This window comes from Desulfosudis oleivorans Hxd3, from assembly GCF_000018405.1.
GTDB classification, from domain to species: Bacteria; Desulfobacterota; Desulfobacteria; order Desulfobacterales; family Desulfosudaceae; genus Desulfosudis; species Desulfosudis oleivorans.
Genome location: NC_009943.1, coordinates 57,672 through 171,989, shown reverse-complemented (window position 1 = coordinate 171,989; position 114,318 = coordinate 57,672). Strand labels below are relative to the sequence as shown.

108 protein-coding genes, 2 tRNA genes and 1 other RNA gene (2 of these 111 running past the window's edge) are annotated in these 114,318 nt (G+C 57.3%); 42 read left to right on the top strand and 69 right to left on the bottom strand.

Annotated elements, in window-relative coordinates:
• Positions 1 to 2,261 carry the 5' portion of a 3-hydroxyacyl-CoA dehydrogenase/enoyl-CoA hydratase family protein gene (locus DOLE_RS00775; protein ID WP_012173584.1) on the bottom strand. Its footprint begins 145 nt before the window's first position, so only the first 2,261 of its 2,406 coding nucleotides appear in the window; its start codon is at positions 2,259 to 2,261; its stop codon lies off the left edge, out of view.
• Positions 2,262 to 2,459: 198 nt separating this feature from the next.
• Between DOLE_RS00775 and DOLE_RS00770 the strand changes: the two genes are divergently transcribed.
• From DOLE_RS00770 to DOLE_RS00760, 3 genes are all read left to right on the top strand, one after another.
• A tRNA-Ser gene (locus DOLE_RS00770) sits at positions 2,460 to 2,545 on the top strand.
• Between the two features lie 11 nt (positions 2,546 to 2,556).
• Positions 2,557 to 2,649, top strand: a tRNA-Ser gene (locus DOLE_RS00765).
• Between the two features lie 127 nt (positions 2,650 to 2,776).
• The gene (locus DOLE_RS00760) at positions 2,777 to 3,337 is read left to right on the top strand and encodes a hypothetical protein (protein ID WP_012173583.1); all 561 of its coding nucleotides are present in this window, start codon (positions 2,777 to 2,779) and stop codon (positions 3,335 to 3,337) included.
• Positions 3,338 to 3,348: 11 nt separating this feature from the next.
• Here DOLE_RS00760 and DOLE_RS00755 read toward each other — a convergent pair whose 3' ends face one another.
• Complete coding sequence (locus DOLE_RS00755; RefSeq protein WP_012173582.1) at positions 3,349 to 5,037, bottom strand: putative ABC transporter permease subunit; 1,689 nt, start codon at positions 5,035 to 5,037, stop codon at positions 3,349 to 3,351.
• A gap of 158 nt (positions 5,038 to 5,195) precedes the next feature.
• Between DOLE_RS00755 and gatC the strand changes: the two genes are divergently transcribed.
• From gatC to DOLE_RS00710, 9 genes are all read left to right on the top strand, one after another.
• Entirely contained in the window at positions 5,196 to 5,483 is a 288-nt protein-coding gene (gene gatC / locus DOLE_RS00750; RefSeq protein WP_012173581.1) for an Asp-tRNA(Asn)/Glu-tRNA(Gln) amidotransferase subunit GatC, read from the top strand.
• Between the two features lie 32 nt (positions 5,484 to 5,515).
• A complete protein-coding gene (gatA, locus tag DOLE_RS00745; protein ID WP_012173580.1) occupies positions 5,516 to 6,976 on the top strand; it encodes an Asp-tRNA(Asn)/Glu-tRNA(Gln) amidotransferase subunit GatA in 1,461 nt (486 codons plus the stop codon).
• 15 nt (positions 6,977 to 6,991) lie between these two features.
• Positions 6,992 to 7,180: a hypothetical protein gene (locus DOLE_RS00740; RefSeq protein WP_012173579.1), complete on the top strand. Its 189-nt coding sequence runs from the start codon at positions 6,992 to 6,994 to the stop codon at positions 7,178 to 7,180.
• Between the two features lie 59 nt (positions 7,181 to 7,239).
• Positions 7,240 to 9,057: a DNA mismatch repair endonuclease MutL gene (mutL, locus tag DOLE_RS00735; RefSeq protein ID WP_012173578.1), complete on the top strand. Its 1,818-nt coding sequence runs from the start codon at positions 7,240 to 7,242 to the stop codon at positions 9,055 to 9,057.
• A 192-nt stretch (positions 9,058 to 9,249) separates the two neighbouring features.
• Complete coding sequence (locus DOLE_RS00730; RefSeq protein WP_012173577.1) at positions 9,250 to 10,737, top strand: transglutaminase-like domain-containing protein; 1,488 nt, start codon at positions 9,250 to 9,252, stop codon at positions 10,735 to 10,737.
• Between the two features lie 70 nt (positions 10,738 to 10,807).
• Positions 10,808 to 11,188, top strand: a complete 381-nt coding sequence (locus DOLE_RS00725; protein WP_041280270.1) for a hypothetical protein — start codon at positions 10,808 to 10,810, stop codon at positions 11,186 to 11,188.
• Between the two features lie 151 nt (positions 11,189 to 11,339).
• Positions 11,340 to 12,197, top strand: a complete 858-nt coding sequence (locus DOLE_RS00720) for a hypothetical protein (protein WP_012173575.1) — start codon at positions 11,340 to 11,342, stop codon at positions 12,195 to 12,197.
• A gap of 61 nt (positions 12,198 to 12,258) precedes the next feature.
• The gene (locus DOLE_RS00715; protein ID WP_012173574.1) at positions 12,259 to 12,852 is read left to right on the top strand and encodes a methyltransferase family protein; all 594 of its coding nucleotides are present in this window, start codon (positions 12,259 to 12,261) and stop codon (positions 12,850 to 12,852) included.
• A gap of 241 nt (positions 12,853 to 13,093) precedes the next feature.
• Positions 13,094 to 14,632, top strand: coding sequence for an alpha/beta hydrolase (locus DOLE_RS00710; protein WP_012173573.1), 1,539 nt, complete (start codon positions 13,094 to 13,096; stop codon positions 14,630 to 14,632).
• Positions 14,633 to 14,865: 233 nt separating this feature from the next.
• On the opposite strand, the gene DOLE_RS00705 is transcribed toward DOLE_RS00710, so the two are convergent.
• The 8 genes from DOLE_RS00705 to DOLE_RS00670 all read right to left on the bottom strand — a co-directional run bounded on the left by DOLE_RS00705 (position 14,866) and on the right by DOLE_RS00670 (position 21,831).
• Entirely contained in the window at positions 14,866 to 15,708 is an 843-nt protein-coding gene (locus tag DOLE_RS00705; RefSeq protein WP_012173572.1) for an amidohydrolase family protein, read from the bottom strand.
• Between the two features lie 19 nt (positions 15,709 to 15,727).
• Complete coding sequence (locus DOLE_RS00700; RefSeq protein ID WP_012173571.1) at positions 15,728 to 16,741, bottom strand: DUF933 domain-containing protein; 1,014 nt, start codon at positions 16,739 to 16,741, stop codon at positions 15,728 to 15,730.
• Between the two features lie 172 nt (positions 16,742 to 16,913).
• A complete protein-coding gene (locus DOLE_RS00695; RefSeq protein WP_012173570.1) occupies positions 16,914 to 17,396 on the bottom strand; it encodes an ATP-binding protein in 483 nt (160 codons plus the stop codon).
• 143 nt (positions 17,397 to 17,539) lie between these two features.
• A complete protein-coding gene (locus DOLE_RS00690) occupies positions 17,540 to 18,655 on the bottom strand; it encodes a PP2C family protein-serine/threonine phosphatase (RefSeq protein ID WP_012173569.1) in 1,116 nt (371 codons plus the stop codon).
• A 51-nt stretch (positions 18,656 to 18,706) separates the two neighbouring features.
• Entirely contained in the window at positions 18,707 to 19,039 is a 333-nt protein-coding gene (locus tag DOLE_RS00685; RefSeq protein WP_012173568.1) for an Hpt domain-containing protein, read from the bottom strand.
• Between the two features lie 145 nt (positions 19,040 to 19,184).
• Entirely contained in the window at positions 19,185 to 20,663 is a 1,479-nt protein-coding gene (locus tag DOLE_RS00680) for an acetate--CoA ligase family protein (RefSeq protein ID WP_012173567.1), read from the bottom strand.
• A gap of 25 nt (positions 20,664 to 20,688) precedes the next feature.
• A complete protein-coding gene (locus DOLE_RS00675; RefSeq protein WP_041280688.1) occupies positions 20,689 to 21,390 on the bottom strand; it encodes an acetate--CoA ligase family protein in 702 nt (233 codons plus the stop codon).
• A 144-nt stretch (positions 21,391 to 21,534) separates the two neighbouring features.
• A complete protein-coding gene (locus DOLE_RS00670) occupies positions 21,535 to 21,831 on the bottom strand; it encodes a hypothetical protein (protein ID WP_012173565.1) in 297 nt (98 codons plus the stop codon).
• 107 nt (positions 21,832 to 21,938) lie between these two features.
• Here DOLE_RS00670 and DOLE_RS00665 point away from each other — a divergent pair, with 107 nt between their 5' ends.
• The 3 genes from DOLE_RS00665 (at position 21,939) to DOLE_RS16890 (ending at position 24,879) form a co-directional block, all read left to right on the top strand.
• A complete protein-coding gene (locus DOLE_RS00665) occupies positions 21,939 to 23,879 on the top strand; it encodes a penicillin-binding protein 1A (protein WP_012173564.1) in 1,941 nt (646 codons plus the stop codon).
• A gap of 233 nt (positions 23,880 to 24,112) precedes the next feature.
• On the top strand, positions 24,113 to 24,571 hold the full coding sequence (locus DOLE_RS00660; protein ID WP_012173563.1) for an N-acetyltransferase: 459 nt from the start codon (positions 24,113 to 24,115) through the stop codon (positions 24,569 to 24,571).
• A 20-nt stretch (positions 24,572 to 24,591) separates the two neighbouring features.
• Entirely contained in the window at positions 24,592 to 24,879 is a 288-nt protein-coding gene (locus DOLE_RS16890; protein WP_012173562.1) for a hypothetical protein, read from the top strand.
• Here DOLE_RS16890 and DOLE_RS00655 read toward each other — a convergent pair.
• The 9 genes from DOLE_RS00655 to DOLE_RS00620 all read right to left on the bottom strand — a co-directional run bounded on the left by DOLE_RS00655 (position 24,874) and on the right by DOLE_RS00620 (position 32,192).
• A complete protein-coding gene (locus DOLE_RS00655) occupies positions 24,874 to 25,461 on the bottom strand; it encodes an NUDIX hydrolase (protein WP_012173561.1) in 588 nt (195 codons plus the stop codon). The genes DOLE_RS16890 and DOLE_RS00655 overlap by 6 nt on opposite strands.
• A 2-nt stretch (positions 25,462 to 25,463) precedes the next feature.
• A complete protein-coding gene (locus tag DOLE_RS00650; RefSeq protein WP_012173560.1) occupies positions 25,464 to 25,913 on the bottom strand; it encodes a thioredoxin family protein in 450 nt (149 codons plus the stop codon).
• Between the two features lie 131 nt (positions 25,914 to 26,044).
• The gene (locus DOLE_RS00645; protein ID WP_012173559.1) at positions 26,045 to 26,731 is read right to left on the bottom strand and encodes a cytochrome c biogenesis CcdA family protein; all 687 of its coding nucleotides are present in this window, start codon (positions 26,729 to 26,731) and stop codon (positions 26,045 to 26,047) included.
• Positions 26,724 to 27,566, bottom strand: a complete 843-nt coding sequence (gene proC / locus DOLE_RS00640) for a pyrroline-5-carboxylate reductase (protein ID WP_012173558.1) — start codon at positions 27,564 to 27,566, stop codon at positions 26,724 to 26,726. The genes DOLE_RS00645 and proC overlap by 8 nt, the downstream gene beginning before the upstream one ends.
• A 97-nt stretch (positions 27,567 to 27,663) precedes the next feature.
• Positions 27,664 to 28,386, bottom strand: coding sequence for a lysophospholipid acyltransferase family protein (locus DOLE_RS00635; protein WP_012173557.1), 723 nt, complete (start codon positions 28,384 to 28,386; stop codon positions 27,664 to 27,666).
• A 41-nt stretch (positions 28,387 to 28,427) separates the two neighbouring features.
• Positions 28,428 to 28,700 carry a DUF2442 domain-containing protein gene (locus DOLE_RS00630; RefSeq protein WP_012173556.1) on the bottom strand — a complete coding sequence of 91 codons (273 nt, stop codon included), beginning with the start codon at positions 28,698 to 28,700 and terminating at the stop codon, positions 28,428 to 28,430.
• Positions 28,681 to 28,908, bottom strand: a complete 228-nt coding sequence (locus DOLE_RS18650) for a DUF4160 domain-containing protein (protein WP_269719158.1) — start codon at positions 28,906 to 28,908, stop codon at positions 28,681 to 28,683. The genes DOLE_RS00630 and DOLE_RS18650 overlap by 20 nt, the downstream gene beginning before the upstream one ends.
• 263 nt (positions 28,909 to 29,171) lie before the next feature.
• A complete protein-coding gene (locus DOLE_RS00625; RefSeq protein WP_012173555.1) occupies positions 29,172 to 31,229 on the bottom strand; it encodes a molybdopterin-containing oxidoreductase family protein in 2,058 nt (685 codons plus the stop codon).
• A gap of 24 nt (positions 31,230 to 31,253) precedes the next feature.
• Positions 31,254 to 32,192 carry a class I SAM-dependent methyltransferase gene (locus DOLE_RS00620; protein WP_041280269.1) on the bottom strand — a complete coding sequence of 313 codons (939 nt, stop codon included), beginning with the start codon at positions 32,190 to 32,192 and terminating at the stop codon, positions 31,254 to 31,256.
• A gap of 349 nt (positions 32,193 to 32,541) precedes the next feature.
• On the opposite strand from DOLE_RS00620, the gene DOLE_RS00615 reads away from it, so the two are divergent.
• Both DOLE_RS00615 and DOLE_RS00610 read left to right on the top strand, forming a co-directional pair.
• Complete coding sequence (locus DOLE_RS00615; RefSeq protein WP_153304321.1) at positions 32,542 to 32,973, top strand: MarR family winged helix-turn-helix transcriptional regulator; 432 nt, start codon at positions 32,542 to 32,544, stop codon at positions 32,971 to 32,973.
• A gap of 100 nt (positions 32,974 to 33,073) precedes the next feature.
• Positions 33,074 to 34,051: a 4Fe-4S binding protein gene (locus tag DOLE_RS00610; protein WP_012173552.1), complete on the top strand. Its 978-nt coding sequence runs from the start codon at positions 33,074 to 33,076 to the stop codon at positions 34,049 to 34,051.
• Between the two features lie 453 nt (positions 34,052 to 34,504).
• Here DOLE_RS00610 and purF read toward each other — a convergent pair whose 3' ends face one another.
• From purF to DOLE_RS00565, 9 genes are all read right to left on the bottom strand, one after another.
• Positions 34,505 to 35,908: an amidophosphoribosyltransferase gene (purF, locus tag DOLE_RS00605; protein WP_012173551.1), complete on the bottom strand. Its 1,404-nt coding sequence runs from the start codon at positions 35,906 to 35,908 to the stop codon at positions 34,505 to 34,507.
• A complete protein-coding gene (gene carB / locus DOLE_RS00600) occupies positions 35,905 to 39,132 on the bottom strand; it encodes a carbamoyl-phosphate synthase large subunit (protein WP_012173550.1) in 3,228 nt (1,075 codons plus the stop codon). The genes purF and carB overlap by 4 nt, the downstream gene beginning before the upstream one ends.
• A complete protein-coding gene (gene carA / locus DOLE_RS00595; protein ID WP_012173549.1) occupies positions 39,125 to 40,267 on the bottom strand; it encodes a glutamine-hydrolyzing carbamoyl-phosphate synthase small subunit in 1,143 nt (380 codons plus the stop codon). Before carA ends, carB begins: the two co-directional genes overlap by 8 nt.
• A gap of 352 nt (positions 40,268 to 40,619) precedes the next feature.
• On the bottom strand, positions 40,620 to 41,429 hold the full coding sequence (locus tag DOLE_RS16885; protein WP_012173548.1) for a GNAT family N-acetyltransferase: 810 nt from the start codon (positions 41,427 to 41,429) through the stop codon (positions 40,620 to 40,622).
• 61 nt (positions 41,430 to 41,490) lie between these two features.
• Entirely contained in the window at positions 41,491 to 42,372 is an 882-nt protein-coding gene (locus tag DOLE_RS00585; RefSeq protein WP_012173547.1) for a hypothetical protein, read from the bottom strand.
• 187 nt (positions 42,373 to 42,559) lie between these two features.
• A complete protein-coding gene (locus DOLE_RS00580; protein ID WP_012173546.1) occupies positions 42,560 to 42,937 on the bottom strand; it encodes a 4Fe-4S binding protein in 378 nt (125 codons plus the stop codon).
• Positions 42,938 to 42,940: 3 nt separating this feature from the next.
• Entirely contained in the window at positions 42,941 to 43,699 is a 759-nt protein-coding gene (locus DOLE_RS00575) for a nitroreductase family protein (RefSeq protein WP_012173545.1), read from the bottom strand.
• Between the two features lie 52 nt (positions 43,700 to 43,751).
• Positions 43,752 to 44,588 (bottom strand): SDR family oxidoreductase, encoded by an 837-nt coding sequence (locus DOLE_RS00570; RefSeq protein WP_012173544.1) that lies wholly within the window; start codon positions 44,586 to 44,588, stop codon positions 43,752 to 43,754.
• Between the two features lie 19 nt (positions 44,589 to 44,607).
• Positions 44,608 to 45,390 carry a FadR/GntR family transcriptional regulator gene (locus tag DOLE_RS00565; protein WP_012173543.1) on the bottom strand — a complete coding sequence of 261 codons (783 nt, stop codon included), beginning with the start codon at positions 45,388 to 45,390 and terminating at the stop codon, positions 44,608 to 44,610.
• A gap of 451 nt (positions 45,391 to 45,841) precedes the next feature.
• On the opposite strand from DOLE_RS00565, the gene DOLE_RS00560 reads away from it, so the two are divergent.
• Both DOLE_RS00560 and DOLE_RS00555 read left to right on the top strand, forming a co-directional pair.
• Positions 45,842 to 47,239, top strand: coding sequence for a thiolase family protein (locus tag DOLE_RS00560; protein ID WP_012173542.1), 1,398 nt, complete (start codon positions 45,842 to 45,844; stop codon positions 47,237 to 47,239).
• A gap of 40 nt (positions 47,240 to 47,279) precedes the next feature.
• Entirely contained in the window at positions 47,280 to 48,998 is a 1,719-nt protein-coding gene (locus DOLE_RS00555; protein ID WP_012173541.1) for an AMP-binding protein, read from the top strand.
• 230 nt (positions 48,999 to 49,228) lie between these two features.
• Here DOLE_RS00555 and DOLE_RS00550 read toward each other — a convergent pair whose 3' ends face one another.
• Positions 49,229 to 50,038: an ATP-grasp domain-containing protein gene (locus DOLE_RS00550; RefSeq protein WP_012173540.1), complete on the bottom strand. Its 810-nt coding sequence runs from the start codon at positions 50,036 to 50,038 to the stop codon at positions 49,229 to 49,231.
• A 15-nt stretch (positions 50,039 to 50,053) separates the two neighbouring features.
• On the bottom strand, positions 50,054 to 50,548 hold the full coding sequence (locus tag DOLE_RS00545) for a DUF3124 domain-containing protein (RefSeq protein ID WP_012173539.1): 495 nt from the start codon (positions 50,546 to 50,548) through the stop codon (positions 50,054 to 50,056).
• A 407-nt stretch (positions 50,549 to 50,955) separates the two neighbouring features.
• Between DOLE_RS00545 and DOLE_RS00540 the strand changes: the two genes are divergently transcribed.
• Positions 50,956 to 51,681, top strand: coding sequence for a TorF family putative porin (locus tag DOLE_RS00540; RefSeq protein WP_012173538.1), 726 nt, complete (start codon positions 50,956 to 50,958; stop codon positions 51,679 to 51,681).
• Between the two features lie 110 nt (positions 51,682 to 51,791).
• On the opposite strand, the gene DOLE_RS00535 is transcribed toward DOLE_RS00540, so the two are convergent.
• From DOLE_RS00535 to DOLE_RS00485, 12 genes are all read right to left on the bottom strand, one after another.
• A complete protein-coding gene (locus DOLE_RS00535; RefSeq protein ID WP_012173537.1) occupies positions 51,792 to 52,466 on the bottom strand; it encodes a zinc ribbon domain-containing protein in 675 nt (224 codons plus the stop codon).
• Entirely contained in the window at positions 52,463 to 53,335 is an 873-nt protein-coding gene (locus DOLE_RS16880; protein ID WP_012173536.1) for a 50S ribosomal protein L11 methyltransferase, read from the bottom strand. The genes DOLE_RS00535 and DOLE_RS16880 overlap by 4 nt, the downstream gene beginning before the upstream one ends.
• Positions 53,322 to 53,690, bottom strand: coding sequence for a hypothetical protein (locus DOLE_RS00525; protein WP_012173535.1), 369 nt, complete (start codon positions 53,688 to 53,690; stop codon positions 53,322 to 53,324). Before DOLE_RS00525 ends, DOLE_RS16880 begins: the two co-directional genes overlap by 14 nt.
• A complete protein-coding gene (locus DOLE_RS00520) occupies positions 53,687 to 54,370 on the bottom strand; it encodes a YkgJ family cysteine cluster protein (protein ID WP_012173534.1) in 684 nt (227 codons plus the stop codon). Before DOLE_RS00520 ends, DOLE_RS00525 begins: the two co-directional genes overlap by 4 nt.
• Before the next feature lie 132 nt (positions 54,371 to 54,502).
• The gene (gene mnmE, locus DOLE_RS00515) at positions 54,503 to 55,891 is read right to left on the bottom strand and encodes a tRNA uridine-5-carboxymethylaminomethyl(34) synthesis GTPase MnmE (protein ID WP_012173533.1); all 1,389 of its coding nucleotides are present in this window, start codon (positions 55,889 to 55,891) and stop codon (positions 54,503 to 54,505) included.
• Positions 55,892 to 55,911: 20 nt separating this feature from the next.
• Positions 55,912 to 56,937 (bottom strand): RNA-binding cell elongation regulator Jag/EloR, encoded by a 1,026-nt coding sequence (gene jag, locus DOLE_RS00510; RefSeq protein WP_012173532.1) that lies wholly within the window; start codon positions 56,935 to 56,937, stop codon positions 55,912 to 55,914.
• Positions 56,938 to 56,951: 14 nt separating this feature from the next.
• Positions 56,952 to 58,631, bottom strand: a complete 1,680-nt coding sequence (yidC, locus tag DOLE_RS00505; RefSeq protein ID WP_012173531.1) for a membrane protein insertase YidC — start codon at positions 58,629 to 58,631, stop codon at positions 56,952 to 56,954.
• Positions 58,632 to 58,809: 178 nt separating this feature from the next.
• Complete coding sequence (gene yidD / locus DOLE_RS00500) at positions 58,810 to 59,004, bottom strand: membrane protein insertion efficiency factor YidD (RefSeq protein WP_012173530.1); 195 nt, start codon at positions 59,002 to 59,004, stop codon at positions 58,810 to 58,812.
• Positions 59,004 to 59,369: a ribonuclease P protein component gene (gene rnpA / locus DOLE_RS00495; protein WP_012173529.1), complete on the bottom strand. Its 366-nt coding sequence runs from the start codon at positions 59,367 to 59,369 to the stop codon at positions 59,004 to 59,006. Before rnpA ends, yidD begins: the two co-directional genes overlap by 1 nt.
• A 137-nt stretch (positions 59,370 to 59,506) precedes the next feature.
• A complete protein-coding gene (gene rpmH, locus DOLE_RS17770) occupies positions 59,507 to 59,641 on the bottom strand; it encodes a 50S ribosomal protein L34 (RefSeq protein ID WP_012173528.1) in 135 nt (44 codons plus the stop codon).
• Between the two features lie 206 nt (positions 59,642 to 59,847).
• Entirely contained in the window at positions 59,848 to 61,389 is a 1,542-nt protein-coding gene (locus DOLE_RS00490) for an Rne/Rng family ribonuclease (RefSeq protein WP_041280266.1), read from the bottom strand.
• A gap of 115 nt (positions 61,390 to 61,504) precedes the next feature.
• Positions 61,505 to 63,958, bottom strand: coding sequence for a TIGR03960 family B12-binding radical SAM protein (locus DOLE_RS00485; protein WP_012173526.1), 2,454 nt, complete (start codon positions 63,956 to 63,958; stop codon positions 61,505 to 61,507).
• Positions 63,959 to 64,001: 43 nt separating this feature from the next.
• Between DOLE_RS00485 and asnS the strand changes: the two genes are divergently transcribed.
• Positions 64,002 to 65,339 carry an asparagine--tRNA ligase gene (gene asnS / locus DOLE_RS00480; RefSeq protein WP_012173525.1) on the top strand — a complete coding sequence of 446 codons (1,338 nt, stop codon included), beginning with the start codon at positions 64,002 to 64,004 and terminating at the stop codon, positions 65,337 to 65,339.
• Here asnS and gyrB read toward each other — a convergent pair.
• From gyrB to DOLE_RS00410, 14 genes are all read right to left on the bottom strand, one after another.
• Complete coding sequence (gene gyrB / locus DOLE_RS00475; protein WP_012173524.1) at positions 65,336 to 67,780, bottom strand: DNA topoisomerase (ATP-hydrolyzing) subunit B; 2,445 nt, start codon at positions 67,778 to 67,780, stop codon at positions 65,336 to 65,338. The two genes, asnS and gyrB, sit on opposite strands and share 4 nt — an antisense overlap.
• Before the next feature lie 4 nt (positions 67,781 to 67,784).
• Complete coding sequence (gene dnaN / locus DOLE_RS00470) at positions 67,785 to 68,918, bottom strand: DNA polymerase III subunit beta (protein WP_012173523.1); 1,134 nt, start codon at positions 68,916 to 68,918, stop codon at positions 67,785 to 67,787.
• A 442-nt stretch (positions 68,919 to 69,360) separates the two neighbouring features.
• Positions 69,361 to 70,896: a 2,3-bisphosphoglycerate-independent phosphoglycerate mutase gene (gene gpmI / locus DOLE_RS00465; protein ID WP_012173522.1), complete on the bottom strand. Its 1,536-nt coding sequence runs from the start codon at positions 70,894 to 70,896 to the stop codon at positions 69,361 to 69,363.
• 25 nt (positions 70,897 to 70,921) lie between these two features.
• Positions 70,922 to 71,266 carry a ribosome silencing factor gene (gene rsfS / locus DOLE_RS00460; protein ID WP_012173521.1) on the bottom strand — a complete coding sequence of 115 codons (345 nt, stop codon included), beginning with the start codon at positions 71,264 to 71,266 and terminating at the stop codon, positions 70,922 to 70,924.
• Positions 71,263 to 71,931 carry a nicotinate (nicotinamide) nucleotide adenylyltransferase gene (gene nadD, locus DOLE_RS00455; RefSeq protein WP_012173520.1) on the bottom strand — a complete coding sequence of 223 codons (669 nt, stop codon included), beginning with the start codon at positions 71,929 to 71,931 and terminating at the stop codon, positions 71,263 to 71,265. Before nadD ends, rsfS begins: the two co-directional genes overlap by 4 nt.
• Before the next feature lie 27 nt (positions 71,932 to 71,958).
• Entirely contained in the window at positions 71,959 to 73,215 is a 1,257-nt protein-coding gene (locus DOLE_RS00450; protein WP_012173519.1) for a glutamate-5-semialdehyde dehydrogenase, read from the bottom strand.
• A 37-nt stretch (positions 73,216 to 73,252) separates the two neighbouring features.
• The gene (gene proB, locus DOLE_RS00445) at positions 73,253 to 74,383 is read right to left on the bottom strand and encodes a glutamate 5-kinase (protein WP_012173518.1); all 1,131 of its coding nucleotides are present in this window, start codon (positions 74,381 to 74,383) and stop codon (positions 73,253 to 73,255) included.
• Complete coding sequence (gene obgE / locus DOLE_RS00440; RefSeq protein WP_012173517.1) at positions 74,373 to 75,374, bottom strand: GTPase ObgE; 1,002 nt, start codon at positions 75,372 to 75,374, stop codon at positions 74,373 to 74,375. Before obgE ends, proB begins: the two co-directional genes overlap by 11 nt.
• The gene (rpmA, locus tag DOLE_RS00435; protein ID WP_012173516.1) at positions 75,371 to 75,622 is read right to left on the bottom strand and encodes a 50S ribosomal protein L27; all 252 of its coding nucleotides are present in this window, start codon (positions 75,620 to 75,622) and stop codon (positions 75,371 to 75,373) included. Before rpmA ends, obgE begins: the two co-directional genes overlap by 4 nt.
• Positions 75,623 to 75,683: 61 nt before the next feature.
• Positions 75,684 to 75,998: a 50S ribosomal protein L21 gene (rplU, locus tag DOLE_RS00430; protein WP_012173515.1), complete on the bottom strand. Its 315-nt coding sequence runs from the start codon at positions 75,996 to 75,998 to the stop codon at positions 75,684 to 75,686.
• A gap of 166 nt (positions 75,999 to 76,164) precedes the next feature.
• On the bottom strand, positions 76,165 to 76,383 hold the full coding sequence (locus DOLE_RS00425) for a NifU family protein (RefSeq protein ID WP_012173514.1): 219 nt from the start codon (positions 76,381 to 76,383) through the stop codon (positions 76,165 to 76,167).
• 94 nt (positions 76,384 to 76,477) lie between these two features.
• Entirely contained in the window at positions 76,478 to 77,632 is a 1,155-nt protein-coding gene (tgt, locus tag DOLE_RS00420) for a tRNA guanosine(34) transglycosylase Tgt (RefSeq protein WP_012173513.1), read from the bottom strand.
• A 93-nt stretch (positions 77,633 to 77,725) separates the two neighbouring features.
• Complete coding sequence (gene queA, locus DOLE_RS00415; RefSeq protein ID WP_012173512.1) at positions 77,726 to 78,775, bottom strand: tRNA preQ1(34) S-adenosylmethionine ribosyltransferase-isomerase QueA; 1,050 nt, start codon at positions 78,773 to 78,775, stop codon at positions 77,726 to 77,728.
• Positions 78,776 to 78,944: 169 nt separating this feature from the next.
• Entirely contained in the window at positions 78,945 to 79,130 is a 186-nt protein-coding gene (locus DOLE_RS00410) for a DUF2065 domain-containing protein (protein ID WP_012173511.1), read from the bottom strand.
• A 287-nt stretch (positions 79,131 to 79,417) separates the two neighbouring features.
• On the opposite strand from DOLE_RS00410, the gene DOLE_RS00405 reads away from it, so the two are divergent.
• The 10 genes from DOLE_RS00405 (at position 79,418) to DOLE_RS00360 (ending at position 91,056) form a co-directional block, all read left to right on the top strand.
• Positions 79,418 to 80,605: a pyridoxal phosphate-dependent aminotransferase gene (locus DOLE_RS00405; protein ID WP_012173510.1), complete on the top strand. Its 1,188-nt coding sequence runs from the start codon at positions 79,418 to 79,420 to the stop codon at positions 80,603 to 80,605.
• 36 nt (positions 80,606 to 80,641) lie between these two features.
• Positions 80,642 to 81,049: a methylmalonyl-CoA epimerase gene (gene mce / locus DOLE_RS00400; RefSeq protein WP_012173509.1), complete on the top strand. Its 408-nt coding sequence runs from the start codon at positions 80,642 to 80,644 to the stop codon at positions 81,047 to 81,049.
• A gap of 43 nt (positions 81,050 to 81,092) precedes the next feature.
• Entirely contained in the window at positions 81,093 to 83,213 is a 2,121-nt protein-coding gene (gene scpA / locus DOLE_RS00395; RefSeq protein WP_012173508.1) for a methylmalonyl-CoA mutase, read from the top strand.
• Positions 83,214 to 83,388: 175 nt separating this feature from the next.
• Positions 83,389 to 84,384, top strand: a complete 996-nt coding sequence (gene meaB, locus DOLE_RS00390; RefSeq protein WP_012173507.1) for a methylmalonyl Co-A mutase-associated GTPase MeaB — start codon at positions 83,389 to 83,391, stop codon at positions 84,382 to 84,384.
• Between the two features lie 122 nt (positions 84,385 to 84,506).
• Positions 84,507 to 86,060, top strand: coding sequence for an acyl-CoA carboxylase subunit beta (locus DOLE_RS00385; RefSeq protein WP_012173506.1), 1,554 nt, complete (start codon positions 84,507 to 84,509; stop codon positions 86,058 to 86,060).
• 18 nt (positions 86,061 to 86,078) lie between these two features.
• On the top strand, positions 86,079 to 86,309 hold the full coding sequence (locus tag DOLE_RS00380; RefSeq protein WP_012173505.1) for a hypothetical protein: 231 nt from the start codon (positions 86,079 to 86,081) through the stop codon (positions 86,307 to 86,309).
• 38 nt (positions 86,310 to 86,347) lie between these two features.
• Positions 86,348 to 88,393, top strand: a complete 2,046-nt coding sequence (locus DOLE_RS00375; RefSeq protein WP_012173504.1) for a pyruvate carboxylase subunit B — start codon at positions 86,348 to 86,350, stop codon at positions 88,391 to 88,393.
• On the top strand, positions 88,393 to 89,559 hold the full coding sequence (gene sucC, locus DOLE_RS00370) for an ADP-forming succinate--CoA ligase subunit beta (RefSeq protein WP_012173503.1): 1,167 nt from the start codon (positions 88,393 to 88,395) through the stop codon (positions 89,557 to 89,559). Before DOLE_RS00375 ends, sucC begins: the two co-directional genes overlap by 1 nt.
• Positions 89,560 to 89,606: 47 nt before the next feature.
• Complete coding sequence (gene sucD / locus DOLE_RS00365) at positions 89,607 to 90,476, top strand: succinate--CoA ligase subunit alpha (RefSeq protein WP_012173502.1); 870 nt, start codon at positions 89,607 to 89,609, stop codon at positions 90,474 to 90,476.
• Between the two features lie 37 nt (positions 90,477 to 90,513).
• Positions 90,514 to 91,056 (top strand): hypothetical protein, encoded by a 543-nt coding sequence (locus DOLE_RS00360; RefSeq protein ID WP_041280265.1) that lies wholly within the window; start codon positions 90,514 to 90,516, stop codon positions 91,054 to 91,056.
• Between the two features lie 37 nt (positions 91,057 to 91,093).
• Here the strand turns inward: DOLE_RS00360 and DOLE_RS00355 are convergent, their stop codons facing one another.
• The 4 genes from DOLE_RS00355 to ffs form a co-directional block, all read right to left on the bottom strand.
• Positions 91,094 to 91,573: a flavodoxin family protein gene (locus tag DOLE_RS00355; protein WP_012173500.1), complete on the bottom strand. Its 480-nt coding sequence runs from the start codon at positions 91,571 to 91,573 to the stop codon at positions 91,094 to 91,096.
• Positions 91,574 to 91,642: 69 nt separating this feature from the next.
• Positions 91,643 to 93,571, bottom strand: coding sequence for a molecular chaperone DnaK (gene dnaK / locus DOLE_RS00350; RefSeq protein WP_012173499.1), 1,929 nt, complete (start codon positions 93,569 to 93,571; stop codon positions 91,643 to 91,645).
• A gap of 59 nt (positions 93,572 to 93,630) precedes the next feature.
• Positions 93,631 to 94,284, bottom strand: a complete 654-nt coding sequence (grpE, locus tag DOLE_RS00345; RefSeq protein ID WP_012173498.1) for a nucleotide exchange factor GrpE — start codon at positions 94,282 to 94,284, stop codon at positions 93,631 to 93,633.
• 204 nt (positions 94,285 to 94,488) lie between these two features.
• Positions 94,489 to 94,587: signal recognition particle sRNA small type (gene ffs, locus DOLE_RS17755), an RNA gene on the bottom strand.
• A gap of 96 nt (positions 94,588 to 94,683) precedes the next feature.
• Here ffs and tilS point away from each other — a divergent pair.
• The 4 genes from tilS (at position 94,684) to DOLE_RS18095 (ending at position 99,367) form a co-directional block, all read left to right on the top strand.
• Positions 94,684 to 96,126, top strand: a complete 1,443-nt coding sequence (tilS, locus tag DOLE_RS00340; RefSeq protein WP_012173497.1) for a tRNA lysidine(34) synthetase TilS — start codon at positions 94,684 to 94,686, stop codon at positions 96,124 to 96,126.
• A 38-nt stretch (positions 96,127 to 96,164) separates the two neighbouring features.
• Positions 96,165 to 96,626, top strand: coding sequence for a cyclic nucleotide-binding domain-containing protein (locus DOLE_RS00335; protein ID WP_012173496.1), 462 nt, complete (start codon positions 96,165 to 96,167; stop codon positions 96,624 to 96,626).
• A gap of 1,182 nt (positions 96,627 to 97,808) precedes the next feature.
• On the top strand, positions 97,809 to 98,228 hold the full coding sequence (locus DOLE_RS00330) for a hypothetical protein (RefSeq protein WP_153304320.1): 420 nt from the start codon (positions 97,809 to 97,811) through the stop codon (positions 98,226 to 98,228).
• Complete coding sequence (locus tag DOLE_RS18095) at positions 98,225 to 99,367, top strand: hypothetical protein (RefSeq protein ID WP_012173494.1); 1,143 nt, start codon at positions 98,225 to 98,227, stop codon at positions 99,365 to 99,367. Before DOLE_RS00330 ends, DOLE_RS18095 begins: the two co-directional genes overlap by 4 nt.
• Positions 99,368 to 99,399: 32 nt before the next feature.
• Here DOLE_RS18095 and DOLE_RS00320 read toward each other — a convergent pair whose 3' ends face one another.
• Positions 99,400 to 99,867, bottom strand: a complete 468-nt coding sequence (locus DOLE_RS00320) for a hypothetical protein (RefSeq protein ID WP_012173493.1) — start codon at positions 99,865 to 99,867, stop codon at positions 99,400 to 99,402.
• Between the two features lie 930 nt (positions 99,868 to 100,797).
• Positions 100,798 to 102,027 carry a molybdopterin molybdotransferase MoeA gene (locus tag DOLE_RS00315; protein ID WP_012173492.1) on the bottom strand — a complete coding sequence of 410 codons (1,230 nt, stop codon included), beginning with the start codon at positions 102,025 to 102,027 and terminating at the stop codon, positions 100,798 to 100,800.
• 161 nt (positions 102,028 to 102,188) lie between these two features.
• Here DOLE_RS00315 and DOLE_RS00310 point away from each other — a divergent pair, with 161 nt between their 5' ends.
• The 6 genes from DOLE_RS00310 to alr all read left to right on the top strand — a co-directional run bounded on the left by DOLE_RS00310 (position 102,189) and on the right by alr (position 107,944).
• On the top strand, positions 102,189 to 103,349 hold the full coding sequence (locus tag DOLE_RS00310) for a uroporphyrinogen decarboxylase family protein (RefSeq protein WP_012173491.1): 1,161 nt from the start codon (positions 102,189 to 102,191) through the stop codon (positions 103,347 to 103,349).
• 2 nt (positions 103,350 to 103,351) lie between these two features.
• On the top strand, positions 103,352 to 104,005 hold the full coding sequence (locus DOLE_RS00305) for a cobalamin B12-binding domain-containing protein (protein ID WP_012173490.1): 654 nt from the start codon (positions 103,352 to 103,354) through the stop codon (positions 104,003 to 104,005).
• A gap of 6 nt (positions 104,006 to 104,011) precedes the next feature.
• Positions 104,012 to 104,740, top strand: coding sequence for a vitamin B12 dependent-methionine synthase activation domain-containing protein (locus tag DOLE_RS00300; protein WP_012173489.1), 729 nt, complete (start codon positions 104,012 to 104,014; stop codon positions 104,738 to 104,740).
• Positions 104,741 to 104,862: 122 nt separating this feature from the next.
• Positions 104,863 to 106,053, top strand: coding sequence for a bifunctional glutamate N-acetyltransferase/amino-acid acetyltransferase ArgJ (gene argJ, locus DOLE_RS00295; RefSeq protein ID WP_232362718.1), 1,191 nt, complete (start codon positions 104,863 to 104,865; stop codon positions 106,051 to 106,053).
• Entirely contained in the window at positions 106,050 to 106,775 is a 726-nt protein-coding gene (locus DOLE_RS00290; protein WP_012173487.1) for a pseudouridine synthase, read from the top strand. The genes argJ and DOLE_RS00290 overlap by 4 nt, the downstream gene beginning before the upstream one ends.
• Positions 106,772 to 107,944, top strand: a complete 1,173-nt coding sequence (gene alr, locus DOLE_RS00285) for an alanine racemase (RefSeq protein WP_012173486.1) — start codon at positions 106,772 to 106,774, stop codon at positions 107,942 to 107,944. Before DOLE_RS00290 ends, alr begins: the two co-directional genes overlap by 4 nt.
• 124 nt (positions 107,945 to 108,068) lie before the next feature.
• Here the strand turns inward: alr and DOLE_RS00280 are convergent, their stop codons facing one another.
• Together DOLE_RS00280 and DOLE_RS00275 are read right to left on the bottom strand one after the other, a co-directional pair.
• Complete coding sequence (locus tag DOLE_RS00280; protein WP_012173485.1) at positions 108,069 to 108,554, bottom strand: hypothetical protein; 486 nt, start codon at positions 108,552 to 108,554, stop codon at positions 108,069 to 108,071.
• Between the two features lie 105 nt (positions 108,555 to 108,659).
• Complete coding sequence (locus DOLE_RS00275; protein WP_012173484.1) at positions 108,660 to 109,454, bottom strand: M90 family metallopeptidase; 795 nt, start codon at positions 109,452 to 109,454, stop codon at positions 108,660 to 108,662.
• A 166-nt stretch (positions 109,455 to 109,620) separates the two neighbouring features.
• Here DOLE_RS00275 and DOLE_RS00270 point away from each other — a divergent pair, with 166 nt between their 5' ends.
• A complete protein-coding gene (locus tag DOLE_RS00270; protein ID WP_012173483.1) occupies positions 109,621 to 111,015 on the top strand; it encodes a DEAD/DEAH box helicase in 1,395 nt (464 codons plus the stop codon).
• 359 nt (positions 111,016 to 111,374) lie between these two features.
• On the opposite strand, the gene DOLE_RS00265 is transcribed toward DOLE_RS00270, so the two are convergent.
• The 5 genes from DOLE_RS00265 to DOLE_RS00245 all read right to left on the bottom strand — a co-directional run.
• The gene (locus DOLE_RS00265) at positions 111,375 to 111,953 is read right to left on the bottom strand and encodes a DUF2238 domain-containing protein (protein WP_012173481.1); all 579 of its coding nucleotides are present in this window, start codon (positions 111,951 to 111,953) and stop codon (positions 111,375 to 111,377) included.
• Positions 111,954 to 112,050: 97 nt separating this feature from the next.
• Positions 112,051 to 112,329, bottom strand: a complete 279-nt coding sequence (locus DOLE_RS00260; protein WP_012173480.1) for an addiction module antidote protein — start codon at positions 112,327 to 112,329, stop codon at positions 112,051 to 112,053.
• A gap of 2 nt (positions 112,330 to 112,331) precedes the next feature.
• Positions 112,332 to 112,631, bottom strand: a complete 300-nt coding sequence (locus DOLE_RS00255; RefSeq protein WP_208596984.1) for a type II toxin-antitoxin system RelE/ParE family toxin — start codon at positions 112,629 to 112,631, stop codon at positions 112,332 to 112,334.
• 177 nt (positions 112,632 to 112,808) lie between these two features.
• Entirely contained in the window at positions 112,809 to 113,489 is a 681-nt protein-coding gene (locus DOLE_RS00250) for a response regulator (protein WP_012173478.1), read from the bottom strand.
• Positions 113,490 to 113,507: 18 nt separating this feature from the next.
• Positions 113,508 to 114,318, bottom strand: the 3' portion of a protein-coding gene (locus tag DOLE_RS00245) for a vWA domain-containing protein (RefSeq protein ID WP_012173477.1). Its footprint extends 401 nt past the window's final position; the window shows 811 of its 1,212 coding nt (coding positions 402-1,212); its start codon lies off the right edge, out of view; its stop codon occupies positions 113,508 to 113,510.

Genomic DNA, 114,318 nt, shown 5'->3' with positions numbered 1-114,318 from the left:
CCGGCAATGACATAAGCAATGTTTTTGGCCAGGTAGGCGTCGTATTCGCTGACATAGCCGCCGTTCTGCATGTTGAAAATTTCCGCGTTGACCATACCCCAGGCCGCCTCGCCCAGCACCTTGAGGGGCTTTTTGGCCGGCGGCGCGTAACCGTCGTCGATCATGCGCAGCACCTCTTTTTTGGCCTCGCCGATCAGGTTGTCCCGGTTGAACACGATTCTGTCGTTGGGCCCCAGAAAACCGTTGGCCCGGGCCTCGGCCGCGGACATGGACACCTTGGCCATGGCAATGGCCATGAAGGTGGGAATGAAGAACTTGGCCAGGTCGGCGTCGGTCACCGGCGCGGGAATGCCGCTGGTCATCTTTTTCCACAGGTTCATGCACCCGGTGCCGGCGGGCAGCACGCCCACCCCGATTTCCACCAGGCCCATGTAAAGCTCTGCATGGGCCACGATCCGGTCGGCGCCCAGGCACACCTCGCAGCCGCCGCCCAGGGCCATGCCGTAGGGTGCCGCCACCACGGGAAAGTGGGAGTAGCGCTCGCGCTGCACGGCCTGCTGCAGGGAATCGATCATTGTGTCAATGCCGTCAAACTCCTTGTTGCCCACAGCGGTCAGGATCTCCTTGAGGTCGGCGCCCGCGGAAAAGGCCCCGGGCATGCCGCCGGCCTGGTTGCCCAGCACCATGCCGGCGCCGTTGGCATCCACATAGTCCATGGCCTCGTGCATGAAGGCGATCAGTTCGGTGTTCAATGCGTTCATCTTGGTGTGAAACTCGCAGCAGAACACGCCGTCACCCAGGTCGATCAGGGAGGCGGACTTGCAGCTTTTGACCTCCCGGCCCTCTCCCTTGAGAATGGCCAGGGAAACCGCCACATCGCTTACCGGCACAGCCTTGTAAGACCCGGAGGCAAAATCATAAAACAGGGTCTGGCCTTTTTCGATCTTATAAAAAGTCTGGTTGCCGTCGGCCAGCATCTTCTTGACCTTTTCCGGAACGGCCAGGCCGTCCTTTTCCATCTTTGCCACGGATTCGGCCACGCCGATGGCATCCCATGTTTCAAAGGGACCCATTTCAAAGTTGTAGCCCCACTTCATGGCATTGTCGATCTCCACGATGGTATCGGAAATCTCCGGCACCCGGTTGGCCGCGTAGATCAGACCGGACGCCACCACCTTCCAGGCGTAGGCCGCGCCCTTGTCCTCGCCGTACACAATGGCCTTCATCTTTTCCGGCAGGGTCTTTTTGGACTTGGCATCGGCAATGCAGGGGAAATCCACGTCACCGGCGGATTCATACTCCAGAGTGGCGGGATTGATCACCAGGCGAAGCTTTTTGCCCTCCGGGCTTCTGTCCGTCTTGTAGAAACCGGCCTTGGTCTTGTTGCCCAGCAGCTTCTTTTCGATCATGGTTGAAACAAAGTCCGGGGTCAGAAAGTCATCTCTGGCCTCGTCGTCGGTCACCAGGTCATAGGTGTTTTTGGCCACATGGCTCATGGTGTCCAGGCCTACCAGGTCGGTGGTCTTGAACATGGCGGTCTTGGGCCGGCCCATGACCGGTCCGAACAGGGCGTCGGCCTCGGAAATGGTCAGTCCCATCTCCAGCATCAGCTGCATGGCCTTGACAATGCCCTGGACCCCGATGCGGTTGCCGATAAAGTTGGGGGTGTCCTTGGCCCACACAATGCCTTTGCCCAGCCGCTTTTCACCGAACGCGGCCATGAAACGGAGTACTTCTTCAGAGGTCTCCTCACCCTTGATAATTTCCAAAAGGTGCATGTACCGCACCGGGTTGAAAAAGTGAGTGCCCAGAAAATGCTGTTTAAAATCGGAACTCAGGCCTTCGGACATGGCCTTGAGGGGAATGCCCGAGGTGTTGGAGGAGATGATGCTGCCCTTTTTTCGCACCGGTTCGATGCGCTTGAACAGCTGCTGCTTGATCTTGAGGTTCTCCACTACCACCTCCACGATCCAGTCGCAGTCGGCCAGCTTGTCGAAATCGTCCTCCAGGTTGCCGATGGAGATCAGGGCCGCGTCCGACGAATGCATCAGGGCCGCGGGCCGGGACATCATAATCGTGTCATACCCGAACTTTACGATGCGGTTCCGTGCCGCGGGATCTTTTTTCTGCTCATCGGTCAGATCAAAGGGAACAATGTCGAGCAGCAGGGTCTCGACGCCCGCGCTGGCCAGCAGCGCGGCGATGCCGCCGCCCATCACGCCGGATCCGATGACAGCGGCTTTTTTAATCTTTCTGCTCATTACACAACCTCCTGTAATATATTTTAGGTTGAACTTGACACCATAGTGAATGAACGCTCATTCATTTTTTGGCGGTGACGCAACTGTTTGTCATAACTTGCCGTATCATTCAAGACTACACCAGTCCAACTGAAAGTACAACCAAAAAAACATTGACGTAAATTCCGCGGCACGGTATAGATAGGAACTTTAAAGCGAGGAGGAGTGGCCGAGCGGTTGAAGGCGGCGGTCTTGAAAACCGTTGAGCGAAAGCTCCGTGGGTTCGAATCCTACCTCCTCCGCCAGCCGTCAAAATGGAGAGATGGCCGAGTCGGTCGAAGGCGCTCGCCTGCTAAGCGAGTGTGTGGTGAAAGCTGCACCGAGGGTTCGAATCCCTCTCTCTCCGCCATCTTTTTCGCGCTTTCCGACCCGCGCCCACACCTGCCCCCGAAAAAATAAGCATTGATCAGACTTTGAAGTCTGTTCTATAATTATTAACGTTTTATCACCACAGTCGATCGACACCAGGGGGTTGCATGACATCCAAAACCGATCCACCGCGGGAACCTTCCGACGAGCTTGAGCTGGACTTTTCCATTGCCGACCTTTCCGATGCCGCCGACATGGCAGAAATGGAGCCGCCGCGGCCAAAGCCAACGGCAAAGGCAAGCGACAATGCGGTAAACCGCTTTATTCAGACAGACCGCCACGGCCGGGACCGGCGGCGCTGGAAACGGTTCACCATTGAGGGCGCCATTGTGATGATTCCCCAGACCGCCTTCTGGCGCATGGGCAAAACCAGTTACATCAAGCTCGGCCCGGTTAAAAACATCAGCATGAAGGGGCTGGCCATTCACTACGTGGAAAAAAACCAGAAACTGCTGGGCAAGGCAGCCACCCTTTCCATCATGTTTCCAGGTGAAGGGATTATTGTGGACAAAATCCCTTTCCGTATTGTGGGCAATGTAAAGGTCGCCGACCTGCCCGACGACAAAGAGGTCCGCAACCTCTGCGTGGCCTTTGAACGGTTGTTGCCCATGCAGAAAATGCAGATGGAAATGTTTATCGACACCTACGGCAACGAGCTGGGTGACTGACCTGGATATTTTTAGCCCTGCAGCCGCCTTTCTCCCAATCTCAGGGGAACCACCACGGCAAGAACGGACAGGGCGACCACGGTCGTAAAAGAGCCGATGATCCAGGCCCACGACTCCGGGCTCAGGGACCGGCCCCGCAGGCCGGCAAAAACCAGCCGGCTGGCCGGACCGGCCTCCAGCACGATCACCGCGATCACATAAAGCGCGCTGGTTGCCATGAACACAAACCCGCCGAAACTGCTCACCGCCTGGGCCGGATTTTCCGAAGAAAAATCGGGATACACCGCGCCGATACCCACGCCCATGGCCACGATAGCCGGCACCATCAGCGATACCGTGACAAGGGAGAGCACCATCATCTCACCGGCCACGTTCAGCAGAAGGTTGGTGACAACGATCAGGGTCATGGTCAGCACAAACAGCGGCACCAGGTAGACGAAAAACTTGATTCGCAGAAAGGTCCGAATGGAGACCGGCGCGCACTGGACGATCCAGAAAGCCGATTTTTCCATGCTCACTGCGGGGAAAGCAAACCGGGCCGTCACCGCGGTCAGCACAAAGGCGGCCAGCCCCATGTTCAGAAAGGCAAAAATGTTCTGCACCCACACCACGGGCATGGGTGATGTTTCCAGGGGCAGCACCTTGAAATTGTAAATATAGATCACCACCAGGGCAGCGATCAGAAACAGCTGGGACCACTGGGACTGGTCCCGGACAAAGGTACGGACCTCCTTTACGAAAAAGGCCCGCGCAGGGGCCGGGAGAAAGGCCGGCCATGACCGGTCCCGATAGATACGGCGGGCCGTATCTTCCGGTGTGACCGGGTCGGCCCATCCGGAGGATGACCTGGAAAATCCCGAAAAATAGACTGCCTCGGCAACAATCAGCATGAACACCACCAGGCTTCCGGCACAGGCGCCGCTCAGCAACAGGTTGAACAACAGGGCGCCGGTGTTGCCGGACAGGGCGGCGGTCACGCCGTCATAGGCCCAGGTGCTGGGCAGCCAGGCCGGGGCCGGGGCGTTAAGGGACCTCAGATACACCAGGGTGGTGGCAAACATCTCCGGATCCACCAGCCGCTCGGGCCGCATCATGCGAAAGGCGACGTACAGCAGAACAAACAGCAAAAGCCCCAGAAACACGAAAATGGTTTTCAACCGGGAGGCGGAGATCAGGTTGACCACAAAGGCAATGCCGGTGGCACTGATGGCCGAGGACGTGACGCACAGCATCAGCAGAAACAAAACCACGGCCAGGTAAAAAAGCGGACCGGCGCTGTAAACAATGCCGTGGGCCAGAAACACCGGCAGCACAAAAAGCACCACCATCCAGGAACTGTCCGCCGTGCTTTCGATCCACCGGGCGAAAAACAGGTGCCGGGCCGCCACCGGCAGGGAGTGCACCAGGTCCAGGTCCCGGGAGAGATAGAGCTTGGACAGGGTGGTAATAATACTGCTGAAAACAAGCAGGGAGAGCATGACCACAAACAGCATGGAAAGCAGTTTGTTTGCCAGAATATCGCCCAGGTCTTCGATGGATTCAAAATAGGTCAGCACCCGGAAGGCGCCGGCAAAGACCCCGGCCCACAGCACCAGTCCCACGGCGCCGAACACCGCCACCCGGGTCTTTCCGGACAGAAAAATCCGGTTTTTAAACGACAGTATCCTGGGCGCCAGCAGGGTTTTGATTGTTTTCAGCACAATTTACCTTCCATATATAGTCTTGTCATTATAGCATACCCCGGCGCTCCTGCTGAAGTCGTTATTTTTTTGCAATCCGGTTCAGTCTTTTGTAAAAAGAAGGTTCGTGATACCCTGTGCGCAATCAGGGATACGGCTTTCAATCGAGGGATAAAAACATGAAAATTACGCCTGATGATATTCGCCACGTGGCAAAACTGGCACGGCTGGATATCGCGGAGACCGACATCAACGCCTTTGTCTCCCAGATCGGTGAAATCCTGGACTATGTAGACACGTTGAACCAGGTGGCCACGGAGAACGTGGAGCCCATGGCCCACGCCATTTCGCTGACCAACGCCTTTCGCGAGGACACGGTCCGGGAAGCGGGGCCTGTGGAAAAAATTCTCAACAACGCGCCGGCAGCCGCGGATAATATGTTTTGCGTGCCCAAAATCATAGAATAACGGCAAAATAAAAGCAAAAGACACAAACAGACATGGAACCTTACGCATTAACCATACATGAGGCCCGGCAACTGCTGGACAAAAAAGAGATCTCTTCCGTTGAGCTGACCCGGTCGGTGTTTGACCGCATCGAACGGGTGGAGCCAAAAGTGGGGGCCTACATTACCCTGGCCCGGGAGTCTGCCCTGTCCGCTGCCGCTGCCGCGGACACGCGCCTTCAGAGCGGCGGCATCGCGCCCCTTACCGGCATTCCGCTTGCCGTCAAGGACCTTATCTGCACCACCGGTCTTCGCACCACCTGCGCCTCCCGCATGCTGGAAACCTTTATGCCCCCCTATGACGCCACGGTGATTGAAAAGCTTAAAACTCAGGGGGCCGTGATCACGGGCAAGGTGAACATGGACGAGTTTGCCATGGGATCATCCACCGAGCATTCGGCCCTGGGGTCCACCAAAAACCCCTGGAACCTGGCCTGCATTCCCGGCGGCTCTTCCGGCGGGTCGGCCGCGTCCGTGGCCGCGGACATGTGCCTTGGCTCTCTGGGGTCGGACACGGGCGGCTCCATCCGCCAGCCCGCCTCCCACTGCGGCGTGGTGGGCATCAAACCCACCTACGGCCGGGTCTCCCGGTACGGCCTGGTGGCCTTTGCCTCCTCTCTGGACCAGATCGGGGTCCTGGCCAAGGATGTGACCGACAGCGCCCTGCTGCTTTCGGCCATCTCCGGCCACGATCCCAGCGACTCCACCTCGGTGCCCAGGGAGGTACCGGACTACGCGGCCTCCTGCGAAAAAGGGCTTTCCGGCCTCACTATCGGCGTGTGCCGGGAGTACATCAATGCCGAGGGCCTGGATCCCGAGGTGGCCGATACCGTGAACCGGTCCATCGAACACATGAAAGCACAGGGCGCCGCCTGCGTGGAGGTCTCCCTGCCCCATGCTCAATACGCGGTGGCCGCCTATTATGTCATTGCCCCGGCCGAGGCCAGCTCCAACCTGGCCCGGTACGACGGGGTCAAGTACGGGTTCCGCGATCCTGAAGCCGACAGCCTGCTGGAGATGTACGCCCGCACCCGGTCACGGGGGTTTGGCAAGGAGGTCCAGCGACGGATCATTATCGGCACCTACTGTCTCTCCTCCGGTTATTACGACGCCTACTATCGAAAGGCCTCCCAGGTGCGATCCCTGATCGCCGATGATTTTAAAAAAGCGTTTGAAACCTGCGACGTGATCGTGTCGCCGGTGGCCCCCACCCCGGCCTTTGAACTGGGCGCCAAGACCGAAGACCCGCTGACCATGTACCTGTCCGACATCTTTACCCTTTCGGCCAACCTCGCCGGCGTGCCCGGCATGTCGGTGCCCGGCGGGTTTTCCAGCACCGGCCTGCCCATCGGCGTACAGCTCATCGCCGGCCATTTTAACGAACCGGCCCTGGTGCGGTGCGCCTGGAACCTGGAGCAGGCCGTAAACATCGCGAACAAAAAGCCGGCCTTATAATAAGGAGAAGAAATCATGACAACCGTAATGCCCGAGGGCGATCGTATCAAGAAAGCGGTGGCATGGGTTGATGAACAGCGGCGGGAACACCCGGAAAAACCGCCCCTGGCCATTGCCGGTGAGGCCACGCTCATGTTTGACCTCTCTCCCCTGGAAGCCGACTTTCTGGAAAAATTTGCCTGCGGCAAGGCCGGCGGCTGCTGACACAAATATTTCAGGCTGCCTGCGTATCGCATGACACTTTTCGGACGAGGAAACGACACATGGCCGTGATTCGGATTCTTCCGGAACACCTTTCCAACAAGATCGCTGCCGGCGAGGTGGTGGAACGGCCCGCCTCGGTGGTCAAGGAGCTGGTGGAAAACGCCATCGACGCCGGAGCCTCGGCCATCTTCGTGGAAATCCAGAACGGGGGCCGCTCCCTGGTCCGGGTAACCGACAACGGGGCGGGCATGGGCAAAGACGACGCCCTGCTCTGCCTGGAGCGGTACGCCACCAGCAAAATCGCCGACGAAAAAAGCCTGTTTGCCATCTCCACCCTGGGGTTCCGGGGAGAGGCCATTCCCAGCATTGCCTCGGTATCCGAGTTCGTTCTGACCACCCGGCCGGCCGATGCCGATGCCGGCACCCGCATTCGGGTCTCCGGCGGCACCATCACCGACGTGGCCGACACAGGCGCGCCCCCGGGCACCACAGTGGAGGTGGGCCGCCTCTTTTTCAACACCCCGGCCCGGCGCAAGTTTCTAAAGGCCGTGGCCACGGAAACCGGCCACATTGCCGACACCCTGGCCGCCTTTGCCCTGTGCCGGCCCGACATTCACTTCAAGCTGGTCCAGGACGGCCGGACCGTGAAAAACTGGCCCCGAACCGCCGATCCCCTGGAACGGATCACGGACGTGCTGGGCAGCCAGACCCGGGGCCACATGGCGCCGATTTCCTGTGCTGACGACACGGTTACCATATCCGGCTGGACCTCCTCTCCGGCGGTGACGCGCAGCACCTCCCAGAAGATTCACCTGTTTGTAAACGGCCGGATCGTAAAAGACCGGGGCCTTCAGTACGCCCTGTTTGAAGGCTACAGGGGGCGGCTGGTCAAAGGCGCCTTTCCCGTGGCCGCCATCTTTATCAACATTCCCTTTGACCGGGTGGATGTCAATGTTCACCCCACCAAAAACGAGGTGCGGTTTGCCGACCAGCGCCGGGTCTACCAGGCCCTGAAAACCGCGGTGGCCGGTGCCTGGGCCATAAACGCAGCCCCACCCTGGAGCGACGGACAAAAGCCATCCCGGCCGGCGCCGGCTTTTTCTTTGCCGGGCGTCAGGCCCGCGCCCAAAGTCAGCGAGTCTGTGTTTCAATATGCCACACCCCTTCCCCTGCCCTCCTTTGCGAATGCGGGGGATGAACCGCCGGCCCCGGCCAGGCCCCGGCTTTCCGGGGATGCAGAGCCCCGGCCGCTCGAAACGCCCGTTTCTTCGGACGGTCATCAGTCGTTTTTCCGCTTTTCCGACCTGGCCGTGGTGGGACAGGTGTTTAACACCTATATTGTCTGCCAGGCCGACGCCCAGGTGGTGCTGATCGACCAGCACGCGGCCCATGAACGCATCCTGTTTGAAGCCTTGAAGCAGCGGGGCCAAAACCGCCCGCTCCCCGGCCAGAACCTGCTGGTGCCGGAAACCGTGGAACTGACCCACAAAAGCGCGGCCGCCATTGAGCCCCTGCTGGACGCCTTTGCCGCCATGGGCCTTGAGATCGAGCCCTTTGGCCCCACCGCCTTTGTAATCAAGGCCGTGCCCGCCGTCCTGGCCGACACGGCCGTTGGCCCCATGGTGGCCGAAATCGCGGAAAAGCAGGCAGACACCGGGTTTGCCCCGGACCCCGACACCCTCACCAACGACGTGCTGCACGTGATGGCCTGCCACGCCGCCATCCGCGCCCACCAGCGGCTTTCCGAGGCGGAAATAAAGGCCCTGCTGGCCCGGCTGGACGGCTGCGACAACCCCAGGCACTGCCCCCACGGCCGGCCCACCGCGATTTTCTGGTCCACAAGTGAGATTGAAAAGGCTTTCAAGCGCATTGTCTGACCGGAATTTCTCATTGGATTTTCGACATGGACAAATCGTTTTCTAAAACACAAACCGGCTTAAGGCGTCATTGCGAGCGAAGCGAAGCAATCTTTACCGGGATGCGTGTGCCACAAGATTGCTTCGTCGCTCCACTCCTCGCAATGACGTGTTGTTTCAACTCAAAAAAACCGTTTTGATTGAGGAGACACCATGCCGAAAAAAACCATGAAACCCTACTGGATGGCCGGCCTTCTGATGGCCGGCCTGTTTGCCGTGCTGCTGGGCATGCGCTTCGGCCTTTTTTCCGGCCTGATGAACCCCTCCCTGCCCGGCGCCGCCCACCTGGCCGACCAGGTGCTGCCGGAGCAGGACACGTGGATGAGTATCCTGCAGAACGACAAAAAAATCGGCTATTCCCACTCCCGGTTGTTTAAAACAGCAGACGGCTACGCGGTTGCTGAAACCGTTTTTTTAAACATCACGGCCATGGGCATGCGCCACGCTGTCAAACTGAACACCTCCGCCGTGCTTCACCCGGACCTGACCGTGGACACGTTTTCTTTTAAGATGGATTCGGGCCGGCTCTCCTTTTCCGCCCAGGGACGGGTGGCGGATGGGCGGGCTGTTGTCAACACCACGGCCGACGGCAAGACCCAGTCCTTTGAAATCCCCCTGCAGGAGGCCCCCTACCTGCCGTCTGGTGTTCTTCACGCCGTCACCAACTCCAGCATGGCACCGGGCGAATCCATGACCTTTTCCATGTTCGACCCATCCATCATGGCCACCACACCGGTCACGGTCACGGTTGTGGGAAAAGAGACCATCACGGTGTTGGGTGTTGACCGGATTACCACAAAAATTCACATGCGAATGAAGCAGGCCGAACAATTTGCCTGGCTCAGCGAGGACGGTGAGGTGGTAAAAGAGTCCGGCCTCATGGGGCTGACCCTTGTAAAGGCGGAAAAATACGATGCCATCGCCGGCCTGTCCGAAGATGCAGCGGACCTGGTGGAGCTGGTGGCCGTGGATGCCGGGGTCCGGTTTGACAATCCTTCGGCCCTTAAATGGCTGGCAGTGGAAATCAGCGGCATCGACATCAATCCGGACCGGCTCTCTTCGGTCCGCCAGTCGTTTGACGAACAGGTGCTGACCATCACAAAAGAGTCGCTTTACGGCCGGGGGGACCGGGTTCCGGCCGGCCGGCTGGCGCCCTTTCTGCTGGCAGACCCCTTTGTCCAGTCCGATGATCCGGCCATCAGAGAGCTTGCGGCGCGCATCACAAAAGACCACAGCGAACCGGTCAAAAAAGCACAGGCCCTGATCGACTGGGTCTACACCGAAATTGAAAAACGGCCGGTGGTGTCCCTGCCCAACGCCCTTTCCACCCTTCGCACCCGGCAGGGCGACTGCAACGAACACGCCGTGCTCCTGGCGGCCCTGGCACGAGCCGCGGGCATTCCCGCCGGTATTGAAACCGGGCTGGTCTACCTGGACGGAAAATTCTTCTACCACGCCTGGAACTCGCTTTATGTGGGGAAATGGATCACCGCGGACGCGACTTTCGGCCAGTTTCCGGCTGACGTCACCCATATCCGCCTGGCCGGCGGCACCGGCGAAGGACTGCTGGACCTGATGGGCATCATCGGCAAAATTCAACTGAAGGTCGTTGCGTTTGAACCGGCGGGGTCGCAGCAATAGGCAATAGGGGGCATATGGCTGTGAATCCGACAGGCGCCTTGACTACTGGACCCTCAATCGAGATCTTCTTATGAACTCAGCACTGTTTTTTTGGGCAGCTTCGGCATTCTCCGCGGTTTGTTTCGCGGCGCATGTATTCGCCGGTGGCAAGATGTTCGTCGCACCGCTTATGCAGAATACGACCATCGACCCAACGATAAAATCCCTCAGCTATGTTTCCTGGCACTGTGTGTCTTTGTTGTTTGCCTCTTTTGCTGTGACCTTCGCATTTGTTGCCTTGAAGCCGCAAAACGTATCGTTAGCGGCAGTCGCCTCATTAATGAGTGGTGCGACAACTATTATGATTTTTGCAATGGCGCTGCGAGGGCACAACGTGATGTTAAAATTGCCGGCAGTTTACTTTTTTGGCCTGATCGCGTTGTTGGGCTCAATAGGGCTAATCATCAAATGACGCTTCACGACAGCCAGCACGAGACTCGCGACAAACTGCTTGTCTTTATTAACGAAAATACTGCGGATGGCCAGTTCCCCTATCGTCCCCACACCGTGAACGATAGCAGAGGCGCCTCGCGCCTGTGCTATCAGGCGGCTTTTAAAATTCAATGCAAGAATTTAATTTAGACAAAAAGTTCAAACGCTTAATGAAAGGCTGCTTAGTTGTCTTTGTGGCTTTTCTATTTTTAGGGCTTGCCCTCCCCTTTTTTCCAGGCGATGGGAAAGGAAGTACTGAGGGTGCATTGATTCTATCAATAATTTGTACGATTGTTTTTGGCTTTTTCACAATTCTGATCTGGCGAACGTTAAAAAAATTGCCCTGTGTTGACATAATTGTTGATAATGATGGGCTATGGTACAAACACAAACAAAAAAAAGATGGTCTTGTGCCATGGAAAAAAATTGGCAAAATTAAAGAACGCTTATATCTGCAATGCCTGGACATACTGGATTCAGATGGGCGTAAACTTATCAGAATAGAATATCAACTAAATAATTTTGAGGTATTAAGAAACATATTAAACGATAAGCTTTCTGATTGGCTCCCAAAGAGTCAGCAAAGTTCTTTTTCAAAAAATGTTTTGTATCATTTTTTTTATGGTGCTTGCATTATAGGCTTTTCTTGGTTAGGTCTTTATGTCGGGAGACATAGCAACCCCTGGTTTGGCTATATAGGAATGGGCATCCTTGTTATAATAATCCTCTATGAATACCTTGCAACTGCCTACCGCCTTGATCTTATCGACAACGGTCTATTGATAGTTTATCCAACAAGCAAAAAAACCATTGCTTACTCAGATATTTCAAGCATTAAAATGGCTGACACCTTTCAAAAAGGTGCAAGATTTCCGGAGGTATGGGTTACAGTAAAAAACGGCAGCAAACCATACAAATTGAAGCAACTTGGTGTTGATGCAAACAGTTTGTTTATAACCTTAAAAAAAGCTAAGGAGCTAAAAGCATAGCGCCTTCTGATCAATTTTTGCACCCGGCAGGATTGAAAGGGTAATCAGGACAAGAGGCTTTATGATGATCGCCTGGATCAACTTTTTTTCTCTGATTTTTGTCTCTCTGATCTTCATGGTCCTCTACGTGCGCAGTGTCAGTCCGGCCGCGCAGGAAAAGATCATCGGTCCCGGGGCATACCGCCGGTGCTACCATCTCCGGGTCGCTGCCTCTGTGGCCGAACTGCTCGTAGTGGCCTGCTTCGCCATCTACTGCTTCTTCCCTCTGCCCACGCCGCTGCCGGACAGGTTCCCGTGGCCATGGTGGTTTTCAGTTGTGGTGGCCGGCATCATCGGGGTCCCGGCCCTGGCCCTGATGCTGATCGGCCTGCGCGATGCCGGAGAAGAGGCCCTGCGTCCCAAAAAGGAACAGGCCCTGTTCAAAGGCATATACCGCAGGCTTCGACACCCGCAGGCAGCAGGAGAGGTCTGGCTCTTCCCGGTCATCGCCATTCTGCTGCACTCGCCGTTTCTTGCGCTGTTCTCCCTGGTCTTCTTTCCAATCTTTCTTGTCCTCTGCTATGCGGAAGAACAGGATTTGCTGCTGCGCCACGGGGAGACGTATGCCGAATACTGCCGGAACACCGGGGCGTTCTGGCCCCGGCGGCACCGGTGAAGGACTGCTGGACCTGATGGGCATCATCGGCAAGATTCAACTGAACGTGGTGAAATTTGAACCAGCAGGGCCGGTACAATAACATCGTTAATGATGCTGGCCGGCTTTTATTCTTTTTTCTTGCAAACACATGGCTGGTCGGATAATAAACAGGTGTCGAGACACTACGCGGAATCACAACAGCCACGTTACACGCGCTTTTGGCATCCATCTTTTGTCAATAAAACCAGGGGGGCAAACCATGAAAATACCCATTCGTTTCCAAAGCACCCGCCGATCAGGCCAGCCGTTTTACAGACATCATTTTATTCTGTTTCTGCTTGCTGCCGTGATAATGACGCTGGCGCCGCCGGCGGGCCATGCCGCCAACATTCCGTTAAACCCCGGCGGCATTTACTCTGCCAGGGCCGATGACGGCAGTAAAATTTATCTGTATCGCTACGCGCCATACACAACAGGCAAGCCGCAGTTTCGCACCGGTGGAACGCCGGTGCTTATCTTTACCGGCATCTGCATGAACATGAACCAGTATCTTTCCTGCACGCCTCCCGGTATGGAGGATGTCTACGACGACGTCTATGTGCCGCCGGTTTCCAGCGCGCCGGCATGGGCCTTGAACGCGGATAAAACAGACTACGACCCGTATATCAAGGCCGACAGAATGCGCTACTACAGTTTGGCGCACTTTCTCTGGCTCCAGGGATTTGACGCGTGGTTCGCCAATTACAGGGGGGCGGGCCATGACCCGGTTGCCAGTGATGGAACCAACCCCAACGGCATTACAACGCTTGACACATGGGCTACCCAGGACGTGCCGGCGGCCATCGCCAGGGTAAAGGCCATCACCGGAAAAAGAATGTTCATTGGCGGCCACAGCACCGGGGGTCTGGTGTCCTATGAATACCTGCAGGGCGCCTACATGGACTACGGCAGATGGTCCTGGTGGAAAGAGGCCTATTACAAAACCTGTTATGCGTTCGGATACATGCCCCATGTCAAATCCAGCGCAACCCTTGCCGCAACCAGAAACGCCGACGTCAAAGGATTTATCGGGCTTGACCCGGCCGGTGTGCCCTGGCTGCCCGCGGATGTTCTGGACCGGCCCCTGTTCTGGGGCCTGGTGGGCTCACGGTTGTACCTGCCGCTGGATGCCATGTCAGAGTATTTAATTCAACTGCTTCCGGATAAGACCCTGCTTGTCGGCGTGATGGACACCTTCCTGGGCCTGATCAACGACTTTGCGGGCAGCGACGGTGCGCTGGGAGAATTGCTTGCTTACCTGAATTTCTGGAAGGTTGATGACATGGACCCCTGCATGGAGGACTGGATGCTGCGGTACAGCATCGGCGGCGCCACCATTCGCGGATTCGGCCAGTACATGGACATGGGCCTGCACTATACCCTTCGAGAGCATTATAAAAATGGAGCGGAAAATTATCTGACCACATTTGAGGGTCCCACACCCGATCCCGTCAGGGACGGATACTACTACTACGACGCAAACGTCTCGCGCATGACCGTGCCGCTGATTGTTTTCTCCTCGTCCACGGGTGCCCTGGTGGCCCCGGAAGAGACGGACCTGTTTATCATTTCAAAAAAGACCCCCACCGCCTACGATAAATGGTATGTGGTCAACGGCACCGCCCATGTGGACGTGGCCATGGGAAACCGTCTGCCCACCGCGGTGTTTCCGAATCTGAGCAACTGGTTAAAAGCGGTGGACGCCCTGCCGGCCAACCCGCCGAACACCGACACGCCGGCTTCGCGCAACGACATTTAGCCTGAATGCTCTTGAAATATCCGGGTTAGAAAACCGGGCCGACAAAAACAGGTTTTACCCAAACAAAAGAAGGCGTCCCGTTCATGCGGGACGCCTTCTTTTGGTCCTTTTCCTGATGCCAAAAAAGTACACGGAAAAAAGTATTGAAAATAGGGCTCTTGATGTTTTTTGCTGTATTTTCAACAGCGGCCACTGGCAGCATCAACTGCGGTAGGGCTGGCCATGCGGGTTCTTTATGAAAGGCCGAACAGAGCTGCTGCGGTGCCTCCCAGCAGGGCGGCTTTGGCAACGCTGTCCAGGCCGGCGGCATCAATCTCTTTAAAATAGCGGGAGGGCGGCAGCAGGGGAAAGTCGGAGCCGAACATCACCCTGTTGTTACCGGCCAGCTGGCAGGCAATGGCGTAGACCGCCGGATCGTAAAGGTAGGGAGAGGCGGCGGTATCAAACCAGAGGTTTTTCAGCACACCTTTGGCCTCGCGCTTGAGCAGGTTGAAAAAGAAGATGCCCCCGCCCCAGTGGGCCAGCACAATGCGGTTTTCGGGAAAGGTTTTGGCCAGGTTGTACATCTGAAGGGCCGATATCGGTGTTTTGCCCGGATACACGTGGCCCACCGGCTCGTTGGTGTGAATCAGCACCGGTTTGTTTCTGCTGCGGCAGAGCTCCATGATGGGGGCCAGATGCTTTAAGGCCTCATCGTCGATGCCGGACAGGTAGCAGGCCAGCTCGCCCACGCCGTAAAGCCCGGCATCCAGGCACCGTTCCACTTCCAGGGGCGCGGCCGGGGTGTAAATATCCACGCAGCAGAGCCCGGCCAGCCGGGTTGGATACCGCTGCTGGGACTCAATAATGTAGTCGTTGTGAGCGCGGATCAGGTCGGGGTTTTGCCAGGGGAACCCGAAGGTGACCGCCATATCCAGGCCCTCCCGGTCCAGGCAGTCCACCAGGTCGCCGGCACCGGCCAGCTGGGACTTGTCTGATTCATACAACAGCTTGAAGGCCCCTTCGCTGTCAAAAAAGGGATTGCGGTCGCTTCGCACCGCGTCGGGAAAAATATGGGTGTGGGCGTCGATGATCATGGATCGCTCCTGTTGTCTGTTACACATTAAATCGAATATTCACGATATCGCCGTCGGCCATCTCGTAGGTTTTGCCCTCCAGCCGCACCGTGCCCTGCTTTCTGGCCTCCGCGTAGCTGCCGGCCGCCATCAGGGCGTCGTAGGCCACCACCTCGGCCCGAATAAACCCTTTCTGCATGTCCGAATGAATGGTACCGGCCGCCTCCGGGGCTAGTGCCCCTTTCTTAATGGTCCAGGCCCGCACCTCATCCTCGCCCACGGTGAAAAAAGAGATCAGCCCCAGCATGGCATAAGACCGGCGCAGGGCCCGGTGAATGGCGGGCTCGTCAATGCCGAACTCCTTTAAAAATTCGGCGGCCTCGTCATCGGACATGCGGGAAATCTCATGCTCCAGCTTTCCCCGCACCACCATCAGGTCTATTCCCCCGGGCGGCGGGCCGGCGGGCAGGGCCGTGTCATCCTCGTCGTTGTTGATCAGCACCAGCACCGGTTTGGCTGACAGAAGGGAAAAACCCCGCAGCAGGGGCGCGGTGGCAATCTCGGGCTGGGTGCGCACCGGGGTGCCGTTTTCAATCATCTGTTTGACCTGGTCCAGCAGGGCCATCTCCTGGGCATCGGCCTTTTTGCCCCGCTTGGCGTCGGCGGCAATGCGCTCCAGCCGCTTTTCAATTACCACAAAGTCAGACAGCATCAGGTCTTCATCCATTGCGGCGATATCTTTATACGGCGACGGGTCCGGCATGCCGGGAACCGGAAAGTTTCGCACCACCTGGATCAGGGCGTCGCAGTCGGCCACGGCCTTTAACTGAAGGTCCTTGTCTCCGGCGGTCCGGCCCAGGCAATATTCGATCTGGGCGTAGATGGTTTTGCGCGGGCTGTACATGGCAGACAGCACGTCCACCCGGGGGTCGGGCACGTAAATGGCCGCGATGCGAAGATCACCCTTGTGGCCGCTGTCCGGGTCGCTTTTTGTCAGTGCCTCAAAAAGGGTCTTTTTGCCGGCCCCGGGTTTTCCGATCAGTCCCAGTTTCATGTGTAATCAACCTGCCTGTTTTGACTGTTTTTTCCATGGTACTGGCCCGCGCGCGGGCGGGCCGTAAAGCGCCACTATAGCACAGTTCGCCATGGGACCCAACGGGCTTTTCCGGGTAAACAGGGGATACCGCGTTGCGGCCGGGTGGAAGAAAACCGGAACGCTGGAAAAACTAAGGGGAGACGTCGGCCGTGTTGCCGGCGTCGTCAGCAGGCGGGGAACTTGCGGCATTGCACCGCTTGACCAGGGTGAGCCGGTTGCCCTTTTCATTATACCGGCACTCGGACGCATAGCGCTGCATGATGATGATGCCCCGGCCGTGCTCGGCTTCCGGAGAGGGCGTACGATCCAGTGCGGTGCGCCAGTCAAACCCGTCACCCTCATCCTCGACCTCCATGGTCAGCAGGCCGTTTTCAAACCCCAGCACATACCGGACTCTTTTTTGCGCGTCGCAGCGGTTGCCGTGCTTAACCGCGTTGGTCAGGGCCTCGCGCATCACCAGGCAGACGGAAAACGCCTCGCCTGACAGCCCCTGCCGATCAAGAAAGATACGGGTTTCGGCCTCGGCCCGGTTGATGGCGTCCATGTCGGAAAAAAACCGAATTCGAAGCCTGCGGCTTTCATGAACCACGGACAGGGGTTTTGCTTCGGACATTAATAAACCGCCTTGGGTAAACGCACCGTCTGTAAAAAGTGTTTTCTCTGAATATTTTACAGGCTCCGCCGAAACGGGATGAACGAACCTGGATATTTCATGAAAGACTCGGGCTAAAGGGTGGACTGCGAATAACGGAAATCTCAGACCTGAATACCCAGCACGATAACGTCGTCCTCAATCGCAACAGACTCGGGTTTGAGCTTTTCGGCAATGCGCTGGGGCGCGCTGGTAATGGGCTGGTCGGCCACGGCAGCGCAGGCAGCCAGCAGCTTTTCCGACCCTTCGGGCCAGGAAATCTTCTGCTGGACCGACTCGATCAGGCCGTCGGAATAGATGTAGAAACGGTCCCCTGGCTTGACCTTCATGGCCTCCCGGCCGAATGAGACATCCTCGAAACTGCCCATCACGTCACCCTGAAGATGAATAAAGGAGGGCTCGCCCTTGGCCGGGAGATACACCACCGGCGGATGGCCGGCGCTGATGATGGTGAGGTTCTTGGTCTTCCGGTTCAGGCAGGCGTAGCAGGAGGTGAGAAACTTGTCTTCCGGCAGAATCTTCACCAGCACATCATTGATCAGCTTCATGCTTTCACTGGGCCGGTAAATGGGGGTGCAGTTCTGCTTGAGCAGGGCCTTGACCGATGAGATCAGATAGCTGGTCTTGATATCGTGGCCGGAAAAGTCGGCCACGAAATAACCGTAAATATCGTCCGAAATGGGCAGCACGTCGTAAAAATCGCCGCCGGCCTCTTCCAGGGCGCAATAATAAACCCCGAACCCGGCGCCGGGTTGATTGTCCGGCGTAGTCAGCATGGCGGTCTGGGCCTCGGTGATCTGGCGCAGCTTGTCGGCCTGGTTGGAAATCAGGGAGCTGGTGGCAATGGAAAGTTTCAGGTGGAGCCGCACCCGGGCCAGCACCTCCAGGGGGTGAAACGGCTTGGTGATATAATCCACGGCGCCGAGTTCAAATCCGGTGAGCTTGGATTCCAGCTCGATGACGCCGGAAAGAAAGAGCACGGGAATACCGCCGGTTGCCGGGTCGTTTTTCAGCTGCCGGATCACCTCGAACCCGTCTTCTCCGGGCATTTTTACATCCAGAAGAATGATATCCGGCTTTTCCGTCTGTGCCAGCTGCCGGGCCGTGGGGCCGTCTACCGCTGTGATGGTTTTGTACCCGTGGTTTTCCAGGGTGGTGGACAGAAGCTTCAGGTTCAACAGGTTGTCGTCAACCACAAGAATCGTAAACAGCTGCTGCATAATGGTCCGCTCCCCTTGCTTGCCACTGTTATGCGTTGCGCGCCGGTTTTATCACGGCGCGGCATCTTTGTGCCGAACATCTCTGGCAATCGCCTCGACCATGTCGCGAACATGCGAAAGCGTCTCCCGGGCCTGGCCCAGGTCGTTGGACTTGGCCTGCGTTTCCGCTTTTTTGGCCGCATCAAACAGGTCAAAAAACCCCAGGTTGCCGGCAGCCCCCTTCAATGAGTGGGCCGCGTCCCCCGCTGTTGCGGCATCCTGGTTTTCAATCGCCTCCGTCATGCGAACCACGTCGCTCCGGGAAACATCAATAAACACATCAACGATTTCCAGAAACTCCTCGGTGGTAAAGCCCTGACTGGCGGCAAGTGAATCTATGTCCATAAAGCGATCACGGTTTTTCTGTGTTTAAACAACGGTATTATGGTAAGGAAAAAACCGGGCAAAAGCAAGAAAAACCCTGCCTGCTTAAAAGGAGGCGGCTTTTCAGGCCCGTGCGGCACCGGCAGGTTCCGGCGAAACCGGGTTGTCAGGCCGAGGGATCGATGCCGGACTGGCGGACGATTTTTTCCTTGAGCGTGCCGTAGGCCACCATGGCCGCAAGCGCGCGCACGGCCCGTTCCGGACCCTGGTAAAAGGGAACGCCCAGGGCCGAAAGCGACTGGACGGCAGTTTCAGACCGGCCCTGGTAGGAAAAGCAGAATACCGGCTTGCCGGACCGCTTGATGAGTCCCTGCATCTGGGCGGAAATGTGTTGCGACACCTCGTCCATCTTGGCGTCCAGTTCAGCGGCCGGTACGCCCATCTGCAGGAGCACCCGCTTGATCATGTCCGCGGGCGTATAATAATAGAACATCAGGGCGTCGCAACCGGGATCTTCCAGCAGGACGCCGGGAATGTCGGCGAAAAACTGGGTCATGTCCTTGGTAAAGGTCAGGTCAATGGGATTTTTCACGCTGCCCGTGGCCGGCACCAGGGCTTTGAGCTTTTCAGCGGTTTTCGCCGAGGGTTCGGGCAGCACAAGCCCGGACCGGCCGCAGGCATCAGCGGCAACGGCCCCGGGGCCGCCGGAGTGGGTCTGAATAAAGACCCGGTTGGCCGCGGGCTGGGGCAGATGGCCGAACGCCATGCAGCAGTCAAACAGCTCGGTGATGGACGAAACCCGGATCACGCCGCTCTGCCGGAAGATGCCCGAATAGAGGTCATCGGGTCCGGACATGGACCCGGTGTGGGAAAGGGCCGCCTTGCGGCCGGTTTCCGATCCGCCCACGTAAAGCGCCACGATGGGTTTGTGGGGAACGATCTTTCGCGCCGTTTCAACAAACTTGCGGCCCCGGCGAATGGCCTCCACGTAAAGAGCGATAACCTTTGTGTCCGGGCAGGCCCCCAGGAACTCCAGGCAGTCCACCAGGTCGGTATTGACCTCGTTGCCGATGCTGAAGGCCGTGGAAAAGCCCAGGTGAAGCTGGTCCAGGTAGGCAAACATCTGGGTCACGAAACTGCCGCTTTGTGAGACCAGGCCGATAAACCCCGGCTTTCCGTAATACCGGTGGGGCGTGGTGTTGAGCCGGGCATGGGCGTTGGTGACGCCCAGGCAGTTGGGGCCGATGATGCTGATGCCGTATTTACCGGCAATGGCGGCCAGCTCTTTTTCCCGCTCGGCCCCTTCCGGTCCCACCTCCTTGAAACCACCGGACACCACGATGGCGTTGCGAATGCCCTTTTTCCCGCAGGCCTCCATCGTCTCGCACACGATTCGGGTGGGCAGCACGATCACGGCCAGGTCCGGGGCCTCGGGCAGGGACTCAACACTGTCAAAGGCGGTCAGGCCCTGCACCTCTTTTTCCTTGAGATGAACCGGATAGATTTTTCCGGGAAAATCAAACGCCATCATGGCCCGCAGAATGATGGTGCCCATGGAGGAGTGGTTATTGGAAGCCCCGAAAATAGCGACAGATTTCGGGTGGGTCATGCCATAGAGCCGGTGGGCTTCAATCGGGTCGGTCATATCTGCTCCTTTGACCGGTGTTTGGTCAAACATCCGGATTTAAAACAATCAGTGCGTCCACGGCCTTGACGCGGCCGTCGGCGGACACCAGCACCGGGTTGATGTCGATCTCCGACACCGCGTCCCAGTCCAGGCCGATCCGGCCCGCGCCGATCACGCAGCGGTAAAGGGCGTCCCGGTCGGCCGGGGCCTCGCCACGAAATGCATCCAGAAGTTTCGCGGCCTTTAAGCTGCCGGCCATCTCTGCAACCTCAATGGGGTCCACCGGCGCCATGCGAAAAACAGCGTCCTTAAAAATTTCGGTCATCACGCCGCCCAGGCCCAGCATCACGCAGGGGCCGAACTGGGGGTCCCGGTTCATGCCCACCACCAGCTCCCGCTTTCCCGACACCATCTCAGACACCAGCATGCCGTCCGCCTCAGAAGTAAGCCGGGAAGAGATGCGGTCAAACGCGCTTCGAACCGCCTTCTCGTCGGCCAGCCCCAGTTCCACCAGGCCGGTGTCGCTCTTGTGCATCAACGACGGGGAACAGGCCTTCAGCACCACGGGATAGCCCAGTTCCCCGGCCGCGGCCACTGCCTCGTCCGGGGTTTTTGCCAGAACTTCCCGCGTGACAGGCACGCCATAGGCTGCCAGCACCTGTTTGGCCTCATATTCGGAAAGGGCCAGGCGGCCCTGTGCCACGGCCGCCTGAAGAATTTTTTCTGCTTCTTCCTTCTGTTTCATCTGCATCTCCTGATAAAAAACCGCCCGGCATTGATGATGGTTGACAACGGCGCCGGGCATGACGCGAAAGGCTTTTATACAATCGTATAAAGCCCGTGTCAATCGCAGCGGTTTGACCGCATGGCTGCAACAACGGCTCTGTGGTTATTTCTTCAAAGTGGCGGCGCCGGCCTGAAATTTTGCCGTGATTTGCCGGGTCAGGTCGGCAATCTCTTTTAAAATGGCGGCGGTGTCGGACAGCCCCTCCTGCTCGGCCTGGTCGATCCACTGGGTGTAGGTGTCGCCGTGGCTTTCGTTGTGCCGCAGCCAGTAGTCAAACAGCTTGACCAGTTTTTCTTTGGTCGACATCTCACCGCCGCCGGCGTGGGTATGATGGTGATCGTGGTGGTGGCCGTGGTCGTGGCCATGGGAGTGATCGTGGGAATCGTGATGATGACTCATGGTGTTGCTCCTTGTGGTTTTTTTATGTAAACCGTATGATAACCGGACGGATAAATAAGAGTCAAGGCAAAGGTTTTTGCACATTTAGCGTAGATGGTGAATAACAGGTGTTAAAGAGCAGATGGCCTTTATTGCTGGTGCTGGTCGCGGGGGTTCTTGCCGGCACCGCCGGCGGCGTTTTTTTTGCCGTGGTCCACGATCTTCCCCAGATTCAGGCGCTGGAGGACTTTTCTCCCTCGGCCATCACCCGGGTCTATTCCGCGGAAGGGGGCCTGATCGCCGAGCTTTTCGCGGAAAAACGGGATCCGGTGGCCTTTGAACAGGTACCGCCCTGGATCATTGCCGCCCTGGTGGCCACTGAAGACAACGCCTTTTTCCGGCACCGGGGGCTGGACCTCAAGGGCATTGCCCGGGCCGTGATCAAGGACATTCTCACCCTGGACTTCCGGCAGGGGGGCAGCACCCTGACCCAGCAGCTGGCCAAGACCCTGTTTCTGACCTCTGAAAAAAGCCTGATGCGCAAACTCAAAGAGGCGGTGCTGGCCTTTCAGCTGGAACGGCGCTACACCAAAAACGAAATTCTGGAACTTTACTTAAACCAGGTCTATTTCGGCAGCGGCGCCTACGGCATAAAGTCCGCGGCCCGCATCTTCTTCAACAAGCCGGTGGAGGCCCTCTCCCTGGCCGAGTGCGCCCTGATCGCGGGCATGCCCAAGGCCCCCTCCCGGTACTCCCCCCTGGTCAATCCCGACCTGGCCCTGTGGCGGCGAAACATCGTGCTGGGCCAGATGAAAAAAAACGGCCAGATCTCCGAGGCCGAATACCACCAGGCTGCAGGCGAGCCCCTGGTGCCGGCGACCATCACCCCGCCGGTGGCCCGTCCCGACTATTTTATCGAATATATTCGCGGAGACCTTGAAAACGCCGTGGGCGTACAGCAGTTATACCGGGCCGGCCTTTCTGTTCACACCACCCTCTCTTTACCCCTGCAGGCGGCGGCCCGGGAAGCGGTGGCCATGGGCATAAAGGCCCTTGAAGAACGAATGGCGGAAAAGGGCCTGACCGAACCGCCCCAGGCCGCGCTGGTGGCCATGGACGTGGCCACCGGCGGAGTCCTGGCCATGGTGGGGGGCCGCGACTTTCAGGCCAGTCCGTTCAACCGGGCCGTTTCCGCCCGGCGCCAGCCAGGCTCGGCCTTCAAGCCGATCCTGTATGCCTGTGCCCTGGATCACGGCTTTACCCAGGCCACCACCGTGCTCAACACGCCGGCGGTTTTCCCCGGCGCAAAAAAGGACGACACCTGGCAGCCGGAAAATTTTTCAAAAGACTATTCCAGCGAAATGACCGTACGGGAAGCCCTGGTCCACTCCAAAAACATTCCGGCGGTCCGGGTGATCCACCAGCTGGGACCGGCACCCGTGGCCGGTTTTGCGGCAAAGCTGGGCATCTCCTCGCCCCTGTCGCCCTACCTCTCCCTGGCCCTGGGCACATCGGAAGTGTCTCTGATGGAACTCACCGCCGCCTATGCCGTTTTTCCCCGCCTGGGCAAACGGATTCAGCCCTATGGCGTGACCCGGGTGATTGACGCCCACAACCGGGTACTCTGGCAGGCCTCCCCTTTATCACAAATCGTCATGCCGGCCGAAAACGCCGCCATTGTCGCGGACATGCTGCGGGGGGTGGTCCTTGACGGCACCGGCAGGGCCGCCCGCAACCTGCCGTGCCCGGTTGCCGGAAAAACCGGCACCACGGACACTTACAAGGATGCCCTGTTTGTGGGCTTTTCCCAGGATATTGCCGCCGGGGTCTGGGTGGGCACCGACCGCCACACCACCCTGGGCGCCGGTGAAACCGGGGCACAGGCGGCCCTGCCGATATGGAAACAGTTTATGGAAAAAACATTTGACACCCGGCCCTGCCAGGGGTTTGATGTGCCCGACGGCATGGTCCGGGTCCGGGTGAATCCCATGACCGGAAAACGGGCCGGCGTGAATGAAGAGGGTCAGACCATGCTGTTTACGCCGGGAACAGAGCCGTTGCAGCCTTGACCCGCTCCAACACCTTTTAACCCGGAAGTTTACGGCAAAGTAAAAAGTTCAAGTTCAAGGCGTCGCAAATCCAGAGGAATGAGGCGTACCTGTCGTAGGCCGTAGTGACGAGTGAATGCAGCGCAACGCAGAAAATGGGCTTTTTACGAAGCCGTCAAACATTGATGTTGACCCGAATACAGACATCGTTATAGAAGAGGGTTCACAGGCATCCGTCCTTTGGAAAACAAGCGATGATTCGAAAAGCAAAAATAAAAGACATTCCCCAGATATACCGGCTGCTGTCCGACTTTGCCCGGCAGGGCTCCCTTCTCTCCCGGCCCCTGTCCAAGCTGTATGACGATATCCGGGACTTTTCCGTGTTCGTGGACCCCTCCTCCGACGAGACGGTGATCGGGTGCTGCGCCCTGCCCGTCTGCTGGGCGGACCTGGCCGAAATCCGGTCCCTGGCCGTGCGGCAAGACCACTGGGGCAAAAACATCGGCACGCAGCTGGTTGAAAACGCCTTTGACGAGGCCCGGGTGTTTGATATTCAACAGGTCTTTGCCCTGACCTATGTGCCCGCCTTTTTTGAAAAATTCGGTTTTTCCCGTATCGACCGGGCCGACCTGCCCTTGAAAATCTGGGCCGACTGCATCACCTGTGTCAAGTTTCCCGACTGCGATGAAATCGCCATGATGAAAATTCTTTAGCCCGGGTTAGCGAAAGCCCCATGAGACGGACATCCCTTTTAGCGGACCAGGAACCGGTTATTTCCTGGCACGACACCACCGCCGTTTACGGCATTGCGGCGGGGTTTGCCCTGGCGGTGATGCTCTTTGCCGGGGCCGGCATCTCCGTGGCCGGTGAAAAGGCCGAATTTTCCCACTACGTATGGGTGGCGTGGCTGCTGCTGGTGCTGGGGGCCGTGGTGCTGATGGCAAGCATGCTCCGCCTGGGCCGGCGGCTATTTCTGGCCATTGAGCGGTACCGGGACAAGGGGCCGGGCCTGCCGCTATAAGCCGGTATCGTTCTTCCGGATAAAAGGGTAAAGCTGCTCAAGGGTAAAGTGCAGAATCTTGGCGGTCACCCCCCACACCACCACATCCGCCACCGGGTACAGCAGTTCGTGCATGGCCGGCAGCCGGCCGGAAAGCCCTTTTGTGGCGTGGGTGTGAACAATGGCGGACAGGGGAATGGGAATCACCCGGGCGATTTCCCCGGGGTCAAAGCAAAGCGCGTCCTTCTGGTTCCATACACCGGCAAACACCTCGATAACCTTGTTCTGCAAAGTCTGAAAATGGCCGATGGAGCCGAAGTAGGTCACGTTGTCGCCGCAAATGCACAGCTCTTCTTCCAGCTCCCTTTTGGCGGCGTGCAGGGGAGAAAGGTCGCTTGTGTCAATCAGCCCGCCGGGCAGGGCCACCTGGTTGCTCCAGGGATAGCCCGTGCCCCGGTCGGCCTTCAGGATGCCCAGAATAAAGGTCTCTTCTTTATCGAAAAACAGCAGGGACACGGCGGCGGCCTGGTGATCAAACGCCGGGGCCGGGGGGCCCACGGCCGAGGTCATCACCTTTTCCAGTATGGAGAGGTCAACCTTCATGGCTACGGCTTGTAACCTTCCGCCTTTACAAACTCCAGCAGCCGCAGAAACACGTCGGGCTGAAGAAATCCGGGGCGGGAGCCGATCTGGCCGCCGTTGGCCTCAAGAAAAAAGGAGACCGGCACGCCCCGCACCTGGTATTTGCCGGCCACGTCCCGCACTTCGTCGGAGTTGACGCGAATGGAAACAAAGTCCTGGTTGAGGGTATCGATCACCTTTTTGTCCACAAAGGTGCTGGCCGCCATCATGTCGCAGTAGCGGCACCAGTTGGTGTAAAAATGAAGAAACACTTTCTTCTGCTGCGCTTTGGCCCTGGCCAGCCCCTGGTCATAGGAAAACCAGCGAATGCCGTCCCTGGTCTGGTCGGCGGCAAAAATCGCCGGAGCCCCGCCAATCAGCAGCCCTGCCACTATAAAAAGCGCCAGACATGCACTTTGAAATCGGCCTTTCATGTTTTTTCTCCTGGTCGTTTCATCAGATATTTTAACATCCGTCCATACATCACCTGTCTGAGAACATAAGACTGTTTTTAAAAAACGCCATCGTCCCGGGAATTTTTTATGTTTTGCCCGGATCTGTCTGGTTACCATAGGCCGGCGATCAGCACGATGCCGATACCGATCAGCAGTACGCCGGCCACAATATTGATATACTTTATCACCCGGCTTGCCCGCCGGATAAACGAAATCAACGCGTTGATAAAAAAAGACAGCAGCAGAAAGGGCAGGGCCAGGCCCGCGGAATAGGCGGACAGCAGCAGCATGCCCCGAAGCGCTGTCTCCTGGCTGCCGGCCACGATCAGAATGGAACCGAGAATGGGGCCGATGCAGGGGGTCCAGCCGGCGGCAAAAAGGGCGCCCACTAAAAAGGCGCCGGCCAGGCTCATGGAGCGCTGCCGGACATGCACCCGCTTTTCGCTCTGCAGTCCGGGGATGGTGATCACGCCGGTCATGTGAATGCCCAGCACCACGATCACGACGCCGCCGATGACGCGCAGCACGCCCAGGTGCTGGTTGATCAGGCTGCCCAGGAAAAAGGCCGAGGCCCCCAGCAGGATAAAGACCGCGGAAAAACCCAGCACATAGGCAATGGTGGAAAAAATGACCCTGGCACGGACCTCGGCGTCCGGGGCCTGGGTCAGGTTTTCCAGCGACAGCCCGGTGATCAGGGTGAAATAGACCGGGATCAGGGGCAGTACGCAGGGCGTGAAAAACGACAGCAGCCCGGCGCCAAAGGCCACGGCATAGGAAACAGATGGTGTATCAAACATACTGGCGACTCAACTCCCCAGCCCGCTGGCAGGCAGCCTCTATTGCCGTCATCACGATTTCGGGAAACTCCTTTTCCCTCAGAACCCTCAGGGCCGCTTCAGTTGTACCGCCGGGAGAGGTCACCTTCTGCCGCAACTCTTTGGGGGATTCACCCCTTTCTTCCATCAGCGTTACCGCGCCCTTGACGGTCTGAAGGGTCATGGCAAACGCGTCTTTCGTGTCCAGGCCAAGATTTTCACCTGCCTTGACCATGGCCTCCACAAAATAAAACACATAGGCCGGCCCGGAACCGGAAACCGCGGTCACCGCGTCCAGCAGGGCCTCGGTTTCAAACTCGATCACCCTGCCAGTGGCCTCAAGAATGGCCCGGGCATGCCCCCTGTCCGCGCTGGTCACATGCGGGTTGGCGTACATACCGCACATGCCGCAGCCCACCAGGGCCGGGGTGTTGGGCATGGCCCGAACAACGGCAAGGCCGGGGGCCGACGCCAGCATGCCTTCAATGGTTTGAACGGGAATGCCCGCGGCAATGGTGATCACCAGCTTTTTTGACAATCGCGGCCCACAGCCGGCATCCAGAGTGGAAAGCACGCTGCCCATGACCTGGGGCTTTACCGCCAGCACCAGGACGTCGCAGCCGTCCACCACCGCGCAGTTGTCGCCGGTGGTGTGAATGCCGAAGGTCGTTTTCAGGTAGGCCAGCCGGTCCCTGCTGACGTCCGCGGCATGCACACGGGACGCCTCGCAGACCCCGGCAGCCAGCAGGCCGCCGATCATGGCCTCGGCCATGTTGCCGCCGCCGATAAATCCCACGGTTTTATCTAATTTCGCCACGGTTTCTCCTTAATTTAAACGGAATAAAAGTCTATCAGAAACAGCCGGGTGAAACAAGAGACGGCCAAAGGCCCGGGAGCCTTCACTTCCGTTGCTGTCAGGCGGTGGCCTGGGGCAGGTGCCGGCTGATGGCAGACCGTACCGCCTCCAGCAGGTCGTCTTTTTTCTCTTCTGTATAGCCGGTCGTTTCCATGGGCGGGGAAATGATGACGCGGATCGTGCCGGGCGTGATGCGCAATTTGTGTTTTGCCAGCAGGTTGTGGCTGTTGGTGATGGCAATCGGGACAATGGGCAGCCGGGCCTTTAACGCCAGCATGACGCCGCCTTTTTTAAAGGCCTTTAAACTGCCGTCTTCGCTGCGTGTGCCCTCGGCAAAAAAATAGGCGCTGATGCCCTCTTTCAGTTCGGCAATGGACCGGTTGAGGGTTTCCAGGGAGCCGGCGCTGTTGTCCCGGTCAATGAATATCATTTTGGCCATGCGGGCGGCCAGACCGAACACCGGAATGCGGGAGAGCGATCGTTTGCCCACGAATCGCAGGGTGTGGGGCAGGCCCAGGACCACGGCCGGCGGATCCAGGTGGCTGGCGTGGTTGGACATGAAAACATAGGACCGGTTGGCCTGAAGATGCTCCCGGCCGTCGACCTGAACTTTTATAAAGTGGGCTTTTAACAGGATCCAGGCCCAGGCCCGGCAGAAGAAAAAGGTGAGGCGCCCGGTTTTGGAAAACGGCGCCAGAAGAATCACCGCGCCGCCCATGACAAGGGTGTCAACAGTGATGACAATCACGGTCCAGGCCACCATGGGAATTGTTTTCAACATTCCTGATTCTTTAGGCAACTCAAAAGAGTTAAATCCGACAATTACGCAACGTTTGATAATGCCTTTGGCGCAGGGGCTCCCCTCAACAAACCTGCAGTGCTTAAATCCTCATCAATGTCAGGCCAGTGAATACCAAATCCGCCGCCGCAGATTTTCCAGTTTTCCCTTTGCCCGGGTGTTGCGTGAAGCAGCCGGGGAAACCACGCCAGCGGCACTGTAATGGTACGCCCGTCATTTAAATCCACACTTAGCGTATCTTCGGAAAAAAAGACGTTTATGGCGCTCTCTCCCGGTCTAACGTCCGAAATATTCATACCATGCCTCCAGAAGTTTCTCCTTGTTTTCCATGACCATGGATTCTATCTGGCGAAGCTCTTTGGGGCTGAATCCCAGATTGCGGGCTAGTGCGACAACATCAAGCCAGAATTTACATGACTGGCTGTCCCGATCAATATGAATATGCGGCGGTTCGGTTGTTTCATGGCTGTAAAAGTAAAATCTGTATGGCCCGAATTTTAAAATCCTAGGCTTGTTAACAATTCTTCGATTTTATGAATTTATTTTAGATTATCGACAATATAGATGGCCATGTCAAAAGATTTCGTTAACCCGAATATCCCATGAATTGATTGGGCCAACACCACTTCCCGGGAGCGCCGCACCCCAGAGCTGACAATGCTTTTCCCCGGGAGCGCCGCACCCCAGTGCGGCTAAAACCAGGAAAGCCTGCCGGTGAAAATTCCGGGGACAAATAAGCAGTCCCGGATTAAGCGCGTCAGCCGCTTTTACTCTTTTTCGAGACTGCACATGAAACTCCGGCCGGAAGGCGTGGCTGTTACCGGATCGCGCTGATTATCATCGGTCAGGTTGTTGACATTGGCCGCCGGATCGACGTCCCCCCAGCCCCAGGCGATCAGGATCGACCCCGGCCGGATCCGGTCGGAGATACGGGCCTTCATGCGGACCTCGCCCCGGGGCGTTTTTATTCGGACCCAATCCCCGTTGCCGATATTTTTGCGCCGGGCGTCGGCGTCCCGAATCTCCACCAGCCCTTCGGGTTCCTGCCTGACCAGCGACGCGATGGTATGAAACTGGGTATGGGTAAAACGGGGGGTCCGCTCTCCGCTCATTCCGATCAGGGGGTCCGGGTCGGCCGGGTCGGCAAAACTGATGGCTTCCCCAAGGCCGCCGTCCGCGAACGGCACTGCGGGAAAGCCCTTTTCCCTCAGACGGTCGGAAACAAATTCCACCTTTTTCGAAGGCGTGGCAAACCCCTGCTGATGATGTTTTTCAAATGCAAGTGGAGCCGCCCGGAGGCCATCCGGGTTTTGCCGCAGAGCGGCCACGGTAATACCGGAAGGCTCCAGCTGATAATCAATGGCCTCCTCCACCGTTTCCCAGGGAAACGCATCCGCCAGGCCCAGCCGCCGGCCCAGCTCAAAGGTGATCTGCCAGTCCGGCCGGCTCTCGCCGATGCACTCAATGACCTGGTCCTGCAGCATAACCGGGCTGTTTCGAAGATAAGCCCGATTGAGCTGGGTTTTTTCAAAACAGCCGCAGGCCGGCAGAATCACGTCGGCCAGGCGGGCGGTCCGGGTCATAAACATGTCGATGACCACCAGAAAATCCAGGTTCTTCAGGCCCCGGACCACCCGGTTGGCATCGGTCATGGTCACGGCCGGATTGCCGGACTGCACCACCAGGGTGGTGACCGGATAGGGCCGGTGATCCACCATGGCGTCCACCAGGCAGGACTGGGCGTGCCGGCCCCAGGTGGGGTGGAACTGGTCAAACAGGGGAAAGTCATGTGTCACGGGGGCAACCCCGCCAGGCAGGCGGTGTTTGAGCTGCATATCCCGCACAGGCACCGGCTGGGGAATAAAGTCGCCGCCGGGCCGATCAATATTACCGGTCAGCGCCCGCAGTATACAGACGGCCCGGGTGGCCTGAAACGCCTGCAGCTGCATATCCAGGCCGTTACCGTCAATGATGCAGGCCGGTGGGGTACCGGCGTACCAGCGGGTGGCCCGTCGAATGTCAGCCGGGGACAGCCATATTTTTTCAGCCACTTTATCCGGTGAAAACGGCCGGGCCGCGGCCGCCAGTTCATCAAAACCGGTGGTATAGCGGGATACAAAATCAACGTCATAGAGATCCTGCGCGATGATCTCGTGGATCATGGCCATGGCCAGAAGGCCGTCATGGGCCGGCTTCACCGGCAGCCACAGGTCGGCCATCTCCGCCATGGCATTTTTAACCGGGTCAATAACAATCAGCCGCGCGCCCTGCCGCTGGGCATGACAAATGGCTTCAAAAACACCGGGGGCGGTGTTGCGGTCGTTCTTTCCCCACACGACAATACAGGCGGCATCTTTGGGCTGGGCCAGGGTCATGGCCCCATAGGTGAAATTGTGGGCCATCTCCCGGGCCACGTGGCAGACCGAACCGTTGCCGATGGTGTTGGGCGCGCCAAAGGCGTTCATGAGGCGATTGGCGTAATCCCAGGGAGCGCCCCAGTCCGCGGCCATCCCCCTCAGCCAGGCCAGGCGTTCCGGCCCGGCAACCTCCCGGCATTTCAGAAGGCTGCCGGCCACCCGGTCCAGGGCTTCATCCCAGGAGGCTTCCCGGAACCCTGATGGGCCGGAAGCGTCCCTTATCAGCGGTTTTAGAATACGGTCCGGTGAATAGACGATATCCGGAGCCGCCTTGAGCTTGGGGCATTGCCGCGCCTTTGACGCCGGCAGAAAAGATTTTCTTTCCGCGGCCACCAGCCGGCCCTTCTCGATGTGGGCTTCAACCGGGCAGCAGGCCGAACAGAGCCGGCAAATGGTGTCTTTTTTCATGTGGTTATCCCCCGCCCGGCCGTGTCACCGGACCGCCTTGACATAACGGCTGCGGATCAGTTCAAAATGATTGCTGTGGGTACGGATTTTCCACCAGACATGGCCCTGCTGTTCGATGGTCCAGCGGGGGCCCAACAGCCCTTTTTCATCGGCCAGCAGCGTCATCGTGTTTTCCAGGCCGTGACCGGCAAAGGGGCCTTTGCCAAGACCGCCCAGCCAGTTCTCTTCAGCGGCCACTTCGCCGGACCAGGAAAACGGATCAGACAGGAGGAACCGGGCGTCGTGATCTTTGGCCACACGGTTGCTTTCCTGCAAATGCGCCAGAGGACGGGGCAGCTTGTCCACCATGTTGAGCGAAGCCACCGAAGCAAACTGGTTGCATCGAAACGGCAGGGCCTGGGCGTCGGCCACGATGAATTCCATGTTGGACGTACGCCATGTCTCCGGCAGCACCAGGTCCATGTCCAGGGTCAGGTGTCCCTCATCCGGCAGGCACAGGCGCTTGCGGCGCTGCTGCATCAGTTCCCGGGCCGTTCGAATAAACGTCACGGAATTGTCCAGGCCGATGACAAAATCACATTTTTGGGCCATCTCAAAGGCAAAGCGGCCCACGGCGGAACCGACATCCAGGGCCAGGCCGTCATGGGAGGCCATCAGGCCGGCCCATTCCACATAGGCCCCGGATGCCTGACTGTCCTTGAGAATACCGGCAAAATGACTCCACAAATAAGAAGAAAGCACGAGCGGGGTTTCATACTTGGAGGCGGTCCGGGAGCGGGCCTCGCGCCCGGGATCCAGGTCGGCCAGCCCGTCCCGAATGGGAAAAGACCGGCCGCAGCAGTCGCAGGTAAGGTCCCCCCGAATAATATCATCCGCCACGGTTTCGTCTGATTTCAGTTTCAGGCCGTGTTCTCCGGGCAGGCACACAGGACAGATCAACAGTTCGGTCAGTATCGATTTCAATGGTTGATGCTCTCGTAAAAAGTCTATTTGGGATGGCAACGTAAAAAGTTCAAGCTCAAAGCGTCGCAAATCCCGCGGCATGGGGCGTGCCTGAGGAATATCAGCATTTTCAGAAAAAGCCTGCTTTTAAATCGGTATCCTGTCCCCGGAATCCCCAAGTTTCAACTTTATAGGATGCCCCTGTCCAGTAAATAAACGCACAATCATCGCTTCCAAATTTAAAATTTAAAAATATTGCATCAATGCCTGCTTTATATTTTAGTTCGTTAAGTAGCTTGATGTAAGCCAAAAATACCTGAAGCAACAAAAAAGTATTGACACGATTTATTTAGTTTTGTACAAAACAAATATGAAGGTGAATAACAAAAACTTTCTTTACAAGCTTAGCTGTATCCGCAAATCAGCATTTTCCTTCCTTGAAGGAGAAATGGCAAGAGTTGGTGTAACAGACATTCCGCCTTCATATGGCGATATTCTTTACGCTATTTATCACCAAAAGACTGGATATGTTAAGGAAATTGTAGGGCAGTCACATAAAGACAAATCAACAGTATCCAGCATTATCAATCAGCTTGAAAAAAAAGGTTATGTAGAAAAGTTTTCAGACCCTGAGGATGGACGTCGCGTAAAAGTCAGGCTAACAAAACAGGCTGAACAACAGATAACTGTTGTTTCGGAAATATCCCTAAAACTCCAGGATAAATTGTTTAAAAATATGAGTGATGAGGAGCAGGAGATTCTATTTCTTATGTTAAATAAAATAGAAAAAAATTTGAAATAAAAAAATTTCAAATTATATTTTTGTACAAAACAATATATGCGTAAATTAATTACAGATAAACTAATTTGTCCGGCTAATGCCGGGTAATGGAGGCCATCAAATGGAAAAACGGATTAACGATGTACTGACCCTTCTCGACAACAAATCGTATTTGCGGACGTTCTTTTTTAGATTTTTTGCAATGACAACCATGGATTATATAAAATTTGTATATTGGTCTGCGGAAAAATCCAGAACCCCTGTAATCGGAAGACTTTTTAAATTTATGAGCGAATCCTATTACAAAAACGTTCATACCAGTGCAATCAAACTCCCGCTTAAGGATATTGAAGATGTGATTTTGAATTGTGATCATGTATCTGTGGGGCCATGCCCCTGCAGGATTATTTTCGATGATGGCACATGTAAGGCGCCTGTGTATACCTGTATTAAAATTAATTACTTTTCGAAAATGACAACAAAACTCGAAAAAATTGCTTCCCATCTCCGAAAAAAAAGGGGCATGCGGGTCGGCAATAAACACAGCAAGGAACTTACAAAGGACGAAGCGCTCGAAATTGTGCGCAATTCGAGAAAACATGACCTGATTTTCTCACTTGAGTCATGCATTCAACCATATCAGAATAATATATGCGCATGCTGCACCGACTGTTGTATTGAACTGAATGGACGTTATAAGTTTGGTCTCGATGTTTCTCCAAAGGGGCCATATATGCCGGTTGTAAAAAAAGAGGCCTGCAAAAAATGCATGGACTGTGTGAACCGGTGTCCTGTGAAAGCGATATCACATCAGGAAGATACTATCACTATAGATATGGGACTTTGTCTGGGTTGTGGGATCTGCACTGAAAAATGTCCCCATGAAGCAATGGAGCTTGTTGTTGACACCGAGTATATCCCCTCCTATGTTCAGCCGGGATTCTTTAAAATGATCTATATATGCTGCCTCACCATGACCGTGTTTTTCTTTTTCATTTATTACAAATTGACAAGAAAGAGCATTAATTTCATGTATTCAAAAGCAGAACCAAGAGAAAGCGATTTAATACAGGCGGACAGTAACATTAAAACTAATTAGAAGGACACGGAATTACGGAGACATGATTCTTATTTCCCTCTTCTGTAATTGGCGGTTTCCCCATCCTCATGCCATGGCCGAACTATAGCGGCGGGAACGGCCGGATGTCAAGAAGAAGGACTTTGCCCGTTTGCATGTCGCTTTTCGATTTCGATAGCGATCCCGATTTCTATGGGTAATACGGGGGGTCAAACCACGCTAATGGTTTGTTTTAACATATCAAACAGACCAAAAACAACTGTTTCCCAGCCTTAAAACGCCTTTTGGGCTTTAAAAAACATCATAAACAGCGTGGGGACTCCTGGCTTTAGCCGCACTGGGGTGCGGCGCTCCCGGGGAAAGCCTTGTAGGCACCAGCGGGCGGTGCTCCCGGGGGAAAGTATTGTCGGCATCGGGGGGGCGGCGCGGAAGGGTCATCAGTCAAACGTGCGCTATCGTTATGGCAATGGCATTTTACGCCAGGCAGTCCTTGGCCGCGGTGTCGTCAAAGGCCACGGGGTAGCAGCCGTCAAAGCAGGCCTTGCAGAAGTGCTCTTCCGGCCGGTCCACACAGGTGGCCTCGAGCAGGCCGGGAACGGAGAGGTAGTGAAGGGAGTCCAGGTCCAGGTACCGGGTCAGCTCGGCAAGCTCCATTCGGGCCGCGATCAGCTCCCCCCGTGTTGAAAAGTCAATGCCGTAGTGGCAGGGAAACCGGTGGGCCGGGCCGCTGACCCGCATGTGGATTTTTTTGACGCCCAGGGCCCGCAGGGTTTTGACGCGGGTCTTGATGGTGGTGCCCCGAATGATGGAGTCTTCAATGATGATGATATCTTTTCCGGCCAGCACCTCCCGAATGGGGTTGAGCTTGACCCGCACACCAAAGTCCCGCATGCTCTGGGTGGGCTGAATAAAGGTGCGGCCCACATAGTGGTTGCGGATCATGGCCATTTCCAGGGGAATGCCCGATTCTTCGGCATAGCCCAGGGCCGCGTAGTTGCCCGAGTCGGGAAACGGCATCACCAGGTCGGCCTTTACCGGGGCCTCCCTGGCCAGCTGCCGGCCGTGGGCCTTGCGCACGGTATAGACGTTTTTGCCGAAAAAGGTGCTGTCCGGCCGGGCAAAATAGATAAACTCGAAGATGCAGAAGGCCCGGGGGCTTTTCTTGTGGGGGTTGAAGCTGCGAATCCCGTTGTCGTCGATGATCACGATCTCGCCGGGGTCCAGCTCGCGCACAAAGGTGGCCTGCACCAGGTCCAGGGCGCAGGACTCGGATGCCAGCACATAGCTGCCGTTGAGTTTTCCCAGGCACAGGGGCCGAAACCCGTTGGGGTCCTTGATGCCCACCAGCTCGCCCAGGCCGGTGAGCATGACAAAGGAGTAGGCCCCTTTGAGCCGCAGCACCGTCTCTTCCAGGGCCTTTTCAAACCCGTGGGCCAGGTTCTTGATAAACAGGTGGACCACCAGCTCGCTGTCCATGGTGGTCTGAAGAATCGAGCCCTCTTCCTCCAGATCCCGTTTCAGTTCGTAGGCGTTGACCAGGTTGCCGTTGTGGGCCAGGGCATAGGTCTTCTTCTTGTGGGTGACCACAAAGGGCTGGGCATTGACCAGCACGGAATCGCCGGTGGTGGAGTAGCGCACATGGCCCACGGCGCTGGTGCCGGAAAGCCGGGCCATGTGGCGGGGGGTAAAGACCTCGTGGACCAGGCCCATGTCCTTGTGGCAGACGATACGGGTGTCCCTGGCCACGGCGATGCCCCCGCTCTCCTGGCCCCGGTGCTGCAGCGCGTAAAGCCCGAAATAGGTCAGCCGGGCCGCTTCTTCGTGGTCGTGAATGCCGAAGATGCCGCAGGCTTCACGGGGTCTTTCCGGTTCGTTCATGGCTTTTGATGATACTCCTGAATCGATTTTACACCCAGGGCCTGTTTCTTGAGCTGGAGAATGCCGCGGCACACGGCCAGGGCACCGGGCAGGGTGGTGGCATAGGGCACCTGGCACCGCAGCGTGGTGCGCCGGATCATGTACCCGTCCCGCTTCACCTGGGAGTCCTGGCCCGTGCCGGTGTTGATCACCAGTTGAATCTCTCCGTTGACAATGGCGTCCACCACGTGGGGGTGGCCATCAGACACCTTGTTGATGGGCCGGACGGCAATGCGCTGCTCTTTTAAAAACGCCGCCGTACCGGCGGTGGCCACGATCTCAAACCCGGCGTCGCTCAACTGCCGGGCAATGCCGGCCGTGGCCCGCTTGTCTTTGTCCTGAACGCTGATAAAAACGTTTCCTTTGACCGGCAGTTTCTGGCCGGCCCCCAGCTGGGCCTTGGCAAAGGCGGCGCCGAAATCCATATCCAGGCCCATGACCTCGCCGGTGGACTTCATCTCCGGGCCCAGCAGGGTGTCCACGTCGGGGAACCGGTTAAAGGGAAACACCGCCTCCTTGACCGCGATATGCGCGGTTCGCCAGGCGTCGTCCACAATGCCCAGCTCCTTTAACGTCCGGCCCAGCATCACTTTTGTGGCGGCCTTGGCCAGGGCAACGCCGGTGGCCTTGCTGACAAAGGGCACGGTGCGGGAGGCCCGGGGGTTGACCTCGATCACGTAAAGGGTGTCGCCCTTGACCGCGTACTGCACGTTCATCAGGCCCACCACTTTCAGTTCAGCGGCCATGGCCTTGGTGGCCCGAATGATCTCGTCGATCACATGGGGCTTGACGCTGTGGGGCGGCAGCACGCAGGCCGAGTCGCCGGAGTGAATGCCCGCCTCCTCGATATGCTCCATGATGCCGCCGATCACGGTATGGCCGGTGGTGTCGGAAATGGCGTCCACGTCCAGCTCAATGGCGTCTTCTAAAAACTTGTCCACCAGGATGGGATGTTTGGGCGAGGCCTTGATGGCGTGGCGGGCAAAGTTGGCCAGCTCCGCCGGGGTGTAGACGATCTTCATGGCCCGGCCCCCCAGCACAAACGACGGCCGCACGATCACCGGGTATCCCAGGTTTTGGGCAATGGCCGCGGCCTCTTCCACGTTGACCGCCGTGCCGTTGGGCGGCTGAAGCAGGCCCAGCTTGCTGAGCATGGCGGCGAAAAACTTTCTGTCCTCGCTGCGGCGAATGGATTCAGGCGAGGTGCCGATAATGGGGGCCCCGGCACGGGCAAGGGCCTCGGCGATATTAAGCGGGGTCTGGCCCCCGAACTGGACGATCACGCCGTCGCACTTTTCCGTGTCAATGATGTGGAGCACATCCTCCACGGTAAGGGGCTCGAAATAGAGCTTGTCCGAGGTGTCATAGTCGGTGCTCACGGTCTCGGGGTTGCTGTTGACCATGATGCTCTCCACCCCCTCTTCGCGCAGGGCAAAGGAGGCGTGCACGCAGCAGTAGTCAAATTCAATGCCCTGGCCGATGCGGTTGGGACCCCCGCCCAGGATCACCACCTTTTTGCGGTCCGACACCCGGGCCTCGTTTTCCGTCTCGTAGGTGGAGTAGTAATACGGCGTGGCCGCCTTGAACTCCGCGGCGCAGGTGTCCACCAGCTTGTAGACCGGCCGCAGGCCCGCTTCGTAACGGAGCGCGCGAATCTCCTCTTCGGTCTTTCCCGTGATATGGGCCAGCTGAACATCGGAAAAACCCTCCCGCTTGGCACGCCACAAAAGGTCGGCGGAAAGGTTGTCTTTATGCTCGATCAGTGTTTTTTCAACAAAAAGTATCTTTTCGATCTGGTCTAAAAACCAGGGGTCGATGCGGGTGAGCCGGTAAATGTCGTCAATGGTAAAACCCTTCTGAAGGGCATACCGAAGGTAGAACAGCCGCTCGGAGTTGGGTGTGGCCAGTTTGTCCGTGATCTCCTGGATCGACGGGTCGATTTTATCCGCGCCGTCGGCCCCCAGGCCGAACCGGGAGATCTCAAGGGACCGGATGCCCTTCTGCAACGCCTCTTTAAAAGTCCGGCCGATGGCCATGGTTTCGCCCACGGACTTCATGGAGGTGGAGAGCTCGTCTTTTGTTTCCGGAAACTTTTCAAAGGTCCAGCGCGGAATCTTGACCACGCAGTAGTCCAGGGTCGGCTCAAACGCGGCCCGTGTTTCGCCGGTGATGTCGTTGGCGATTTCGTCCAGGGTATAGCCCACGGCCAGCTTGGCCGCGATCTTGGCAATGGGAAAGCCCGTGGCCTTGGAGGCCAGGGCCGAGCTGCGCGACACCCTGGGGTTCATCTCCACCACCACCATCTCGCCGTTGGCCGGGTTGACGGCAAACTGGACATTGGAGCCGCCGGTGTCCACCCCGATCTCCCGCATGATGGCAATGGAGGCGTCCCGCATGACCTGGTACTCTTTGTCGGAAAGGGTCTGGATCGGGGCCACGGTGATGCTTTCCCCGGTGTGGACCCCCATGGGGTCAAGGTTCTCAATGGAACAGATGATCACCACGTTGTCCGCCCGGTCCCGCATCACCTCCAGCTCGTACTCTTTCCAGCCCACCACCGACTCTTCGATCATCACCTGGTTTATGAGGCTGGCCTCCAGGCCGCCGGCGGACAGGGCGTCCAGCTCGGCCTGCGTGTGGGCCACGCCGCCGCCGGTGCCGCCCAGGGTAAAGCTGGGCCGCACGATCAGGGGCAGACCGATCTCATCGGCAATGGCCCGCACCTGGTCCATGCTGGTGGCAATGCCGCTTCTGGGAATGCGCAGGCCGATGTTGTTCATGGCCTTTCGGAACAGGTCCCGGTCCTCGGCCTTTTTGATGGCGGAAAGCGACGCCCCGATCATCTCCACGTTAAACTTTTCCAGCACCCCCATCTCGGCAACTGCCACGGCCGTGTTCAGGCCGGTCTGGCCCCCCAGGGTGGGCAGAATGGCGCAGGGCCGCTCCTTTTCGATGATGGCGGCCACGGCCTCGGGCGTCACCGGCTCAATGTAGGTGGCGTCGGCAAACTCGGGGTCGGTCATGATGGTGGCCGGGTTGCTGTTGACCAGCACCACGGAATAGCCCTCTTCCTTTAACGCCTTGCACGCCTGGGTGCCGGAGTAGTCAAACTCGCAGGCCTGGCTGATGATGATGGGGCCGGCCCCGATGATCAGAATTTTTTCTATGTCGGTCCGTTTAGGCATGGGTTTTCTCTATCAGGGCTTTGAACCGGTCAAACAGGTACCGGGCGTCGTGGGGACCCGGGGATGCCTCGGGATGGTACTGGACGGTAAACAGGGGAATGTCTTTGTGGGCAAACCCCTCCAGGGTGTTGTCGTTGAGGTTGATGTGGGTCACCACGAGATTTTCTTTTTTCAGGCTGTCGATATCCACGGCAAACCCGTGGTTCTGGGAGGTGATTTCGATTTTTCCGGTTTCAAGGTCCTTTACCGGCTGGTTGGCGCCCCGGTGGCCGAACTTGAGCTTGTAGGTGGCGCCGCCCAGGGCCAGGCCGGCCAACTGGTTTCCCAGGCAGATGCCGAACATGGGCCGGTAGTCCAGAAGCTCGCGAATGGTGGCCACCGGCCCGGTCAACGGCTCGGGGTCGCCCGGCCCGTTGGACAGAAAAATCCCGTCCGGGTTGACCTGTTTTACCTGGGCGGCCGTGGCACCGGCAGGCACCACCAGCACCTGGAACCCGGCCGCCTCAAGATTTCTCAGAATGTTGTACTTGATGCCGAAATCAAAGGCCGCCACCCGAAAGCCACCGGTTTTATGCCACACCCGCTCATCCATATCGGCCAGGTCCATGTCCACGGCGGCCGGCGCCCCGTTGATCCAGCGATAGGGCTTTTTTGAAAACACGCCGGTGACAAGGTCGCACCCTGCCATGGACGGCACGGCAAGCGCCTTTTCTACCAGGGCCGCGGGATCGAGTTCGTGGGTGGAGATGCAGGCCCGCAACGCCCCTACTGTGCGAAGGTGGCGGGTCAGGGCACGGGTGTCCAGGTCGGTGATGCCCAGCACGCCCTGGCTTTGCAGGTATTTTGCCAGGGACTGCTCGGACCGGAAGTTGCTGGGGCAGTCCTGGTATTCGCGCACCACAAAACCGGCCACCTGGACCCGGTCCGACTCCACATCCTGGTGGTTGACCCCGTAGTTGCCGATAAGGGGATAGGTCATAGTCACGATCTGGCCCCGGTAGGAGGGATCGGTAAGTACCTCCTGGTAGCCGGACATGCCGGTGTTAAACACGATCTCCCCGCCGGTTTCTCCGGGTCCGGTAAAGCTTTTGCAGGCAAAGGTCCGCCCGTCTTCAAGGGCAAGCAGGGCTTTCATCTCTTTTATTCAAGTCCTTTTTTCCGGCACGTCGAACTTTTCCCGGCGTAAAGTGCAAAAATATGGCGTACTTATCGTACGCCTTAAAAATTTTGCCGTTTTGTCGCAACATCAGGGCTGTTTTGCCAAATTCCTGATCCAGCAATTTAACCCGGCCCCGGCAAAAAATCAACACGGGAAAGGCGGTTTCTTCATCAATTCTTATGAATCAAGCCGAAAACGGCGGCCTTGTTTAGTCTCACTTAACATTCATTCCCGATGTTGAGCAGGGCTTTCCCGGCCGGCCTGTCGGCCGTAGCCAGCAGGGCGAAGGGGCCTTCCTGTGATGTCCGGCCCGTCCGCACGCATCCCGTCACCCCCGCTTCTTGTAAAACCACATGTACCATGGATAGCGGGTAAACTCCCGATACCCCATGCCCTGATACACCGGCTCGCCCATATGGCTTGCCTGAAGCACCACACGGGTCGCCCCCATTGCAAACGCCCTGTTTCCGGCGATTCGCGTGCACCGTTCCGCCAGGCCCCGGCGGCGATGGGTTTCTACCGTGCCCACCCAGTATATGCCGGCAATGCCGTGGCTCATCAGGGCCATGGCCACGGATACGGGAACGCCGTGGTCATAGGCCACCACCGGAACAATATGGGGTTTTAGCATTCGCTCCGGCGCGGCAAACATCTTTTTTCCCGTTTCTTCCGGCAGGCCGAGACTTTTGTAGCTGGCCACGGTAACGTCCGCAAAATCAACGGCGCCCTGCCTCTCCTCTATCACCCGGACCTGTACGGACCCATCCTCCGGCTTGTCCGGCAGCGGGGTGTCAAGACACATGCCGGCGGAATTGCCGACCTTAAACATTCCGGCGGCTTCACAGGCGGCCTCAAGGTCCGTGTCGATGTGGCGCCGCACATGAATGCTAAACCCGCGCTGGCGCGCTTGAAAAAAGGCCATGGCCCGGTCAAGCAGTTCGTTTGCCGAAGGTGTGCATGCCGGCGCTAGGCGCATGACAAAATTGGCGCCGGGAAAGGCGTCCGCCCCGAGTGTCATTAAAAGATCATCGGATTCGATAATTTCGTATCTCTCGTTCCACCGGGCAAACTCCCGGTTGAACTCGGCCAGGTTCAAATCACCGAGAGATAACAGGTCGTTGTTGCTTATGCTGGTCAAGGCAGACCCCTTTTTTCTTAAAGGCTCGCGGTTTTTTAGCACCGGGGCAGGGTTTGGGACGCTATTTTTGTTTGAAAACCTCGGCCGGGTATTCACGCACGTTCCAGGTTATTTTCAAGGGGGGATCGGTTGCGGCGACCATCTCTTTAAGGGGGTTCAGGTCGCCCTGCTTTACAACGCCGGAGACCAGAATCGTGTCTTCAAAAGGATTGAGCTTAACCTGCCGGTAACGGTCGTCGCCGTCAATGGCGGCCTGAATCTTTGGTATATGCCCCGCGGCCAGTTTGCGGCCTTCTTCTACCTTTGCCGCGTAAAGCGCGTTGCCCTTGAGGTACTGCTCCAGTGTTTCCGCGTATTGTACCCCCATCAGTTTTGGAACATCCACCATTCTAAGCTCTTCGCTTTCCGGGGTCTCTTTTCCGTTTTCCCTTTTGCTGATGATTTGCACCTGAACATGAGGGGCCATGGGCGGCGTTTCCGGGCGAATGGATTCCCCGCCCCAGAGCCAGAACAAAACGGCCGTGTCGCGGGAAAGCTTCTCGCCGCGAAAATCAAACGGGCCAAAGATCCGGGTGTATTTATCCGGCAGGGCCCTGGCCTGGTCCGCGGTTACGTACCGGGTTTTTGCATCCAGCATCAGCAGTTCGTTGTTTGCAAACTGCAGGGTCATATCCGTGTAGTCGCTCTCTTTGGCCGAAACCAGGTGAAGGGGAATATCGTTTTGAAAATAGGCGCTTATGGCATACTCCCCGCTGCTGAAAACCCGTATGTCCCTGTTTTCCCTGTACGCACGGGCCTTTAAGGTTTTGACCGCCTGCTCCAGGGACATGCCCAGCGTAAAGCCCTTAAACTCAAGGGTGGTCACATCGGTAAAGCACAGGCCGGAAGAAGCAAAAACCAGAAGAAGAAACGGCAAAAGAAAAAGCTGTCTGACGGGGCGCATCTGTTTCCTTTCTCAAGGGCAAAGATAACGATTTGGCTATTATGCCGGGCAACGACAGGGAAGTCAAAGAAGAACCGCTGTGACCGGAACAGGAAATCCCGCCAACCCGATTGGCTTAAAAGCAAAATCCGGGGTAAACAGGTCAGAGCCCCCTGGTCGGGCAATCCCAGAAAATACGTTTGCGCAATCAATACCGGTGAGGCGGGGTCATCTCCGGGGCCTGGTGCAGCTTTTTCAGGCGGCCGCCGGGACGAAAGGGCTGCTTGATGGTGATGGCACCGGTGGGGCAGGCCGCCGAGCAGGTAAGGCACCCCACGCACATGGGGGTCTGGTTCGGAAGGGTGTCCAGTTCTGGAAAGCCCTGCCGGGCTTTGCCCTGTCCTGAAATAAAATCGGACCGGTAAAGGCTGCCGATAAGAATGCAGCCGCCGGCGCAGGCAGACACGCAAAGACCGCACTGTACACACTTTTCCTGGTCAAAATCCAGCAGGGCATAGTGCATGGCGGCCATGTCGTCATATTCGGGAATGTCAAACCGCTCTTTCAGGCTTAAGCCGGTGGCCATGATTTACTCTCCCTGCCGCTCTGTTCTGGGTTTGTCGTTGATTCCGCCCTCGTACCAGTCCACCAGATGGACCTCCCGCACCACCTCGCCGTCGGCTTTTGAGGCGGGCCAGCCAAGGGCAATGCTCTCTTTTAAAACATAGGGATATGTGACGTTAAACCTTTTTTTCCACCAGGGCAGGTAGGTCAGAAGCTTGGTAAACCCCACCCAGCAGGTGCCCAGGCCCAGGCTGTGGGCCGCCAGCACCATGTTCTGGCCGGCCACGCCCACGTCCACGGCCGGGTCGGAGACCCCGCGCCGATCCATCAGAATGAGGATGACCACGGGCGCGTTGTGCCAGTAGGGGGTTTTGCCCAGGGCCGCCTGGCGCATGGCGCCGTAAGGGGCCGGGTGCATCTCGTTGGAAAACAGGCGAAAGGCAAAAACATGGGCCAGAAATTTGGAGATGGCCCGGCGAATGCCGGTGTGGTTGACATACCCCAGAAAAAACAGAAAAAACCGGGTCACCATGGCCGCGTCTTTGTCCATGGCGGCAATGATCTCGGGGCTGGTGATCACCACAAACTTCCAGGGCTGCTGGTTACCTGCCGAGGGCGCAAACCGGCCCGCCTCCAGAACCCGCCGGATCAGGGTGGCCGGCACAGGATCTTTTTTAAACTTCCGGATACTGCGCCGCTCCATGATGGTCTTTTCCACCGGGTTCCACTCCATGCCCGGCTCGTAGCTGCCCAAAGGGGAAAGGGCTTCTTCTTTTTTGCGCATCTTTTTTTCCGGCAAAACGGTTATGGCTGACGCCGTCTGAATTCCCGGCGGGTCACGAAACCCCCAGGTACTTGTCCATCAGGTTCTTTTTATAGATGCTGGCCGCGATCCGAAAATAGGTTTCCGGAAAAAACCGCTTGGCATACCACATGACCCGGGCGTCTTTCTGGGTGATTATATAAAATCTTTTTTTATCCACGGATTTGACCACGTGCCGGGCGATCTGGTCTGCCGTGACCCTGGATTTTTTGAAAAAAGCGGCCGCCATTTTGCGCTGGCGCTCGTCCGGGGATGTAAACTGGTCCATGAGGTTGGTTTTAAAAAAAGAGGGGCAGATCACCGACACACCGATATTAAAGGGCGCCAGCTCACCGCGCAGTGTTTCGGAAAGGGAGATGGCCGCGGCCTTGGTGATGTTGTAGCACCCCATCTCCGGCAGGGAAGAGATGCCGGCAGCTGAGGCCATGTTCACGATATAGCCGGACTTCTGGGCCTTGAGCATGGGAATAAAGGAGCGGCACCCCAGAATAATGCTTTTGGTGTTTAACGCCAGAATCCAGTCCCAGGTCTCCAGAGGGGTCTTTTCCACCAGACCGGCGGCAGCCACGCCGGCATTGTTGACCAGAATGTCCAGCCCGCCCCACTCTTTTTGCACCAGGGCCGCGGCGGCATCCAGGTCTTCGGGCTTGGTGACATCGCAGAGAATTTCCACGGGCCGGCCCCCGGCCTGCCGGATCAGTTCGGCCGACTCGGCGGCCCGCTCCGCGTTGATTTCGGCAACGCCGATGCGCCACCCCAGTTTTGCAAACTCCAGGGCCAGGGCCCGGCCGAACCCGGAACCGGCGCCGGTGATCAGAATCCGTTTTTCAGGAAATCTTTTAAGAGACATGGTTTTTCCTTTTTAATGGTTACGCTTGCCCGGCATCCACGGAAGCCATAAACTGTTTTACCAGTTTGTCATCTTCAGGCGTGACCTGCCACGACTTTCGCGCCACATCGCGGTAGTAGATCATCATTTTCTTATATCCTTCGGAGATGACCTCCGGCCCCCTGGGGTCGGTAGCCAGGTCGGACCGGAGCAGGGCCCGCTTGAACTCGACATGGCGCCGCATGGTCTCCTTGTCCAGCTGGCTTACAAAAATCTCCAGAAATTTTTTCCGCAGGGGCCGGGTGGTATTGGACAGCAGCAGAAACAGAAGGTTGTCCGTGGCCTCGGCCACCATCTCCTGCTGCAACAGCTCGGATTCGACAACCTTTTCCCGGTCTCCGATCACCTCCAGCTCGTTGTTGAACGTGTCCACGAACCGCTTTATGTGCAGGGGGGTGATGCGGCGAAGGGCCACCTTGACCATCAGGGGCATGAACTCCACCCAGAACTCCATGGCCTCGTCAATGATATACTCGTCAATGACCGGCCCCTCACCCTCTTTTTCCTCCTGAAGAAAAAGCAGGCGAAGAAAATCGAGTCCGGCATTTTTCATATAGTCTTTCACATAGATGCCGTCTCCCTGGCGAATCTCCAGGACGCCCAGGGCCTCCAGCTGCTTGAGAGCGATTCGCAGGGAGGTGCGGTCGATATCCATTTTTTTGGAAAGCTCCCGCTCGGCGGCAAGCTTGTCGCCGGGAGCGAGTTTATTTGAAAAGATGTCTCGCATGAGGGAGTTGACAACGGCTTTAAATCGCTGGCCCATGCTTTTATTCCCTTTCTTTGGCAATATTGGTAAAACCACTATAGCCCATTGTCCGGCCAAGTCAATATTTTTTTCACACAACAGGTTCCGTGGCGCCGGGCGCGGTTTTTTTGTGCAGGCCGCCGGGGGTCCACGGACGCCCTGTTGGCGCGGTCCTGCCCGCACGGCAAACAACAGCCGCGGAAGCGCTTTTGTGTTTTGTTACAAGCTATTAAACAGGCCGGCTCTTTTCACCATGGCGGCTCTCTTCATGGAGCCTATGGCCGGACCTTCTCCTGAAAAACCAAAAACTTTTCCGTTGTTTTGATTTTTTCTTGACAAGGAACCCACTTATGAGGTTAATTGGTTTATCCAATTTTTGTTGCGGCCCTGTTTTCAGGCGCAGGCCCTCACGACGCAGAGATTGCGGAAAAAGGCCATTTATGGATGGAAACTCGTTAAGGAGAGGCAAATGAGAGACGTTTATGTGATCGGGGCACACACCATTCGGTTCGGCAAACATCTTGACAGGGGTATAAAGGACCTGGCGATCTGGACCGTCACGGAGTGCTTAAAAGACGCGGGCCTTGAAAAGGAGGCCATAGAGGCCCTGTGGTTTTCCAACTCCGGATGGGACCATGCCAAGGGCCAGTCCTGCATTCGGGGCCAGGTGGCGCTTCGGCCCATGGGCATCGATGCCATTCCCATCACCAACGTGGAAAATGCATGCGCCAGCGGCTCCACCGCCTTTCACCATGCCTGGCTGGCCGTGACCGCCGGTGCCTGCGACGTCACCATGGCCGTGGGCGCGGAAAAGCTCTACCACCCCAATAAATACCATGTGTTTTCAGGCTTTCTGGGCGGTATTGATATTGAAAACTGTGTCCAAATCGCTGAAGGTCTTTCCGTGTTCCGGCTGACGCCCGAAGAAAAAAAAGACCTGGCGGCATTCAAGGCCAAATACCAGCCGGCCCGGCCCGTCGGCGAAAAAAAGAAGAAAACCTTAAAGGAACGGCTTCTGGACCTTCGCTACCAGCTGGCTGAAGCCGTAATGCTGGGCGAAAAGCTGGGATACGACACAGTAAAAAAGATGAGCAGGCTCTCGGCCGGAGACCACTCGCCGTTTATGGACATTTACGGATATGCGGCCCGGCAGCACATGAAAAAGTACGGCAGCACCGTGGAGCAGCTGGCCATTATCGCGTCTAAAAGCCATTTTAACAGCACGTTAAACCCCAATGCCCAGTACCGGTTTGAAGTGCCGGTAGAAAAGGTGCTGGCCGACCGGATCGTAAGCTTTCCCGTGACCCGGGCCATGTGCGCGCCCATCGGCGACGGGGCCGCGTCCGCCATTCTCTGCTCAGAGGAAAAAGTGCGCCAGCTGGGCCTTATGGACCAGGCGGTGCGGGTACGGGCCTCGATTCTGGGATCGGGCCGGGCCAGAACCCCGGACGAGCCGGAGATCGGTGAACGGCTGGCCAAAAAAGCCTACGCGGTGTCGGGCCTGGGGCCGAAGGAGATCGACCTTGCCGAAGTGCACGACGCCACCGCCTATGGCGAGATGGTGCAGGCGGAAAACCTGGGCTTCTGCCCCAAGGGAGAGGGCGGACGGCTGGCGGAACAAGGAGAAACCCGGCTGGGCGGCAAAATTCCCATCAACACCAGCGGGGGCCTGGTCTCCCGGGGCCATCCCATTGGCGCGTCGGGCCTTGCCCAGATTCACGAGCTGGTGACCCAGCTCCGGGGCGCGGCCGGCAAGCGGCAGGTGGAAGGCGCCCGGCTGGGCATGGCGGAAAACGGCGGCGGCGCCCTGGGCACGGAAGAGGCGGCCATGTGCATTCATATTCTGGAGGCGCCTGCCAGAGCATAACCCCTAAAAACACACAGAACACAGGCAGAGTAGCAGACAAATGGCTTATACCATTCAGAAACTCAAGCTGGCAAAAGACGCCCTCACCGGCATTGCGGCCTTTGTTTCACGGGAAACACGGCACGGGCGGCTGATAAAACTCATCACCGGTCTTGTTTCAGACAAGCCCCGGGACATCGCCTGGAGCGACCTTTTGGAGGACTGCGCCGCGGATGTGCCGGAAAAGACCTTTCTGCGCTATAAAACCGAGTCTTTTACCTACCGGCAGATGAACGCCAATGCCAACCGGATGGCCGCCTTTCTGGTGGCGGCCGGCGGCGGCAGGGGCAAAGGCGTGGGTATTCTGATGCGCAACGCGCCGCGGGTGCTGGATGTTTTTTTCGGTTCCCAGAAGGCGGGCATGTATTCGGTGATGATCAACCCGGAACTGAGAGGCGACGGCCTTGCCTATGTGATCAACCACAGCGACATCGATTTTCTGGTGGCCGACGCCGAGCTGCTGGACACCCTGATCCCTGTCATGGACGCGCTGGATCGGATCAGGCCCGACACCGTGTTTATCAATGACGTTGAGGAAGAGGCCCGGGGCATTGCCCTTCCCGACACCATGGGGCTGTTGAGCCGGGCCTACCGGATGCCGGCCGTCCGGCCCGATATTCAATATGATCCCGAAGACCTCTGCCTGATCATCTACACCTCCGGCACCACCGGCCCGCCCAAGGGCGTGGTCTACCGGTACAACACCACCGGCGTCACCCGGCTGCGGCTGGTGGGCCATCTTTTTTTAAAGCCCGGCGACGTCTATTACACCTATCTTTCCCTGTGCCACGGTAACGCCCTGTTTATCTCCACCACCGCCACCATGGCGGCCCGGGCCGGCATGGCCCTGGCCCGCAAATTTTCCGCCAGCCGGTTCTGGGACGATGTGCGCGGCTATAATGCCACGGTGTTCAACACCATCGGCTCCATTGTGCCGATCCTGATGAAACAGCCGGAAAAGCCCACGGACAGCGACAACAGCGTGCGGGTGGTCTTTTCCGCGGCCTGCCCGGCGGACATGTGGGAACCCTTTGAAAAGCGGTTCGGCGTCACCCTTTACGAAGGGTACGGCGCCATTGACGGCGGTGGCAAAGGCATCATGAACTTCGGCACCGCGCCCCGGGGGTCCCTGGGAAAGCCCATGGCCTCGGGCAGGGTGCGGCTGGTGGACGAAAAGGGCCATGACGTGGGGCCGGGTGCGGCCGGAGAGCTGCTGTTCAAGGTGGGCGGCGGCAAAAGCCGGGTGGAGTATTACAAAAACGAGGCCGCGTCGGAAAAAAAAGTGAAAGACGGCTGGCTTTACACCGGCGACATTTTAAGAAAAGACAAAAACGGCTATTTTTATTTTGTGGGCCGCAACACCGAGTCCATGCGAAAAGGCGGAGAAAACGTGTCCGCCTACGAGGTGGAGCACGTGATCATGAAGCACCCGGCCGTGGAAGACGTGGCCGTGTACGCCGTGCCGTCGGAGATGGCCGAGGATGAAATCATGGCCGCGGTCAAGCTGGTGGAGGGCCAAAGTGTGACGCCCGCCGGCCTGCAGGCCTTTCTTGCCGGCCAGCTGGCCAAATACGCGGTGCCCCGGTATATCCGCTTTGTGGACGACTTTCCCAAAACCAACACCCACCGCATCATCAAGCGGGTTCTGGAACAGGAGGGGGTCACCGGAGACACCTGGGATGCCCTGAAAAAAGGGGCCGGAACCTCCCCTTCTTCATAAAAACCGCCGCTGTTTTACACCTGCCACAACAAGGCCCTTAATTGGTGTCCATCCATCGGTTATGGGGACACGAAAAAGGTTTCCAATCCAGTCCCGCCATGGCGGGATTTCGCAAGATCAAGGAAAACAAGGGCTGACGCGGAGGCGTGCTGTTGTACGCCGCACAAGGAAGCCCGCAGTTTGACGCAGAGATTGCGGAAAAAGGCCATTTATGGATGGAAACTAATTGATCACCCGGCCCGGGGCAACCGGGGATTGCCGGGCACTTCCGGGGGCCGGCTCATTTCGATCAGGTAGTCCAGAACCACCCTTCCCAGCCGAATACCCCTGGTAATCAGGCCCTGGGTGCCGAACCGGGGATTAAACTCCAGAAGAAAGCAGTGTCCGTCCACCACGGCCACGTCAAACCCGGCATGGTTGATATCCAGTTCAATGGCCACCTTTTCCACCAGGCCAAGGGCGCTGTCGGGGATGTCCTCAAAACAGACGGTTCCGCCCCTGGACACATTGTTGCAGAAAGCCCCGTCCGGGGCCTGGCGCCAGTAGGCGGCCACAACCGACTTTCCCACCACCACCACCCGCAGGTCCCGGCTGATGGGAAGATACTCCTGGACAAAAAGGGTGTCGTTGCGGTCCACATAGGCCTTCAACGCCTTTTTGTCGGTGATCAGAAAAACCCCTTCCCCCATGGAACTTCTCACCTCTTTTGCCACAAAGGGAAAATCGAACTCATCAAGAATCTGCTCTGTGGCGTATTCGTTGCGTGACAGGATCCGGGTGACAGGAGCGTTCTCCGGGCAGACCGCCTCAAAGGCCCTGGCCATTTCAATTTTGTCGTGGCCGATGTGATAGGTGCTGACGCTGGGAAATATCCGTTTTTTAAGGCCATAATACAGGGGGTTGACCTGCCAGTATTCAGGATAAAGAATCCAGTCGGCCGACTTGACGGTCTCTTTTTCCCGGAACCAGTGCGCCGGCTTGATGGTCCGCACACCGGGAATGTCCAGGGTCTGAAGGGGATCGAAAGAAACCAGGCGCATGCTCGCGGACGGCTCCTATTGAGAGGAAAAGGGGGTAATGGGCTGGCCCCTGGAAGTAAAGGAGATGCCCTGCTGAATCTGGGTGCCGATCATGATGGACTCGACAATGGGTGGATTGACCGGGCCATCGGATGTCCACTCAACAATAAAGTTGGCGCCCGACCCGCCGCTTTTGTCCCGTTCCGGCACCACGTAGCGTATGGATTCCAACGGCTTTAACTTAACCGGCGCCGAGACATAGCTTTTCAGCTGCTTTCCCTGTGTTGCATAGTAGTCCGCTTTGGTGACAAGAATGGCGCGGCCGGGGTCGATGTTGCGAATGCTCAGGGTCACGGTCAAAAGAAAGGGCTGCTCGTTGTTACCGCTGTATATATGGGAATAGGCCGGCACGTAAAGGGTCTGGCCCGTGGAGAGCGGCAACACAGACTCTGCCCCGGCTGTGGACAGAAAAACCATCAGGCAGACCAGAACGGCCATCCCGATACGGACCATACAGCGTGGTGTTTTCACCCCTTCTCCTTTTTTCCGGATGCTCAAACGCCCTGTGGCAGAAACCCCCTCCGCCCGACTACTGACATTATTACACTTTTACACCACCGGCCGCGGCAATGCAATGTTTTTTGCGCCCGTAGAACCCCCGCGCTGATCGCATGTGCTGGTTTTTTGCCCCCGGTGCATATCGTAACATAAAATTTATGTTACGGTTTTGTCTTGCGACTAACAACAAACTACAAACATGAAACCTTTCTTTTTCCCTCTCGTTTTTTCAGATTCGTCCAAAGCTTTGCGGGTAAAGGGTTTTCACGATTTTATTGTCTCTGGCACGCGTTGTGCTTTTCTGTTCTGCCTGTCGGCGTGGATTTTCAGTTTAGCGGACCACGCCAAACGCATGCAACAGCAAAGAAAGGAGAAGCAACATGAAACGATTTGGTTTTGTTCTTGGTGTGTTGGGTCTGTTATTGGGGGTCGGTGTCAGCAGCGCGACGGCCGCGGCCGTGTCAGCCGGCGCGGATGTTGTGTCCGCCTATGTATGGCGGGGCATTACCTTCAATGACGAGGCGGTGGTCCAGCCCTATCTGGACGTCACCGCGGAAAACGGTATTAACCTGAACGTATGGGGCAACTACGACGTGGGTGATTATGGGGGAACCCTGGCGGAAGATAACGAGTTTTCCGAAATCGACCTGACGCTTTCCTACGGATTTTCCCTGGATCCCGTGGATATTACCGTGGGCCACATCGAATACCTGTTTCCCAATGGCGGGGGCCAGGGGACCAGTGAGCTGTTTATCAGCACCTGGGCGTCCCTGGTGGCAGGACTGTCCGCGGGTGTCGATTTTTATTATGACTATGACGAACTGGATGAATACTACCTGTCGGCGGGCATTGCCTACGACCTGGAGCTTCCCCGGGGCATCGGCCTTGGATTTGGCGCGTCGGCCGGGTACGCAGGAAACCGCTATGCCGCGGATGGAAACCACGACTTTTACGACTACAACCTCTCCCTGTCCGCGGGGTTTCCGGTAACCGACTCCGTCGACCTGTCCGCATTTATTGCCTACACGGACACCTTTGACAACACCACCCTGCCCGACCAGGATGTCGACGTTTATGGCGGCGCCGGGTTCTGCGTGAATTTCTAACCAGACGCCCTTGCGAAAAAGCCCCCTCCCGCCTTTTTCGCATAAAAAACCCGGTATTCCGGCGTGAGACATGCCGGAATACCGGGGCTCTTTTTTCTATTTGCCGGGTCTTATGTGGAAAGTTCCTTTCCACAGTGCTTGCAGACCTTGGCCCGTTTCTTGATAATTTCCGCGCAGTAAGGGCATTCCAGGGTAAAGTGGCGCTCGTGAATTTTAGCCACGGCCTTTTGGGCGGCCTCATTTAAAATCGCGTTGCCGAAATTGTAGCTCCGCAGGGGTTCAATAGCCTCCAGATCGCCGATATCCCCCACCATCTCAGCGGCCTTGAGCCGCACCTTGGCGGGCTCGGTGGCATCCAGCAGCAGGGTCAGCACTTCGTACCAGCTTTTGGTGGTGTAAAACTCGGCCAGCAGGGAAAACCCCCGCTTGGTGGCCTCCCGAATCCGGTCCTGCTCGGCCACGGTCTCTTCGGTCACCACCTGGGCCAGGCCGCCCTGGTCGCTGAAAACCGGCATGGTTTCAAACTGCTCCGTGAACGGATAGCACATGTTCCGGTAAGAGGCCTTGTGGCCAAAGGTCTCCTGCATGTAGGCCCACCCCTGGGTATAGGTGGGACAATTGTTGTTAAAACAGACAAACAGATAAGGTGTTCCCCACCCAAGGCCGTCACTGAAGTTCAGAATCGGGGGTTCCCATATCTCCATCTCCTGCCCGCACGCCGGGCACCGGGGCTTTTTTTCTGCCAGCAGTCTTTCCAGATACTGCTCTTTTGTTTCGATGGTCATGTGTCACCTCTTTTTTGTGAGTCCAAAACGGTCCTTTGGTGTTTGTTCGCTTTGGACGGATGTTTGATAAACACCATGGCGCTCCACCCGCCGTCGGATGATTGCCAGATACAGGTTGCCGTGGTGTCAAACGCCGCCATCAGGGGCGCGGTCTCCTGGGTTCGAATGCCGGAAACCACCAGGCCGCCACCCGGCATCAGCAGATTGTCAATCAGGGGCGCGTATCGCTTCAGGGTCGGCAGCCGAAGGTTTGCCGTCACCAGAAAAAACGGTCCGCTCACCTGCTCAAGGCCCCTGTCGGACACCACGATGCGGTCGGACAAATCGTTGAGGGCCACATTGTCCGCCGCCTCTTTTCTTGCGCACGGATCGATATCAATGGCCAGCACTCGAAAGACCCCCAGCCGGGCCGCCACAAGGGCCAGCACGCCGGACCCGGTGCCGATGTCCAGGGCGGCGGCGGACCGGTCAAGCCCGGTGTGCGCGGTAAAAAGAAAATCCAGGCCGCACACGGAAAGTCGTGTGGTGGGATGGCGACAATCACCAAAGGCGGCCCCCGGCATCAGCCGGACCATTTGACAACCGATTTCCAGGGGCACCGGCACCCGGGGCGGGGCCACCATCACGTGGGGGGAGAGCCGCACCGTGCCCCCGTAATTTTTTTCAAGAAAACAGTTGCCGCACTCTTCCGAAAACCGAAGCGTACCGGCATCCACCAGGCCGGTAATGGCGGCCTTTACCCGCCGGATGCCCACCCCGTGCTGTTCAGAAACCGCCCGTATCACCTGCCGGCAGACAAGCCGGGCCTCGGCGTCGGTCACCATGCGGACCACATCCGCGGCAATCGGGTCGGGGTCACTGGTTTTCAAAAAGATCGATTCCCTCTTTTTCCAGCAGGTCCCGGTACCAGGAAGCAAAGGCGAACATGCCGAGGGCCCGCTCCTCCTCGTTGATAATGCCCAGGCACAACTCAAAAGCGCCCCGGGCATACTGGGTGCTGTAGGTCTCCATCGCCAGCGTCTGCAAAAACTCCCGGATCAGCACCTGGCTGGTCCGCCGGGTCTTGTCCTTTCGCATGTCGATGGGATCCTTGGGCTCCTGAAAGGGGTCCCACTTGTCATACCCTTTTTTCTGGACCCATCGCTGGGCCCGCGGGGACATGGCGTCAAAAATCGCCTGCTTTCGCGCTGCCTTTTCCTCCGGAGAAAACGCTTCGATCTTCATTCTTTCTCCTCTTTCCCGTCCTCTGTGTTCTCCGCTTCCTGGTTAAACCCGAAAAACGCGTCATCGTAGTCGGAGAGAAGGGCCATTGAAACCGGCACCAGCATTTCGTCCATTTTGGTGTACCGGGTCTGAATGTCGACCATCAGCTCCCGGGAAAGGGCGTAAAGCTGAGAATAAATCTTATCCATATTAAGGGTGGGGTATTTTCCGCCGGCCTCAAATCCGCTTTTGCCACAGGTGTGGCTCATTCCAGAAATCGAGGTGGGAATACCGTAAATCCGGCAGGTAATGGGTCGAAACGCATACAGGTCGCACATCTCTTCGTTGTTAAGCAGGGGGCACCGGACCCGCTCCATGCCCATTTCCGCCAGAATGGCCACTTCGTTCTTGCCTTGTTCGTGGTCCAGGTAGGCCTGCTTTTTTAACTTGTAAATCTGACGGTCGGCCCGGTTTGCCTTTTCCAGCATCTGTTCGTTGCGCCCGAAGGCCGCGTTGAACTTGTGGTTGATGTAGAGGGCCTCGATCAGGGTCAGATCAAAAAGGGCGTGACAACAGTCCGAACAGCCCTGACTGCAGGTAACGCAGGCGGGGTACTCGTCCTTGACCCGGTCAAAGATGCCGTCCACCATGCTCACCAGCATTTCATACCGGGTAAAATACGGGGTAAAATCAAACTCCATCTCTTTCTCCTTATTCCAGAACATTCAAACAACGGTCGGGCTGTTTTTTCAACATAAGCATTTTCCGATATTACACAACCCTGCCCGGCTCGAATGTTTCACGTGAAACATTCGAGCCGGCAGAGTCTTCGCCTATTTGCCGATGCAGAACCGCTCGAAAATTGCATCCAGCACCGTCGGGCCGGCCCCTTCCCCGGAGATCTCGTTCAGGCGGTCAACGGCGGCCCGAATATCCAGAACCGCCACGTCGGCCGGCACTCCGTTTTTCAGAGCGGCGCCGGCGGCGACCAAGGCTTCCCGGCAGGCGACCAGGGCGGCGCGGTGCCTGGGGTTGGGTGCGGCCCGGCCGCTCGCCGGCACCGCCTGTTCGCCAACCATGCGGACCAGGAGGTTTTTAAGCTCTTTAATTCCAAGCCCGTGAAGGGCCGACACATGCACCACCGGCGCTGCCGGCCAGGCAGACGGCGGCATAAAGCCCCTGGCTTCGGGCAGGTCGCTTTTATTGGCCACCACCACGAACGGTTTTGCCGATGCCTCGCAAAAAAGCGCGCCACTTTCCGGCCCCATACCGGCAGCCGCGTCCACAACAAACAGAATCAGGTCCGCCTGGTCCATGGCGGTGCGGGCCCGGGCCATGCCCATGGCCTCCACCGCATCTCCGGAGTCAGGTCGCAGGCCCGCCGTGTCGGTAAACACAAAGGGCGTGCCGGACACCCACACCCGCCCGTCCACCAGGTCCCGGGTGGTGCCGGGGATCTCTGAAACAAGGGCGCGGTCGGTTCCCAGCAGCCGGTTGAGCAGCGTCGATTTTCCCGCGTTGGGCGGGCCGGCGATGACCACGGTGGCGCCCCTGCCGGCTTCAGTCGCTCGGCGCCGGTCCAGCAGGTCCTGCAGGCAGGGCAGCACTTCGGTTTCGATTCGACAGGCGGCCTTTTCAGGGGAAAAGGAGCCCTCCACCTGGTCATCAAATTCGATGGCGGCCTCCATTTCGGCCATCAGGCCGGCCAGCGACTGTTTCAGCCCGGACACCGCTTGCCGAATTTCACCGGACACCTGGGCCGCCGCGGCCTTTACCTGCTCAATAGAGGCCGCCTCGATCATGTCGGCCACGGCCTCGGCCTGGGTCAGATCGATGCGGCCGTTCAAAAAGGCCCGTTGGGTAAACTCCCCCGGCGCCGCCGGCTCGGCACCGGCCCGCAGCACCAGGTCGCACACGGCGCTGACCACGGCCGGGCCGCCATGGGTGTGAATTTCAGCCACGTCCTCTCCGGTGTAGGACCGGGGGGCCCGCATTACCACCAGCAGAACCTCGTCCACCAGAGCGTCGTCGTCAAACACATATCCATGATACATCCGGTGGGACTCGGCGCCGGCTTCGGAAAGGGAGGCTGCGGCCGCATCCGGCCGGGAGGAAAAGACAGAAAGGGCGATGGCAACGGCCCGGGGGCCGGAAAGCCGGACAATGCCAATGCCGCCCGGCGCTGCGGGGGTTGCAATGGCCGCTATGGTGGATCGTTCCATGTTGACTGCGTGGTTTTGGGTTATGGCGCCGTTTTTTTACGGCTGGTCCGCCGTCCGGGATGGATCACCACGTTTCGAATGTCCCCGTTTCCCACGCTGCGGGTTTTCACGCTTCTGTCGGTCCGCAGGGCGTCATGAATGATCTTCCGCTCGTAGGCGTCCATTCGGCTGATGGTGGTGGGCTTGCCGGTCTGCCGGGCCTTTTCAGCCAGACGGGAGGCAAGGGTTGTCAGGGAGGATGCCCGTTTTTCCAGATACCCTTCCACGTCCACCTGCACCTCCACCGCCTCACCCATCGATTTTTTAACCACCTTTTCAACAATATGCTGCATGGCCTTCAGGGTTTTGCCGCGCTTGCCGATGAGCACCGATGAGTTGCCGCCCTCCATGGAAAAACCGACCCGGCCCGGCTCGAACGCCACTTTCACCGTGGCTTCGTCGGTGATGTTGTCCAGTATTTTACTCAAAACGTCCCGGGCCAGAACCACGTCCGCCTCTTTCACCTCAACAGGCGGTGCCGGCGGCGATTCCGGCAGTTCCTCTGAAGCGGCCGGCGGTGTCTCTGGGCGCTCCTCCGGTGCAGGGGGCTTGGCCCCGTTTGCCGGCGGCCGGCCGGCCGCCCTTGACCGTTCAGCCGGGGCAGGAGCCCCTTTTTCCGTCCGGGGCCGGGATTTGGGTTTGGCCCTGGGCGCTTTTTTCGACTCAGCCCTGGGCTCTCCCCTGGGCGCTGCTTTAGCCTCGGGCCTGGGCCGGCTTTCGGGTTCAGGGGCCGGTTCGGCAAAAGCCTCGTCCAGCATGGAGAGAATCTCCTGCCGGTCCTCGTCCAGCACGTCCCGCCTGCCCCCTGCTCCGGCGCCCCCCGACCCTTTTTTCGAATTGAGAATTCGAATGCGGGCGTTTTTAACCCCCACCAGCCCGAAAATGCCGCTGGACCCGGTACAGACCACCTCGTAGCGCAACTGGTCTTTGGTCATGTTAAGGGCGCTGCTGGCCTTTTCCAGGGCCGCGTCAATATTTTTGCCTTCAAACTCTTTTGTGTCGGTCATACCATCCTCCACACCTATGCGTTCTTCCGTGTAATGTAGTACTGCTGGAAAATGGAAATGGTGTTGTTTACAAGCCAGTAGAGAACAAGCCCCGAAGGAAAGTTGATAAATATGAACGTAAAGAAGATCGGCATCAGCATCATGATTTTCGCCTGGGTCGGGTCTCCCATGGGCGGTTGAAGCTTCTGCTGAATGATCATGGTGGCGCCCATGACAATGGTGAGCACCGGAATCCCCACCGGCGGCGCAATCAGCGGCAGGGAGACATCAAAGTTAAAAAGCCGGTCCGGCGCGGACAGGTCGTTTATCCACCCGAAAAAGGGCGCGTGGCGAAGTTCGATGGCCTGGTAAAGCATTCGGTAAAAAGCGAAAAACACCGGAATCTGCACAAGAATCGGCAGGCACCCGCCCAGGGGGTTGATCTTGTAGGTCCGGTAGAGGTTCATCACCTCCTCGTTCATTTTTTTCCGGTCGTCCTTGTATTTTTCCCGGATCTCGGCCATCAGCGGGGCCAGCCGCTTCATCTCCGCCATGGACTTGTAGCTCTTGTTGCCAAGGGGCCAGAAAACCAGCTTGAACAGAAGGGTAATAATGATAATGGCAATGCCGTAGTTGGGAATATAGCGGTAAAGAAAGTTCATCAGCCAGAGACAGGGACGGGCGATAAAATCAAAAAAGCCGAAGTTGACGGCCCGGTCAAGAGCGTGTCCGGCCCTGCCCAGGATCTGAACGCTTTTTGGGCCCATGAAAACCGAAAAGCGATAGGTTTCGGTGCTGTTGGCACCGACCGTACGCGCCGGCGCCAGGTAGGTGGCGGTGACCACCTGCTCCGGGGTCCGGGAGAGCCGCATGGCGGCCTCGGTGGGGGTCTCGGGAATCAGGGCCGACATGAAGTACCGGTTCTGAATGGATATCCAGGCAAGGGAGCCCGTCAGGCTGGCCTTCTTCTGAATGTCGCCCAGCTTGATCTCCTCCAGATCATGACCCACAAGGGCGCTGGGTCCTTCAAACACAAACCGGCTGCCGTCGTCTGTAAAATAGCGGGCCAGGGTCACGGCCAGGTTGCCGGAAAGCGGGGTTTCAGACCCGTTTTTCAGGGTTACGGCCAGGTCGATCATGTAGCTGTCCGGTGTAAACGTATAGCGCTTTTCCACCACGCGGCCGCCGGGAAATTGCCGCGTAAAAACAACGGATCGTGGCTGGTCGGACACCACCACCGGCCCATCCGCCACATCCGCGGAATAAGGCCCGTTCGCCATCCCGGCCAGGGTGTCTCCCTCCAGGTTCACGCGCAGCGAGCCCTGGGGGTTGTTGTCAGACAGCAGCCGTTTGGCCGGAGACGCCGGGTCGTTGGTCTCCCGATAGTTTTTTAATACAAAATCGGATATATGGGCGCCATTGCCGTTGAGGGTAACCGTATAAAGGCCGGTCTCCACCACCACCGGCGCGGCAGGGGCCTCTGTCGGAACCAGGGCCGAATCGGCAGGGGTAACCTGTTCCGGCGGGGCGTTTTCCCGGGGCAAGGCCACATCTCCGGCGGCCGGGTTAGGTGGGGCCGCCGCCTCCTGTGCCGGCGCAACCGGTGCGCCGTCCGGCCTGACCGGCGCCTCAGGAGAACCAATAAAAAAGACCTGCCATACCAGCAGCACCAGGACCGATAAGACCACTGCCAGCACCAGTCGAATGTGTTCCATAACTCTCTTCCTGACCGGAAAACCTCGGGGAAAAACAGCTCGCCGCACCAGGCAGACACGCAGCCCGCATGATCACGGCAGGCGGCTGTCTTCCGCGTTCCGTGTTGTTGTTGTCAATACAGCAGGGAAGAAACGACCGAAAGGCGTTGCGGTTTTGAAAATGCGGGACCGACGGCGTTTACGGAACCGGATCATAGCCGCCGGGGCAAAAAGGGTGGCATCGGGCAATACGTTTTATCGAAAGAAACAGGCCCTTTACGACACCGTGCCGGAATACGGCCTCATGGGCGTATTGGGAACAGGAGGGATAAAACCGGCACCTCGGCCCCAGCAGGGGTGAGACCACCAGTTGATACGCCCTTATCAGTATCATTATTGCCTGTCTGATGGGAACTCCCTTGAAGACTTGTGAAAAAGCTCCGCCAGGGAGCGCTCCAGCTCCGCCGGAGAAGCGTTTACCGCCTTTTTCTTTGCAATAACGTTAATATCCCAACAATTCGACAAATTGTCTCGATGCAGCCTGAAAAACTCCCTGACGTGTCGCTTGATCCTGTTTCGCCGGGCCGCTTTGCCGACCTTTTTTGAAACCGTGATGCCCAGCCGGATTCTTTCCTTGCGGTTCTTTTTTATGCCTGCCAGAAAGCAGGAGGAATGAACGGTTTTGCCGGATGTGAAAATTTCGATAAATTCGTACCGCTTTAACAGGCGGTCTTCTTTTTTAAATGAAAAAGCTGTCACACCATCCCCTGGGGTGTTTTGTCTCGACACCACCCGGCTTCTGCTTACCGCGCCCGCGACCCAACGTCGGTTTTCCCGGCTCCTTGCGCACACCGCCTTGCCTTTGTTAAACCGAAAAACAACCTTCCATGGTTTGCCTAAACCGTCAACCGCTTTCTTCCCTTGGCCCTCCTTCGCTTAAGGATACTTCGGCCCTGCTTTGTGGCCATCCGCGCTCTAAAACCATGTTTTCGCGCACGTTTTACGTTACTTGGCTGATATGTCCGCTTCATCATACACCTCTTATGGGAACGGCCTGAATGGTCGGCGTAAACCCTTTACGCCCGGATATGGTTCTTGATCGCTTTTTTTAAGAGCCGTCCCTGATTCTGTTTCGCGTTCAAGCAATGCCGCCCGGCACCGTGCCGGGACATAAACCTGTAGAAAAAAACATAGAACCGCCTGTTTGTCAAGCAGAAAATTTGTCCTTCGGCGATGGTTACAGTATCTCCTCGATTTCAAACTGCTCGATATGAAACTTGGGCACCGGATAAATAATAATCTGCCGGCCCAGGTCGGCCTCCAGGCCGGTTACCACCCGGCTCTCTTCGCCGTGAAGCATCTCGGCAATGTCCGGATGCACCTTTACCGTAATTTTTTCGCCGGACAGGTCCTGGGATTCCCGCATGATCTCGCGGTAAATATTAAAGCAGATGGTCTGCCGGGAGAGGAGATATCCGTCGCCGTTGCAGTAAAAACAGGGCTCGCAGAGCATGCGGGCCACGGAGTTGCGGGTCCGCTTCCGCGTCATCTGGATCAGCCCCAGCTCGGAAAAAGGCAGCAGGGTGGTTTTGCTTTTATCCTTTTCAAGAAACTCCTTGAGCGAGACAAACACCTTTTCCCGGTTGGCCTCCCTGGCCATGTCGATAAAATCGATGATAATAATGCCGCCCAGGTTTCTCAGCCGGATCTGGTAGGCAATCTCCCGGGCCGCCTCCAGGTTGGTCTTGAATACCGTCTCTTCGAAGTTGTGTTTCCCCACGTAGCCGCCGGTGTTTACGTCTATGACCACCAGGGCCTCGGTGGGCTCGATGATGATATACCCCCCGGACTTGAGCCACACCTTTTTCTTCAAGGACCGGAAAACGTCCCCTTCAATGTTGTAGGCGTCAAAAATCGGCTCGCTGCCTGTGTACCGCTCCACCGACGCCTTCATTCGGGGCATGATTTCATCCAGAAAGGTCATGATCTCGTCGTAGACATAGTCCGCGTCCACCACCACCCGGTCCGCCTCGTGGGTCAGGTAGTCCCGCACGGCCCGAAGCGAGACCGTCATATCCCGGTGCAACAGGGCCGGTGCTGAAGCCGAGGCAAACCGTTTCTGCACTTTCTGCCACAGGTTGACCAGCAGTATCATCTCCTTTTCCAGCTTCTCTTTTTCCACCCCCTCGGCCGCGGTCCGCACGATAAACCCGAAGGGCTCGGTTCGCAGGGACACCACCAGCTCCTTGAGCCGCTGCCGCTCGCCGTCCTCCACGATGCGCTTGGACACGCCCACATGATCGACGGTCGGCATCAGCACCAGAAACCGGCCCGGCAGGGAAATGCGCGTGGTGATGCGGGCCCCCTTGCTGCCGATGGGAGACTTGGAGACCTGGACCAGAATCTCCTGGCCTTCGGAAAGCAGGTCTTCAATCTTCACGTCCGCCGGCGGCACCGGCACCGACAAATCAAACTCGTCCTCCCTGGCTACGGCAACGGGCTCCGGTTCTTCGGCTGTTTCATTGAAAATGTTTTCCACCTCCCGTGAGGGTTCGGAAAACACGTCGGTGACATAGATAAAGGCCGCCTGGTCCAGGCCGATGTCCACAAAGGCGGCCTGCATTCCCGGCAGCACCCGGTTGACGCGGGCCTTGTAGATATTGCCGGAGATGTTCAGGTGGTTTCCCCGCTCCATAAAAAACTCGGCCAGGATCCCGTCTTCCAGAAGGGCTACCCGGGTCTCGTTTTCCGTGGCATTGATGATCAGTTCTTTTGACATGTGAAGAAGCACTTTTCCTGTCTGCCCCTGCTTTTTTGAAGGCCGGCCCTCACGTGCGGTCCCTGGGCGAAGGACCGGCACCGCTTTTTAAGGCCGCGGCACTGTCGTTATCTTATTATAAACCGGCCCGCTTCACAACCCGGCCCTGAACAATCAGGGCCTCGTCCACGCCAAAGACCGAGGCAACGATCTGGCCGGGAGACGACAACCCCTTCTGGCGCTGTCGAATCTCCAGCACCAGGTTCCGGGGGTCTAAAACGGTGATGGCAAACGGGTCTGTTTCCGATGGGGCAGGCACTTCGTGTCTGGCATCAAACAGGTCCTGGTTGATGGTGATGTTGTAAACCGCGGGACCGGTGCGGCCGGAAGATTTGTCTTTTCTGGTGGCCACCATGCGGCATTCGTGAAGAAAAAACCCGTCAGGCAGACACCGGTTAAGGGCCTGGCGGATCGCCTCCGGATCGGCCGGGCCATAAACGGTCATCCAGAACCGCTCGCATTCGCTTTCCATGCCCACGGGCAGTGGATCGGAAAAAGAGAGCTTTGGCTTTGGGTGAAATCCCTGGGAGAACACAACCGGAACCCGCGCCCGGCGAATGGCCCGGGAAAGAATGGCGATAAACTCCAGGTGTCCGAAAAACCGGGCCTCTCCTGTTTTTGAATAGGAAACCTCCAGGCAGACCGGTGGCAGGTTCTGCCGGCCCGGGGCCAGGCCCTCCTGGACCGGCGCCGGCGCCGGAGACAGCCGGGGCGCAACGGTTTCAAAGTCACAGACCCCGCAGCCGCTGCATTCCTGGTCCCGGCAGTCCGGCGTGAGCCGTGCCCCATAGGCGCTGTCGCGCTCTTTTTCCAGAAAGACCCTGGAAACCCCTGTAAAAACATGGTCCCAGGGAAGCGGTTCCGTGATCTCCCTTTTCCTGGTGACGCTCGCCTCCATGTCCAGATCACAGTCCTCGGCGGCCGCCTGCCAGGCGGCAAAATCAAAGCTGTCGCTCCACCCGTCAAACCGGCACCCCCGGCGCCAGGCCGCTTCAATCAGGGCCGACAGCCGCCGGTCTCCCCTGGCAAAAAGCCCTTCCAAAAGGCTTGTTTCCGGGTGCTGCCATTTAAACCCGACCTTTCCGGATTCCAGGCGTCTTTTAAGAGAAAAAATAAGCTCTTTGGCCCGGGCCACGGAAACCTGGGGCTCCCATTGAAACGGGGTGTGGGACTTGGGAATAAAGGCGGCCACGCTCACATGCAGCTTTTTTCCCCGGCCCCCCGGCGCTTTGATGCGGGCCAGCCGGGAAACCAGAGAGACGATGCCGTCGATGTCCGCGTCGGTCTCAGTGGGCAGGCCCACCATGAAGTAGGTCTTGATCAGGTTCCACCCCAGGCCAAAGGCGTCGGATACGGTGTGAACGATCTCCTCTTCGGTGATGTTCTTGTTGATCACGTCCCGCAGCCGCTGAGTGCCGGCCTCCGGCGCAATGGTAAACCCGGTTTTGCGCACCGACCGGATCAGGCCCATCTCCTCCTGGCCCAGGGAACCGGCGCGAAAGGAGGGCACGGAAACCGCGACGTTGTCTTTGCCGTGAACAGAGAGCATCCGTTCCAACAGGTGGTGCAGCCGGCTGTAGTCGCCGGTGCTGAGGGAAAGAAGAGAGAGGTCTTCATAGCCCGTGGCCTCCAGGGCCTGGCCGGCCAGGGCCAGCAGGTCTTCCACCGGCCGCTCCCGCACCGGCCGATAGATCATGCCGGCCTGGCAGAACCGGCACCCCCGGGTGCATCCCCGGGCGATTTCCAGGCGAAGCCGGTCATGAACGGGTTTGCCATAAGGCACCACCGGGGTGTTGGGAAAATCCGCCGCGGTCAGGTGGGGCACCACGGCCCGGGTCACCCGGATGTAATCTTTTTTTGCCGGGGCCAGGTGCTGAAAACCGTCGGCGTCATACGTGGCTGTAAACAGGGAGGGCACATAGACCCCTTCAATGGAAGACCACCGGTCCAGAATTTCAGCCCGGTCTACGGTGCCGCTGCTTTTTTTGATCTCCAGCCAGGCCCGGCACATCTCTTCTGTCACCCGCTCCCCGTCGCCGATCACCATGGCGTCAAAAAAATCGGCCACCGGCTCCGGGTTCACGGTGCAGGGGCCGCCGGCAATCACCAGGGGGTGGGCCGCTTTTCGGTCGGCCGCGTAAAAAGGAATACCGGAAAGATCGAGGAGAGTCAGAATATTGGTGTAGTTGAGCTCGTAAAGAAGCGAAAACCCTATAATATTAAAGGTTTCCAGTGGGCGCCGGCTCTCTAGGGAAAAGGCGGACCGGCCTGTTGTCCGCAGAAGGGCCTCCATGTCCGGTCCTGGAGAAAAAACCCGTTCGGCCGCTATCTGCTTGTCCCGGTTTAGAATGTGGTATAGAATCTGAAGCCCGAAATGGGAGGTGCCGATCTCATAAAGATCGGGAAAGCAGAGCGCCATCAACAGATCGACCGAGGCGGGATCTTTTCGGATGGTGTTTATCTCGTTACCCAGGTAGGTGCTGGGTTTTCTGACGGACGCCAGCAGACTGCCGTTCAAACCGGTTTGCATGATATAAACCCTAAAACCCTTTCTTAAAAATGCCTATATAAACATGGACCACACAAAAATACTACACCTTTTGAAGGCCAAAACCCCCTTGTCCGGTGTGCGGGTATGCGGATGGGTGAAAACCTGCCGCAATTCAAAAGCCCTTTCCTTTCTCGAAATCAACGACGGCTCCTGCCTGCAAAGCCTTCAGGTGGTGGCCCCCGCGCAGCTGGACAATTTTGAACAGGTTCAGAAACTGCTCTCCGGCAGCGCGGTGGCGGTTTCCGGTGATCTGGTGGCCTCTCCGGCAAAAGGCCAGCAGTGGGAGCTGGCGGCCCGGCGGGTCGATATTGTCAGCCGGACCGATGAAACCTACCCGTTGCAGAAAAAACGGCACTCGGATGAGTTTCTGCGAACCATCGCCCATTTAAGGCCCCGGACCAACAAGTACAGCGCCCTGTTCCGGCTTCGGTCAGAAGCGGGTTTTGCCATTCACTCCTATTTAAGAGACCAGGGGTTTTTTCATGTTCACACGCCGATTCTGACCGGTTCGGACTGTGAAGGCGCCGGGGAGCTGTTTTCCGTCACCTCCCGTTCTCCGCTTTTTGACAGGGACGTTTTTCTTACCGTGTCCGGCCAGCTGGCCGCTGAAATGTTTGCCCTTTGCCTGGGCCGCGTCTACACCTTTGGCCCGGTGTTCCGGGCCGAGCATTCCAACACGGCCCGCCATGCGGCCGAGTTCTGGATGGTGGAGCCGGAAATAGCCTTCTGTAACCTTGAACAGAACATGGATTTCGCCCAGGCCTTTGTTAAACAGACGGTGACCCACATGGTTGAAAACTGCGGGCCGGACATGGACCTTTTTTCCCGGTTCGTGGACCCGGAGCTGCCGGCCACCCTGGACAACATTCTGGCCTCTGAATTTGAACGAATCTCCTATAAAACAGCTATTGACCTTCTGGTCCGCTCCGGGACCGCTTTTTCCTTTACGCCTGAGTACGGCAACGATCTTCAGACAGAACACGAGCGGTATCTGACGGAGACCGTTTTTAAGAAACCGGTGTTTGTCTATGACTATCCCCGGGCCATCAAGCCCTTCTACATGCGGGTCAACGACGACGGCCGGACCGTGGCCGCCATGGATCTGCTGGTGCCCCGCATCGGCGAACTGATCGGCGGCAGTCAGCGGGAAGAACGGCTGGATGTGCTTGAACAGCAGATGGACAACAGCGGCCTTTCAAAAGACCATTACGGATGGTACCTGGACTCAAGGCGCTATGGCTCGGTTGCGCACAGCGGGTTCGGCATGGGGTTTGAACGGTTTTTAATGCTGGTGTCCGGGGTCTCAAATATTCGGGATGTGATTCCTTTTCCCCGGACGCCCGGCACTATTGAATTTTAAATATCGAGCGTCTCCACCTCCAGGGCGTTTTCCTGGATGAACTTCTTGCGGGGCTCCACCACATCACCCATCAGCAGGGTAAACACCGCGTCAGCTTCCGCCGCGTCGTCAATGGTGACTTTTAAGAGCTTTCGGGTTTCCGGTTCCATTGTTGTCTGCCACAACTGGTCGGCATTCATCTCACCCAAGCCTTTATATCGCTGGAACACCACGCCTTTTTTCCCAAGGGCCTCCATATATTGGTAAAGCTGTTTGACCGTGTCAAACCGGGCCTCCTCCTGGTCGGTGTCGCTGTTGTATACCGTAAACGGTGGCACGTTGTAGGGGGCGATCTTTTCCGACAACATCACGATGTTCTGGTACCGGTTGGAGTAGATCAGGTTGCGCCCGATTCTCACCGGCTTGATATCTTTTTTGGCCGAACCGGTGACCGCCTCCTCTTCATCCTCGTGCAGGGGAATGGTGACCAGAAATTCATACATCTCTTTTTCCTCGTTATACAGCACATCATCCACGACAAACCCGTTTTCCGACAGGGTCTGCTGAAGGGCCGCCACCCGGTCCCTGTCCTGAAGAAGGCTTTTTTCCCGAATGTTCTGGCGAATCAGCGTCTCAATCAGTTTTGAATTATATCCCCTTCTCTTGAGTCCGGCCATTTCACTTATAAATTCAGAAAGGTTACATAAAAAGAGATACAGCTCATGGTCTTGTAATTTTTTTTCGCCTGTTTTCACATACTTTTTTTCACAGGCATTTTGAATAAAATAGTCTTTGAGCAGAAGCTCGCTGTCAATATAGACCTCTTTTTTTCCCCTTCCCACTTTGAACAGGGGGGGCTGGGCGATATAAAGATGTCCCTGTTTGATCAGGTCCTGCATCTGCCTAAAAAAGAAGGTTAAGAGCAGTGTCCGAATATGGGCGCCGTCCACATCGGCATCGGTCATGATAATAACCTTGTGATATTTTATCTTCTCAATATTATATTCCTCACTGCCGACGCCGGTACCCAGAACCGTGATGATGTTTTTTATCTCCTCGCTTTTTAAAATCTTATCAAACCGGGCTTTTTCTATGTTTAAAATTTTACCTTTAAGGGGCAGAATCGCCTGAAACCGCCGGTCTCTTCCCTGCTTGGCTGAACCGCCGGCGGAATCTCCCTCCACCAGGAAAAGTTCACGTTCAGCCGGGATGGAGGACTGGCATTCCGCCAGTTTCCCCGGAAGACTGGAATCCAGCAAGGAGCCCTGGCTTCGGGCGATGTCTCTTGCTTTTTTGGCCGCATTTCTGGCCCTGGCCGCTTCTGTGGCCTTTTTTATAATGATTTTCCCGACAGACGGATTTTCTTCTAAAAAGATATTGAGTTTTTCATAAACCAGCGAGTCGACATATCCTTTTACCTCGCTGTTGCCCAGCTTGGTTTTGGTCTGTCCTTCAAACTGGGGGTTTTTTATACGCACGCTGATAACCGCGGTCAGCCCTTCCCTCACATCATCACCGGTTATTTTATCTCCGTTCTTTTTGGAAGAGCCACCGCCCTGGCTGGCGGCATACTGATTGATGGACCGGGTCAGGGCCCCTTTAAATCCGATCAGGTGAAATCCACCTTCCACGGTATTGATGTTGTTCGCAAACGAGTACATGGTCTCAGAATAACTGTCGTTATACTGAATCGCGGCCTCTATCTGGACATCGTTTTTTTCGCCTGAAATATAGATCGGCTTGTGAAGAACCGCGTGTGCCCTGTTCAGATAGTCCACAAAGGTGGCAAGCCCGCCCTCATAAAAGAATTCAGCGGACTCGTCGGAGCGGTGGTCCTCTATTTTAATTCGAACCCCGTTATTTAAAAACGCCAGTTCTCTCAACCGGCGGGTCAGAATATCAAAACTGAAATTGTCGGTGTTCATTATGGTTGTGTCGGGTTTGAAAATAATTTTCGTTCCCCGCTGGGTGGTATCGCCTATAATCTCCAGTTCGCTGGTTTTCTGTCCTTCTGAAAAGGTCTGTTTATATATCTTTCCGTCTCTGTAAACATTTACTTCCAGAAAGGATGAAAGGGCGTTTACAACGGAAATTCCCACACCATGAAGACCGCCGGAAACTTTGTAGTTATTGTTGTCAAACTTGCCGCCGGCATGCAGCTTGGTCAGCACCACCTCTACCGCCGGTACATGCTCTTTTTCATGCATACCAACCGGAATACCCCGGCCGTTGTCCACCACACTGACGGTGTTGTCCTTGTGAATGATGACATGAATAAAGTCACAGTACCCAGCCATGGCTTCGTCAATACTATTGTCCACCACTTCATAAACCAGGTGGTGAAGGCCTTCTTTATCCACATTACCGATATACATGGAAGGCCTTTTCCGCACAGGTTCCAGACCTTCAAGTACATTGATGCTGCTTTCATTATAAGCTTCTTTAATTTCTTCTTTTTTCATTTTTTTAAATTTTCATCGGCATAATGATGTTAATATTTTCCGGATGTTTGCCGCCACAGACAATACAGGGGGCCTGATCTTCTTTTAATTTCAGACAGACCTCGTCATCTTCGATCAGATTGACCGCATCAATAAAATAATCCGGGTTGAACATGGATTTAATCTGTTTTTTATCATACTGAATATCCATCCATTCATAAGATTCTCCCCGATCCGGATTCTGGGCATTGATGGTGAGAATATTTTTTTCAAATGTAAAAATAACGCCCTTATAATTATCAGTCGTTAATATGGACATCCGTTCCAGCATGTCTTTTAATTTTTTTCGGTTTATTTTTATTTCGGTTCTGCCCTTTTCGTCAGAAAAAAGCGTTTCAAGGTTCGGGTATTCACCGCTTAAAAGATTTATATATATGATTTCATTATTATTTTTAACTATAAAATAATTATCCCGGGTGCCTATCTGAATAGTTCCCTCATCTTTTAAAAATTTAAACAGTTCATTTAAGGCTTTTTTGGGAAGAATCGTGCTGGTCTCCGGCGTGTCGGGTTCTCCTTTTTTGTAGGAATACTCTGTTTTTGTCAGCCTTTTTCCGTCAGTTGAAACCATTCTTATTTTTTTTATTTTTCCGTCTTTAATATATTCCAGATTGGCGCCGATCACATGGGCCCTTTTTTCAGTTCCACTGGAGGTGATCACTGTTGCCCACAAAATCATATTTTTAAAATCAGCAGAATTTACATCTATATAGGAAACATCGGCGATGACCGGAAGTTGAGGAAAACTTTCAGTCTCTCCACCCATGATCTGATATTTAAGACGGGATCCGTCCTCTGTGTCGCTGATCTGAATCCACTGCTTTTTTTCTTCTCTTAAATATATAATATTACTGTCTATTTTTTTTACAATCTCATAAAACTGCCGCGCGTTAATGGCAATGGTGCCCTCGTTTTCGATCGTGGCCGGATAGATACCTTCAAAACCGGTCTCTATATCCGTTGCGGATACGGATATCCCCTCTTTTCCGGTTTTAATTAAAATGTTTTCAGTGATGGCAAGGCTGGACCTTTTCCCCGCTATCCCCTGGACATTGGCCAGCATTTCAATGATGTCTTTTTTTTCAACGGAAAGTTTCATGATTTAACCTTTAAATAAAATTAAAGAGTTATGTAATGCCGCCTGTTGATGAAAGATATGCCCGAGTGTAATTCCAATTTAAAAAAAATTCAATCAAATAATAAGGCCCGAAGCATGATTTTTTAAGCGATTACAAACCGGATGAAGTAAAGAAATAGAGTTTTAAATAAAAATATAATTAAAAAATAATAATAGGGATGGGATAAAAGATGAAAACTAAAATAAACATATGGTTTTATTTGTTTAATTTATTAAAAAAAGTGACGGAAAAAACGAAAAAAATATAAACAAAAAGGCTATTTTTAGAAATATTTTTTTCTGTGTTTAAAAAGTCAAGGTTATCAACACAGAAGCGATAAAGAAGTGTCCGGATTTTTGACAGGCTAAAAGGCTAAAAGGATAAAAAGTTTTATGGGCGAATAAAAAAAAAAGAAAAAAGCCGTTAAAGTAGAGAATTGCCTGTCATTTCAGCCGGCTGATCAATTTTCATAATAAAAAGAATGGTGGGACCGATATCCGCCAGTTTTCCCTCTTTTAAAATTATCTGCTTTCTGTTTTCATCCACCAGGATCAGGGGAACCGGATTGGTGGTGTGAGCCGTAAAGGGATGCCCGTTTTGATCTTCCATCTGTTCGGAGTTGCCGTGATCCGCAGTGACCAGGACCACGCCGCCGGATTTAAGAAAAAGGGGAATAATTTTTCCTATACACGCATCCACTGTTTCACAGGCAGCAACAGCCGCAGCAAAGATGCCCGTGTGACCCACCATGTCCATGTTGGCAAAGTTGACCACAATAAAATCATATTTTTGTTTTATTATCTCTTCCGCAAGCGTATTCGCCACTTGCGGGGCGCTCATCTCAGGTTTCATATCATAGGTGGCCACCTCCCGGGGAGAGGGAATCAGTTTGCGGTCTTCTCCGGTAAAAGGGGTTTCCACGCCGCCGTTAAAAAAATAGGTGACATGGGCGTATTTTTCCGTTTCCGCAATACGGAGCTGAGAATAACCCTGCCGGCTGATCACCTCTCCAAGGGTGTTGGGCGGATTTTCAGGAGGAAAGGCCACCGGCAGAGGAAAGGTTTTATCGTACAGGGTCATGCAGACAGGGGGTGCGACGGCCGGCGTTTTTTTTCGATTAAAAAAAGAAAAATCAGGGTCTGTAAAGGCACGGACAATCTCGCGCATGCGGTCGGCCCGAAAATTAAAAAAAAGAATACCATCGTTGTCTGCAACGGTACCGCCGTCCTGGCTGCCGGAAGCAATAATAACAGGCGTGACAAACTCATCGGTTTCGCCGCGCAGGTAGGCGTTTTTAACGGCCGTCACCGGATCGGATTCACGGGTTCCTTCCCCCAGGGTATAAAGGTCATAGGCTTTTTTTGTTCTGTCCCATCGGGTGTCCCGGTCCATAGCGTAAAAACGGCCGCAGACTGTGGCAACGGAAGCCGAGGGATAATCGGCCAGAAATTCACAGAGATCGGCCATATATGTTTTTCCGCTGTCCGGCGGCGTGTCCCGGCCGTCTAAAATAGTGTGAATGAGCACCGGCAGGTTTTTGTTTGACGCCATGCGCACAAGGGCTTTTAAATGATCCAGGTGGCTGTGCACCCCGCCGTCAGACAGAAGACCGATCAGGTGAAGCCGGCCCTGTTTTTTTGTGACCTGGTCCATCAGCTGAACAATAACCGTATTTTTAAAAAAAGATCCGTCCTGAATGGCCACGTTGATACGCATCAGTTCCTGGTACACCACCCGGCCGGCGCCGATGTTTAAATGACCCACCTCGGAGTTGCCCATATATCCGGGCGGCAGGCCTACTGCTTCGCCGGAACAGACAAGCCGGGTATGGGGATATTCGGAAAAAAGCCGGTCCAGATGGGGGGTGCGGGCCGCGGCCACGGCATTGCCTTTTGTTTCAGGGTTAAGGCCCCATCCGTCCAGAATCATCAACATGCAGGGGGGAGTTGCTTTTGTCATTATTTATATCCGTTGGAAACAGGGTTTAAACTTCAATCCGCCGGGCATCGGCCCACAGCCCTTCAATATCATAGAAAGCGCGCACCGATTCGTAAAACACGTGAATAATCACATCGCCGTAATCCAGCAGCACCCAGCGGCCCTCTGAGACGCCCTCCATGGACAGGGGCTTGATGCCCTGGTCTTTTAGTGCTTTGACGATATGGTCGCTGATGGCCGACACCTGCCGGTTGGAACGGCCTTCGCAGAGAATAAACACATCAGCGATGGAGGTCAGCCGGCTCACATCCAGGGCCACGACGTTTTCCGCCTTCATGCCGTTGATGGCGGTAAGGTAAGGCTCAATCTCCGTTTTCGATGAAGCTGTCATATATAAAGTCCTTTTTTTCGAATATACTGCGCCACCGGGTCGGGCACAAGTCCCTTTATGGGAAGCCCGGCCTTTATGCGGGCGCGGATGCCGGTGGCCGATATATCAAAATGCCGGGCCGCGTAAAAAAAGACCGGATAAAGCGTCGGGTGAACATAACCGGCCTGTTTTTCAGAAAACACGTAGGCCTTTGAAAGTGTAGAGGTAAGAAAGTTTTCAAACGCGGTTTTTTCAGAAGCGTGGTCCAGGGTCCGGGAAAAGACAATCAGGGGAAGGCTGGCCACCAGGGACATGTAGGACTTCCAGGTGTCAAGCTCCAGAAAGGCGTCAAGCCCCAGGATCAGATAAAAAGAGGATTGTGGATCAGAGGATATAAAATAACGGACCGTGTCAATGGTGTAGCACGGTCCGGTCTGGACCATCTCAGCGTCGGACACGGACACGCCGGCCATGTTTTCAAACGCCAGGCCCACCATGTGAAACCGGTCGGCAGGGTCGGCAATATAGTCCACCGGCTTGTGGGGAGGCCGGGCCGTGGGCACAACAATCACCCGGTCTAAGGGAAAATCCTTCAGCAGGGCGTTTGTAAGGCAGACATGGCCGGTGTGCACCGGGTTGAAGGTTCCGCCGAATAACCCTTTTTTTATTATTCCCGCCGTTGGCACGGGCAACCCTTCGGGCAGATGGTCCGGCTACTCCCGGATCTGGCCATTGCCCAGAACAATAAATTTTGTGGTGGTCAGCTCTTCTAAGCCCATGGGGCCGAAGGCGTGAAGTTTTGAGGTGCTGATGCCGATTTCCGCGCCCAGGCCCAGCTGGCCGCCGTCGTTAAACCGGGTGGAGGCATTGACCAGTACCACAGACGAGTCCACCGCCGCCAGAAACCGCATGGCCCGGTCGTAGCTGTTGGTGACAATGACTTCCGTGTGGGAGGATCCGTAGGTGGCAATATGGGAAATGGCCGCATCCATGGAGTCCACCACCTTTACGGCCAGGATCAGGTCCAGGTATTCCGCGTACCAGTCCGCCTCTTCCGCCGTCTCGATACCGGGCAGAAGGGCCCGGGTGGCGGCACACCCCCTTAAGGCCACGCCGGCATCAGCAAACTGCCGGGCCATATCCGGAAGAAACCGCTGGGCCGCATCCCTGTGGACCAGCAGAGTCTCCATGGCATTGCAGACACCGGGCCGCTGGACTTTTGCGTTGAAGCAGATCGCCCGTGCCATCTCCATGTCCGCGTCCTGGTCCACGTAGACATGGCACACACCCTTGTAGTGCTTTAACACCGGAATAGAGGAGTGCTGCACCACAAAACGGATCAGGCCTTCTCCTCCCCGGGGAATGATCAGGTCAATATATTCCTCCTGGGCCAGCAGATGGGTGACCGCTTCCCGGTCCGCCACAGGAACCACCTGTACCGCGGTTTCCGGAAGTCCGGATTCGGCCAGGGACGCGCTGATGGTTGCGGCCAGGGCACGGTTGGAGTGCAGTGCCTCGGAGCCGCCGCGCAGGATCACGGTGTTGCCCGCCTTCAGGCAGAGCCCGGCCGCGTCCACGGTTACGTTGGGACGGGACTCATAAATGATGCCGATCACGCCCAGGGGAATGCGCATGCGGGCCACTTCCAGGCCGTTGGGCCGGCGCCAGGTGGCGCTTTTGGCGCCCACCGGGTCGGGCAGGGCCGCTACTTCCCGCAGGCCGTCGGCCATAGAGGCGATAACGGCATCGCTCACGGTGAGCCGGTCGATCATGGCCGAAGAAAGCCCCGTCGCTTTCGCGGCCTCCAGGTCTTTTTTGTTTTCCGCCTGAATGAGGGCCGCGTCTTTATGGAGCCGGTCGGCCAGGGCCAGCAGGGCCTGGTTTTTCTTGTCCGTGGGACAGGTGGCCATGGCCAACGCCGCTTTTTTGGCGGCCTTTGCGATATCAACAATGGTGGCTTCAATGGTCATGAGCAGCATCCTTTCTTTTTACGGACAGCGCGGCGGTTTACACCAGAACGAGATTGTTTCTGTGAACCACCTCGTCGTAGGGTTTGGCGCCCAGGGTCTTTTCAATCAGACCGGTCTTCAGCCCCTTTATGGCGCGGATTTCGGCGGCGCTGTAGTTGACAAGCCCGATGCCCAGATGCTCGCCGGACGCGGAGAGAATGTCCACCGGCGCGCCATGGGAAAAGTCTCCGGAAACCGAAGTGATGCCCCCGGGCAAAAGGCTTTTTCCCTTGTGAACAATGGCGCCGGCCGCGCCTTCATCCACGGTAAGGGTGCCCCGGGTTTTCAGGCTGTAGGCGATCCACCGCTTTCGGCTGCACAGCTTCTGTTCGGTGGGCAGGAAAAAGGTTCCCACGGGCTTTCCGGCAAACAGGTCGGTTAGGATGTTTTTCCGCCGGCCGTTGGCAATGACCACGGGAACGCCGGAGCAGGTGGCTTTTTTGGCGGCCTGTATCTTGCTCATCATGCCCCCGGTGCCAAGGGCTCCCGGCATCCGGCCGGCGGCCTGTTCCAGGCTGCGGGTGACGGCGGTCACGGTTTCTACGCGCTTTGCGTCGGCATGGGACCGGGGGTCTTTGTCGAACAGGCCGTCGATGTCGGTAAGGTTTATCAGCAGGTGGGCGTCCATAAGCAGGGCGATCATGGCGGCCAGGTTGTCGTTGTCGCCGAACTTGATCTCTTCTACGGCCACGGTGTCGTTTTCGTTGATGACAGGCACCACCTTCCACGACAGCAGGGTGTAGAGCGTGTTGCGGGCGTTCAAGTAGCGTTTCCGGCTGGAGAGGTCGTCGCCGGTCAGCAGGATCTGGGCCACCTGCCGGCCGTGTTTTGCAAAGGCTTTTTCATAGGCCAGGATCAGTCCGGCCTGACCCACGGCGGCAACGGCCTGTCGCTGGGGAAGCTCCGCCGGCCGCTGCTTCATGTCCATTTTTTTTGTTCCGCAGGCCATGGCGCCGGAGGAGACAAAGAGCACCTCCAGGCCGCGCTCCATCAGCTGGCAGATCTCTTTACTGATGGACCGGACCACTGTCAGGTTGAGCCCGTTTTCCCCGGTCAGAATGTTGCTGCCGGCCTTGACGACAACGCGGGTGGCCTGGTCAAAATAGCGGTGTCTTTCATCAGGTGTCATGGCTGCATAATAACTCAAACAGATGTTTTTTCAACTCCTCCACCCCGGACCGGGTGGCCGCGGAAATCAGAAAGCATTTTTTAATGCCGGCAGCGTTGATAAACTGTTGGGCCAGCGCTTCGGCGCCGGTAAGGTCCATCTTGTTTAACACCACCACCTGTGGCCTTTCGGCCAGGGCCGGGCTGAACATGGCCAGTTCCGCGTTGATGATCCGAAAGGGGGCAACCGGATCCGCCGGGTCGATGGCGGAGGCGTCGATCAGGTGAACCAGCAGCCGTGTGCGCTCAATGTGTTTTAAAAAGCGGATGCCCAGGCCGGCCCCGGTGTGGGCCCCTTCGATCAGGCCGGGAATATCAGCCACGGCAAAAGGCTCGGCACCGGCAAGGGTTACCATGCCCAGGTTGGGGGAAAGGGTGGTAAAGGGATAGGCGCCGATGGCCGGCCGGGCCGCGGAGATTACGGAGAGCAGGGTGGATTTGCCGGCATTGGGCAGACCGATGAGGCCCACGTCGGCCAGCAGTTTGAGCTCCAGCCTTACCGTGGCGGTCTGGGCCGGTTCTCCGGGCTGGGCAAACCGGGGGGTCTGGTGGGTGGATGTGGCAAAATGTTTGTTGCCTTTGCCGCCCCGGCCCCCGGTCAGAAACACAAAGTCTTCTTCCGGGGAAACCATGTCCCGAATAATTGCGCCGGTGTCAGCGTCAAAGATAAGGGTTCCCGGCGGCACCTCAATGACAAGATCGTCGCCGGACTTGCCGGTTTTCTGCCGGCCTTCGCCGGGCGCGCCGTTGGGCGCGGCAAACTGTTTTTTGGAACGAAAGGCGTAAAGGGTGCGTTTGGAGGGATTTACGCGAAAGAGAAGGCTGCCGCCACTGCCGCCGTCTCCGCCGTCCGGGCCGCCCCGGGGGACGAATCGTTCCCGTCGGAAACTGACACATCCCCGGCCGCCCTTGCCGGAGCTGACCGTGATCGTGGCTTCGTCAATGAATTTCAATCGGCATAAACGCTGACTTGTTTGCGGGCCCCCGAAGACTCATAGGTCACCACGCCGTCGATCTTGGCAAACAGCGTGTAGTCCCTGCCCAGGCCCACGTTGTTTCCGGGATGAAAATGGGTGCCCAGCTGGCGTACCAGGATGTTGCCGGCACGAACCTTTTCGCCGCCGAACCGCTTTACGCCGCGGCGCTGGCCCCTGCTGTCGCGGCCGTTTTTCGAGCTGCCGCCTGCTTTTTTATGTGCCATGGTTACTGCTCCTTATAAACAAAAAAGGACTTTTTGTGTATTCCTTAGTCTGTTGCCGGGCTTATCCCGCCTGAATGGTTTCGATCCGGACGGCGGTAAACGACTGGCGGTGACCCTGCTTGCGACGATACCGTTTCCGTCGCTTGGTTTTAAAGACCAGGATTTTTTTGGCCCTGTCCTGCTCCACGATTTTACCGGAGACAGTGACATTGCCCAGAACAGGGGTTCCCACGGAAACGGATTCGCCGTCTGAAAACAGCAGAATCTGGTCAAAGGAGACCGTGTCCCCCACCTGACCGGGAAGCTTTTCAAGCCTCAACACCTCGTCTTTTTCGACCCGGTACTGTTTTCCACCGGTAGCAATTACAGCGTACATGCCAACTCCTTGTGATATTTTCAAAATCGCCTGAACATCAGGCGGCTGACAAATCTGGTTATTATAGACGGCAAAGCCTGTTTGTCAAGGGGTTTTTTTGCTTTTGACGGCCGGATTGTTTTATATTCCGCCGCCTCTTGACGGAGACCGGGCGGTATGGGCCGGGTCAGACCTTTTCGACGTTGATCACACCGGGCACCGTTTTTTTCAGATAGGCCTCAATTCTCTGCTTGAGGGTGATCTGGGACATGGGACATCCGGCGCAGGCCCCCTTGAGCCGCACCGACACGTTTCCGTTTTCCACATCCACCAGTTCCACATCACCGCCGTCCGCCTGAAGCTGGGGCCGGATTTTGTCCAGGGCCGCTTTTACCTGTTCTTTCATCTTGTCTCCTTGTCTGGTTCACCACAACCGCACGCCATTGACGGGAACCGGTGCCGAAGGTTTTACCCGGCCGGGACAGCGGCCCCTTTGTCAGTCAAGAGCCGGCGCAGGGCTCTTTTCCCGTGGGGCCTGTCGCCTGCTGCGCGGCGTAAAAGGCCTTTCGAAAGGCGGCAAACCGGCCGGCAGCCACTGCGGCGCGTGCGTCGTTTATCAGGTTTATATAATAGAAGAGATTGTGAAGAGTTGCAAGGCGATAGGCCAGCAGCTCCCGGGACATGAACAGGTGTCGGAGATAGGCCCGGGAAAAGCGGGTGCAGGTGTAACAGGTGCATGCCGGATCCACGGGCCCGGTCTCTTTCGCGTGGCAGGCATTGCGGATGTTGATGGCGCCGAAGCTGGTAAAAAGTTTGCCGTTTCTGGCGTTCCGGGTGGGCATGACGCAGTCGAACATGTCTGCGCCCAGGGCCACCAGCTCCACCAGCTCCGCCGGCGTACCCACGCCCATGATATAGCGGGGCCTGTCCGGCGGCAGCAGGGACAGGGTGTGTTCGGCCACGGCCAGCCGCGTCTCTATCGGTTCGCCCACGCTCAGGCCGCCTACCGCATACCCGGAAAAGTCCAGGTCCACCAGACGGCCGGCCGAATCGGCGCGCAGGTCGTCAAACATGCCGCCCTGGACAATGCCGAACAGCCCGCACCGGGACGGACCGCCGGTCTCTTGCCACCGGTTCCGGCACCGGCCGGCCCACCGGGTGGTAAGGTTTGCCGCGTCCCGGGCCGCCCCTTTTTCGGCCGGAAAGGCGATGCACTGGTCCAGGCACATCTGAATGTCGGAACCCAGCCGGTTTTGAATGTCGATCACCGACTCGGGTGTCAGCAGGTGGCTGGAGCCGTCCAGATGGGACTGAAACGCGGCCCCCTCTTCGGTGATGCGGGAGAGCTTGGCCAGGGAAAAGACCTGAAACCCACCGCTGTCCGTGAGAAGGGGCCGGTTCCAGCCCATAAAGGCATGGACCCCGGAAAAGGCGTCAATGATGTCGCACCCCGGCCGCAGGTAGAGGTGATAGGTGTTGCCCAGAATGATCTGGGCCCCGCAGGCGACAAGATCTTCGGGCGACAGCGATTTGACCGTGGCCAGGGTGCCCACCGGCATAAACACCGGGGTGGCCACGTCGCCGTGGGCGGTTGTCATTTTTCCGGTACGGGCCTTTGTGTCGGGACAGGCGGTCGTGGTTTCAAACTGAAACATGCGTTTTTCCGTAAATAAAGTCTGTTGTTGTTTGTTTTTCAGGCTCTTTTCTGGATTGCTGGAAGCGAAGGATTCAAGATGAACCCGGCCTTATTATTCTATCAACATGGCGTCACCGTAGCTGTAGAACCGGTATTTTTCCTGAATGGCTGCTTCATAGGCGGCCAGAACCTTTTCTCTGCCGGTAAATGCGGAGACCAGCATCAGCAGGGTGGACCGGGGCAGGTGAAAATTTGTGATCATGGCGGCGATGGCCTGAAAATTATACCCCGGGTAGATGAACAGGTCACAGGCGCCGGAAAAGGCGCGAATCTCGCCGCATGTGCGGGCCACGTACTCCAGGGTGCGGACCACCGTGGTGCCGACAGCCACCACCCGGCCGCCGTCGCGCCGGGTGGCGTTGATGGCTGCCGCCGTAGCTGCCGGGACCTCAAATCGTTCGCTGTGCATGGCATGGTCCCGAATGTCGGAAACCCGCACCGGCAGAAAGGTGCCGTGGCCCACGTGCAGGGTGACCGGTGCCGTGGAGATGCCTTTTGCCGCCAGACGGTCCAGCACGTTCGGCGTAAAGTGAAGCCCGGCCGTGGGCGCGGCCACGGCCCCGTCCCGGTCGGCATAGACGGTCTGGTAACAGGTCCGGTCGTCGCAGGGGGCCCCGTCCCGGTTTCGTGTGATATAGGGCGGCAGCGGGGTTCGTCCCACGGCAAAAAGCGTTTGGTCAAAATCACCGTCGCAGGAAAAGCAAAGGGTGTAGAGGCCGTCGGCGGCGTCCACCACGCTGGCGGAAAGCCTGTCTTCAAAGAGAAACCGCGTGCCCGGCCGAAGGCGGCCCGAGGCCTTGACCATGCAGCGGCATATCACGCCTTTTTCCGTGCGGACGCCCGGGTAATCCAGGATCAGCGCCCCGGCCCGGCCCCCGGTCTCCTTGATCCCTTCCAGCCGGGCCGGCACCACCCTTGTGTTGTTGACCACCAGCAGGTCCGAGGGCCGCAACAGGTCGGGCAGGTCGTAAAACCGGTGATGGGAAATGCCGCCGCGGGCGCGGTCCAGCCGCAGCAGGCGGCTGCTGTCCCGTTGGGTTACCGGCTGCTGGGCGATTCTGTCCGGCGGCAGGTCATAATCGTAATCGGAGACAAGAAACATAAAAGCTTAGCCCGGATATTTCATGAAATTCTTATATAAAAACGGGGTGTAAAGAACCTCAAATCGTTTGTGAGCGGTTGCGGTTTTTAAAAACACCGAACCCCATTGCATCCAACTGTAATTTATATAAATTTTTGTGTGTGCCGGAAAAATTTATGCCATACCCGGACTACTGGTTGCCCAGGTAGACCAGGCCCAGCCCGGCCAGCATCAGGGTCAGACCGAAGAGCCGCAGCACCCGGGGCTCCAGCTCCAGAAGCTGTTTCAGCCAGGTTTTGACGGTTTCGGGAAAGGCAAAATAGGGCATGCCCTCAATGATCATGACCATGCCGATGACGCAGAGAAAAAATTTCATATCGTTTTACCTTCTTTACGAGGCAGTCCCTTTATTTCGACCAGACCGGGCCGGCTGGTTCAGGGTGCCCAGTATACGGGGCTTTCTGCCGGAATGTCAAAGCAAAACAGGCGGCCAGGCCGGCACCGGCCGGAAGAATCGGTGTCTGGCCGGCCGAAATAGCCATTGACAAAGGAAGTGGAATCCTTTATTCTCCAACGCTTGATGGAGAGATTTTCGAACCGGTTGAAACACCTTCAAATCCGGCGATCATCCCGGCACAGCAGGGGGCGCCGGCGGAGCCGTTCATGCCGATATCCAAAAATGTAAAAGCGTGCCTGTCCGCGTCTTCCTGGATACGGAAGATGTTTGAAGAGGGGGCCCGGCTGCGGGCGGCCCATGGCGCATCCAACGTGTTTGATTTCAGCCTGGGCAACCCCAATGTACCGCCGCCGGAACGGTTTAAAAAGGTTCTGGCCGATGTGTCGGCCGGCCCGGACACCGGACACGGGTACATGCCCAATGCCGGCTATCCCGAAACCCGGCAGGCCGTGGCCGACCAGGTTTCCATGGAGCAGCAGGCCGAGGTGTCGGCAGACGGCGTTCTCATGACCTGCGGTGCAGCCGGCGGCCTTAACGTGATTCTCAAGGCCATTTTAGATCCCGGCGACATTGTGGTGGGGCTGGCCCCTTTTTTTGTGGAGTACCGGTTTTACACGGAAAATCACGGTGGCTGCTTTAAGACGGTCCAGACCGGCGCTGAATTTGATATCGACCTGGCGGCCCTTGAACAGGCCATGGATAAAAAAACCCGGGCCGTGATCATCAATTCACCCAACAACCCCACCGGCGCGGTCTATTCCGCGCAAACCCTGGAACACCTGGGATCCCTGCTGTCTGAAAAAAGCCGGGAGCACGGCCGCCCCATTTACCTGATCTCGGACGAGCCCTACCGGGACATCGTGTATGATGGAACTGTCGTGCCGCCCCTGTTTCCCGCCTATGAGAACAGCCTGGTGGTCTCCTCCTACTCCAAAACCCTGTCACTGCCCGGTGAGCGCATCGGGTTTGTGGCAGTCAACCCGGCCACCGCCTGCCGGCGGGAGCTGGTGGATGCCATGACCTTTGCCAACCGGGTGCTGGGGTTTGTCAATGCCCCGGCCCTGATGCAGCGGGTGATCACCTTCATGCAGGGCCAGCACGTGGATATCGGTGAATATGCCAGAAAGCGGGACCTGCTCTGTGATCTTCTGGCCGACGCGGGATACGATTTTATAAAACCGGCCGGGGCCTTCTATCTGTTTCCAAAATCGCCGCAGGCGGATGATGTAGCGTTTGTCAAGATTCTGCAGGAGCAGCGCATTCTGGCGGTGCCCGGCGTGGGGTTCGGCCGGCCCGGCCACTTTCGGCTGGCTTTCTGCGTGGAAGACGACACCATCAAAAACGCGGCCCCGGGCTTTGCCCGGGCCATGGCCGAAGCACGACACGCGGGTTAAACGAACAATCGATGTAACACCATACAGGAGAGAGATATGAAGATTTTAAAGATTGACCACCTGGGAATCGCTGTCAACAACATTGAAGAGGGCAAAAAGTTCTGGTGCGACATGCTGGGCCTGCCGTTTGAAGGCACGGAAACCGTTGAAGCGCAGAAGGTGACCACCGCCTTTCTGCCGGTGGGTGAAAGCGAGGCCGAACTGCTGGAAGCCACCGGCCCGGAGAGCCCGGTGGCCAAATATATCGAGAAAAAAGGCCAGGGTGTTCACCATATCGCCTTTCGCGTGGAAAACATCGAGGCGGCTCTGGCTGAATTAAAGGAAAAGGGCGTTGCCCTGATCGACGAAATCCCGAGAAAAGGGGCCGGCGGCGGGAAAATCGCCTTTATTCACCCCAAAGCCACCGGCGGTGTGCTGGTGGAGCTGTGTGAACGATCCGGATAACAAAAAAGACAAGGACCACGCGTCGATCATATAAGGAGGACCCATGGCCAACACGGAAAAATGGAAACAGATGGCGGAAAAAGAGATGAAGGGCAAGCCGGTCGATTCCCTGTTATGGAAAACACCGGAAGGCGTCACCATCAAGCCCCTTTACACAAAAGAGGACGCGGAAAACCTGTCCCACGTGGACACACTTCCCGGAGAGACCCCCTTTGTGCGGGGGGTCAAGGCCACCATGTACGCGGGACGGCCCTGGACCATTCGCCAGTACGCCGGTTTTTCAACCGCCAAAGAGTCCAACGCCTTTTACCGCAGGAACCTGGCCGCCGGCCAGAAGGGGCTTTCCGTGGCCTTTGACCTGGCCACCCACCGGGGCTACGATTCGGATCATCCCCGGGTGGCGGGGGACGTGGGCAAGGCCGGTGTGGCCATTGACTCGATCGAGGACATGAAGATTCTGTTTGACGGCATTCCCCTGGATAAGATGTCCGTCTCCATGACCATGAACGGCGCGGTCCTGCCGGTGCTGGCCGCCTATATCGTGGCCGCCGAGGAGCAGGGCGTGGACCAGAAACTGCTGGCCGGCACCATTCAGAACGACATATTAAAGGAATATCTCACCCGCAACACATACATCTATCCGCCGACGCCTTCCATGCGTATCGTGTCGGACATCATTCAATACTGTTCGACCCACATGCCCAGATACAACACCATCAGCATCAGTGGTTACCACATGATGGAGGCCGGCGCCGATTCGGTGCTTCAGACCGCCTTTACCCTGGCCGACGGCCTGGAGTACATCAAGGCGGCCCTGGCCGCGGGCCTGGATATCGATGCCTTCGCTCCCCGGCTCTCCTTTTTCTTCGGCATCGGCATGAACTTTTTCATGGAGATTGCCATGCTCCGGGCGGCCCGGCTGCTCTGGTCAGAAATTGTGGGCCGGTTTTCCCCCAAGGATTCCCGGTCTTCCATGCTGCGCACTCACTGCCAGACCTCGGGCTGGAGCCTGACCCAGCAGGATCCCTACAACAACATCATTCGCACCACCCTGGAGTGTCTTTCCGCGGTGCTCGGCGGCACCCAGTCCCTGCACACCAACGCCTTTGACGAGGCCGTGAGCCTGCCCACCGAGCTGTCGGCCCGAGTGGCCAGAAACACCCAGATTATCGTTCAGGAGGAGAGCCATGTCTGCAAGGTGGTGGATCCCCTGGGCGGTTCCTACTACGTGGAAGCCCTGACCGCGGCCATTGCGGACGAGGCCCGCAAGATCATCGCGGAAATCGAGGAGATGGGCGGCATGGCCAAAGCCATTGAAACCGGCATGCCCAAAATGCGCATCGAAGAGGCGGCGGCCCGGCGCCAGGCCCGCATTGACCAGGGAAAAGAGACCGTGGTGGGCGTCAATAAATACAAGGTGGCTGACGAAAGCCCCCTGGAGGTGCGGGAGGTTTCCGAAGCGGTGCGGGAGGAGCAGGAGGCCCGGCTTAAAGAATTGCGGGCGTCGCGGGACAACGAGGCCGTTAAAAAGGCCCTTGAGGCGGTCACCCAATGCGCCGGGTCCGGCGGCAACCTTCTGGAGGCCTGTATTCCCGCGATTCGGGCCCGGGCCACGGTGGGAGAGATCTCCGACGCCATGGAAAAGGTGTTTGGCCGGTTTGTGGCCACCACCCAGTGCATCTCCGGCGTCTATGCCGGCGAGTACGGCGACAGCGAGGTGATTGCCTCCCTGCGAAAACGGACCGACCAGTTTGCCGAAAAGCACGGCCGCAAACCCAGAATCCTGGTGGTCAAGATGGGCCAGGACGGACACGACCGGGGCATCAAGGTGGTGGCCACCGGGTTTGCCGACCTGGGGTTTGACGTGGACATCGGCCCCATGTTCCAGACGCCGGAAGAGGCGGCCAAAATGGCGGTGGAAAACGACGTGCACGTGGTGGGGGTCTCCAGCCTGGCGGCGGGCCACAAGGCCCTGGTGCCCCAGCTGATCGCGGCCCTCAAGGCCGAAGGTGGTGATGATATTCACGTGGTGGCCGGGGGCATCATTCCGCCGGCGGATTACGACGTTCTCCGCTCCGCCGGCGTGGCCGCGGTGTTCGGTCCGGGTACGGTGATCACCGACTCGGCCAACCAGGTGCTGAAGGTGCTGGAAGCCGCAGGGTAACGGCCTTGCATGAAAAAAATAAAAGGCCCGCAGAGCCCACGACGGAAAAGGGCGGAACAACGCGTTTGCGTCAAGATTTTTGTGTTAGAGGCAATTCATATAAATAACAAGTTGGCTCCCTGCTTTTTGCGACGAGGCCGTTCCGTTGCCGCAGCAGGCAATTAAAGGCACTGCCATGTCCACGCCTCAGAAACCTGAAGAGTACATAAAAGGCGTACTGAACCGGGACCGGCGCATGCTGGCCAAAACCATCACCCTGGTGGAAAGCGGCCTGGCCGAACACCGGAAGGTGGCCGGCCAGGTGCTGGGGGAGCTGCTTGCCCACACGGGCAGGGCGATCCGCGTGGGCATCACCGGGGTTCCCGGCGTGGGAAAAAGTGTTTTTATTGAAACCCTGGGCACCTTTCTGACCTGCCAGGGGCTTACCGTGGCCGTGCTGGCCGTGGATCCCAGCAGCGCCCGCAGCGGCGGCAGCGTGCTGGGCGACAAGACCCGCATGGAAAAGCTTTCCGCCGACCCGAGGGCCTTTATTCGGCCGTCGCCGTCGGGAAAAACCCTGGGTGGTATTGCGGCCCGGACCCGGGAGTCCATGCTGGTGTGCGAGGCGGCCGGGTTTGACGTGGTTCTGGTGGAGACCGTGGGCGTGGGCCAGTCCGAAACCGCGGTGGCCGCCATGGTCGATTTTTTTCTGGTCCTGGCCCTGGCCGGGGCCGGGGACGAGTTGCAGGGCATTAAAAAAGGCATTCTGGAGCTGGCCGATGCCGTGGCCGTGACCAAGGCCGACGGCGAAAACATCAAGGCGGCCGACCAGGCCCGGCAGCAGTATGAAGTCGCCCTGCACATGCTGTCTCCATCCGGGTCGGCCTGGTGTCCCAGAGTTTTTACCTGCAGCGCCCTGGCCGGGGAAAATATCGACACGATATGGGAGACCGTTCTGGCGCACAGAAAGACCCTTCAGGCAAGCGGCGAGTTTGAGGCCAAACGGCGCAAGCAGGCCGCCCAGTGGATGTGGCGGCTGCTGGAAGAGGGAATAAAGGAGCGGGTTTTCGCCCTGCCGGAAATTGCTGACAGCCTTTCGGCTGTGGTGTCCCGCGTGGAGCACGGCGAGATCACAGCCGCTGCCGGGGCCGACAAGCTGCTGTTTTATCTTGACAAGCGAATAAAAGTATAGCAGGTTTTTGAGGTTTGTGGTCAATGCGGGCACGAAAACACCCTGCCCCGCCGCCGGCGCATTGTGGCCGCGCACCGGTCGTACCGGACAAAACCGATTTTTACAGCAAGGGGATGTTGAACATGGGCAACACACAGGACAGAATCAGTGAGTTAAAGGAAAAAGAGCGCGCCGTTCGGGAGATGGGCGGCAAAGAGGCCGTGGCCAAGCATAAACAGGCGGGCAAGCTCACGGCCAGGGAGCGGATTGAGGCCCTTTTTGATCCCGGCACCTTTCGGGAGCTGGACATGTTTGTCACCCACCGGTGCACCAACTTCGGCATGGAAAAGGTGGCCATCCCTTCGGAAGGCGTGATCACCGGCCATGGCCGGGTCGAAGGCCGGCCCGTGTTCGCCTATTCCCAGGACTTTACGGCCCGGGCCGGCAGCCTGGGAGAGATGCACGCCAAAAAAATCACCAAGGTCATGGACATGGCCCTCAAGGCCGGAGCCCCGGTGGTGGGCATGAACGACTCGGGCGGGGCGCGCATTCAGGAGGGTATTGACGCGCTGTCCGGATACGGTGAAATTTTTTATCGGAACTCCCTCTGCTCCGGCGTGATTCCCCAGATCTCGGCCATCATGGGCCCCACCGCCGGCGGCGCGGTCTATTCGCCGGCCATGACCGACTGGGTCTTTATGGTCAAAAAGACCAGTTACATGTTTATCACCGGGCCAGAGGTAATCAAGGCGGTGACCGGCGAGTCCATCACCTTTGAAGAGCTGGGCGGCGCCATGACCCACAACGAGAAAAGCGGGGTGGCCCACTTTGCCTGCGAAAACGACCAGGACGCCATTGACCGGATTCGCAAACTGCTTTCCTACATTCCCTCCAACAACATGGAGGACCCGCCGGTGGTCGCTACCGGGGACGATCCTTTCCGCGAAGATCCGGCCCTGGACGCCCTCATGCCCGACGATCCCAACAAGCCGTACGACATGAAAACCGTGATCCGTTCCATCGTGGACAACGGCGAAATTTTTGAGCCCCATGAATATTACGCCAAAAACATTCTGATCTGTTTTGCCCGTATGAACAACCGGAGCCTCGGCATCATCGCCAACCAACCAAGCGTTCAGGCCGGGTGCCTGGACTCCAATGCCGCGGACAAGGCCACGCGGTTTATCCGGTTCTGCGACGCCTTTAACATTCCCCTGCTTACCATTGCCGACGTGCCGGGCTACCTTCCCGGCAAAGACCAGGAGTGGGGGGGTATCATTCGCCACGGTGCCAAGCTGCTCTGGTGCTATTCCGAGGCCACGGTGCCCAAGCTGCTGTTGATCACGCGCAAGGATTATGGTGGCGCCTACCTGGCCATGAGTTCCCGCCATCTGGGCGCGGACATGGTCTATGCATGGCCCACGGCCGAGGTGGCGGTTATGGGGGCAGAAGGCGCGGCCAACATCATCTACCGCAAGGAGATTAAGGGCGCCGATGATCCGGCAGCCAAACGCAAGGAGAAAATCGAGGAGTACAAGGCTCGGTTTTCCAATCCTTACCGGGCGGCTGAAAGAGGATACGTGGACGCAATCATTATGCCCCGGCACACCCGCCAGCATCTCTGCGAGGCCCTGGAGCTGATGTGCACCAAGCGGGAGACCCGGCCGCCCAAGAAACACGGCAATATACCGGTATAACCACTCGCGGAGGCAACCATGAAGGACGGAAACAAAGACAAAAAAATCAAGGCCGCCATCAGCGCGGCGGTTCTTAACTATATAAAGAGTGAAGCGGAGATGGCGGCCGTGGCCGGCCTGGTGGCGGCCAACCGGGGCCGCTCCGCCCTGGAGCAGGGACCGTTTGTCTCCAGAAACACGTGGGGCACGGACAGCCGGCGAACCCAGATGCAGCTGCGCACCCTGATGCAACTCAGGTCCATTAAATAACAGATCAGCTTTCAATCACAGCCAAGGAGATACATACCATGAGCGACCATCATTCAGTCAAAATGACGGCCATGAATTACGACAAGGATCGGCCCAAGGCGGAAAACCCGTTGAAGATCATGGACCTGTCCCTGCGGGACGGCCATCAGTCCCTGTTTGCCACCCGTGGCCGCACCGAGGACATGCTTCCCGTGGCCGGCCTGATGGATGAGGTGGGGTTCTGGGCCGTTGAGGTCTGGGGCGGCGCCACCTTTGACACCATGCACCGGTTTTTAAATGAAGATCCCTGGGAGCGGATTCGCACCCTGAAGCGATATTTCAAAAAAACACCGCTCTCCATGCTGCTGCGGGGCCAGAACCTGGTGGGATACCGGAACTACGCCGATGACGTGGCCCGGGCGTTTGTGGAACGGGCCGCGGAAAACGGCATGGATGTGTTTCGCACCTTTGACGCGCTTAACGATTTTCGCAATTTTGAAACCGTGGTGGAGGTGATCAAGAAGTGCGGCAAGCACTTTCAGGGCACCATCTGCTACTCCATGACCGAACCCCGGCTGGGCGGCGAGGTTTACAATGTCGAGTACTTTGTGACCAAGGCCAAAGAACTGGAAAGCATGGGGGCCGACACCATCTGCATCAAGGACATGGCCGGCCTGGTGGCGCCCTATGACATCTTCAACGTGGTCAAGGCGTTAAAGGAATCCGTCAAGCCCCCCATCCACTTTCACAGCCACTTTACCTCCGGGCTTGCGCCCATGTCCCACCTGAAGGCGGTGGAGGCCGGGGTGGACATTTTAGACACCTGCCTCTCCCCTTATGCCTACCGCACCTCCCATCCGGCGGTGGAGCCCATGGTCATGTCCCTGCTGGGCACCAACCGGGACACGGGCTTTGACATCAACAAGCTGGTGGAGATCACCGAAATCCTGGAAGAGAAGGTGATGCCCAAGTACCGGCAGTTCTTAAATGAGCCCACCATGTCGGTCATCGACATCAACGTGCTGCTGCACCAGACCCCGGGCGGTATGCTCTCCAACCTCTTCGGCCAGCTCAAGGAGATGGACGCCCTGGATCGGCTTAACGAGGTGTACAAAGAGCTGCCCAGGGTGCGCAAGGACCTGGGCCAGATTCCCCTGGTCACGCCCACCAGTCAGATCGTGGGCGTACAGACGGTCAATAACGTGCTGTTTGACAAGGACGGTGAGCGCTACGCCCGCATCACCGACCAGGTCAAGGACCTCTGTTACGGTCTGTACGGCAAGACGTCGGTACCTATTGATTCGGCGCTTCAGAAAAAGGCCCTGGCCGGATATCCCCGGGGCGAGACCCCCTTTACCGGCCGGCCGGCCGAGATTCTCGAGCCTGAACTGGAAGAATCCAAAAAAGAGATCGGCGATCTGGCCGTGGATGAGGATGACCTGATTCTCTACGCCCTTTACCCGGTCACCGGAAAGAAGTTTTTAAAATGGAAGTACGGCCAGGAAGAGCCGCCCGCGTCGGTGCGGGCCAAGAGCCTGGAGCAGGCAAAGGCCGAGCTGGCCCTGGTGGCAAAGGCAAAGGCCGGCAAGGTGGTGGAAAAGACCGACAAGCATGAGATTCCTGAAAAAAGCGAGTCTTTCCGAACATTCCACGTGTTTGTGGACAGCGAGTACTTTGAGGTGGGCGTGGATGAGTCCGGTGATTCGCCGGTAATCAGCTACATTCAGCAGGCAGCGGCCCGCCTCGGGTCGGCCCCGGCCCAGCCCATGGCCGCGGCTCCGGCTGCACCGGCCGCCCCGGCGGCCCAGGCAACAGCGGCACCGGCCGCGCCCGCGCCTGCCCCGGAAGCCAAAACCGAGATCTCGGTGCCGGCAGCGGTGGCGCCGACGGAGGGCACGCCCCTGACCGCGCCCATGCCCGGCATGATCGTCAAATACCTCAAAAAGGTGGGCGACACTGTGGCGGAAGGCGAGACCGTGGTGGTGCTGGAGGCCATGAAGATGGAAAACGCCCTGCCCGCACCGGTGGCCGGGAAAATCGCCTCCATTAACTTTGACAGCGGCGACTCGGTTCCCAAGGACGCCGTACTCTGCGTGGTCAGCTGATGAAGATACACGAATTTCAGACAAAAGAGCTGTTTCGGACATATGGCATTCCCACGCCCGAAGGCCGTATGGTGAACACGGCGGAAGCGGCGGGAGAGGCAGCCGGAGAACTGGGGGGCTTTCCCGTTGTGGTCAAGGCCCAGATTCACGCCGGGGGTCGCGGAAAAGGCGGTGGCGTCAAGCTGGCCAAATCCGCTGATGAAGCCAAATCCCTGGCCGGCGCCATGCTGGGCTCCCGGCTGGTGACCCCCCAGACCGGGCCGGAAGGCACCCTGGTGCAGAAGGTGCTGGTGGAACAGGGGGTGAGCATTGCAAAAGAGCTTTACCTCTCCGTGGTGGCCGACCGGGAAACAGCCGGCATCGTAATCATGGCCAGTGAGGCCGGGGGCATGGACATCGAGGCCGTGGCCGAGACCACGCCGGAAAAGATCCTCAAGGTCTTTGTCAACCCCCTGGCCGGCCTGTCGGCCTTTCACTGCCGCCAGGCCGCATATGGCCTCAACCTGCCGGCCGAGGCGATCAAACCGTTTACTCAGGTGGTGTCCGGCCTGTTTAAGCTTTTTGTGGATTATGATGCCTCCCTGGTGGAGATCAACCCCCTGATTCTTACCACGGACAAGGCGGTGATGGCCCTGGACGCCAAAATCAACTTTGACGACAGCGCATTGTTCCGGCACAAGGATATTCTGGCCCTGAGGGACACTGACGAAGAAGATCCCCTTGAGGTAGAGGCCTCCAGGTTTAACCTGAACTACATCAACATGGACGGCAATGTTGGTAACATGGTCAACGGCGCCGGCCTGGCCATGGCCACCATGGACATTATCAAGCTGGCTGGTGCCGAACCGGCCAACTTCCTGGATGTGGGCGGCGGCGCCAATGCCGAGATGGTGGAAAACGGGTTTCGCATCATTTTAAGCGACCCCAAGGTCAAGTGCATTCTGGTCAACATCTTCGGCGGCATTCTGCGCTGTGATGTGCTGGCCAGCGGCATTGTCCAGGCGGCCAGAAACACGGCCATTCATGTGCCCCTGGTGGTTCGCATGGAGGGCACCAACGTGGACGAGGGTAAGCGGATCCTGGCCGAGTCGGGCCTGGACCTGCATTCAGCGGCCAGCCTCAAGGATGCGGCGGCCAGGGTGGCCCAGGTTGTGGCAGCAGCCTGACCATAACAGCGAAAACGGTTTGAACTCAAGACGGATAGAAATATAAAATGGCGATATTTGTTGATAAAGAGACGCGGCTGGTGGTGCAGGGCATCACCGGCAAGGAGGGCGGCTTTCACACCCGGCAGTGCGTGGCCTACGGCACGAAAGTGGTGGCAGGCGTCACGCCGGGCAAAGGGGGCCAGGACGTTGACGGCATTCCGGTGTTTAACACCGTGGCCGACGCCGTTCACCAGACCGGCGCCAACTGCAGCATGATCTTTGTGCCGCCGGCCTTTGCCGCCGACGCCATCTGCGAGGCCGCATACGCCGGGGTTGACCTGATCGTGGCCATCACCGAGGGCATTCCGGTCCTGGACATGATGCGGGTCAAGCATATCCTCAAGGGCCGGCCGATCCGGCTGATCGGCCCCAACTGCCCGGGCATCATCACTCCGGGCCAGGCCAAGATCGGTATCATGCCCGGTCCCATTCACAAACCGGGCGGCCCCATCGGCGTGGTTTCCCGGTCCGGCACCCTCACCTACGAGGTGGTGCACCAGCTCACCGGCCAGGGCATCGGCCAGACCACCTGTGTGGGCATTGGCGGGGACCCGGTCAACGGCACCGATTTTATCGACTGCTTAAAAGCCTTTCAGAACGACCCGGACACCCGGGGGATTGTCATGGTGGGTGAAATCGGCGGCAATGCCGAGGAAAAGGCCGCTGAATTTATCGCCACCGAAGTCACCAAGCCGGTGGTGGGGTTTGTGGCCGGGCTCACCGCGCCGCCGGGCCGGCGCATGGGCCATGCCGGCGCCATCATCAGCGGCAAAAGCGGCACAGCTGAAGGCAAGCTGGCGGCCCTTGAAGGGGCCGGGGTTCACCTGTGCCGAAACCTGGGCACCCTGGGCGAACTCTGCGCCAGGGTGTTTTGACCGAACCGCCGGCCGTCAATCCATAAGGAGAAGCGCCATGCCACAGGTAAAAGGCTCCATGTTTATCATGTTTGCAACGGCGGTGCGGGCCGACAAATCCGGCGCCATGGATAAATTCCTCACGGATAAGGACCGGGCAGTGATTGCCCAGAGGGTTCTTGCCGGAACCTGGTATCCTTTTGAAACCTATAAAAACTGTTTTACCGCAGTGGCCAGGGTGGTGGCAAAGGACAACCCGGAAACCTTGAGGGAGTGGGGCCGGCAGTACGGAGAAGCCACCATGACCTCGATTTACAAGATCATTCTTCAGAAAAAAGATGCCCGGTCCGCCATGACCGCCTATAACAGCGTGTTTAAAAGTCAGTTCGATTTCGGGAAAACAGAATTCAAAATGGTGTCCGACAGCGAGATCCTCATCGGCCTCATCGGTTTTGATCAGAACTTTACGATCCTGCACCATGTGGCCCAGGGCTGGATGGAGCGCACCATTCAGCTGGTCATCAACAAGCCGGTCCGCTCGGAAATTGCGGGCCACAACTGGGAGGGGACGCCGGCCGTTGTTTTTCGCCTGCGCTGGTAGTTGCCGGGCAGTTTTTCGGCAGCCCGCTTTTTGAGTATTAACCGATTTTTTTTACCAGCTCGGCCACCCGGGCGCCCAGGCGCGTTCCGTTTTCCGTTGCGCTTGCGTCCGGCGCACCCACGCAGGCGGTGCCGTAATGGCCGGTGGCGGCCAACGGATCTCCCACCACAATCATGCCGTAGATCAGCATGCACTGCAAAATCGACAGCATGGTGGTCTCTTTGCCTCCGGTGGGATCCCCGGACGTGGTAAAGGCGGCCCCCACCTTGCCTTCCATCTTGCGGCGGACCCCCACAAAAGCGTCAAACACCTGTTTCAGTTCCGCGGCCATGCCGCCGAAATAGACCGGGGACCCGGCGATAATACCGCCGGCAGCGATAAAATCCTCTTTTGTCACCTCTTCGGTGGACCGAACCACGCTGGAGACTCCTTCCACCGAATCCACCCCCCGGGCAACAGCCTGGGCCAGGGCTTTTGTGTTGCCGCCTTTTGAATAATAAAGAACCAGAACCTGCATGCGCGCCTCCTCATAAAAAAACCCCGCCTGCAAAGCGTCTCTTTGCAGGCGGGGCGGGTGTTTAAAGGTTTATTTTCCGGCTTCTTCGTAGTCGGCGTCGATGACATCATCATCACCGCCGGCAGCGCTGCTGGTTCCGCCGTCCGCAGAGGCCCCTGCGTCACCGCCGGAGGCCTGCTGGCCCTCCTGGGAGGCCTTCTGGTACATGGCCTCGGCCAGCTTGTGGGAGGCCTGGGTCAGTTCGTCGGAAAGCTTTTTGATCTGGTCTGTGTCCGTGGTCTCCTTGGCCTTTTTCAGCTCCTCGATCTTGGCCTGAATTTCGGCCTTTGTGGCGTTGTCCAGCTTGTCTTCGCCCAGCTCCTTGATCGATTTTTCGGTCTGGTAGATCAGGGCGTCAGCCGTGTTCTGTGCCTCCACCAGTTCCCGCTTATTCTTGTCCTCTTCGGCGTGGGCCTCGGCATCCTTGACCAGCTTGTCAATCTCCTCCTTGGAAAGTCCGCTGGAGGCCGTGATCTTGATGGACTGCTCCTTGCCCGTGCCCAGGTCCTTGGCCGAGACCGCCACGATGCCGTTGGCGTCGATGTCAAAGGTCACTTCGATCTGGGGTACACCCCGGGGCGCCGCTGGAATATCGGCCAGGTCGAACCGGCCCAGGGTCTTGTTGTTGGCGGCCATTTCCCGCTCACCCTGAAGCACGTGAATCGACACCGCCGGCTGATTGTCAGCCGCGGTTGAAAAGACCTGGCTCTTTTTCGTGGGAATGGTGGTATTTTTTTCAATCAGCTTGGTCATCACCCCGCCCAGGGTTTCAATGCCCAGGGAAAGCGGGGTCACGTCCAGCAGCAGCACGTCGTTCACATCGCCCTGGAGCACACCGGCTTGAATGGCAGCGCCGATGGCCACAACCTCGTCCGGGTTCACGCTCTTGTTGGGGGCCTTGCCAAAGATCTTTTTCACCCGGTCCTGCACCGCGGGCATGCGGGTCATGCCACCCACCAGGATCACCTCATCGATCTGGGAGGCGGAAAAGCCGGAGTCTTTCAGCGCGGTTTCGCAGGGCTTTGCCATCTTGTCCAGCAGGTCCTCCACCAGCTCTTCCAGCTTGGCCCGGGAGAGCTTGATGTTCAGGTGCTTGGGGCCGTTGGCGTCCGCCGTGATAAAGGGCAGGTTGATGTCGGTCTGCGGAGAGGAGGAGAGCTCCATCTTGGCCTTTTCCGCAGCCTCTTTTAATCGCTGAAGCGCCATCTTGTCCTGGCGCAGGTCAATGCCCTGGTCTTTTTTGAATTCGCTGGCAAGGTAGTCCACCACCCGCAGGTCAAAGTCTTCGCCGCCCAGGTGGGTGTCGCCGTTGGTGGATTTGACCTCAAACACGCCATCCCCGATTTCCAGGACGGAAATATCAAACGTGCCGCCGCCCAGGTCGAATACAGCGATCTTTTCGTCTTTCTTTTTGTCCAGGCCGTAGGCCAGGGAGGCGGCCGTGGGCTCGTTGATAATGCGCAGCACGTTGAGGCCGGCGATTTTGCCGGCGTCTTTGGTGGCCTGTCTCTGGCTGTCGGAAAAATAGGCCGGCACGGTAATCACCGCGTCAGTGACTTTTTCACCCAGGTACTCTTCTGCCGTGTGCTTGATGTCGGCCAGAATAAAGGAGGATATTTCCGCCGGGCTGTACTGCTTGTCACGCAGGTTGATGCGCAGGTCGCCGTTGCCCGCCTTTTCAATTTTGTAGGGCAGCACCTTGATATCGTGCTGGACTTCGGCTGAATCAAATTTCCGGCCGATCAGCCTTTTTACGCCAAACACCGTGTTTTCCGGATTTGTGATGGCCTGTCGCTTGGCCACCTGACCCACCAGCCGTTCGCCGTCCTCGTTGATGGCAACGATGGAGGGTGTGGTGCGGCCGCCCTCGGGGTTGGTGATGACTTTTGCCTCTCCCCCTTCCATCACGGCCACGCAGGAGTTGGTGGTACCAAGATCGATTCCTATTGTTTTAGCCATTGTGTTCCTCCTTACCGAATTTTTATGCGAGAATATTAAAATCTTAAAAGGCGGCTGTGTTAACCACCCGCCGAGTTTCCGTTTTTTCTGCCGGCGGACACCACCACCATGGCGGGCCGCAGCAGCCGGTCGTGAATCATATATCCCTTCTGATACTCCTCTATAACAATATTGGCGTCTGTATCGTCTGTTTCGCGCCGGGCCACGGCCTCGTGAAAGTTGGGGTCAAAGGACCGTCCCAGGGCGTCAATCCGTGTGACGCCGAATTTTTCAAAAACCTTCAAAATTTCCGTTAATGTCATGTCAACGCCGGACAGCAGGCATTCGTTCTGGTCGGCGGTATCCTTTGACGCCACAATGGCCCGCTCCAGGTTGTCCACCACTGACAACAGTTCGCGGATCACGGCTTCGTGAGCGTATTTTTTGAAATCGGCCCACTGTTTTTCCAGCCGCTTCTTGTAGTTGTCAAATTCGGCGGCTGCCCGAAGCAGCTTGTCTTCCACCTTTTTTTTCTCTTCCAGGGCCGCTTCAAGCTGCTGGTCCAGCACCTCAATCGGATCCTCTTCCTGAACCTCCTGGTCCGGGCCGGTGTCCGTCTCCGCTTTCGGCGACGCCTCTTCCGGCCAATCCTCGGTGTTCAGGTCCGCCTCTTCGGCCATCTCCGGCTCCTGTGCTCGCGTGTTGTCGTCCCGTATGCGAATCTTTTTACTCAACCGATTCCTCTCAATCTATACTTTTAATAACCGTTTGAATTTTTATGGTTTCATAAAAATGTCCGATATCTTTTCCCAGGGCCCGCCGGAGCGGTCCACGAATCAGTCACAAAAATAAGAATGATCAGGCCAATGTCAAGAAAAACAAATAAGAAAAACAGGTTGGGAAATCAGGGGGAGTTGAGTGAAAAAAAGATGCCCATTCAAGACCGGGAACGATCCATGACACTGCCTGCACCGGTTATCGCTGCTTCCTTCCGGACCTGACGAGGTTCCCGGCCGTCAGTTGCATGGCGGCCGGCCAAGAATGGGCACCTGCTGTTATAGACATTTGTCTGGCCGGTTGCAAGCTATTTTCCAATTGAAATCGGCCCGGATTCATGCCATTATAGTAAAATCATGGAAAAAAACAGCTGGTTAGAAAAAACAGACCCTCTGCTTGACGCGGTTTGTCGCACCATCGGATGCCACGCCATGATCGCGCCCGGCGAGGCGGTACTGGTCGGGGTATCCGGCGGCCCGGATTCCGTGGCCCTGCTCCACGCCCTTGTCCGGCTTCAGCCGGAACTGGCTGTGGCCCGCGTCAGTGTGGCCCATGTGCACCACGGCCTGCGCGGTGCCGAGGCCGATGCTGACCAGGCGTTTGTGGCCGCCCTGGCCGAGAGGCTGGGCCTTCCGTTTTACACCGAAAAAATCGATGTGGCAGCCGCGGCCCGCAACACAGGGGCCTCGGTGGAGGATGCGGCCCGAACAGCCAGGTACCGGTTCTTTTCTGATACGGCCGCGGCCCACGGCTACCATAAGATCGCCACGGCCCACCATGCCGGAGACAATGCCGAGTGGGTGCTGATGAACCTGGTGCGCGGCGCCGGGCCGGAAGGGCTTTCCGGCATTCCACCGGTGCGGGAGAACATCATCCGGCCCCTGATTCATGTGTCCAGGGAAGATATCCTGGCGTTTCTTACCCATGGCGGCATGGATTATGTTGAAGACAGCACCAATGCCGACCTCACGTTCACGCGCAACCGGGTGCGCCATCACCTGCTGCCCCTGATCGAAGAACACTACAATCCCGGGATTGCGGCGTGCCTGAACCGGGTCGCCGAAATTTTTCGCGAAGAGTCCCTGTGGATCAGGGACATGGTGTCCGGCCTTTTTGAACAGGCGGTCCTGCTGTGTGAACCGGGGCGGGTGGTGCTGAAGGCCGGCTTTGTGCAAGCCCTGCCCCTGGCGGCCCGGCGGCGGCTGGTGCGCAGGGTGCTTGAAATCGTCAAAGGGGACCTGCGGCGCATCACCTTTGATCACGCCGAAGCCGTGTGCCGGGGCGTGGACCGGACCTTTGGCCTGGACCTGCCCGACGCCGTCCATGTTTCCGGAAACGAGCAGGAGCTGGTGTTTTCCGACACGGCCGTCTGCCCGGCAACAGCCACACCACAGGTAAAACCGTTTTCGTACACCCTGTTTGACACCGGCCTTGGCAATGGTTCGGTCACCATTACCGAAACCGGGATCACCCTTGGTTTTGCGCTGGCGCCTTGCGCGGCCCCGGCAAACCTTCAGCACAACGACCGGCGCACGGCCCTGCTGGACGCGGAAAAACTGACCTGCCCGCTGACCATTCGCAATGTCCGGCCCGGAGACCGGTTTGTGCCCCTGGGCATGACAGGGTCCCAGAAGGTCAGCGATTTTTTTATCAACACCCGGGTAGCTCCCATCGACCGGGCCGCCTGCCCGGTGGTGGAGTCCGGCGGCGCCATTGTCTGGGTGGCCGGCCACCGCATGGCCGAACACGTGAAACTCACCCCTGCCTCGCGGCAGGTGCTGAAAGCAAAAATTTTATAAACAGCCCGGGTTCGGGTCCGGGGAAAGAGCGAGCATTCATGGAAACCAATACTATTGACAAGAGCTTTGTGATCGGCATCATGAACCGGCTGGAGTTTTTTAAAAACTTTACCGCCGAAGAAAAAGAGAGCCTGGTCCATTTTTATCAGCACATCGTGGCCTTTCAGCCCGGCGAGATCATCATTCGGGACGGAGACCGGGATGACACATCCTTTTTTATCCTGCTTTCCGGAGAGGCCGTGGTGACCAAGGGAAAGCAGTGCCGGCCCATTGCCCGGCTTGCGCCCGGAGATTTTTTCGGCGAGATATCGTTTTTAACCAAAACCCCCCGCACCGCCACCATCTCCGCGGAAATGGAGCTGATCGTGATCAAGGTGGACGAGATCATGATTCGGGAGCTGGGCCCACCGGTGCGGGAAAAGATCAAGGACAATATCATTGCCAAGCTGGTGGAGCGGCTGCGCCGCATGAATGAAATGGTGGAGCAGCTTTCAATTTAATCGCTATCGCTATCGGGATCGCTATCGAAATCGAAACCGGCGGATCATTGCTCTGTTTTTTGACGGGTGTCACGGGCAAAGGCGCAAAGCCTTGCCCGTGTTTATTTTAAACGTCATTGCGAGGAGCAAAGCGACGAAGCAATCTTATCCGCTCAAGGCGTCATTGCGCCTGTCCGCCATAGCCGTAGGCGAAGGCGGAAGCGCAACGAAGCAATCTTTACCATTAAACCGGTTTTTTCTCCCTTGCTTTTCCGTGTACTTTTCTTGGCGGCAAGAAAAGTACCAAAAGAACCGCGCCCCGCGGCTTGGCCACGCACAGGCGTGGCTTTCCTCGCTCGAAGAATTTTTCGGCGCGAAAATGAACTCGCCCGCCTGCGGCGTTTTTGTAGGGGCAACCCGCGGTTGCCCATCAGTCGGGCGGCCGCCGGCCGCCCCTACATTACCTGCTCGCTTTTCCCGAAAAAGTCTCCTCACTCGGCTGCGCCGCAAAGGGCGAAGGCTTGCCATTGATGTCCGGACGGGACATGCCTGCGGAAAATCAAATGTAGGGGCGACCTTCAGGTCGCCAAAAACCGGGTGGGCTTCTTTGCCGGCCGCGTTTTGCTGCATTGTAAATGTTCATGGGTGCCACGGGCCAAGCGATAGCTTGCCCGTGTTTGTTTTGAGCGTCATTGCGAGGAGCAAAGCGACGAAGCAATCTTTACCGGACTGATGTTCACGGGCAACCTGCGGTTTGCCCGTGCCACCCGATAAAGAACAAGCCGCACCGGCATGCAGTACTCCCACAAAGTAAAGCCGGCCGTGCACCCCCGGGAGCGCCGCACCCCAGTGCGGCAACAAAAACGGCCGGGTGCCTCGTCAATAGCCTTTCTGTCCCGCACGACCTCCACCGTACCCGGCTTGCATGTCGGGCTGTAGCCCCCAGGGCGAAGGCCGAACCCCGGCGATCCAGCATAGAATTGACCTGTAATACCTTATTTTGGAGGCGACGATTGCGATACTTATTGTGTCGGGTGTGATGGTGACGGTGTATTCGGATCAGTCGGTTAGTGTCCATCCATCTGCTATGAGGACACAAGCAACGTTTCCAATCCAGAAATGAGAATTTTTTCGCAAGGTCAAGGAAAACAAGGCGTTTGCGCGGAGGCGTACTGTTGTACGTCGCACAAGCAAGCCCGCAGTTTGACGCAGAGATTGCGGGAAAAGGCTATTTGTGGATGGAAACCGGTTAGTTTTGATAGGACGGAGAGGGATTATGCTTATAGTTTGCAGAATCAGATTTTGGAGCAGATTGCGGAGAATCGGAGTTTAAGAAAGGATGCTGTTGAGGTTAAGTTTGATTTGCGGGGCGACCCGGTGTTTGCGATGTTGGATGATTTTGTGGCGAGTAAGGTTCCGGTGAATGTGGGTTATATTTTGCGGGTTTGTAATATCAGCGACCCGGAAGACCATTGTAAGTTGCCGTCGATAGTTTTTACGGCGATTCCGGAGAAGGATGTTTTTGCGGATAGTGTGATTATCTCGTCGGATTTGGGGGATGGGAGTGACGAGCCGGTTTTTTCGCCGAAGGAGGTTAAGTTGTTTTTCTGGGAGGGAATGTGACCGAGGATGTGCCGTGTCAGGATTATTGTTATACGGATGTGGCGGCTCCGCCGTTTTGTAAGGATGATGATTTGGGTAAGGTGTTTAGAAATATTTGTGGGGAAGATGGCGACGGGGATGATTGTTTAGAATTTAAATCTGGCGTGGAAGATTATGTGCCTTGTGATTCCGGCGAGCTTTGTGTGGATGGGGAGGGAGTTTGTAGTCCTTGTAAGAAGGTGCAGTGTGCGGATTTAGAATATAAAGGAGAAGTTTGTGTTGTGAGTCGTTATAGCGACAAGTGTATCGGCTTTGATTATGCACGAGAGGGGGGGGATGCATGCGGAAGATTTAGTGATGATTATTCTTTCCAATGCTTCAATTATAAAGACTTGCAGTGGAGCGGGTGTTCTGAAAGCCCTGTTTGTCCTACGATTACAATTCCAGGAGCAGGACTTAGCGGAATAGGGGCGGGCTCTGTGCCGATTGATTTAGAAGTTCCTCTACACAAAATTCCAGATTCCGAGGTTCCTTGTATTTGTGATGATACGGCGCCGGTGGTTGAGGATGAGGATGAGGTTTGTGTAGATACAACTTGGACGCCTGCGAGAAGCACGGTTTGTTCGGGAGAGTCGTTTACTCAGACCAGCAACTGCGGAAATACGAGAACGAAAACGGGAACAAAGACCTGTGTGCCGACTTGTACGGTGAGCAGTTGGACGCCGGCTACAAGTACGGTTTGCTCTGGGGTTTCGTTTACTCAGACAAGTAATTGTGATACTACGAGAACAAGAGTTGGGACTAAGAATTGTACGGCGAAGTTAAGCCTTGATTTCAGTAACGTTCAGTATAAGTGGATAAGCCCTTACCATTATTATTATCATACGAGGACGTTCAAGGAGACGGGCGGGGTTGGGGTGACGCTGACGAGCGCGCAGTTATGCGATAAAGCTGGATGTGATCCGAAGGAAATTGTTAATTACAGAATTGAGAAGAACAACAATTTGATACACTTAAATAAAAGATTCTGGACTCCTTATAACACCGAATCGTTTACACTGAAATATTGGGGAGCAGATGATAATGGAAATGCTATTTATGTGGAACAATATATGTGCGTGAGGGGAACCTCTTCATATCCAAACGTTCTTGTTTGCTAATCTTTTAACCAAATAGAAATTTTTAATTTTAATTAACAATCTCCGCCAGAACCACCACCGCTTCCACTTCCGCCGCCGTCTTTCTCTACGGACAGGGGGTTTTCCACGGTGTATTTCTTTCCGGTTTTTTCAAAGTATAATTCAAGACTGTTTTCATTTTGTAATATCGTTGCCTCTAATCTTGTCGCGCCTGTTTTTGGGTCAATGGATGTCAGTTGCTTTGCAATGCTTTGCCCCGGCACGTAAGTTGGCATTTCCGAAGGCGATATTTCTCTCCAGGTCTGCCCCTTTTCAATATCAAGTCCGCCGTCCTCGTCAATCACGGTCGCGTCCAGCCCGTTGGTGTAAACTTTGGCCCCCGCGTTGCAACACGAAAAATCATTTACAGAAATATCGTTGGTCTTTACCGGCGTGTAAACGCATCCGGCTGCAAGCAGCACCAAACCAGTCATACCAGCAACGGCAGTTTTTCCCGCTTTCGAGTTGACAAGATCGTTCATATTCGCCCCTCTGCTTCAAATGTTTGGATTGCATGAGAAATTAGCAACACGGCCGGGGCATGTCAACAGTTTTGTGGCAGGGGGTTGATTTGGATTACTCAAACTCACTCCTTCGTCATCGCCGGTCCCGGATCGGAGTCCGGGATGACGGACCCGGCGATCCAGAATAAAAATGATTCAATGCCTTGTTAAATAAGGTAACAGGTCAACTTTACACTGGATTGCTCAATCAAGTTGGGCAATGACGGGTGTGGGTGATCGTTGGGGACATGAAAGTTTGTTGAAGCGTGGTCTGCCGTTTGAGTTGCCGCACTGGGGTGCGGCGCTCCCGGGTGTGCATGGCCGGCTTTGCTTTGTGGGAGTACTGCATACAGGTGCGTCTTATTCTTTAACGGGTGGCACGGGCCAAGGCCGAATGGCCTTGCCCGTGAGCGGCAGCACGGGAACACGGCACGGGCAAGCTGTCGCTTGGCCCGTGGCACCCATCAGAGGACTGGTGTTCAATGACGGGCCGAACGTCAATGAGAGCCTTCGCCCATTGCGGCGCAGCCGAGCGCAAGCGGGTTTTCCGGCAAAAAGCGGGCAGGCTGTCTGAGCACCGCCGCAGGCGGGCGAGTTCCTGCCCGCGCCGGAAAACCCGTTTGCGCGAGGGAAGCCGAAGGCCAAGCCGCGGGGCGCGGTTCTTTTGGTACTTTTCTTGCCGCCAAGAAAAGTACACGGAAAAGCAGGGGAGGAAAAATCGATTTTAATGGTAAAGATTGCTTCGCTTCGCTCGCAATGACACATGAGAGGAGAGCCATCGGGAAGCGATCTGCCGGTGTCGATCCCGATACCGATAGCGATCCCGATTTCGATTAAGGAATGAAGGTCAATTTTACACTGGATTGCCCAATCAGGTTGGGCAATGACGGGTGCGCCGCCGCCAGGCGCCTACTCCTCCCGCAGCACTCTTGTGTCGAGCAACTGCACTTCGATGAGGGTGCCGGCGTCCAGCACTTCTGTGCCTTCGGGAATGCGAATCAGGGCGTTTTTGCCGGCCATGGACTGAAGCCTGCTTCTTTGCTGGAGCGGCACAACCACCAGCGCTTTTTCTTCTTTTCTGACCTCGGCGTGAACAAACTGGGTCCAGTGGCCTACGCCTCGAACGGTTTCGGCCAGCCGGGCCGACACCACGGGAAACCGAGGCCGCTGGTGGCCCCGCATTTTCAGGACCCCGGGCAGGGCGATCTGAAGAAAGGCCATCTCGTTGGATGGGGGGCCGCCGGGCAGGCAGAAAAAGGGTTTGTCTTCCAGAAACCCGAAGGCGATGGCTTTTCCCGGCCCCATGCGCACCCGGTGGTAAATGCCTTTCCAGTCCAGGGATTCAAGCACCTTGAGCATCAGGTCCTTTTCACTTCCCCAGATGCCGCCGCTGGAGATAAACAGGTCCACATGATCGATCTGCTCCCGGATTGTTGAGACCACGGCCTCCTCGGTGTCTCTGGCAAAGCAGACCCGGCTGTCAATTCTGTGCTGTGTCAGCCAGGCGCAGATTTCCGTGATGTTGCTGGCATAGAGCTTTCCCTCGGGCAGGGGCTTTCCCGGGGCCACCACCTCGTCGCCCGTGGCCATGACGCAAACCACCGGGCTTTTGAACACGGTTGCCCGGTCCAGGCCCGCGGTTGCCAGGAGCCCTACCAGGGGCGGTGTGGCCCGGTCGAACTTTTTGGCAACCGCCTGTCCCTTTTGAATGTCCGTGCCCTTTTGAAGAATATTTCTGCCGGGCCCGGCCGTGTTGTAACAGGCCAGCCGGTTTTCGGCCAAACGGGTGAACTCTTCGGCCAGCACGGCATCGGCCCCCTGGGGAATGGGTGCGCCCGTTGTAATGCGGATGGCCCGGCCCGCCGCCACCTTCAGGCGTGTTGCTGCCCCGGCCGAGATACTGCCGGCCATTTCAAGAAAAACCGGGCTTTCCGGGCCGGCTTTCTGAAGGTCTCCGGACCGGACCGCATACCCGTCCTTGAGCGAGGCGTTCACTGACGGGCTGTCCACGCTTGATACCACGTCTTCGGCAAGGACCCGGTCGGTCAGCCGGTCCAGGCCGAGGGTTTCGGTTTTCCGGGCAACGATGCTTGAAAAGGTCAGTTCCTGAGCTTCGTCAAAGCCGATCTCTTTTTTCATAAAGTGTCCGTGACCAAGGATGTTTTTTATTTGAATATTATCCGCCTGCCCGGCGATTTGCAACCGTCATTGCCGGGCCGGGGGATTTGATCTTGACAGATTTCTTTCTACTATATTAAAGTGCAACGTACCACTTTTAATTTTCCGTGAAAGGACCTGCCATGAGCCTGATGCAAGTGGGCTACTATCTGAAAAAACGGCAAATCCCCCCCCTGGCCCTGATTCCTGACCCCATTTTGGACACCCTGGCCGGGGTCTCCAGTTTTCGGGGCCGGTTTCAGACCCTGACCGGGATTGAGCGGGCCCTGACCGCGTTTCGCCACAAGGAGCCGGACCATGTGCCGGTTTCACCCATCTTGTGCGCCGGTGCCCGGCAGATATCGGGCATCACCTTTCCCGACTACGCGCTGGACGGGGAAAAGGCGGCCAAAGTTTTTATGGACGGGTACAATTTTGTGGGCGGCGACGCCGTTGTGCTGCTGCTGGACCTCTCCGTTGAGGCCGCCGACTTCGGCCAGGCCATTATCTACCCACTCAACTCCACGCCCATGCCGGACTACAAGAACCCTGTGATCACCCACCACGACCAGTACCGGGCACTTAAGTCCATTCGGTTTTCCGAGGCAAAACGGATGCAGGAGTTTGTAAAACTCTGCCGTATCGTGGTGGAAGAGGTGGGCCTGCGGGCCATTGTATCCGGGTTTGTGTTCGGCCCCTTAGGCATTCTGGCCATGATGCGGGGCGCGGAAAACCTGTTCAAGGAGTGCCGCCTCTATCCAAAAGAGGTGATGGCCGCCTGCGACACCATCACCGAAGTGTTGGTCGAGTTTGTGCTGGCCCAGTGTGAGGCCGGGGTGCCGGCCATTGCCATTGACACCCTGTTTGCCTCAAGAAGCGGCCTGCCCAAAGACCTGTGGGAAGAGATCGAAGGCCCCTTTGCCGGAGAGATCAGCCGGGCCATCAAGTCCACCGGCAGGATCGTGGCCATTCACAACTGCGGTGACGCCCCCTATTTTGACGCCCAGATCCGCTCCATGGACCCGGCCCTGATCAATTTTTCCGAGCTTCCCGATGACTGCGCCTCCCGCAGGGAGATGAAAGAAAAGTACGGTGACCGCATCACCCTGATGGGCCATGTGCCCACCCCGCTGCTGGTCCACGGATCGCCCCAGGAAGTGATCGACGAGTGCAGGCGCCACATCGACGACCTGGCGCCTGGCGGGGGTTATATCCTGTCACCGGGATGCGAGTATCCGCCCAACATCAGCCTGGTCAATGCCTTTGCCCTGATTCACGCGGCCAAAACCCATGGGAGAAAATAGCGATGAACGATTCCGCCACGCTTGACCTTGTTGAAACATCGGTCTGTGCCAGCGACACGGACGCCTTGCTGTCCCTGCTGCCGGCCCTTCAGGAGCAGAACACCGCCGATACCCTGCTTGACGCCCTCAACCGGGGAATTGAACAGGCCAGGAGAAATTTCAAGCAGGGGTCTTTTGCCCTGCCCGATTTTCTGCTGGCCATCGATGCCTACCGCACGGGCACCGCCTTTTTAAAAGACCGGTTTCCCGAAGCCGGGGACCGCAAGGCCCCGAAGATTGTCATCGGCGTGGTGGAAGGAGACGTGCACGACATGGGCAAGAACATCGTGGCTGCCGTGCTTGAGGCGTGCGGGTTCCATGTCACCGACCTGGGCAAGAACGTCCCCAACGAAACCTTTCTGGAAGCCATTGAGGCGGAGCGGCCCGACATTGTCGCCCTGTCCTCCATGATGTCCACTACCCTGGAAAACATGAACCGCCTGATCGAGCAGGTGAAGCGGGCCTATCCCGACACCCTGATCCTGGTGGGCGGCGCCCCCTTTGACCCGGAACTGGCCCGTCACATGGGGGCCGACGGGTACGCGGAAAACGTGATCACCATTCCCGACGAAACCCGGCGGGTGCTGACCACTGGCTCGGCAAAACAGTTGACATAAGTCTCCATGACCCTTTTTGATGATGCGACCTTTGACGCCGGCTTCTGTTTTACAGGTTTTGACCCGGAAGCCCTGGGCCTGGACCTGTGTGCTGAAAACTGTTTGGAGCTGGTGGCGCGTCGCATCGGTTACGGGCCGGACACGCTTCCTGTCGGCGAAAAAGCCGGCCGCATCAAAACGGTAATCGCTCAGGGCATCGAAGCGGTTGCCCTGGCCGGCCAGGGAAAACCGGTAACCATCGACCGATGGAGCGGCAAAGAAGTTGTTGCCGGTCCGGTGTGTGTTCAAAGCCCCCGGTGGTCTCACGTGGTGCGGCAGGCACAGGAACCCCAAGCGCTGTATGGTTTTATTCTGACCCTTGGCCGGGACTTTGACCGGGTAAAAGAAAAGGCCGCGCTTTTTGATGCCTATGTGCTGGACGCCCTGGGCTCGGAGATGGTCGAGCAGGCCGCCGACCGCGTGGAGCAAAGGATTCGCGCCTGGTGCGCGACCCGGAACAGGGTCTGTTCCCGCCGTTTCAGCCCGGGCTACTGCGACTGGCCCCTGGCCCAGGGACAGCAGGCCCTGGGTGATTTTCTGGCGCCAGCCGCCATTGGCGTAAAGGTACTGGCCTCCGGCGCCATGGTGCCCTCCAAGTCCATCACCGGCGCCGTGATCATGGCCCGGTCCCTTCCCCTGTCCTGCCCCTGCCCGGTCTGCAACCAGGCGAACTGTGCGTATCGGCGGGTCGCCTGACACAAAAAAAGATCAAGCCGGTAGACGGGGAACTGCGGGATATGATAATAGGGATTATCCATTGACGGCGACTGGCATGTCTGCCGTCTGTCTGATTGTTGACGGTTTTGTGGAGGTGAAACATGGAACCCATGGAGTGCCCCGGTTTTCAATGGGCCGGTGTGTGCGCGGGCATCAAAAACTTGAAGAAAAAAGACCTGGGCCTGCTGGTGTCTGACACGCCGGCCGCCGTGGCCGCGGTGTTTACCGCGAACAGGGTCAAGGCTGCGCCCGTGCTGCTGGACATGGAGCGGGTGGCATCGGGCCGGTGCCGGGCCATTGTGGCCAACAGCGGCAATGCCAACTGCTGCACCGGGGATGCGGGGATGGCCGCCGCCCTTGCCATGACAAAGGCCGTGGCCGAGGCCCTGGGCATTGATGAGGCCCTGGTGCTGGTGGCCTCCACCGGCGTTATCGGGGCGCCCATGCCCACGGAAACCATCACCGGCGCCGTGCCCGGCCTGGTAAAGGCGTTACGTCCGGACGGGCTGCCCGACTTTTCCGAAAGCATTTTAACCACAGACCGGTTTGCCAAAAGTGCCCTGCGAAACGTTCGCCTGGAAAACGGAACAACCGTCACGGTCTGCGCCACGGCCAAGGGAGCCGGCATGATCCGGCCGGACATGGCCACCATGCTCTGCTTTGTCTGCACCGACCTTCAGGCTGATACCGACGCTCTTTCCGGCATGCTTTCCGTTGCTGTGGACCGCTCCTTTAACCGCATCACCGTGGACGGCGACACCAGCACCAACGACACGGTGTTTTTAATGGCCGGCGGCGCGTCCGGCGCGGGCCTGCAAACGGATGCCGACCGGCAGGGATTTCAACAGGCCCTGGACGACGTGCTGACCGAGCTGGCCCGAATGATGGTGACGGACGGGGAGGGGGCCACCAAGCTGGTGGAGGTGCGGGTGAAGGGGGCCAAGTCTGACGCCGATGCCCGGCGCGTGGCCGACACCGTGGCCAATTCCAGCCTTGTGAAAACCGCTTTTTTCGGCCAGGACGCCAACTGGGGCCGGATCATGGCCGCCGCGGGCCGGGCCGGGGTGGACCTGTCCCCGGACGCGGTGGATATCTTTTTTGATGATGTGCAAATGGTGAAAAACGGCATGGGATGCGGCCCCGAAGCCGAACGCAAGGCGTCGGGGGTGCTCAAACAGCCGACCATCTGCCTGGGCATTGACCTGAACACCGGCGGCACCGGCGCGGCAACGGTGCTGACCTGTGACCTGTCTATTGAGTATGTGAAGATCAACGCCGACTACCGGACATGACCACCATCCCGACCAGAGGCCAAATACGCCTGCAGAAATTTCTTTCCGGCGCCGGCGTCTGTTCCCGGCGCCGGGCCGAGGTTTACATTGCCGAAGGCCGTGTTGCGGTCAACGGGCAGGTGGTCACGGAACTGGGCACAAAGGTGGACCCGGAATCCGATGACGTGATGTTTGACGGCCACCGGGTCACCCTGGCCGAAAGCCATGTCTATATCGCTTTAAACAAGCCGCCGGGGTACGTGACCAGCTGTTTGCAGAAGCAGGAGACAACCGTGATGGAGCTGGTGGCCGTTGATCAGCGGGTCTTTCCGGTGGGCCGGCTGGACAAGCCATCCTGCGGGCTGCTTTTGATGACCAGTGACGGCGGCCTGCACCAGCGGTTGAGCCACCCCTCCTTTGATCACGAAAAGGAGTATGACGTGGCCTGTGACCGGCCGGTGAGCGACGCCGACCTGGACGCCATGCGAAGGGGCATGGTGATCACCGGAAGAAAGACCCGGCCCGCAAAAGTAAAGCGGCTGTCAGACCGGCGGTTTTTAATTATCCTGCAGGAGGGACGCAACCGGCAGATCCGGCGCATGGCCGAGATGCTGGGCAACCGGGTGGTGCTGCTGCGCCGGATTCGTATTGCCCACATTCACCTCGGGGACCTGGCCGAGGGCCGGTGGCGCTATTTGACGGAAGAAGAGAAAAAAGCACTGCTGCACCAGGAGGAGACGTGAACGATTTTTCCGCATGGGCTGAAATCGACCTTGACGCTGTTGCCCACAATGTTGCCGCGTTAAAGGCGTTGACCCGGCCGGCGTGCCGGCTGATGGCCGCGGTCAAGGCCGACGGCTACGGCCACGGCATGTGCGAAGTGGCTTCCGTGGCCCTTGAAAGCGGTGCCTCGGCCCTGGGCGTGTCCCGGATTGACGAAGCCCTGGACCTGCGAAACCACGGCATCACGGCGCCCATCCTGGTGTTGGGCCATACGCCGGCCCACCGGTGCCGGGAAATGGTGGACCAGAACCTGATTCAGACCGTGTGCGCCCTGGCCGAGGCCCAGGCCCTGTCCCGGGCCGCAACGGCAATCGGGGCAACGGTTTCCGTTCATCTCAAGGTGGATACCGGCATGGGACGGCTGGGGATTAACACGGTGGTGCCGGGACGGACCGCGCCCCAGGAAGCAGCGGTTAAGGAGGCCCTGGCGGTTCTGGACCTGCCCGGCCTGGCTGCAGAAGGGGTGTTTACCCATTTTGCCTGCGCGGACAGCGCGGACAAGACCCACGCCAATGCCCAGTTTAAGCGGTTTTCCACGCTGATACAGGAACTGGAAGCCGCCGGCCGGCCGGTGGCGGTTCGGCACGCGGCCAACAGCGCGGCCCTGATCGACATGCCGGAAACCCATCTGGACATGGTGCGGGCCGGTATCGCCATTTACGGGCTTTACCCGTCCGCTGAAGTGGACCGGCAAAAGGTTGCCCTTAAACCGGCCATGGCCTTTAAAACCCGCGTCGCCCAGGTAAAAAAGGTGCCGGCCGGGTTCACGGTCAGTTACGGCGCCACCTACACAACACCCAAACCGACCGTCCTGGCCGTGGTGTCGGTGGGGTATGCCGACGGATTAAACCGGCTGCTCTCCTCCCGTGGTTTTATGCTGGTCCGTGGCTGCCGGGTGCCTTTGGTGGGCCGGATCTGCATGGACCTGACCATGCTGGATGTGGGCGGGGTGCCGGATGTGGCGGTGGGGGACGAGGTGGTGATCTTCGGCTCCCAGAACGGGGCTTTTATCGGCGCGGACGAGATTGCCGACGCCTTGAACACCATCAGCTACGAGGTGGTCACCTCCATCACCGGCCGGGTGCCGAGGGTGTATTGTAATGGTTCATCTTCCGCTGTGCGGCGGTAACCCTGTTTTTTAGTGGATTCGATGATTTTGAAGGGGCCAACCCCTTGACTCCTCGACCCCTTGAATCCTGGAACCCTGCACTCGTACTAACTCAGAGAAGACCCAGAAAAGCAGTGTTCGAAAACTACAGTTTGTCCCGAATTTCGTGCCAGAAATCGCTGATCCCTTCTTTCCAGCCGTCGATATAGGTCTTTACAAACTCGTTGACGCACACCGGGTCGCTGCCCACGGCATAGTCCATGATGTCGTCCCCGGCAATGACACCGGCAAAATAGTCGCCCAGAACCCGGTCCTGGGTCGGCTTTTCGTCCGGCACCCAGCGCAGGGCATACTGAAGATCATCGTAATGGGCATTTTTGGCCCATTTCAGACCATCCTTGCGGCCCACATCATAATAGTTGTTTTCCGACTGGGATTTTTCCTGGCGGAGCCGCTCAATGACGGCCGACTGGTCCAGCTCCTGCTGAATCCGGGACTGAAAATCCTCTTTTTTCTGGATCAGCGTGGAGATGGCTTTCTGGAAAACGTTTGAAAAATTAAACGAATCCCGCCATTTGGACATCTTTTCATACAGATCCTCAGGCACACTGATGGTAACTTTTCGAGCCATATGGCACCTCCTTTTTGGGTTGTTCGACAACAGCGTATCAGCACATTCAATACGTGTCAACATTAAAAGAAGTGCCTTTTGTTTTTTTATGTGCTTTTGTGGCGGCTATGTGCAGGTGTTTTTGCCCAGCCGCGACACCGGGTCCTGGCGGTAATAGGCCTTGAGCACCCGGTAAAGGTCGGGGGCCTGCGCGGCCATCTCCCGGGGCCGGTCAAAGAACTGCTCGGTGGCCACGGCAAAAAATTCGGCTTCGTTGGTCGCGCCATAGGCATTGAGAAACGACGGTTTTCCCTGCGCGGCGTCGCGCCGAAGCCGGAGATATTCCGCGGAACAGGTCTCCACCCAGTCCCGATACTCGGCCCGGTCGGCCAGCGGCGGGGTTCCGTCGGCCGCACCGTCCAGCATGTCCAGCTTGTGGGCAAACTCATGGTAGACGACATTGTACCCCAGCTCCGGCTGGCGGCCCCCTTGCAGGGCCGCGTCCCAGATGATGATGACCGGCCCCTGGTGAAAGGCCTGGCCCAGAATCGCCTGGCCCGGCTCCACCGGCGCCATCGGGACTTCAAAAAAACCGGGCCGCCGGGGCGGCGCCACCACTGTGGAGGGATAAACGATGATGGTGGCCACGTTCCGGTAGTAGTTGTGGGGCAGGCCCAGCAGCAGCAGGCAGGCCTGGGCCGATATGGATATCCGGATTTCATCTGTCAGCACCAGGCCCCCGGCCCCTTCCCATTGCTTTTCGGCAACAAAGACCTGGATCAGGGACCGCAGCCGGGCCTGCTCGTCAGGCGTGAGCATGCAGAAGTGGGCCACGTTGCGTTGAACAATGGCCTCCCATGCCCGGGGAAAGGCAACGGCCGTGAGTTTTTTGCGGCGACGTGTGGAAAACCAGTGAAACACGACACCTCCTTGTGTTGTACCCGGACGGTTTCATTCAGGCCGCCAACCGGGCCTGAAGCAGAAAAGAACGGAAGGCCCGGCAAACCAAAAATAAGGGGCGATTCCGTCAACCATTTTATGTTACACTCAAAAAAATTAAATAAACAGGAGAAACAAAAAACACCAAATGCAAACCGATCCGAACACACAGACAAAAAAAAGAGCTTCCCGAAGGCGGCGCAGCCGGGCCGATAAGCCGGAGACGCCGGACACGCCGACGCCTGCTGTCAAGGATGCCGAACCGTGGGAGAGTTCACAGTTTGACGTGCCCCCGGACAAAAACCGGACCCGCTTTCACGACATGGACCTGCCCGATGCCCTGATGCACGCCATCTACGATCTGGGCTTTACCTACTGTACGCCCATTCAGGCGGAGATCCTGCCCAGCACCCTGGCCGGAAGGGACGCCTTTGGCCGGGCACAGACCGGCACCGGCAAAACCGCGGCCTTTCTGATTTCCATTCTCACCCACATGCACAACAATCCTATTACAGCCGCACGGAAACCGGGAACGCCCCGGGCCCTGGTCCTGGCGCCCACGCGGGAGCTGGTTATCCAGATCGGCGAAGAGGCCCAACAGCTTGCCCGGCACCTTCCGGTCAACATCGTGTCGGTGTTCGGCGGCATGGACTTCAAACAGCAGCAGGACCGGCTGACCCGGGAACCGGTGGATATCATCGTGGCCACGCCGGGACGGCTGCTTGATTTTTCCCGGCGCCGGGCCGTGATGCTGAAGCAGGTGGAGATTCTGGTGATTGACGAGGCCGACCGCATGCTGGACATGGGTTTTATTCCGGATGTGCGCAAGATTATTTACGCCACCCCCCAGAAGGGTAACCGCCAGACCCTGCTGTTCAGCGCCACCCTTACCGAGGCCATCACCCGGCTGGCCTCGGCATGGACCCGGGACCCGGTACAGGTGGCCATTGAGCCGGAACATGTGGCCGTGGATTCCGTGGACCAGGTTGTCTATATCGTCACCAGTGACCGAAAGCTTGCCCTGCTCTACAACATTATCGTTCAGCAGAACCTGAGCCGTGTCCTGGTGTTCTGCAACCGCAAGGACGCGGTCAGCCGCCTGGCCGACAGGTTGACCAGATACGGCATCAAGTGCGAAATACTCACCGGCGACGTGCCCCAGCAGAAGCGGTCCCGCCGGCTTGAGGATTTCAAGTCCGGAAAGATTCGTGTGCTGGTGGCCACCGATGTGATGGCCCGGGGCATTCATGTTGAAGACATGGACCACGTGGTCAATTTTGACCTGCCCCATGACCCGGAAGATTATGTGCACCGCATCGGCCGCACCGGCCGGGCCGGGGCCGTGGGCACCTCCATCAGCTTTGCCGACGAACGGGACTCTTTTTATATTCCCGATATTGAAGACTTTATGGAGCGGCCCCTTCCCTGCATTGAGCCCGACTCCACCTGGCTGGAGCTGCCGCCACCGGCGGCCCCGAAAAAAGAGCGGCCCCGAAAAACAACGCCCCGCACCGGCCGGGTGAAGAGCACCCCTGGAAAGTAACCGTTTATCCCGGGCCGGCCGGAAAAACGGCTCTACGCGAAAATACTTTTGTGCGCCAGAGGTTTAACACCCCTGGCGCCGGTTTCTGTCCGGCGGCACACTTGAGTATTGTGGCGCTGAACCAGCAACAGGAGACAGTAGAATGGCAAAATCAAGTGATGTAAAAAAAGACGAAAAGAAAAAGCCGCAGAAAAGCGCAAAAGAAAAAAAGCAGGCAAAACAAGAGAAGAAAAAGAACAAAGAAAACCAGCAGCCCTGATTAATCTTTTCGCCCGCCTGTTTTTCAACCGGCATCGGTAACGGGTCCCAATCGGCACTTAACGCTTGTTTGCGTGTGTCGCCGGACGCGGGCCTTTTTTTCAAAAAGCCCTTACAGCAGCAAGATAAACCGTACTGACCATTGCGCCCAGAAGGTTTGCCACCAGGTCGATGCAGGTGTTGTGGTAGCCGCCCACGCCGTCGGCCTGAAACAGCACCACAGCGGCAAACTCAATGATTTCGTTGACCGCGCCGATGGATGAAGCGGCCAGCACCAGCAGCACGGCAAAGACCATGCGGCTGGCGCCGGGCGCAACAATGGACTTGAACACCGGAAAAACCAGCAGGGTCATGACCAGGTAGCAGAAGAAGTGGACAAACTGGTCATATTTGAGAATGTCGTAGGGGCTTCCCACAAGGGGAACAAGAACGACGTCGTACAGTCGCGTACCATGGAGGTAGACGCCGCCACCGGCCATGTGAAGGACCATCCAGAAAAAAAACCCCCACTTGGCAATCGCCGGCAGCCCAAACCGCCGGTTGAGCCAGAAGACGATACCGATTAACACCAGCAGGGTGACGGCATACAGCAGAAATTCGTAGTTGGCCTGAACAACAAACCAGAGCGTGGCGGCAGCCAGCACCACCAGGGAAAGCATAATGGGAAGGTTTTTTTTCATGGCGCCCTTTTTACTGGATTGGATTGTGTTACCGCCGTCGGCGGCGCTTTAGCATTTTGTCCGGAAGTGTTCAGGAAGATGTTAACTTTTACACCCTTTACACAACAGCTATTTTACAGCCAAGGGCCTTTGTTACTTTACTGATTGTGATAAATTTTGGATTGCCGTCTTCAGCAAGAGATTTATACAGGCTTGCGCGGGTGACACCAGCCTTTTTAGCGACTTCGGTCATGCCTATTGCTCTGGCAGCGGTATTCAAGGCGTGAATGAAGTCGGATTCGTCGCCAGTGGCAGCAACCTCTTGCAGAAACCCGCGAATTTCTTCAGGGGTATTCAAATGTTCGGCAATGTCAAAAGACTTTGTTTTAAGTTTCATGATCAATCCTCCAATTCCTTCAAAAGTGCGGTAACCTTTTCAATGTCTTTTTCCTGGCTGGACTTGTTACCACCCGCCAGCAGGAAGACCACCCTGCTCTCCTGGATGGTATAGTAAATTCTGAGACCTGCGCCAAAGAAAAAGCGCAACTCAAACAGGCCAGGGCTGATTTGCTTAAAATCTCCGAAGTTGCCGTTTTCAACCCGAGCGAGTCTGGCTAAAACCCTTATTTTTACTGTGGATTCCTTCAGGCTGGAAAACCACTTGTCATATTGTGTTGTACTTCGGAGTTTGTATTTCACGCACCGAGTGTATCTTGTGGGATACATTTTGTCAAGGTGCTTTTGAATCGCCTAAGAAAGAAAATACTGAGGGCGAAAAGAGGAACTAAGGCTTTTCAACATTAATATTATTGTGATTCTCGTTTGGCTTCAGCCGCACTGGGGTGCGGCGCTCCCGGTGCAGGGGTTCCGCGACAGTCAACCGGCCTGGTCTTTTTTCTGGGCCGCCTGAAGCAGCAGCTCCATGAGCCGGCAGGTAATCCGTCTGGGGATATGCGGCTTGGTCGCGGGTTTAAGGGTAAACTGTGGCTTTTCCCCGCTGCTGATCATGGCGATGGCCGCCTCTTTTCCCGTCAGAGAGCCAAACGTTGCATCATACAGGACCCCTTCTTTGAAAAAAAAGGTCCCCTGTTGACCGCTTGCCAGGGCAACCTCCAGGGCGCATGATTTTTGATCCAATTCGAGCAGCTGAAGAAAGCTGGCAACCGCGATTCCGCGCATGGTTCCGGCGGCCGGCTCGGTTTTCAGCCCCTTTCGGATTACGGTGATCAGGTTTTGGATGTCAAAAGGTTTTTTTAAAAGCTGCAGCAGGTTATCCGGCAGCATACGGACAACGTTTTCGGTTGCATAGCCTGTCATGGCGATACACAACACATCAGGATACCGGTCGTTTATATGTGTAAGAAGCGTCAGGCCGTCGACCTGGGGCATTACCAGGTCGGTAACAACCAGGTCAATCGGCATCTCTTTTAATACCGCCATGGCCTTTGTACCGCTGTTGACCAGGATCATTTCGAATTCATCTTTATATTTGTTCTGAATTCGGCGCAGCAAGTCCAGAAGCTGCTGGCTGTCATCAACGATAAGAACTTTGTCCATGTGCTCACCGCTTTGTGTCTATTGGGCCATCAGGTGGGTCACGGCCTGCTCCAGGCCGTCTAAAGAGAGTTCAAACATGGGAAACACCTGCCGGATCATGCTGATGGTCTGAGTATAGTCCCACATGCGCTCGGGCACCGGGTTGAGCCAGATGGCATGGGAAAAGGTGTCGGCGATAAAACGCAGGTTGTCGATGCTGGAGCGGCGGGCTTTTTTGAGACCGTAGGCGCCCCGCCGGTCCAGGTAGATGGCGCCGTCGGCGGCCATCAGCTCGTAGGGCGCCATGCTGGCGTCGCCCACAAGGATAACCCGGGTGTCCGGGTCCCGGCGGGCCAGCTCGGAAACCCACTGGGGCTCCTTGTACCGGGTGGGGTCTTTCCACAGGGCGTCATAGACCGTATTGTGAAAAAAGAAGGTTTTGACCTCCTTGAACTGGGCCTTTGCATAGTCAAACAGGGTCTGGACCACCTCCACGTAAGGGTCCATGGACCAGCCGCCGTTGTCAATGGCCAGAATCACCTTGAGCCGGTCTTTTAAGCTCCGGTCAAAAATGATTTCGATCTCGCCGCCGTTTTTAACGGTGTGGTAGATGCTTTTGTCGATGTTGACCTGGTCTTTGGGGCCGGAGGGCACCATGTTGCGAAGCCGCTTTAAGGCTTCGCCTACCTGGGCCTGGGTAAGGGGGCCGGAGCGGGAATAGTCCTTGTAGCGCCTTTCCATGGCCACCTTGACCGCGGACTTGTTGCGGGAGACCCCGCCCACCCGCATGCCGCCGGGGTGGGTGCCAGAGTGGCCCACCGGCGAGGTGCCCCGGGTGCCGATCCAGCGG

Coding starts and splice junctions, on each gene's coding strand:
- DOLE_RS00585 (WP_012173547.1), bottom strand. CDS start 42,372: ATGCGCCCCGTCAGACAGCTTTTTCTTTTGCCGTTTCTTCTTCTGGTT.
- yidD (WP_012173530.1), bottom strand. CDS start 59,004: ATGATACTGATAAGGGCGTATCAACTGGTGGTCTCACCCCTGCTGGGG.
- DOLE_RS00260 (WP_012173480.1), bottom strand. CDS start 112,329: ATGAAACTTAAAACAAAGTCTTTTGACATTGCCGAACATTTGAATACC.
- DOLE_RS00660 (WP_012173563.1), top strand. CDS start 24,113: ATGATTCGAAAAGCAAAAATAAAAGACATTCCCCAGATATACCGGCTG.
- DOLE_RS00685 (WP_012173568.1), bottom strand. CDS start 19,039: ATGGACATAGATTCACTTGCCGCCAGTCAGGGCTTTACCACCGAGGAG.
- DOLE_RS00310 (WP_012173491.1), top strand. CDS start 102,189: ATGAGCCTGATGCAAGTGGGCTACTATCTGAAAAAACGGCAAATCCCC.
- rplU (WP_012173515.1), bottom strand. CDS start 75,998: ATGTACGCTGTAATTGCTACCGGTGGAAAACAGTACCGGGTCGAAAAA.
- gatC (WP_012173581.1), top strand. CDS start 5,196: ATGAAAATTACGCCTGATGATATTCGCCACGTGGCAAAACTGGCACGG.
- DOLE_RS00565 (WP_012173543.1), bottom strand. CDS start 45,390: ATGGGCCAGCGATTTAAAGCCGTTGTCAACTCCCTCATGCGAGACATC.
- argJ (WP_232362718.1), top strand. CDS start 104,863: ATGGAACCCATGGAGTGCCCCGGTTTTCAATGGGCCGGTGTGTGCGCG.
- mce (WP_012173509.1), top strand. CDS start 80,642: ATGAAGATTTTAAAGATTGACCACCTGGGAATCGCTGTCAACAACATT.
- DOLE_RS00645 (WP_012173559.1), bottom strand. CDS start 26,731: ATGTTTGATACACCATCTGTTTCCTATGCCGTGGCCTTTGGCGCCGGG.
- DOLE_RS00615 (WP_153304321.1), top strand. CDS start 32,542: ATGAAGGTGAATAACAAAAACTTTCTTTACAAGCTTAGCTGTATCCGC.
- DOLE_RS00490 (WP_041280266.1), bottom strand. CDS start 61,389: ATGTCAAAAGAACTGATCATCAATGCCACGGAAAACGAGACCCGGGTA.
- DOLE_RS00580 (WP_012173546.1), bottom strand. CDS start 42,937: ATGGCCACCGGCTTAAGCCTGAAAGAGCGGTTTGACATTCCCGAATAT.
- carB (WP_012173550.1), bottom strand. CDS start 39,132: ATGCCTAAACGGACCGACATAGAAAAAATTCTGATCATCGGGGCCGGC.
- DOLE_RS00610 (WP_012173552.1), top strand. CDS start 33,074: ATGGAAAAACGGATTAACGATGTACTGACCCTTCTCGACAACAAATCG.
- DOLE_RS00270 (WP_012173483.1), top strand. CDS start 109,621: ATGCAAACCGATCCGAACACACAGACAAAAAAAAGAGCTTCCCGAAGG.
- DOLE_RS00625 (WP_012173555.1), bottom strand. CDS start 31,229: ATGAAAAAAGACACCATTTGCCGGCTCTGTTCGGCCTGCTGCCCGGTT.
- DOLE_RS00675 (WP_041280688.1), bottom strand. CDS start 21,390: ATGAAACAGAAGGAAGAAGCAGAAAAAATTCTTCAGGCGGCCGTGGCA.
- DOLE_RS00525 (WP_012173535.1), bottom strand. CDS start 53,690: ATGAAGATCGAAGCGTTTTCTCCGGAGGAAAAGGCAGCGCGAAAGCAG.
- purF (WP_012173551.1), bottom strand. CDS start 35,908: ATGAACGAACCGGAAAGACCCCGTGAAGCCTGCGGCATCTTCGGCATT.
- DOLE_RS00570 (WP_012173544.1), bottom strand. CDS start 44,588: ATGTCTCTTAAAAGATTTCCTGAAAAACGGATTCTGATCACCGGCGCC.
- dnaK (WP_012173499.1), bottom strand. CDS start 93,571: ATGGCTAAAACAATAGGAATCGATCTTGGTACCACCAACTCCTGCGTG.
- queA (WP_012173512.1), bottom strand. CDS start 78,775: ATGTTTCTTGTCTCCGATTACGATTATGACCTGCCGCCGGACAGAATC.
- DOLE_RS00250 (WP_012173478.1), bottom strand. CDS start 113,489: ATGGACAAAGTTCTTATCGTTGATGACAGCCAGCAGCTTCTGGACTTG.
- DOLE_RS00425 (WP_012173514.1), bottom strand. CDS start 76,383: ATGAAAGAACAGGTAAAAGCGGCCCTGGACAAAATCCGGCCCCAGCTT.
- DOLE_RS00710 (WP_012173573.1), top strand. CDS start 13,094: ATGAAAATACCCATTCGTTTCCAAAGCACCCGCCGATCAGGCCAGCCG.
- rsfS (WP_012173521.1), bottom strand. CDS start 71,266: ATGACAGCTTCATCGAAAACGGAGATTGAGCCTTACCTTACCGCCATC.
- DOLE_RS00740 (WP_012173579.1), top strand. CDS start 6,992: ATGACAACCGTAATGCCCGAGGGCGATCGTATCAAGAAAGCGGTGGCA.
- rpmA (WP_012173516.1), bottom strand. CDS start 75,622: ATGGCACATAAAAAAGCAGGCGGCAGCTCGAAAAACGGCCGCGACAGC.
- DOLE_RS00560 (WP_012173542.1), top strand. CDS start 45,842: ATGAGAGACGTTTATGTGATCGGGGCACACACCATTCGGTTCGGCAAA.
- DOLE_RS00725 (WP_041280270.1), top strand. CDS start 10,808: ATGAACTCAGCACTGTTTTTTTGGGCAGCTTCGGCATTCTCCGCGGTT.
- gyrB (WP_012173524.1), bottom strand. CDS start 67,780: ATGAAAAAAGAAGAAATTAAAGAAGCTTATAATGAAAGCAGCATCAAT.
- carA (WP_012173549.1), bottom strand. CDS start 40,267: ATGAAAGCCCTGCTTGCCCTTGAAGACGGGCGGACCTTTGCCTGCAAA.
- DOLE_RS00410 (WP_012173511.1), bottom strand. CDS start 79,130: ATGAAATTTTTTCTCTGCGTCATCGGCATGGTCATGATCATTGAGGGC.
- DOLE_RS00635 (WP_012173557.1), bottom strand. CDS start 28,386: ATGTTGAAAACAATTCCCATGGTGGCCTGGACCGTGATTGTCATCACT.
- mutL (WP_012173578.1), top strand. CDS start 7,240: ATGGCCGTGATTCGGATTCTTCCGGAACACCTTTCCAACAAGATCGCT.
- DOLE_RS16890 (WP_012173562.1), top strand. CDS start 24,592: ATGAGACGGACATCCCTTTTAGCGGACCAGGAACCGGTTATTTCCTGG.
- DOLE_RS00650 (WP_012173560.1), bottom strand. CDS start 25,913: ATGAAAGGCCGATTTCAAAGTGCATGTCTGGCGCTTTTTATAGTGGCA.
- scpA (WP_012173508.1), top strand. CDS start 81,093: ATGGCCAACACGGAAAAATGGAAACAGATGGCGGAAAAAGAGATGAAG.
- DOLE_RS00540 (WP_012173538.1), top strand. CDS start 50,956: ATGAAACGATTTGGTTTTGTTCTTGGTGTGTTGGGTCTGTTATTGGGG.
- DOLE_RS00575 (WP_012173545.1), bottom strand. CDS start 43,699: ATGCGCAAAAAAGAAGAAGCCCTTTCCCCTTTGGGCAGCTACGAGCCG.
- gpmI (WP_012173522.1), bottom strand. CDS start 70,896: ATGACAAAAGCAACTCCCCCCTGCATGTTGATGATTCTGGACGGATGG.
- sucC (WP_012173503.1), top strand. CDS start 88,393: ATGAAGATACACGAATTTCAGACAAAAGAGCTGTTTCGGACATATGGC.
- DOLE_RS00555 (WP_012173541.1), top strand. CDS start 47,280: ATGGCTTATACCATTCAGAAACTCAAGCTGGCAAAAGACGCCCTCACC.
- yidC (WP_012173531.1), bottom strand. CDS start 58,631: ATGGAACACATTCGACTGGTGCTGGCAGTGGTCTTATCGGTCCTGGTG.
- DOLE_RS00630 (WP_012173556.1), bottom strand. CDS start 28,700: ATGAATATTTCGGACGTTAGACCGGGAGAGAGCGCCATAAACGTCTTT.
- DOLE_RS00450 (WP_012173519.1), bottom strand. CDS start 73,215: ATGACCATTGAAGCCACCATTGTTGATATCGCAAAGGCCGCCAAAAAA.
- proB (WP_012173518.1), bottom strand. CDS start 74,383: ATGACACCTGATGAAAGACACCGCTATTTTGACCAGGCCACCCGCGTT.
- DOLE_RS00320 (WP_012173493.1), bottom strand. CDS start 99,867: ATGAACGATCTTGTCAACTCGAAAGCGGGAAAAACTGCCGTTGCTGGT.
- DOLE_RS00265 (WP_012173481.1), bottom strand. CDS start 111,953: ATGAAAAAAAACCTTCCCATTATGCTTTCCCTGGTGGTGCTGGCTGCC.
- DOLE_RS00690 (WP_012173569.1), bottom strand. CDS start 18,655: ATGCAGCAGCTGTTTACGATTCTTGTGGTTGACGACAACCTGTTGAAC.
- DOLE_RS00705 (WP_012173572.1), bottom strand. CDS start 15,708: ATGATCATCGACGCCCACACCCATATTTTTCCCGACGCGGTGCGAAGC.
- DOLE_RS00300 (WP_012173489.1), top strand. CDS start 104,012: ATGACCCTTTTTGATGATGCGACCTTTGACGCCGGCTTCTGTTTTACA.
- DOLE_RS00290 (WP_012173487.1), top strand. CDS start 106,050: ATGACCACCATCCCGACCAGAGGCCAAATACGCCTGCAGAAATTTCTT.
- DOLE_RS00405 (WP_012173510.1), top strand. CDS start 79,418: ATGCCGATATCCAAAAATGTAAAAGCGTGCCTGTCCGCGTCTTCCTGG.
- DOLE_RS00380 (WP_012173505.1), top strand. CDS start 86,079: ATGAAGGACGGAAACAAAGACAAAAAAATCAAGGCCGCCATCAGCGCG.
- DOLE_RS00760 (WP_012173583.1), top strand. CDS start 2,777: ATGACATCCAAAACCGATCCACCGCGGGAACCTTCCGACGAGCTTGAG.
- DOLE_RS00550 (WP_012173540.1), bottom strand. CDS start 50,038: ATGCGCCTGGTTTCTTTCGATCCCCTTCAGACCCTGGACATTCCCGGT.
- rpmH (WP_012173528.1), bottom strand. CDS start 59,641: ATGAAGCGGACATATCAGCCAAGTAACGTAAAACGTGCGCGAAAACAT.
- mnmE (WP_012173533.1), bottom strand. CDS start 55,891: ATGGAACGATCCACCATAGCGGCCATTGCAACCCCCGCAGCGCCGGGC.
- DOLE_RS00335 (WP_012173496.1), top strand. CDS start 96,165: ATGGAAACCAATACTATTGACAAGAGCTTTGTGATCGGCATCATGAAC.
- dnaN (WP_012173523.1), bottom strand. CDS start 68,918: ATGAAACTTTCCGTTGAAAAAAAAGACATCATTGAAATGCTGGCCAAT.
- jag (WP_012173532.1), bottom strand. CDS start 56,937: ATGACCGACACAAAAGAGTTTGAAGGCAAAAATATTGACGCGGCCCTG.
- tilS (WP_012173497.1), top strand. CDS start 94,684: ATGGAAAAAAACAGCTGGTTAGAAAAAACAGACCCTCTGCTTGACGCG.
- tgt (WP_012173513.1), bottom strand. CDS start 77,632: ATGTTTCAGTTTGAAACCACGACCGCCTGTCCCGACACAAAGGCCCGT.
- sucD (WP_012173502.1), top strand. CDS start 89,607: ATGGCGATATTTGTTGATAAAGAGACGCGGCTGGTGGTGCAGGGCATC.
- DOLE_RS00355 (WP_012173500.1), bottom strand. CDS start 91,573: ATGCAGGTTCTGGTTCTTTATTATTCAAAAGGCGGCAACACAAAAGCC.
- DOLE_RS00695 (WP_012173570.1), bottom strand. CDS start 17,396: ATGTCCGAAGCAAAACCCCTGTCCGTGGTTCATGAAAGCCGCAGGCTT.
- DOLE_RS00315 (WP_012173492.1), bottom strand. CDS start 102,027: ATGAAAAAAGAGATCGGCTTTGACGAAGCTCAGGAACTGACCTTTTCA.
- DOLE_RS00520 (WP_012173534.1), bottom strand. CDS start 54,370: ATGGAGTTTGATTTTACCCCGTATTTTACCCGGTATGAAATGCTGGTG.
- DOLE_RS00375 (WP_012173504.1), top strand. CDS start 86,348: ATGAGCGACCATCATTCAGTCAAAATGACGGCCATGAATTACGACAAG.
- DOLE_RS00670 (WP_012173565.1), bottom strand. CDS start 21,831: ATGAGTCATCATCACGATTCCCACGATCACTCCCATGGCCACGACCAC.
- asnS (WP_012173525.1), top strand. CDS start 64,002: ATGGACCACACAAAAATACTACACCTTTTGAAGGCCAAAACCCCCTTG.
- DOLE_RS00730 (WP_012173577.1), top strand. CDS start 9,250: ATGCCGAAAAAAACCATGAAACCCTACTGGATGGCCGGCCTTCTGATG.
- DOLE_RS00680 (WP_012173567.1), bottom strand. CDS start 20,663: ATGACCGACCCGATTGAAGCCCACCGGCTCTATGGCATGACCCACCCG.
- gatA (WP_012173580.1), top strand. CDS start 5,516: ATGGAACCTTACGCATTAACCATACATGAGGCCCGGCAACTGCTGGAC.
- DOLE_RS00360 (WP_041280265.1), top strand. CDS start 90,514: ATGCCACAGGTAAAAGGCTCCATGTTTATCATGTTTGCAACGGCGGTG.
- DOLE_RS00715 (WP_012173574.1), top strand. CDS start 12,259: ATGATGATCGCCTGGATCAACTTTTTTTCTCTGATTTTTGTCTCTCTG.
- DOLE_RS00280 (WP_012173485.1), bottom strand. CDS start 108,554: ATGGCTCGAAAAGTTACCATCAGTGTGCCTGAGGATCTGTATGAAAAG.
- DOLE_RS00305 (WP_012173490.1), top strand. CDS start 103,352: ATGAACGATTCCGCCACGCTTGACCTTGTTGAAACATCGGTCTGTGCC.
- DOLE_RS00720 (WP_012173575.1), top strand. CDS start 11,340: ATGCAAGAATTTAATTTAGACAAAAAGTTCAAACGCTTAATGAAAGGC.
- DOLE_RS00535 (WP_012173537.1), bottom strand. CDS start 52,466: ATGACCATCGAAACAAAAGAGCAGTATCTGGAAAGACTGCTGGCAGAA.
- meaB (WP_012173507.1), top strand. CDS start 83,389: ATGTCCACGCCTCAGAAACCTGAAGAGTACATAAAAGGCGTACTGAAC.
- DOLE_RS00385 (WP_012173506.1), top strand. CDS start 84,507: ATGGGCAACACACAGGACAGAATCAGTGAGTTAAAGGAAAAAGAGCGC.
- DOLE_RS00485 (WP_012173526.1), bottom strand. CDS start 63,958: ATGCAAACCGGTTTGAACGGCAGTCTGCTGGCGTCCGTCAGAAAACCC.
- DOLE_RS00655 (WP_012173561.1), bottom strand. CDS start 25,461: ATGAAGGTTGACCTCTCCATACTGGAAAAGGTGATGACCTCGGCCGTG.
- DOLE_RS00700 (WP_012173571.1), bottom strand. CDS start 16,741: ATGAAACTGGGACTGATCGGAAAACCCGGGGCCGGCAAAAAGACCCTT.